70 protein-coding genes and 2 pseudogenes (2 of these 72 only partly in view) are annotated in these 115,343 nt (G+C 69.6%); 44 read left to right on the forward strand and 28 right to left on the reverse strand.

Features of this window, described 5'->3' with window-relative positions:
* Positions 1 to 1,332 carry the 5' portion of a GMC oxidoreductase gene (locus QE449_RS04175; protein WP_307109672.1) on the reverse strand. 252 nt of this gene lie to the left of the window's left edge, so the window shows 1,332 of its 1,584 coding nt (coding positions 1–1,332); the start codon lies at positions 1,330 to 1,332; its stop codon lies off the left edge, out of view.
* Positions 1,333 to 1,537: 205 nt separating this feature from the next.
* On the opposite strand from QE449_RS04175, the gene QE449_RS04180 reads away from it, so the two are divergent.
* On the forward strand, positions 1,538 to 2,500 hold the full coding sequence (locus QE449_RS04180; protein ID WP_307108262.1) for an MsnO8 family LLM class oxidoreductase: 963 nt from the start codon (positions 1,538 to 1,540) through the stop codon (positions 2,498 to 2,500).
* Between the two features lie 4 nt (positions 2,501 to 2,504).
* Here the strand turns inward: QE449_RS04180 and QE449_RS04185 are convergent, their stop codons facing one another.
* The 3 genes from QE449_RS04185 to QE449_RS04195 form a co-directional block, all read right to left on the reverse strand.
* Positions 2,505 to 3,596 (reverse strand): endonuclease/exonuclease/phosphatase family protein, encoded by a 1,092-nt coding sequence (locus tag QE449_RS04185; RefSeq protein ID WP_307108263.1) that lies wholly within the window; start codon positions 3,594 to 3,596, stop codon positions 2,505 to 2,507.
* 64 nt (positions 3,597 to 3,660) lie between these two features.
* Positions 3,661 to 5,010: an MFS transporter gene (locus tag QE449_RS04190; RefSeq protein WP_027504582.1), complete on the reverse strand. Its 1,350-nt coding sequence runs from the start codon at positions 5,008 to 5,010 to the stop codon at positions 3,661 to 3,663.
* Positions 5,011 to 5,192: 182 nt separating this feature from the next.
* Positions 5,193 to 5,576, reverse strand: coding sequence for a VOC family protein (locus QE449_RS04195; RefSeq protein ID WP_222639283.1), 384 nt, complete (start codon positions 5,574 to 5,576; stop codon positions 5,193 to 5,195).
* Between the two features lie 153 nt (positions 5,577 to 5,729).
* Here QE449_RS04195 and QE449_RS04200 point away from each other — a divergent pair, with 153 nt between their 5' ends.
* Positions 5,730 to 6,623 (forward strand): SDR family oxidoreductase, encoded by an 894-nt coding sequence (locus tag QE449_RS04200; protein ID WP_027504584.1) that lies wholly within the window; start codon positions 5,730 to 5,732, stop codon positions 6,621 to 6,623.
* Here QE449_RS04200 and QE449_RS04205 read toward each other — a convergent pair.
* From QE449_RS04205 to QE449_RS04225, 5 genes are read right to left on the reverse strand one after another with little or no spacing between them, the layout of a single operon-like run.
* Complete coding sequence (locus QE449_RS04205; RefSeq protein WP_307108264.1) at positions 6,602 to 7,099, reverse strand: histidine phosphatase family protein; 498 nt, start codon at positions 7,097 to 7,099, stop codon at positions 6,602 to 6,604. The two genes, QE449_RS04200 and QE449_RS04205, sit on opposite strands and share 22 nt — an antisense overlap.
* Before the next feature lie 9 nt (positions 7,100 to 7,108).
* Entirely contained in the window at positions 7,109 to 7,906 is a 798-nt protein-coding gene (locus QE449_RS04210; RefSeq protein WP_307108265.1) for a glycosyltransferase family 2 protein, read from the reverse strand.
* Positions 7,907 to 7,936: 30 nt separating this feature from the next.
* The gene (locus QE449_RS04215; protein ID WP_307108266.1) at positions 7,937 to 8,995 is read right to left on the reverse strand and encodes a hypothetical protein; all 1,059 of its coding nucleotides are present in this window, start codon (positions 8,993 to 8,995) and stop codon (positions 7,937 to 7,939) included.
* Positions 8,992 to 10,125 carry a glycosyltransferase gene (locus QE449_RS04220; protein WP_222631796.1) on the reverse strand — a complete coding sequence of 378 codons (1,134 nt, stop codon included), beginning with the start codon at positions 10,123 to 10,125 and terminating at the stop codon, positions 8,992 to 8,994. Before QE449_RS04220 ends, QE449_RS04215 begins: the two co-directional genes overlap by 4 nt.
* The gene (locus QE449_RS04225; RefSeq protein WP_307108267.1) at positions 10,122 to 11,207 is read right to left on the reverse strand and encodes a hypothetical protein; all 1,086 of its coding nucleotides are present in this window, start codon (positions 11,205 to 11,207) and stop codon (positions 10,122 to 10,124) included. Before QE449_RS04225 ends, QE449_RS04220 begins: the two co-directional genes overlap by 4 nt.
* A gap of 194 nt (positions 11,208 to 11,401) precedes the next feature.
* Here QE449_RS04225 and QE449_RS04230 point away from each other — a divergent pair, with 194 nt between their 5' ends.
* Genes QE449_RS04230 through QE449_RS04245 form a run of 4 tightly spaced genes read left to right on the forward strand, consistent with a single transcriptional unit; the run spans position 11,402 to position 15,909 of the window.
* Positions 11,402 to 12,355 (forward strand): WcbI family polysaccharide biosynthesis putative acetyltransferase, encoded by a 954-nt coding sequence (locus tag QE449_RS04230; protein ID WP_307108268.1) that lies wholly within the window; start codon positions 11,402 to 11,404, stop codon positions 12,353 to 12,355.
* Positions 12,352 to 13,350, forward strand: coding sequence for a glycosyltransferase (locus QE449_RS04235; protein ID WP_307108269.1), 999 nt, complete (start codon positions 12,352 to 12,354; stop codon positions 13,348 to 13,350). Before QE449_RS04230 ends, QE449_RS04235 begins: the two co-directional genes overlap by 4 nt.
* Positions 13,347 to 14,678 (forward strand): glycosyltransferase family 2 protein, encoded by a 1,332-nt coding sequence (locus QE449_RS04240; RefSeq protein ID WP_307108270.1) that lies wholly within the window; start codon positions 13,347 to 13,349, stop codon positions 14,676 to 14,678. The genes QE449_RS04235 and QE449_RS04240 overlap by 4 nt, the downstream gene beginning before the upstream one ends.
* Positions 14,679 to 14,718: 40 nt before the next feature.
* The gene (locus tag QE449_RS04245; protein ID WP_027504592.1) at positions 14,719 to 15,909 is read left to right on the forward strand and encodes an NAD(P)/FAD-dependent oxidoreductase; all 1,191 of its coding nucleotides are present in this window, start codon (positions 14,719 to 14,721) and stop codon (positions 15,907 to 15,909) included.
* A gap of 1 nt (position 15,910) precedes the next feature.
* Here QE449_RS04245 and QE449_RS04250 read toward each other — a convergent pair whose 3' ends face one another.
* Positions 15,911 to 16,540: a TetR/AcrR family transcriptional regulator gene (locus QE449_RS04250; protein WP_222631777.1), complete on the reverse strand. Its 630-nt coding sequence runs from the start codon at positions 16,538 to 16,540 to the stop codon at positions 15,911 to 15,913.
* A gap of 89 nt (positions 16,541 to 16,629) precedes the next feature.
* On the opposite strand from QE449_RS04250, the gene QE449_RS04255 reads away from it, so the two are divergent.
* Complete coding sequence (locus tag QE449_RS04255; protein ID WP_222649754.1) at positions 16,630 to 17,973, forward strand: cytochrome P450; 1,344 nt, start codon at positions 16,630 to 16,632, stop codon at positions 17,971 to 17,973.
* Here the strand turns inward: QE449_RS04255 and QE449_RS04260 are convergent.
* On the reverse strand, positions 17,915 to 18,343 hold the full coding sequence (locus tag QE449_RS04260; RefSeq protein WP_307091324.1) for a DUF1707 domain-containing protein: 429 nt from the start codon (positions 18,341 to 18,343) through the stop codon (positions 17,915 to 17,917). The genes QE449_RS04255 and QE449_RS04260 overlap by 59 nt on opposite strands.
* A 130-nt stretch (positions 18,344 to 18,473) precedes the next feature.
* Between QE449_RS04260 and QE449_RS04265 the strand changes: the two genes are divergently transcribed.
* The gene (locus QE449_RS04265; protein ID WP_027504595.1) at positions 18,474 to 18,992 is read left to right on the forward strand and encodes a PadR family transcriptional regulator; all 519 of its coding nucleotides are present in this window, start codon (positions 18,474 to 18,476) and stop codon (positions 18,990 to 18,992) included.
* 60 nt (positions 18,993 to 19,052) lie between these two features.
* On the opposite strand, the gene QE449_RS04270 is transcribed toward QE449_RS04265, so the two are convergent.
* Complete coding sequence (locus QE449_RS04270; protein ID WP_373428257.1) at positions 19,053 to 19,877, reverse strand: acyl-[acyl-carrier-protein] thioesterase; 825 nt, start codon at positions 19,875 to 19,877, stop codon at positions 19,053 to 19,055.
* Between the two features lie 14 nt (positions 19,878 to 19,891).
* Complete coding sequence (gene aroQ, locus QE449_RS04275) at positions 19,892 to 20,356, reverse strand: type II 3-dehydroquinate dehydratase (protein ID WP_307109674.1); 465 nt, start codon at positions 20,354 to 20,356, stop codon at positions 19,892 to 19,894.
* Between the two features lie 128 nt (positions 20,357 to 20,484).
* Between aroQ and QE449_RS04280 the strand changes: the two genes are divergently transcribed.
* Positions 20,485 to 21,777: a nitrate/nitrite transporter gene (locus tag QE449_RS04280; RefSeq protein WP_307108271.1), complete on the forward strand. Its 1,293-nt coding sequence runs from the start codon at positions 20,485 to 20,487 to the stop codon at positions 21,775 to 21,777.
* On the opposite strand, the gene QE449_RS04285 is transcribed toward QE449_RS04280, so the two are convergent.
* Entirely contained in the window at positions 21,725 to 22,942 is a 1,218-nt protein-coding gene (locus tag QE449_RS04285) for an MFS transporter (RefSeq protein WP_307108272.1), read from the reverse strand. The genes QE449_RS04280 and QE449_RS04285 overlap by 53 nt on opposite strands.
* A gap of 49 nt (positions 22,943 to 22,991) precedes the next feature.
* Here QE449_RS04285 and QE449_RS04290 point away from each other — a divergent pair, with 49 nt between their 5' ends.
* The 4 genes from QE449_RS04290 to QE449_RS04305 all read left to right on the forward strand — a co-directional run bounded on the left by QE449_RS04290 (position 22,992) and on the right by QE449_RS04305 (position 26,495).
* On the forward strand, positions 22,992 to 24,020 hold the full coding sequence (locus QE449_RS04290; RefSeq protein WP_307108273.1) for a LacI family DNA-binding transcriptional regulator: 1,029 nt from the start codon (positions 22,992 to 22,994) through the stop codon (positions 24,018 to 24,020).
* A 111-nt stretch (positions 24,021 to 24,131) separates the two neighbouring features.
* The gene (locus QE449_RS04295) at positions 24,132 to 25,091 is read left to right on the forward strand and encodes a lysophospholipid acyltransferase family protein (protein WP_307108274.1); all 960 of its coding nucleotides are present in this window, start codon (positions 24,132 to 24,134) and stop codon (positions 25,089 to 25,091) included.
* 16 nt (positions 25,092 to 25,107) lie between these two features.
* Positions 25,108 to 25,491, forward strand: coding sequence for a MerR family transcriptional regulator (locus tag QE449_RS04300; protein WP_056441761.1), 384 nt, complete (start codon positions 25,108 to 25,110; stop codon positions 25,489 to 25,491).
* A gap of 8 nt (positions 25,492 to 25,499) precedes the next feature.
* Positions 25,500 to 26,495 (forward strand): aldo/keto reductase, encoded by a 996-nt coding sequence (locus QE449_RS04305; protein ID WP_307108275.1) that lies wholly within the window; start codon positions 25,500 to 25,502, stop codon positions 26,493 to 26,495.
* Positions 26,496 to 26,588: 93 nt separating this feature from the next.
* Here the strand turns inward: QE449_RS04305 and QE449_RS04310 are convergent, their stop codons facing one another.
* Complete coding sequence (locus QE449_RS04310) at positions 26,589 to 27,332, reverse strand: giguanylate cyclase (protein ID WP_307108276.1); 744 nt, start codon at positions 27,330 to 27,332, stop codon at positions 26,589 to 26,591.
* A 245-nt stretch (positions 27,333 to 27,577) separates the two neighbouring features.
* On the opposite strand from QE449_RS04310, the gene QE449_RS04315 reads away from it, so the two are divergent.
* The 14 genes from QE449_RS04315 (at position 27,578) to tuf (ending at position 43,228) form a co-directional block, all read left to right on the forward strand.
* The gene (locus tag QE449_RS04315) at positions 27,578 to 28,390 is read left to right on the forward strand and encodes a TIGR03084 family metal-binding protein (RefSeq protein ID WP_222645501.1); all 813 of its coding nucleotides are present in this window, start codon (positions 27,578 to 27,580) and stop codon (positions 28,388 to 28,390) included.
* A gap of 5 nt (positions 28,391 to 28,395) precedes the next feature.
* Positions 28,396 to 30,099, forward strand: a complete 1,704-nt coding sequence (locus QE449_RS04320) for an acyclic terpene utilization AtuA family protein (protein WP_307109675.1) — start codon at positions 28,396 to 28,398, stop codon at positions 30,097 to 30,099.
* The gene (locus QE449_RS04325) at positions 30,096 to 31,244 is read left to right on the forward strand and encodes an acyl-CoA dehydrogenase family protein (protein WP_307108277.1); all 1,149 of its coding nucleotides are present in this window, start codon (positions 30,096 to 30,098) and stop codon (positions 31,242 to 31,244) included. Before QE449_RS04320 ends, QE449_RS04325 begins: the two co-directional genes overlap by 4 nt.
* Entirely contained in the window at positions 31,241 to 32,839 is a 1,599-nt protein-coding gene (locus QE449_RS04330) for an acyl-CoA carboxylase subunit beta (protein WP_307108278.1), read from the forward strand. Before QE449_RS04325 ends, QE449_RS04330 begins: the two co-directional genes overlap by 4 nt.
* A 5-nt stretch (positions 32,840 to 32,844) precedes the next feature.
* Positions 32,845 to 34,815 carry a biotin carboxylase N-terminal domain-containing protein gene (locus tag QE449_RS04335; protein ID WP_307108279.1) on the forward strand — a complete coding sequence of 657 codons (1,971 nt, stop codon included), beginning with the start codon at positions 32,845 to 32,847 and terminating at the stop codon, positions 34,813 to 34,815.
* A complete protein-coding gene (locus tag QE449_RS04340) occupies positions 34,812 to 35,972 on the forward strand; it encodes an acyl-CoA dehydrogenase family protein (protein WP_027504609.1) in 1,161 nt (386 codons plus the stop codon). Before QE449_RS04335 ends, QE449_RS04340 begins: the two co-directional genes overlap by 4 nt.
* The gene (locus QE449_RS04345) at positions 35,972 to 36,820 is read left to right on the forward strand and encodes an enoyl-CoA hydratase family protein (protein ID WP_222639324.1); all 849 of its coding nucleotides are present in this window, start codon (positions 35,972 to 35,974) and stop codon (positions 36,818 to 36,820) included. The genes QE449_RS04340 and QE449_RS04345 overlap by 1 nt, the downstream gene beginning before the upstream one ends.
* Before the next feature lie 5 nt (positions 36,821 to 36,825).
* Positions 36,826 to 37,494 (forward strand): TetR/AcrR family transcriptional regulator, encoded by a 669-nt coding sequence (locus QE449_RS04350; protein ID WP_307108280.1) that lies wholly within the window; start codon positions 36,826 to 36,828, stop codon positions 37,492 to 37,494.
* Positions 37,495 to 37,559: 65 nt separating this feature from the next.
* Positions 37,560 to 38,093 (forward strand): DUF3558 domain-containing protein, encoded by a 534-nt coding sequence (locus QE449_RS04355; RefSeq protein WP_307108281.1) that lies wholly within the window; start codon positions 37,560 to 37,562, stop codon positions 38,091 to 38,093.
* 14 nt (positions 38,094 to 38,107) lie between these two features.
* The gene (locus QE449_RS04360) at positions 38,108 to 38,608 is read left to right on the forward strand and encodes a DUF3558 domain-containing protein (protein WP_373428365.1); all 501 of its coding nucleotides are present in this window, start codon (positions 38,108 to 38,110) and stop codon (positions 38,606 to 38,608) included.
* Between the two features lie 291 nt (positions 38,609 to 38,899).
* Positions 38,900 to 39,274: a 30S ribosomal protein S12 gene (rpsL, locus tag QE449_RS04365; RefSeq protein WP_027504614.1), complete on the forward strand. Its 375-nt coding sequence runs from the start codon at positions 38,900 to 38,902 to the stop codon at positions 39,272 to 39,274.
* 1 nt (position 39,275) lies between these two features.
* Positions 39,276 to 39,746, forward strand: coding sequence for a 30S ribosomal protein S7 (rpsG, locus tag QE449_RS04370; protein ID WP_027504615.1), 471 nt, complete (start codon positions 39,276 to 39,278; stop codon positions 39,744 to 39,746).
* Positions 39,747 to 39,836: 90 nt separating this feature from the next.
* A complete protein-coding gene (gene fusA / locus QE449_RS04375) occupies positions 39,837 to 41,939 on the forward strand; it encodes an elongation factor G (RefSeq protein ID WP_027504616.1) in 2,103 nt (700 codons plus the stop codon).
* Positions 41,940 to 42,037: 98 nt separating this feature from the next.
* A complete protein-coding gene (tuf, locus tag QE449_RS04380) occupies positions 42,038 to 43,228 on the forward strand; it encodes an elongation factor Tu (protein ID WP_027504617.1) in 1,191 nt (396 codons plus the stop codon).
* A gap of 61 nt (positions 43,229 to 43,289) precedes the next feature.
* Here the strand turns inward: tuf and QE449_RS04385 are convergent, their stop codons facing one another.
* Together QE449_RS04385 and QE449_RS04390 are read right to left on the reverse strand one after the other, a co-directional pair.
* Entirely contained in the window at positions 43,290 to 43,955 is a 666-nt protein-coding gene (locus QE449_RS04385) for a hypothetical protein (protein ID WP_307108283.1), read from the reverse strand.
* 100 nt (positions 43,956 to 44,055) lie between these two features.
* A complete protein-coding gene (locus QE449_RS04390) occupies positions 44,056 to 44,340 on the reverse strand; it encodes a hypothetical protein (RefSeq protein ID WP_027504619.1) in 285 nt (94 codons plus the stop codon).
* Between the two features lie 113 nt (positions 44,341 to 44,453).
* On the opposite strand from QE449_RS04390, the gene QE449_RS04395 reads away from it, so the two are divergent.
* From QE449_RS04395 to QE449_RS04405, 3 genes are read left to right on the forward strand one after another with little or no spacing between them, the layout of a single operon-like run.
* Entirely contained in the window at positions 44,454 to 45,218 is a 765-nt protein-coding gene (locus tag QE449_RS04395) for a glutamate racemase (RefSeq protein ID WP_027504620.1), read from the forward strand.
* A gap of 50 nt (positions 45,219 to 45,268) precedes the next feature.
* Entirely contained in the window at positions 45,269 to 46,486 is a 1,218-nt protein-coding gene (locus tag QE449_RS04400; protein ID WP_027504621.1) for an MFS transporter, read from the forward strand.
* 44 nt (positions 46,487 to 46,530) lie between these two features.
* A complete protein-coding gene (locus tag QE449_RS04405; protein ID WP_056441783.1) occupies positions 46,531 to 47,631 on the forward strand; it encodes a HoxN/HupN/NixA family nickel/cobalt transporter in 1,101 nt (366 codons plus the stop codon).
* A gap of 10 nt (positions 47,632 to 47,641) precedes the next feature.
* On the opposite strand, the gene QE449_RS04410 is transcribed toward QE449_RS04405, so the two are convergent.
* Positions 47,642 to 49,144 carry a UDP-N-acetylmuramoyl-L-alanyl-D-glutamate--2,6-diaminopimelate ligase gene (locus tag QE449_RS04410; protein ID WP_307108284.1) on the reverse strand — a complete coding sequence of 501 codons (1,503 nt, stop codon included), beginning with the start codon at positions 49,142 to 49,144 and terminating at the stop codon, positions 47,642 to 47,644.
* 65 nt (positions 49,145 to 49,209) lie between these two features.
* On the opposite strand from QE449_RS04410, the gene QE449_RS04415 reads away from it, so the two are divergent.
* Both QE449_RS04415 and QE449_RS04420 read left to right on the forward strand, forming a co-directional pair.
* Positions 49,210 to 49,719 (forward strand): GNAT family N-acetyltransferase, encoded by a 510-nt coding sequence (locus tag QE449_RS04415; RefSeq protein WP_197027738.1) that lies wholly within the window; start codon positions 49,210 to 49,212, stop codon positions 49,717 to 49,719.
* A complete protein-coding gene (locus QE449_RS04420; RefSeq protein ID WP_081821128.1) occupies positions 49,716 to 50,462 on the forward strand; it encodes a GTP pyrophosphokinase family protein in 747 nt (248 codons plus the stop codon). The genes QE449_RS04415 and QE449_RS04420 overlap by 4 nt, the downstream gene beginning before the upstream one ends.
* Here QE449_RS04420 and QE449_RS04425 read toward each other — a convergent pair.
* Positions 50,436 to 52,022: an NCS1 family nucleobase:cation symporter-1 gene (locus tag QE449_RS04425; protein WP_307108285.1), complete on the reverse strand. Its 1,587-nt coding sequence runs from the start codon at positions 52,020 to 52,022 to the stop codon at positions 50,436 to 50,438. The genes QE449_RS04420 and QE449_RS04425 overlap by 27 nt on opposite strands.
* Before the next feature lie 133 nt (positions 52,023 to 52,155).
* On the reverse strand, positions 52,156 to 52,857 hold the full coding sequence (locus QE449_RS04430; RefSeq protein WP_056441789.1) for a GntR family transcriptional regulator: 702 nt from the start codon (positions 52,855 to 52,857) through the stop codon (positions 52,156 to 52,158).
* A 437-nt stretch (positions 52,858 to 53,294) separates the two neighbouring features.
* Here QE449_RS04430 and mftF point away from each other — a divergent pair, with 437 nt between their 5' ends.
* From mftF to QE449_RS04450, 4 genes are all read left to right on the forward strand, one after another.
* Positions 53,295 to 54,701, forward strand: coding sequence for a mycofactocin biosynthesis glycosyltransferase MftF (mftF, locus tag QE449_RS04435; RefSeq protein WP_307108286.1), 1,407 nt, complete (start codon positions 53,295 to 53,297; stop codon positions 54,699 to 54,701).
* A 117-nt stretch (positions 54,702 to 54,818) separates the two neighbouring features.
* The gene (locus QE449_RS04440; RefSeq protein WP_222639572.1) at positions 54,819 to 56,081 is read left to right on the forward strand and encodes a transcriptional regulator; all 1,263 of its coding nucleotides are present in this window, start codon (positions 54,819 to 54,821) and stop codon (positions 56,079 to 56,081) included.
* 104 nt (positions 56,082 to 56,185) lie between these two features.
* On the forward strand, positions 56,186 to 57,709 hold the full coding sequence (gene adh / locus QE449_RS04445; protein ID WP_027504630.1) for an aldehyde dehydrogenase: 1,524 nt from the start codon (positions 56,186 to 56,188) through the stop codon (positions 57,707 to 57,709).
* 56 nt (positions 57,710 to 57,765) lie between these two features.
* Positions 57,766 to 58,260, forward strand: coding sequence for a DUF779 domain-containing protein (locus QE449_RS04450; protein WP_307108287.1), 495 nt, complete (start codon positions 57,766 to 57,768; stop codon positions 58,258 to 58,260).
* Positions 58,261 to 58,380: 120 nt separating this feature from the next.
* Here QE449_RS04450 and QE449_RS04455 read toward each other — a convergent pair whose 3' ends face one another.
* Both QE449_RS04455 and QE449_RS04460 read right to left on the reverse strand, forming a co-directional pair.
* Complete coding sequence (locus QE449_RS04455; RefSeq protein WP_307109676.1) at positions 58,381 to 58,824, reverse strand: DUF559 domain-containing protein; 444 nt, start codon at positions 58,822 to 58,824, stop codon at positions 58,381 to 58,383.
* A 195-nt stretch (positions 58,825 to 59,019) separates the two neighbouring features.
* Positions 59,020 to 59,145, reverse strand: a pseudogene (locus QE449_RS04460) (type IV toxin-antitoxin system AbiEi family antitoxin domain-containing protein); the annotation flags it as partial.
* Positions 59,146 to 59,313: 168 nt separating this feature from the next.
* Here QE449_RS04460 and eat point away from each other — a divergent pair.
* The 7 genes and pseudogenes from eat (at position 59,314) to QE449_RS04495 (ending at position 100,429) form a co-directional block, all read left to right on the forward strand.
* Complete coding sequence (gene eat / locus QE449_RS04465; protein WP_307108288.1) at positions 59,314 to 60,744, forward strand: ethanolamine permease; 1,431 nt, start codon at positions 59,314 to 59,316, stop codon at positions 60,742 to 60,744.
* On the forward strand, positions 60,741 to 62,153 hold the full coding sequence (locus tag QE449_RS04470) for an ethanolamine ammonia-lyase subunit EutB (protein WP_307108289.1): 1,413 nt from the start codon (positions 60,741 to 60,743) through the stop codon (positions 62,151 to 62,153). Before eat ends, QE449_RS04470 begins: the two co-directional genes overlap by 4 nt.
* Positions 62,150 to 62,875 (forward strand): ethanolamine ammonia-lyase subunit EutC, encoded by a 726-nt coding sequence (gene eutC, locus QE449_RS04475; protein WP_307108290.1) that lies wholly within the window; start codon positions 62,150 to 62,152, stop codon positions 62,873 to 62,875. The genes QE449_RS04470 and eutC overlap by 4 nt, the downstream gene beginning before the upstream one ends.
* A gap of 26 nt (positions 62,876 to 62,901) precedes the next feature.
* Positions 62,902 to 64,407 (forward strand): amidohydrolase, encoded by a 1,506-nt coding sequence (locus QE449_RS04480; RefSeq protein ID WP_307108291.1) that lies wholly within the window; start codon positions 62,902 to 62,904, stop codon positions 64,405 to 64,407.
* Between the two features lie 455 nt (positions 64,408 to 64,862).
* A pseudogene (locus QE449_RS04485) lies at positions 64,863 to 68,669 on the forward strand (amino acid adenylation domain-containing protein); the annotation flags it as partial.
* A gap of 88 nt (positions 68,670 to 68,757) precedes the next feature.
* Positions 68,758 to 73,710, forward strand: coding sequence for an amino acid adenylation domain-containing protein (locus tag QE449_RS04490; RefSeq protein ID WP_373428366.1), 4,953 nt, complete (start codon positions 68,758 to 68,760; stop codon positions 73,708 to 73,710).
* Positions 73,711 to 73,921: 211 nt separating this feature from the next.
* The gene (locus tag QE449_RS04495; RefSeq protein WP_307108293.1) at positions 73,922 to 100,429 is read left to right on the forward strand and encodes a non-ribosomal peptide synthase/polyketide synthase; all 26,508 of its coding nucleotides are present in this window, start codon (positions 73,922 to 73,924) and stop codon (positions 100,427 to 100,429) included.
* A gap of 52 nt (positions 100,430 to 100,481) precedes the next feature.
* Here the strand turns inward: QE449_RS04495 and QE449_RS04500 are convergent, their stop codons facing one another.
* Entirely contained in the window at positions 100,482 to 101,861 is a 1,380-nt protein-coding gene (locus QE449_RS04500) for a wax ester/triacylglycerol synthase domain-containing protein (RefSeq protein WP_307108294.1), read from the reverse strand.
* 409 nt (positions 101,862 to 102,270) lie between these two features.
* Between QE449_RS04500 and QE449_RS04505 the strand changes: the two genes are divergently transcribed.
* Positions 102,271 to 110,769: a non-ribosomal peptide synthetase gene (locus tag QE449_RS04505; protein ID WP_307108295.1), complete on the forward strand. Its 8,499-nt coding sequence runs from the start codon at positions 102,271 to 102,273 to the stop codon at positions 110,767 to 110,769.
* Here QE449_RS04505 and QE449_RS04510 read toward each other — a convergent pair.
* The 5 genes from QE449_RS04510 to QE449_RS04530 form a co-directional block, all read right to left on the reverse strand.
* Positions 110,766 to 112,208, reverse strand: coding sequence for a wax ester/triacylglycerol synthase domain-containing protein (locus QE449_RS04510; RefSeq protein ID WP_307108296.1), 1,443 nt, complete (start codon positions 112,206 to 112,208; stop codon positions 110,766 to 110,768). The two genes, QE449_RS04505 and QE449_RS04510, sit on opposite strands and share 4 nt — an antisense overlap.
* Positions 112,209 to 112,352: 144 nt before the next feature.
* The gene (locus QE449_RS04515) at positions 112,353 to 113,198 is read right to left on the reverse strand and encodes an ABC transporter permease (RefSeq protein WP_222631717.1); all 846 of its coding nucleotides are present in this window, start codon (positions 113,196 to 113,198) and stop codon (positions 112,353 to 112,355) included.
* Complete coding sequence (locus QE449_RS04520) at positions 113,195 to 113,995, reverse strand: ABC transporter permease (RefSeq protein ID WP_307108297.1); 801 nt, start codon at positions 113,993 to 113,995, stop codon at positions 113,195 to 113,197. Before QE449_RS04520 ends, QE449_RS04515 begins: the two co-directional genes overlap by 4 nt.
* Positions 113,992 to 114,990, reverse strand: coding sequence for a daunorubicin resistance protein DrrA family ABC transporter ATP-binding protein (locus QE449_RS04525; protein ID WP_027504640.1), 999 nt, complete (start codon positions 114,988 to 114,990; stop codon positions 113,992 to 113,994). Before QE449_RS04525 ends, QE449_RS04520 begins: the two co-directional genes overlap by 4 nt.
* Before the next feature lie 230 nt (positions 114,991 to 115,220).
* Positions 115,221 to 115,343 carry the 3' portion of a hypothetical protein gene (locus QE449_RS04530; RefSeq protein ID WP_307108298.1) on the reverse strand. It continues 843 nt past the right edge of the window, so 123 of the gene's 966 nt are visible here — the last part of the coding sequence; the start codon falls outside the window, past its right edge — the gene reads right to left on this strand; the stop codon is at positions 115,221 to 115,223.

Here is a 115,343-nt window from a genome sequence, read left to right on the forward strand (position 1 = left end):
TGCCATCCGGTTCTGCACCGCGCGCAGTGCCTCGACGGTGTCGCGGCTGCCGCCCTTGGGCCAGGTCAAGCTCATCCCGTCGGTCGCACGGTCGTAGCGGAAATCGGCCCGCAGCGGGTCGATGGTCATACCGAGCGATCCGAGGAAACCCATCTCGGTGGGAACGCCCGGGACGTACCAGTTCTCGACGCTGAGAGGCATGCCCGTGTCGTCGACGATGCGCGAGGCGCACGGCGCTCCCTGCGGTCCACCGCCGATGGGGCCGAGCGAGCGCGTCATGAAGGCGTCGCCGTTGGTGCCCCATCCGCGTCCGACGAACTCGTTGAGCTCCGGAAGTGCGCCGGTGGCCTGTGCGCGGACCAGTAGTTCGGTGGTGCCGATGGAGCCGGCGCCGAGGATCAGCGAGTCGCAGGTCAGCGTGCGCGTCTCGAGTGCGTTGCCCTCGGGATCGAGGCGCCGCACCTCCACGCGGTAGCGGCCACCGCTCTCGGTACCGATGGCGACGACCTCGTGGCTGTGACACACCACGGCGTTGCCCGTGGCCTCGGCCTGCGGGATGTAGTTCTGCGTCAGGTCGTGCTTCGCGCCGTTGGAGTTGCCGAACGTGCTGCAGCCGACGGTGGCGGACGGCCGGGACCGACCCGACATCTCGTCACGCAGCACGTTCCAGTTCCAGCCTCCGTCGACGCGCTGCGGGTCGAAACCGGCGCGGCGGGCGTGGTCGTCCCACGTCCTCGAGTGGGCGAACCCGGGGGAGGCGTAGATGTCGTCGGGCATGGTCGACGGCCGGAGCACCGAGCGAGCCTTCGGGTACCACTGCGACGCCATCTCGTCGTAGTCCACGCGGCCACCGAACGAGAGATCGAAGAAGCGCTTGTCCGGGGCGATGCTGACGCCGGTGTAGACGACGGAACCGCCGCCCACCGCGGCTGCACGCCACACCGACAGGTTCTCGTACCGGGTGGTGTCGAGGACGCCGTTGAACCAGTCAACGGGCCCGACCGGCATGCCGGTGAGGTTGGTGAACGAGCGCTGATGCCACAGGCCGCGCCCGTCGGCCGTCATGTCGGCGGTGAAGATGTCGCGGAACGGATCGCGCGGCCAGCGGAGTCCTCGTTCGAGCACGGTGACCGACGTACCGGCCTGCGCGAGCCGCAACGCCGCGGCGCTGGCTCCGAAGCCCGATCCGATGACGAGGGCGAGTGAGTGGTCCGGTGGACGCGGAGGGTCGGCGAACAGTTCGGGCAGGAGGTTCCGGATCGAGGGGACGCCGAGCGGGAGTGCGGACGCCGTCGACCGGGTGATCGCGGGCGGGACCGCGAGGCCCACCATTCCTGCTGCGGCCAGTTGCAGCAGTTGCCTGCGCTTCACGTGCACACCCACCATCGATCGAGAACAGTCGAATGGTCAGTGTCCCGTGAATGGTGCAGGTGATGGAACCACTCGACCGGATTGTATGACTGTTACCAATCTCTGTGCCGGTTTCTCGGGCGGGTCGGGACGGAACAGGGCGACTCCCGCGAGGGTTGTGAAGAGCATGCGTCTGTCCCTTCTCGATCGCTCCCGTACTCGCACCGATCGGTCCGCCGCCGCCGCGGTGTCGGACACGATCGAGCGTGCGCGGTGGGCCGAGGCCGCGGGTTACGAGCGGTTCTGGGTGGCCGAGCATCACGCCGTACCCGGCATCGCGAGCGGCTCACCCGCGGTGCTGCTCGCGGCGATCGGCGCGGCGACGTCGCGGATTCGGCTCGGGTCGGGAGGCGTCATGCTGCCGAATCACTCGCCCATCGTCGTCGCGGAGCAGTTCGCGATGCTCGACGCGCTGTGTCCCGGCCGGATCGACCTCGGTGTCGGCCGGTCGCTGGGGTTCACGCCGCCGGTGCGCAAGGTGCTGCGGGCGGACACCGAGGACGCCGAGCGCTTCGCCGACGACCTCGCGGATCTGCAGGACTTCCTGCTCGGAATCGGTCCGGTGACCGTGCAGCCCGCGCCCGAGCGACTGATCCCGATCCACGTTCTCGCGACGGGTCACGGGCTCGCGATCGCCGCGCAGCGCGGGCTTCCCGTCGTGGTGGGCGGTCCGATGCTCACGGGTGACCTGGCTCCGCTGGCGGCATATCGACGCGAGTTCGTTCCCTCGGCCTTCGCGGCGCAGCCGTCCGTGACGGTGTCGCTCGACGTCCTGGTCGCCGACACCGACGCCGAGGCCCGCCGACTCGCCATGGCGGAGGCGGTGGCCATGGCGGACTCCCGCCGTACCGGGGAATTCCCACCGTTGCGCGCGGTCACCGAGATGCCCGACGGTCTCACTCCGCGAGCTCGGGAGTCGGCCCAGCGCTCCCTCGACGGCAGCGTGCACGGCAGTCCGGCGACGGTGCGCCGCCGGCTCGAGGACCTCGTCGACCGCACCGGTGCCGACGAGATCCTGTCCTCGGCATCGACGTTCGACCGTGACGCTCTGCGCGCGTCCGACGAGGCGTTGGCCGCACTGCTGCGCTGACGGGTCAGACCTGCAGGTCCACCCACACCAATCTGTGATCGCTCGCCGACAGCAACTCGGCGCCCGGCTCGCCCGGCGCGGGCCAGAAGACCCCCGATCCGGTGACCGTCAGATCGGTGCTCGGCAGGACGTAGTCCACCCGCAGATCACCCGGCACGGGATCGGCGAAGTCCGCCGTGTCGGTGCCGGCGGTCGGCGAGGTGGGCGCCGGGTCCTGCAGTGCCGGGCTGTCGAGCAGTTGCGCGATGGCCCCCGGGTAGGAGTCCCCGTCGACCGGATCGCTGTTCTGGTCCCCCAACACCACGAACGAGGAACCGTTCGGCAGGCCGCCGGCGAGTCCGGTGTCGTCGACGAGGTAGTCGGCGCCGGCGATGTAGTCCGCGGTGAGCCGGATCTCGTCGTGGTTGCGTCGGCCGTTGCGGTCCTCGGGCCCGTCGAAGGAGGGCGGCGTGGGATGCGAGACGAGCAGGTGGATCACTCGCCCGTCGATGTCCACGGGCACGTCCCAGTGCGATTTGCTCGACAGGCGCAGGGCGTCCGAGTTCGCGCCGTAGTACTCGCGCGGCAGCAGGTTGTCGGGCATGTCGGCCCAGCGGAAGGTCTGGAACGTGCGGACCGCGGCGGCGTCGAGTGGGAACTTCGAGAGGACGACCATGCCGTACTGGCCGGGGAACTGCCCGAAGCCCCAGGCGTCGTTCGGTCCGTCGGACCGCCCGTCCCCGTCGAGGTCGAGCCCGGACGGCTCGCCGGTGTTGACGGGCGCCGTGTACGCGAACGGGTAGTCGATCGGTGCGTCGCCGACGGCGAGGTAGTTGTCGCGGAAGAGGTCGACGGCGCCGTCAGAGTAGTCGAACTCGTTGAGCAGCAGCATGTCCGGGGCGTTGCGCTGGACCACGTCGGCCACCGACCGGATCTGCGGATCCGTTCCGGACCGCAGAGCGGCGACCAGATCGCCGGCGGCGGGGCGATTCATGCTGGCGTTGTACGTCGCGACGCGGACGGTGCGCGGGTCACCGGGCGGCTCGTCGGCGGCAGGCGCGCTGCAGGCGGTGATCGTCAGGACGGACGCGGCGAGAAGCACGCGGGTGAGTCGCATGGTGCGGGACGCTATCGCGCTGCCCTGACAGACGGGCGAACACGAGGGGGCGGGCAGGGGCGCGTCAGGCCACGCCGTCCAGCACCCGCTGCGCGTCCGGCGACACGTACGGGTAGGCGCAGAGGGCGAGCACGCCCCCGATCAGCAGCAGGGGCAGCAGCGGGACCATGCCGGTGGTGAGGGAGCCGTACGCGTCGGACACCGCGCCGACGAGGAGCGGTCCGACGGCGCCGCCCACGGTCGCGGCGATCTGCAGCAGTCCGTAACCCAGTCCGCGGTCGCGCGGGGCGAGCACGTCGGCGACGCACGAGGTGAGCGTGGGGATCGCCCAGGCGGTGAAGAAGCCGAACACGGTGAGCAGCACGGTGAAGGGCAGCCAGCTCTCGGAGGCCAACGCCCCGGCCATGGCCGCGGTGCCCAGCAGGATTCCGGTGCCGCCCACCAGGACGCGCCACTGCGACGGCGTCGAGAACAGGGTTCGCCGGGTGAGCAGGGATCCGACGAGCGTGCCGCCGACGATGCCGATCAGTGTCAGACCACCGCCCGCGGACGCGGCGGCCGCTTCGCCGAGGCCGAATCGGCGTTGCAACAGGCTGGGCACCCAGAACGTCAGGCCACCGACCGCGAGGCTCATGACGGTGAGAGCGCCGCCGGTGAACCACAGCGTCCGGATCGGTGCGACGCGGCGAAGTTGGACCGGCATCGGATCGGTGGTGGCCTCCGGCGCGGGCGTGTCCGCGCTGCCCGCGGCCAGTCTGTCGGCGTACCCCCGTTCGGGTTCCCGCACCCGCGACATCAGCACGGCGACCACCACACCGGGGATCGCCATGACGAGGAAGGCGCCGCGCCACCCGAGCCACTCGGCGAGCACTCCGCCCAACACGATGCCGGCGCCGCCGAGGTAGGCCGCGGTCCGCCACCACCCGAAGGCCGTCGGGCGGGTCGCGGGTGGGTGGAAGTCGGCGAGCATGCTGGCGCTGGCCGGGTTGTCGATGGCCTCGGCGGCGGCGAGGCCCATGCGCACCAGGTAGAAGACGGCGAAGGTGGGAGCGAGCGCGGAACCGACCGTCGCCAGGGCCCACAAGAACACGACGACGGTGATGATGCGGCCGCGGTCGTGGCGATCGGCGAGGTAGGCGGCGGGCATCGCGAGGAGGCCCGCGGCGACGGCGGCCGCAGTGGGAATGGAACCGGCCGCCGTGTCGCCGAACCCGAACTCCGCCTGCAGCTGCGGCAGCACGGCGGCGACCAGGCTGAACTCGATGCGGTCGACGAGGGAGACCAGCACCAGCACGATCGCGGGTCCCCACCCGTACGGGAGGGTGAGGGAGTCGCGCCGCGCCCCGATCGTGCGCCACCGCGGTGCCCGCGTCGCCGCCGCACCCCGCTCGGTCCGATTCTCGGTCTCCGTCACTGCCGCCCCCGTCCGACCGGCGCGCCTGCCGATTCGGGCGCAGCCTATTCCGGCGAAACGCCCGGGTGCCGTCGTCGGGAGAAGCTTGGGCGGACCCACCATCGGGCCCGCCCGGACCCTTGCTCCGTCACCCCCGTGCGCCTTTTGCGTATCCCTGGATGCGCGAAAGGCGCACGGGGGCGTCAGCCCACCGGCAGTTGCTGCACCGCCCACCGGTTGCCGTCCGGGTCGGCGAAGTACGTGAACAACCCCCAGCCCTCGTCCTTCACCGGGGTGGCCTCGACGCCGGCGGACAGCAGCATCTCGTACGCGGCCTGCGCGTCCTGCACGACGACGAGCATGCCCTCGACGGATCCGGGTGCGGCGGAGGTGATGTTCTTCCCGATCGCGATCGAGCACGCGGAACCGGGTGGGGTGAGCTGGACGTAGCGCACGTCCGGGAAGGGAGTGGCGTCGTGATCGGCGTGGAAGCCGATGCGCGTGTAGAACTCCTTCGCACGGTCGACGTCGGTGACGGGCAGCATGACGAGCTGGATCTCCATGGTGAGCGGGTGCGTGGCGGTCATGGTCGGCCTCTCCTCGTATCGGATGATGACCGAGATCCTGCTCGTGATCGAGGACAACCACTGTCCGCAGTGCGCCGCCGATTCCGAGGAACAGTAGGTGTCATCTCCGGTCACAGGTACTGTGACCGGACATTCGTCGTCAGGAGGACTCACATGGTCAGCGTGCGCAACAAGGTCGTGCTCATCACCGGCGCGGGCCGCGGTATCGGCGAGGCGACGGCGCGGGCTCTCGCGGCCAAGGGCGCGAAGCTGGTGCTGACCGACGTGGACGAGGCGCCGCTGACGGCACTCGTGGCCGATCTGGGCGACGTCGCCGTGGGGGTGCGCGCCGACGTACGGGATCTGGCGGACATGCAGGCCGCTGTGGACGCGGGAATCGCGCGATTCGGAGGCATCGACGTGGTCCTCGCGAACGCCGGCATCTCGAGCTACGGGTCGGTGCTCAACGTCGATCCGGAGACGTTCAAGCGCGTGATCGACATCAACACCACGGGCGTCTTCCACACCGTCCGCGCGGCGCTGCCCTCGCTCATCGAGCGCAAGGGCTACGTGCTCGTCGTCTCGTCGCTCGCGGCCTTCACCGCGTGCCCCGGCCTCGCGTCGTACAACGCGAGCAAGGCGGGAGCCGAACACTTCGCCAACGCCCTGCGCCTCGAGGTGAAGTACCAGGGTGTGGACGTCGGCTCCGCCCACATGGCGTGGATCGACACTCCACTGGTGCAGGACGCCAAGTCCGACCTCACCGCGTTCCAGGATCTGCTGTCCGTGCTGCCCTGGCCGCTCGGCCGCACCCTGCCTGTCGAGGCGTGTGTCGACGCCTTCGTCCGCGCGGTGGAGCGGCGGTCACGCCGGGTCTACGTTCCCGGCATCGTGGGCGGCATCGGCTGGGTGCGCTCCGTGCTCACCACTCGGCTCGGTGAGGCCACGACGTTGCGCCACGTGCCGCGCATCCTGCCGAAGATGGACGCCGAGGTGAAGGCGCTCGGTCGCTCGGAGAGCGCGCGCAATCGCGCTGTGGTGGAGGGTCAGTCGACGCGGAGCGCGTGAGTCAGGCGGGCGCACCCCGGCCCGAGATCCGACCAGTCGCCGGTGAACTCCAGCACCGCCAGCGCGGAGGTGGGGTAGCCCCGTCGGATCCACACCGCCGCGTCCGACTCCTGATCGTCGGCGAGTTCCAGTGCCGTGAAGGGGATTCCGGGTGCGTGCCCCACTACCAACACGGTCGCCGCCGAGTCGTCGGTCGCGATGATCTCGCGGACGATGTCGTCGGGGGAGCCCCCGTAGACGGTGCCCTCGAAGCGCACCGGCGCGTCGACGGCCGTGCGCTCGAGAGTCTGGCGAGTACGCGTCGCCGTCGAGCAGATCACCGCGTCCACGGCGCCGACGTTCGCCCGGATCCAGTCGCCGGCCGCGGCGGCCTGGCGACGGCCCCGCTCGTCGAGCGGCCGGTCGTGGTCGTCCACCCCGTCCGGGTACGAGGACTTGCCGTGGCGCATCAGGATCAGGGTGCGGGTGTCGGACATCGCTCGATGCTAGTGCCCGACCGGGCGGCGAGCGATGCTGCTGCCCTCGGGCGTCCAGTCGATGTCGCCGCGCTCGCGAAAAGCGTTCAGCCACCCGATCATCGGCCAGTGTCCCCATCGACCGTGGAAGATGGCGGCGTTGGTCACGATGTCGTCGAGATGCTCGATCGGCGGCGAGGACACGGGGTGCCACTGATGGTGCGCGTGCGCTCCGCCGACCCACAGCAGATCCAGACCCGATCGTTCCGCGACGCGGCCGACGTCGGTGTCCTCGCCGCCGTAGCCCGTGTAGTCCTCGCAGAACCCCCCGAGCGTGTGCCACGTCGCCGACGTGACCGCGAACGACAGCGACCAGAACAGATCCCAGTTCGTTCCGATCTCGACGTGCCCGGGCGCCGGATTCGGGCGCACCGCATGGGGATTCGTCCATCCGTCCAAGTCGTCCGGGTACCCACCGGAGACCTCGGGCAGGTAGGTGACCGGCCCGCACAGCACGGCTCCGTCGCGCGCACGACGGACGTACCGGTCGATCATCTCGCGGCTCGGGATGCAGTCGACGTCCAAGAAGATCAGCAGATCGGCACCGGCCTCGAGGGCGAGGCGGGCACCCTCGTTGCGCGCCCGAGCCAGGGGTAGCGCGTCGCCGACGCGGGGAACGACGGCGGTGGCGTCCACGACCGTCGGGTCACCCATCGACACCACGACGTGCAGATCGGCTCGCCGTGTCGAGCGAGCGAGACCGCGGCGTTGCGCAGCGAGGTGCCCCGCGCGACCCGACACGATCGTCACCACGGCCACCGACGTCATGTAAGCACCGACGTCATGTCCGCACCGACGTCACGCCCACACGTCCTCGATCGCCGCTGCCGCACGACGCGCTGCGCCGTCCACCTCGGTCCGTGCCCGGATGTCGCCGGTCAGCGCACCGGCACGGTTCAGGATCTCGGGCCACCGGTCCGGATCGGGCCACGACTCGAGCGAGATCGCCAGCCCCGCGGCCCCCAGCGCGCGAGTGGTCGCGAGTTGCTCACCGTGCGGGCGACTCTCGGCCACGATCACCGCGGGCGCACCCGATGCGGCCACGTCGGCCACCGCGTTCTGCCCGCCGTGCGTGACCACCACGCCGGCACCGGTCAGCAGCGGCCACACGTCGTCCACCCAGGGGGTGCCGGGCGCGCCGACACCGCGCCAGGTGCGGGTCGGCGTGGCAGCACCCGCTCGGGCGAGGTGGTCCGGGGTGAGAGCTGAGCCCCCTGCGCCCGCGAGCACGACGACGGACGTCGGGTCGCGGTCGGTTCCGGCGCGGGCACGATCGGCGTGGGCACTGATCGAGCCGGCGTACACGGTCCTGTCCTCGAACTCGCGCAACCACTCCGGCCGGTACACCGAGGCCGACCACGGAGCGACGATGCGGTCGGCGACGCGATAGGCCAGCTGATGGGGCGCATCGGTGCGCTCGCCCGGCATCGCGAACACGACCACCCGAACACCCATGAGTCGCACGAACATCGCAACCTCGACGGACACGTCCACGACGACGCATCGGGGGCGAAGCTCGTCCACGAACCGCGCGAGGGCGGTCATGCGGTCGGTCATCCCGGGGACCGAGATGGGCGCCCAGTGGACGACCCCGTGAGCGGTGGGGTCGTCCGGATCGTCACCGCCGGCGGGTGTGTCCGGAGCGGGATCGGCGGAGCCGTCGGGTGTGTCGAGAGCGGGATCGGCGGAGCCGTCGGGTGTGTCGAGAGGAAGTGTGATCCAGCCCGCGAACGGGTCGATGTCCGACGGCCGGGGCCGCGAGGACAGCACCGTCACCGGCTCGGCGAGCGCCCGTGCGACGGACCGGGCGCGGGTCAGATGCCCCACGCCGTGGTGGTGGACGTAGTACCCGATCATGCAGGGACGGCGGCGGTTCGGCCCGACGTCGTCAGCAACTCGCGGTAGAGGTCGAGATAGCTGTCCACCATCGTCGCGTCCGAACAGATGCGCTCCGCGCGAGCGCGGGCGTGCGCACGGGGGAGGCGCGCAGCATCTCCGATGGCCCCGGCGAGAGCGTCGATGTCGTCGGCGGGCACCATCCGGCCACACGTGTCGTCGAGGATCTCCGGGATGCCGCCGCGACGGAAGGCCGCGACCGGTGTGCCGCACGCGAGTGCTTCGGCGACCACGAGCCCGTACGGCTCGTCCCACTGCGGCGTCACCAGTGCGACGGCGGCTCCGCCGACCAGATCGGCGAGTTCCTTCTGCATCAGGTGGCCCTCGTAGGTGACGCCGTCGCCGAGGCGGGGCTCCACCGCCGTCCGGAAGTAGTCGTCGTCGGCTGCCGGTCCGGCGATGCGCAGGTGGTAACCGGCGCGCCGCGCGGCGTCGATGGCGAGATCGACCCCCTTCTCGGGAACCAACCGGCCCGTCCACACCGCGTACTCGCCCGCCCCGCCGCGATCGCCGGTGCCCTGGCCGAACGGCCACCGGTCGAGCGGGATCCCGTTGGGAACCACGGGGATCGGACCCGCGACGGGTAGCCACTGCTGCGCCGTGTACTCGCTCACCGCGGCGTACCCGGTGTTCGGATTGAGCGGCACCGCGGCCGCCGACTCCAGCCAGGCGAGCGGTGGCGTGTGCAGCGTCGTGAGCATGGGGACCGGCACCATCGAGGACATCGCGATGGGCAGGTAGTGGAGGCTGTGATTGTGGATCACGTCGAACGACTGTGCCAGGGGCCCGGCCAGTTCGAGCATGACCGACAGATAGGCGTGATGCTCGTGCACCACCCACGACGGTCCCATGTGTTCGGTCCGCGCGTGCGGACTCATCTGGAACGTGTGGACGTCGATGACGTCGTGCGCGACGTCGGTCGACGTGCCTTCGGCACCGAAGAGCGTGACGCGATGGCCGCGCTCGGTGAGGGCATGGGCGAGATGCCACACGTGTGCCTCGAGGCCACCCGCGAACGGTTGCGCGATGGGGAAGCGCGACGATCCGAGAAGGGCGATGCGCAGTGGACGTGCGGCGGCGGCGACCGTCATACGAGCACGGCTCCGTCCGCGCGGCCCGAGGCGACGGGAGCGGACAGGGCACGGTAGAGCGCGGCGTGCTCGGCGGCGATCGCGCTCTGCTGATGGCGTCGGTAGTCGGCGAAGTCCGGGCCGGTCGGCTCGGTGCGCAGCGCCTCGCCCACCGCGGCATCGAGCGACGCGGGATCGAAGAGGCCGGGTCCGAACACGAAGGTGGGGCACGGGAACTGATCGGCGAAGTGGCCGATGTCCGGGACGACGGGGACGACGCCGAGGTCGCGGCACGCCTCCATCCAGCCAGAGTGCGTACCGAAGCGGTACGGAAGCACGGACACGTCGATGTCGGACAGGTACTGCCACAGCTCCGCGTCGGTGAACCGACGATGCACCCGCACGTCGACGTCCGGGTGATCACGGAAGGCCAGCAATCGCTCGCCGCGCTCCGGTGCGTACCAGTGGCTCGTGTGGTCGAACACGTCGTCGTCGATGTCGAGACGCACCACGGCGTCGCGTGCCGACGCGGCCGCCACGACGGTCGCCATGACCGCCTCGGGATCGAGGTTCGCGCGCAACGACTTGGCGTGCACGGCGACGACTGCGCGCTCGTGCGCCGTGGTGTCGCGTGCGGTGATGACGTCGAGCGGTGCGACGTGCGGATGCGGGATCACCATTGCCGAGCGGCCCCACAGACGTTCGATCTCCCGAGCGGCGCGGTCGGTCAGCGTGATGACGGCGGCCGCGGCGGGGACGAGGACGTCGAGCTGGGACCGGTGCATGTCGAGCTCGGCGAAGTGTGGATTGTGCAGGTCGTGCACCGTGAGAACCAGGGGGGTCGACGACTCGCGCAGCACGGAGACGACGTCGGCGAGACGGTCCGGTGTGGCGGCGTCGAAGCCGAAGTGCAGGTGCACCACGTCGATGTCGTCGATGTGCGCGCGGAGATAGTCGGGCTCGAGCAGGCGCGGCGGCCACCACTGCCCGGGCGTGGTCGCCTCGAGGGGCCGGGGATCGTCGAGCAGAAGAATGTCGTCGCCCGTGGCGACGACAGCGGCGACGTACGGGTGCGCAGCAGGGATGGATGCGACGGCGATCACGGCTCGGGTCATCCTCTCGGGGGCAGACGCGCGCGCCCGAGGGGTGGGCAGGGCGGCACGGGTGTACGAACAGGGATCGGGCCGCCTTCTGGACCACGACAAAAGAGGAATGCCCCGGGGGGCTCGTCCACAAACGCGGTGTCGTGCAGGTCTCTCACCGCTTCGCCTGCGCGCTGTCCGGGTAACCCGACGTCATGCCTCACTCTGCGTCGACCGAGCCGGACGGCCGGACGCGTCACTACGGCGAGTTCTACGGTCTCGACCCGGTGCCCGACGATCCACCGCTGTGGATCGTGCTCGGGAACTGCCAGGCCGAGGCCGTGCGAGTGATGCTCGACGAGGTGCCGGACGCGCCGTTCCGGACCGTGCGCATGCCGCCGGTGCACGAACTCGACTCGGCCGACGTGCGGCACCTCGCCGAGCTGGCCGGCCGGGCCTCGGTGTTGCTGGCGCAGCCGGTTCGCGACGACTACCGCGACCTGCCGATCGGGACGAACCAGGTGGCGTCGATGCTGCCGGAGCACGCCCGGGTCGTGCGGTGGCCGGTCTTCCGGTACAGCGGGCTGTACCCGTTCCAGGTGATCGTGCGGCACCCGAGCGACCCGTCGGCGTCTCCCGCCGGCGCTCCGTACCACGATCTGCGCACGGTGCTCGTGGCCGCAGGCAGGGTGGCATCCGAGGAGTGGCGCGCCGCTCCCGTCGCCCCTGACGCGCTGCGCGCGAACGCCGAGGCGAGCATCGCCGAACTCGCACGACGCGAGCGCCGGGACTGCGACGTCGCGATCTCGGACGTCCTGACCGCCCTCGGAGCGGACGCCGCACACACGATCAACCACCCCGGCAATCCGGTGCTGCTCGAGCTGGCCACGCGCATCCTGTCGGCAGCCGGTGTCGACGCTGCGGCGGCGGATCCGGGCCGCGTACTGCTCGATTCGGTGCACACGCCGCTGGAGTCCGCTGTCGTCGACGCGCTCGACCTCGGCGCCGCGCCCCGGCCGGACTGGGTGATCGGCGGCTCCGTCGTCGATGCCGAGGACATTCACCGTCGCCAACTGCATTGGTACGCGGAGCATCCCGCGTTCGTGGACGCCGCGCTCACCCGACACGCGGACACACTCTCGCTGCTGCTGTCGGAGGTCGCCTCGTGACGTCGGTCGCGCATCTCGTCATCGGTCCCGAGCGACACGGGGTGGTGCAGTTCGCGCTGCGCATCCGCGACGGCATCATCGACGCCGGTCTCGAGTCGACGCTCCTGCGTCACGAGTCCGCGAGTGACGTCACGTCGATTCCGGACGTCGGCGTCGTGCACCTGCACGTGACGGACCGGTTGTTCGGGTCACCGGCGACGGCTGCGGCCGGGGTGGTCGAGGACCTGGCGCGGCGCATCCACGCATCGGGTTCCGCGTTCGTGGTGACGCTGCACGATCTGCCGCAGCCGTCCGACGGCCGATCCGCGTCCGCGCGCGTCGAGTGCTACCGACGGGTGGTCGCGTGCGCGGACACCGTGATCGTCAGCAGCGAGCACGAACGAGACCTGTCGCGCGAGGCCGGTATCGGTACCCCGTCCGTCGTGATCCCGCTTCCCGTGGCGACGGGGGCCGGCATCCGCACGGACAGCGGCGAGGTGACCGTCGGCGTCCTCGGGTTCCTGTACCCGGGCAAGGGACACGCCGAGGTGCTGGACGCGCTGCCCCCGGGCGCGCACCTGCTGGCACTGGGAACGCCGTCGCCGGGACACGATCATCTGGTCGACGAGCTGATCGAGTCCGCGGCGGCACACGGCACCACCGTGCGTGTCACCGGCTACATCGACGACGCCGACCTTCCGGTCGAACTCGGCCGCGTCACCGTTCCCGTGGCGCATCATCGGCACATGTCCGCGTCCGGGTCGATCAACACCTGGATCGAGCACGGCCGTCGACCGCTGGTGGTGGCCGGCGCGTACACGCGTGAGTTCGCCCGGCGCTCGCCCGGCACCGTGACCCTGTACGAGGAGGATCGACTCGCCGAGGCGCTCGCCGACGCGGCGGGTGACCCCGAGTCGACGTGGCTGGAGGACGGGGTCGTCGCGCACCCCACGCGCGCGGAGGTCGGCGCCGCGCACGTGCGGGTGTACGCGGAGTCGGTCGTGGTGCACGCGTGATCACCACCGCGGTCCCCACCCCGTTCGGCCACGCGGTGCCCGGAAACAGGTGGGACCTGCTGCGCGACATCGATGCTCCGCGCCCGTCGGTCAGCGTCGTCGTGCCCTATTTCGAACAGCAACGGTCGCTGGATCTGGTTCTCGCGGCGCTCGAGCAGCAGACGTACCGCGCGTTCGAGGTGATCGTCGCGGACGACGGCTCGGCCACGGCGCCGCTCGTCCGCAGTGCGCTCGACGTCACGGTGGTCTCGCAGGAGGACCGTGGCTTCCGTGCCGCCGCGGCGCGCAATCTCGGGGCCCGTGCCGCGTCCGGTGACGTGCTCTGTTTCCTCGACGCCGACACGGTTCCCGAGCCCGGGTACCTCCAGGCGCTCGTGCGTCTGCCGTCGCTGGTTCCCGATGCACTCACCGTCGGTCGACGGCGACACGCGGACCTGTCCGCGCTGGGCCGACTTCCGGGGCCGGACGACGAGATCCTCGACGAGCCGCGCTGGTTGATCGACGCGTACCGCGGTTCGCGAGATCTGCTCGATGCCGATCATCGCTCCTATCGCCACGTCATCAGCGCGGTGATGTGTTGCACCGCAGCATTCTTCGAGGAGATCGGCGGCTTCGACGAGTCGTTCGGCGGATACGGCGGAGAGGACTGGGAGCTGGCCAATCGCGCCTACCTCGCCGGCGCCCTGATCGCGCATGTGCCGGACGCCGTCGCCTGGCACGACGGTCCCGACTGGGCCGGCCGACCCGGTGAGCAACGCACCGAGCAGAAGAACACGGAGGCCCTGTCCCTGCTTCCACTCGTCAGCGACCCCGCTGCGCGCACCCACGGCGTCCGGTACGCCGTTCCCGACCTCACGGCCGTCGTGCACGCCGACGGACACAGTGCCGCATCGCTGTTGGTGACGGTGGGATCGGTGCTCGCGCAGGGGGACGTCACCGTGTGGGTGGACGGGACGGACGCCGCGGATCTCGTCGCGTCGTGGCGGACCGACGACCCGCGAATACGCCTCGGTGTCCCCGGCGGCGACGACGTACGGCGCAGCCGCTTCGGGCTCGACCTCGTCGGTCCGGTCGTCCTGGCCCCGGATGCAGCGCGGACGCTGGAGGCGTCGACGCCTCCGCAAGGCCCCGGGCTGGTGCGGTCGACCGTGCCGGGCGGCAATGTGGACTGGTGGTCGTGGCGCGCCGTGCGCCGGGCCCGCCGGTGGGCCGACGCACTGGATCGCACCCCGCAGCAGGCCCTCGCCGACCTGTTCGGCATCACGGACGTACCGGCCGACGAGGTCGGCATCGCCGCGGGTCCGCATCAGCCGGACCTGTCGTGGTGAGACCCCCGAACCATTCGAGTCACAGGACACCGGAGGCATCATGACCACCGAGCACGACATCGTCATCATCGGCGGGGGCAACGCGGGCATCAGCGCCGCCGCCCGTTTCCTGAACAAGGGCGTCTCCGACGTGGTGGTCATCGAACCGCAGGAGGTGCACACCTATCGGCCGCTGCTGTCCTACGTCGGCGGCGGGCAGGCGTCCCTCGCGTCCGCGCAGCGCTCCCAGCGCTCGGTGACACCGAAGGGCTGTACCTGGATCCAGGAGCGTGTCGTCTCGGTGGACACCGTGACGCGGACGGTGCGCACCGAGTCGGGCACGGAGGTGCGCTACCGCGACCTCGTCGTGGGATCCGGTCTCGTGCCCGATCACGACGCACTGCCCGGAATCGACGCGGCGCTGGCGTCGTCGTCGGTGGCGAGCAACTACCTCGACGAGGCGACGCGTACCTGGCACCTCGTGCAGACGATGCGTCCCGACGGGCACGCCGTCTTCACGGTTCCTCGTGCGCCGGTGAGCTGCACCGGCACCACCATCAAGCCGCTGTTCCTCGCCGCCGCGCACTGGCGGAAGGTGGGTGCCGCGCCGTCGATGACGCTGGTGGTCGACCGCCCGGATCTCGTGGGAGTGCCGGCGCTCGACGCCCGGCTGCGGAAGTACCTGCGGGAGCTGGATGTCCGAGTGCTTCACCGCACCGCCGTGACGGCGCTCGCGCCGGGCGAGCGATCGATCACGGTGACTGGCGCGGACGGTCGCACCGAGCGGATCGGCTACGACATGCTGCATCTGGTGCCGCCCTACCGCGGACCGCGGTGGGTCGAGGAGACCGGCCTGGCGAGCGCTGATCCCGGCACGCACGCAGTGGTGGACGTGGATCCGCGGACCTTCCGGCACCGCACACACGAGGGCGTGTGGGCCGTGGGCGACGGCGCGTCCATCGACACCGATCCCTCGGGCGGCGGACTACGGCGCCAGGTGTCGATCCTCGTCGACAACGTGCTGGCGCAACGATCGAACGAGGCGCTGGGGGAGTACGACGGCTACACCGTGGCGCCGATCCCGGTGGACGCGCGGCGTCTCATCGCGGCCGAGTTCGATCGCACCGGCGAGATCACGTCGTCGTTGCCGTCGTTCCTGGACCCGCTGAAGCCCCGTCGGCTCTCGTGGGCGGGCGACCGGTTCGGCCTGCCGTTCACGTACTGGCACCTGTTGCTGAAGGGCCATCTCTGAGTCAGCTCGTCGGGCGCAGCATTCCGGTGAGGAACAGTTGCGTAGCAGCATCGACGATCTCGTCGGGGGTCGCACCGATGTGGTCCTGCAACCGGGCGGAGACGAGTTCGGAGCAGGCGCCGATGAACATCAACGCCATGAGCCGGTCCTGCGGCGGCGGGAGTGCGCGGTCGGCCCAGAGTTCGTGCGACCGTTCGACGACCACGTCCGCGACGGCGTCGATGGTCGCCTGACGTCGAGCTCGCAGGGTCGGTGACGCCATCGACTCGACGAACGCGATCCGGCCCTTGCGGGGGTCGGACAGCATGATCGACACCACGGCGCTCAGAGCGGCCCGCACGCGGTCGGCGACGTCTCCGTCCGTGGACGAGACGGCATGGATCGCAGCGCTTCTCACCTCGTCGGCAACGCCGTCGAGCACGGCGAGCAGCAGGTCCGACTTGGTGCGGAAGCTCTCGTAGAAATACCGCTCGGTGAGCCCGGCGGCCGCGCAGACCGCGGTCATCGTCGTCTTGTCGGTGCCCACCGAGGACATGAGGTCCAGGCCCGCCTCGATCAGTGCGGCCCGGCGGCGGACGGCGCGGTCCGCCGCGTCCACTCCGCCGTAGGTCCTGCTCGCGGGTTCCGCCATACCGTCAGTCTCGCAGGTCTTGACGAATGCCTCTCCTGTGACGCACACTACATCTGACAGGGTGCCCTGTCAGATACTCAGGAGGCCCCATGGCTCACGCGCTCGCCGCCCCACCGCTCGGCTCCGATCTCCGTCCCGTCATGGGCAGCGCGGGCATCCCCTACGTCGGCCGTTCGATGCAGTACATCCGGGACCCCCTCGCCCTGTGGCGTCAGCAGGAGCGGCGCTACGGGCAGGTCTCGTGGCACACGATGGCGGGTCGGCGCGTGGTGCTGGTGCTCGGCGCCGACGGGTGCGAGGAGATCCTGACCAACCGGGACAAGGCGTTCAGCAACGCACTCGGCTGGCGGCCGCTCATCGGGCCGTTCTTCGACAACGGGCTCATGCTCATGGACCTCGGCGAGCACCGCCACCACCGGCGGCTGCTGCAGCAGGCGTTCACCAAGGACCGTCTCGCGTCCTACGCCGCGGCGATGGAACCGCTGATCGCCCGCACCGTACAGGAGTGGGACTCGTCGGAGCACTTCGAGATCTATCCCGCCGTGAAGTCGTTGACGCTCGGCCTCGCGACCGAGGTGTTCATGGGCGGGGTGCGCGACGGTGACACCCGGCTGGACGCCGTCAACAAGGCCTTCGTCGACTGTGTTCAGGCGGCGACGTCCATCGTCCGGCTCGACGTGCCCGGTGGTCGGTGGCGCCGGGGTCTGAAGGGTCGACGCTTCCTCGAAGACTTTCTGCGGGACTATCTTCCGGATCGGCGGCGCGGCGACGGCCGAGATCTGTTCTCGGTGCTCGCCCACCTCGAGGACGACGACGGCGAGCGCTTCTCCGACGACGCGATCATCGACCACATGATCTTCCTGCTGATGGCAGCGCACGACACGTCGACCATCACCATCTCCACGATGGTCGATCAGCTCGGCCGACACCCGCAGTGGCAGGAGGAATGTCGCCAGCAGTCGCTGGCTGCGGGCCCCGATGTCTCCGCACCCGAGGCGCGGGCGGGTCTGACGGCACTCGACGCGGTGATGAAGGAATCGCTGCGCATGCTCGCTCCGCTGCCCACCATGGCGCGATGGACGGTGCGGGACACGGTGATCCGCGGCCATCACGTGCCTGCCGACGTGATGGTGGTGGCCACGCCGCATTACACGCATCACGATCCCACCTACTGGTCAGATCCCGAGGTCTTCGACCCCACCCGCTTCGACGGTCGCGCGCTGCCGCACAAGTTCGCGTGGCAACCGTTCGGCGGCGGGGTCCACACGTGCCTGGGTCAGTTCTTCTCGGCCATCGAGATCACGATGGTGCTGCACCACCTCCTGCGCCACCACACGTGGTCGGTGCCGGCCGATCGTGCGACACCGATCGACTTCACCTCCTTGCCGTATCCCAAGGACGGGCAGCCCGTGCGGCTGCAGCGCCGCAGCTGACGGTGCCGAGGCCCTGTGTCGCCGCGGCGATGCTGTGTACGAGCAGCACCATGCCCCACGGCCCGGCCACCCAGACGGGCCAGGGGTACAGCATCGATCCCGAGGCGACGCAGGTGATCACGTAGATCACGCTGCACAGCGCGACCACCGACGCCCACCGCAGCCACGCGGCCGCGGGCACGGTCGTCGGATGTCGGGGTGTGGACGGCGCTGGATGCAGATCGGCGGTGACGGCGGCCAGGTCTGTATCGGAGCGGGCCGAGACCACGGCCGCGGAGCGGGTGTCGAACTCGTCCAGGGTCAGGCGCCCGTCTCCCACCGCGGCGGTGAGGAGTGCGAGTGCCTGCTCGTGTGTCTGCGGTGCGGTCATCGAACGCTCGATTCGTCGGGGTGGTCGAGATCAGGGTGGTCGAGATCGGGGGCCGACAGTCCACTGTGGAATGTCCGATCTCAGACTGCACCGTCCACTGTGGACTGTCAAGGTGTGGGACGATGACGCCATGGCCGACACTCGTGGCACCACCGTCAACGCGACGGCGGCCTCTCTGCTGGGATTCCTGCACAACGGGCCCATGTCCGGATGGGACCTCGTCGCCACGGCGCAGGTCTGCATCGGCGGCTTCTGGACGGTCACGCGCTCCCAGGTCTACCGCGAACTCTCCGGCCTCGCCCGCGCCGGACTGGTGGAGGAACTCGAGACGCAGGCGCGTGATCGCAAGCCGTACCGCATCACCGACGCGGGGCGAACCGAGTTCGCCGCCTGGATCTCGGTGCTCCCCGAGCCGGAGGTCATTCGTCATCCGCTGCTGCTGATGATCTCCTTCGGCGAGCACGTGCCGGCGTCCGTGCTGAGCGAGGCAGTGGCGGCGCACCGGAGCACGCACGAGGAGAACCTGCGCCGGTATCGCGAGCAGAAGGACGCCGCGCTCGACGATCCGTACGCCGCGGCCACCCTCGATTTCGGCATCGCCTACGAGACGATGGTGCTGAGCTGGCTCGACGGCCTGCCCTGGCAGTAGGCGACCGGCCTCCGGGGTTTCTGCTCTCCTCGCGCCGCCTGCGAACGGGATCCCGCCGATTCAGTCGGCGAGAGGAGCAGAAACGCCACTCGCGCCGGCACGCGCCACCACGCACGCGATCGTGCGCACCGTGTCGTCCACCATGAACCACACCGTCACCGCCGGTGCACCGTCCACGTCGTGCCGACGCCAGCGGAGCGTGACGTGGTCCGGCGCCATGATCGGCGAGAGGTACTCGATGACCGCGCGGTGCGGTCCGCCGGTGATCTCGCCGGACTCCGCGCGGGCGAGCACCTCCTCGACGGCCTGCCAGTAGGCGGCGTTGTTCACGTGGTTGAACGCGTCGACGTCGGTGATGCGCAGCGGGAACGCGAGATCTGTCAGTGAGGACTCCGGGGCCGGATCGCGGAGCCACTGCTTCCACCTGAGTCTGGTCTCGCCCGCTGTGCGGGTGAGCAGCGCGAGCCCCTCGTCGGAGATGCGCGTCGGCATGCCCGTCGTCGACGAGATGCTGATCCAGAATCCCTCGGTGCGGATGTGCGCGCCCTTGTCGCCGGTGATGTCGACGCGCATGTTCGACCATCGCGTCGACAGACCGGAACACCAGCGTCGCAACGTGATCCGCTCGGGCCAGACCGACGGTCGGTCGATGTCCATGATCGTGCGGCGCACGATCCAGAACGGATCCGTCTCCCCGAGTCCGGAGGCGTCGAGGTTGTCCGACCCGATGTCCTGCAGGTACCGGGCGACGGAGTCGTAGCGCAGCCGGTTCGCGGTGTCGACGTCGCCGGCGCGGATGGGCCACGCGGTCTCGAACCCCTCGCCCGTCGGCGGCTGTGGTGCGAGTTCGTGGCTGGTGACGGGGGAGAGGTCCATGGTGCTCATTTCCGACGTGATGGTCAGGACGTGCGGGCGCAGATCTCGTCGACGGCGTAGCGGTACCCGCGGACGCCGCACCCGGCGATCACCGACACGGCGATCCCCGAGACGAAGCTGTGGTGTCGGAACTCCTCGCGGGCGTGCACGTTCGAGATGTGGATCTCGACGACGGGGATCTCGGGCACGACCAGAGCATCGCGCAGAACGACCGACGTGTGGGTCAGACCGCCCGGGTTGATGACGATTCCCGACGCCGTCCCGCGCGCCTCGTGAATCCAGTCGATCAACGTGCCCTCGTGGTTGGACTGCTCGGCACGAATCGTGCGTCCGTGGCGTTCCGCGGTCTCGCGGCACAGAGCGACCACGTCGTCGAGCGTCTCGGTGCCGTAGACCTCGGGTTGGCGGGTTCCGAGCATGTTCAGGTTCGGACCGTTGAGCACCAGGATGGGCAGCGGGGAGGCCGGAGGCCGGCCGTCGTCAGGCAGCGGGGAGGCCGGAGGCCGGCCGTCGTCAGGCAGCGGGGAGGCCGGAGGCCGGCCGTCGTCAGGCAGCGTGTCGTGGTGGGCGTGACCGTGGGTCATGGGTGCGGACTCTACCCGGGAGACTGAGCAGCATGCGCGCGTGGATCGTCTGGGGAACAGGTGTCCTCGCCTACATCGTCGGCGTCCTGCATCGCACGTCGTTCGGTGTGTCGGGGCTCGACGCGGCGGATCGGTACGCCGCGAGTCCGTCGGTGCTGTCGTCGTTCGTCGTCCTGCAGGTCGTCGTCTACGCGGCCATGCAGATCCCCGCGGGAGTGCTGCTCGACAGGGTGGGTCCGCGCGTGATGATCGTCACGGGAGCGCTGGTCATGGCGTCGGGGCAGATGATCCTGGCGTTCACCGACTCGCTGCCGGTGGCGGTGGCGGCCCGTGCCGTCGTGGGTGTCGGTGATGCGCTGACGTTCATCTCGGTGCTGCGGCTGGTGCCGAAGTGGTTCGCGCCCCGCCGGGTTCCGCTGGTCTCGCAGCTGACGGGCATCTTCGGGCAGGTCGGGCAGGTGCTGTCCGCGGTGCCGTTCCTGACGCTGCTGCACGGCGGGGGGTGGTCCGTCGCCTACGGCGCGGCCGCGGGCAGCGGGGTGGTGGTCGCGCTGGCCGCGTTCCTCGCCGTCTCGAACTCGCCCGATCCCGGACCCGACAGCGCGCCGCAGGTGACGTTCCGCGAGACGGTGCGCAACATCTCCGTCGTCTGGTCGCGGCCCGGTACCCGGCTGGGCTTCTTCTCCCACATGGGGACGCAGTTCTCCATCACCGTGTTCGCGCTGATGTGGGGAGTGCCCTACCTGAGTTCGGCGCAGGGCGTGTCGTCCGCGGTGGTGGGTGCGCTGCTCACGACGTCGGTGGTGTCGGCCATCGTGTCGGGCATCGTCGTCGGCATCCTGACGGGGCGCTATCCCATGCGCCGGTCGTGGATGGTGCTGGCGATCATGGCCAGCAACGCTCTCATGTGGGCGGTGGTGCTCGCTCTTCCGGGACCCGCGCCGACGTGGTTGCTGTTCGTCCTGGTGGTCGTCATCTCGGTCGGCGGTCCGGGGTCGGCCATCGGCTTCGACTACGCACGCACGTTCAATCCGTCGGTCGCGCTCGGCACCGCCCAGGGCATGGTGAACATCGGCGGATTCCTCGCGTCGCTGCTGGTGATGCAGGCCATGGGCGCCATTCTGAACGCGATGGGCGGGTACACCTTCGAGGCGTTCCGCGTCGCGTGGCTCACGCAGTACGCGGTCTGGGCCGTGGCGGCGACGGGTGTGCTGGTGGCCCGCCGCAAGACCCGTCGCGACGCGGGGATCTCGCCCCGGACCTGGCGTGAGGTCAGGGAGCGGATGCGGTCGCAGCGACCGGCACGGGAGCCGTCGGAGCCGTGAAGGCCGACCGCCCGGCGATGACCCCGAGCAGTGCCAGCAGCATGGTGACGGCCGCGAAGACCAGCACCGCCGTCACCGACAGGGTGTCGACGATGCCGCCGCCCACCAGGGCACCCGTCGCGATGGCCACCTGGAAGGTCACGACGTAGATCGCCGACGCGCGGTCCGCTGCGGCCCCGGCCGGTGCCGAGTGCAGGACGGCGGACTGGATGCACACCGGGATGGTGGTGAAGGCCATGCCCCACAGAGCGATGGCGACGATCGCCAGCACGCCGGATCCGGTGGACAGCGCCAGGACCAGCGCCGCGAGCGCCGTGGTGATGGCGGTGAGGACGACGATCGTCGAGCGCCACGGACCGCGGTCGTACGTGCGACCGATGAGCCAGATGCCGGCGACGCCGGCGAGTCCGTAGACGAACAGCATGGTCGAGAGCACGCTCCCCGATGTGCCGATGCCCTCGCCGACCACGAGCGCGAAGTACGTGTAGCCGGCGAAGTGGCCCAGCGCGGCGAGGAACGTGATGCCGCACAGCAGGACGAGCACCCGGCTGATGCCGGGGCGCGACGTGGCCGTGGTGGCGACCGGAGTCGCGACCGGGAGAGCGGGCAGCAACCGGGTGAGGGCGACGGTGATGGCCAGCGCGACGACGCCGAGCGTCGCCGCGGCGACGCGCCAGTGCGTCCACTGTCCGAGGGCGGCGGTCAGCGGATTGCCCGCGACGAGTGCCAACGACGTCCCGGCGTAGACGAGCGCGATCGCCTTCGCGCGCTTGCCCGGTGCGGCGAGTGACGCCGCGACCGGAGCCACCACGGCCCAGAACACACCGTGGGTGGCCGCGCAGATCAGTCGTGCTCCGACCAGCATCGGATAGCCGACGGACACCGCCGACACGAGTTGCGACACCGCGAGTGCTCCGGCGGTGATGACGACGACCTTGCGACGGTCCCACGACTTCACCGCCGCCATCAGCGGCAACGTGATCACGGCGACCGCGTACGCGTAGAAGGTCAGCAGCAGCCCGATGGCCGATTCGCCGACACCGAGGTCGGCGGACATCTCGGGGAGCAGTCCCACCGGCAGCGTCTCCGCCGTGACGTAGATGAACGCGGTCGCGCCGAGGACGAGCAGAGCGGGCGTGTTCGCGCGCGGAGGTGCCGTGGACATGCTGTGTAACGATACACACGGACGGGGGTGGGCGATAGAGTGGCGATCGATGACCTCGCACACACGCGTCACCATGGCCGACGTCGCGGCGGCGGCCGGCGTCTCGGTCATGAGCGTGTCCTACGCGTACGGGCGGCCGGAGCGGGTCTCGGACGAGACGCGGGGGAAGGTGTTCGACGCCGCCGAGCGACTCGGCTACACCGGCCCGCACCGGGGCGCGCAGTCGCTGCGCAGCGGCCGCAGCAACAACCTCGCCGTGCTTCTGACGGAGAAGCTGACGTACGCGTTCGACGACCCGCAGGCCCGCCGGTTCCTGTCCGGAGTGGCCGACGCGTGCCTCGACACCGACACCGGCCTGGTGATCCTGCCGAACACGCGCGTCGCCCGCGACGTCGACCGGGTGCGCGACGCCGCCGTGGACGGGTACGTCTTCTGGACCACGGTCACCGGGGACCCACTGCTCGACGCGGCCGTCGCCACCGGGCGACCCGTGTGCGTGCAGGGCGGTCCGGAGCACGACGGCACGACGTTGGTCAGCATCGACGACGCCGCCGCGGCCGAGGCGGTCGCCCTGATCGCCCTCGCGGGTGCCGCGCGACCGCTGGTGCTCGCTTTTCCTGCCGACGAGCATCGGGAGCGGCGCCTCGTGCACGGACCGGATCCGGAGACGATCGACTTCCCGGTGACGAGGAACCGTCTGCGGGGCTACCGCGCGGCTGCCGAGGCGCTGGGGCTCGACTGGTCCGCGGTGCCCGTCGCGTTCGGCACCGGCAGCTTCCGCTCGGAGGGGACGCGCGCGATGCAGGATCACCTGGACGCGCTGCCGGACACGGTGCTGGCGATGAGTGACGAGATGGCGCTCGGGGCATTGTCGGTGGTGCGGGACCGCGGCCTGCAGGTGCCGGGCGACCTGGCGATGGTCGGGTGGGACGACACCGAGGAAGCGGCGGGCGCAGGGCTGACGACGGTGGCCCAGTCGCTGTACGAGCAGGGGCGCAGCGCTGCGCGGGCCGTGCTCGCGGGTGAGCCCGTCGCGACACCGGAGTGGCACGTCGTGCGGCGGACCTCGACGAGGTGAGGCGAGCGAGGCTGCACACGAACCACCGCCCCGGGGGTGGATGTGCTGATTCGTCACGGCCTGTGTGCAACCGGGGTACGGCGCATCTGACCGTGCAGTAGGTTCGGCCTCATGAGTGGCGCCGATCACACAGACGTTTCCCCTACCGACCATCGCGATCCCGAGCTGCAGGACCAGGCCGAGCGGGTCGCCGCCGCGGCCCGGCTGACGATGAAGGACAAGCGCGAGAACGCGTCCGGTGGACTCAGTGGCCTGGTCGCCTCGCGCGCCGGCGACTGGGACCTCACGGACCAGGACGTCGACAGCATGCGGCGCCAGGAGAAGTTCTGGAACCCGCTCGTCGACAAGTACTTCCGGATGGAGATCGACGGGTGGGAGACCATCCCGCCGCCACCGGTGCTGCTGGTCGGCGTGCATTCGGGTGCACCGTTCGTGTGGGACGCCTGGACGGTGGGGGCGCAGTGGTGGCGACGGTTCGGCCCGTCACGCACGTTGCACGGCACCGCGCACGATGCGCTGATGGCCTTCCCTCTCATCGGCACGGTGTTCCGGTCGATGGGTGTCCTGCCCGCTGCTCCCGACTCGATGTCCACGGCACTGGCCGAGGGGCGCGACGTCATCGTGTGGCCCGGAGGTGAGGTCGACTCGCTGCGACCGTGGAGCGAACGTGACGTCGCCACCCTCGGCGGGCGCACCGGCTTCATCAAGCTCGCCATCCGCTGCGGGGTGCCGATCGTGCCGATCGCCACCGTCGGCGGCGCCGACGCCATGCCCGTGCTGGTCCGCGGTGACAAGCTCTCGAAGATGCTGGGGCTGGACAAGATCGCGCGACTCAAGGTGTTCCCCATTGCCGTGTCGCTGCCGTGGATCATCGCGCCGGCCGCACTTCCGCAGATCCCGCTGCCCGCCAAGATCCGGACCCGCTTCATGCCGCCCGTCGAGGTGGATCACGATCTCGCCCGCGTGGACGACGAGGAGTACGTGGAGGCCAAGTACGAGGAGGTGCGGCGCTCCATCCAGTCCGGCATGGACGCGCTCGCCACCAAGAGGAAGTTCCCGCTCTTCCGCTGATGCCTAAGCTGACGGGGTGAGTCACAGCATCGCGGAGGCGTCCGAGCAGACCGGGCTGACCATCGACACGCTGCGGTACTACGAGCGCGACGGGTTGCTCCTGCGCGCGGTGCCGCGGTCGTCCACCGGACAGCGCCGCTACAGCGACGACGACATCACGTGGATCGTCCTCATCACCCGACTGCGTGCGACCGGGATGTCGATCGCGGAGGTGCGGCACTACGCCGACCTGGTGCGTCAGGGCGAGGGGACGGAGCAGCAGCGGCTCGACGCCCTCCGCGCGCATCGGGAACGGGTGCTGGCGCAGCTCGCCGAGGTGACCGGTCATCTGCGCGCGATCGACCACAAGATCGAGCTCTACGTCGGCAGGCTTGACCTGGAGCGCACTCCAGCACGTTGAGTGGGGGCATGACGCTCACCTCACGCACCCTCGGTACGCAGTCCCCTCTCACCGTCTCCGCCCTCGGCCTCGGCTGCATGGGCATGTCCGAGTTCTACGGCGACACCGACCGCGCCTCCGGCATCGCCACCATCCACCGCGCTCTCGAACTCGGTGTGACCTTCCTCGACACGGCCGACATGTACGGCCCGTTCGTCAACGAGGAGCTGGTCGGCGAGGCTATCGCCGGCCGTCGGGACCAGGTGGTGCTCGCCACCAAGTTCGGCAACGAGCGACTCGCCGACGGCACCCGTCTCGGCATCAACGGCACCCCCGAGTACGTCCGCGCGGCCTGCGACGCGTCGTTGTCGCGGCTCGGTGTCGACCACATCGACCTGTACTACCAGCACCGCGTCGACAAGTCGGTCCCCATCGAGGACACGGTCGGCGCGATGGCGGAGCTGGTGCAGGCGGGCAAGGTGCGCCATCTCGGGATGTCCGAGGCGTCGGCCGCGACCATCCGCCGGGCGCACGCAGTGCACCCGATCACGGCCGTGCAGACCGAGTACTCCCTGTTCACGCGGGATCTCGAGGAGACTGTGCTCCCGACGCTCCGTGAGCTCGGCATCGGGTTGGTCCCGTATTCGCCGCTCGGTCGCGGGCTGTTGACCGGCGCCATCGCACACGAGTCGGAGTTGGCGGAGAAGGACTCGCGCCGCACCGCGTACTTCCCGCGGTTCCAGGGCGAGGCGCTCGAGGCGAACCTGACGCTCGTGGCGCGCATCCGTGAGATCGCGGACCGGCTGGGATGCACGCCCGGTCAGCTGGCTCTGGCGTGGGTGCTGGCACAGGGCGAGGACGTCGCGCCGATCCCCGGAACCAAGCGCGTGCGCTACCTCGAGGAGAACGTGGCAGCGGCGGACGTCGCGGTGACGCAGGAGATCCTCGACGAACTCGAGGCAGCGGTGCCCGCATCGGCCGTGGCCGGAGCACGCTACGGAGACATGTCCAGCATCGACGAGTGAGCCCCGAGGACACCCCCCCCACCGCGAGTACGTCGACAGTGTCGTGATTCCACTCGCGATCACGACACCACGGACGTACTCGCGGAGAGTGGCTCAGGACTGGTCGAGCCGCACTGCTCGCACGAACGTGTAGAGCAGTGCGGGAACGGCGATGACCAGTGACATGACCGGTGCCCACACGACCAGCGCGCCCAGTGGGGGAACGTCCTCGAACAGCATGTTGTAGCCGATGATGGACGTGACGGCGACACCGGCGATCGCGATGTGAGTGGCCAGCATCCAGCGGTCGAGGAAGACACCGGCGAACAGGCCGAGCACCACGAAGAAGGTGGTCTTCCCGACGGCGTAGGCGGGCGGCATGTCGGCGCTGAGGTTCGCGGCGAGGATGCCCAGGTTGGACAGGACGACGAAGGCGAAGGCGGTGTGCAGCCGCGGCCAGGAGGTCACCGTCCACCAGAGAGCGGCGGCGAATGCGAAGACCGCGCAGCCGATCTGCACGCCCACCGTGAACGTGGTGGTGCCGCCGAAGCCGTACAGGATCTCGAGGGTGGCGCACACGCCCATCGACGCGGTGAAGAAGGCGATGATCCACCGCACGACGCGCTGATCGGTGAACGACGACATGAGGCCGACGATCCACTCGTAGCGAGCCTCGAGTTCGCCGATCGGCTCGTCGTCGTCGTCGTACCGGGGTTCGTCGTACCCGGTCTCGTCGTGCCGCACCGGTTCCGGCACCGGGTACTCGGCTCGGGGTCCGACGCCCGGACTGAAGGCCGTGGTGAAGGCGCCCGGCGCGCTGTAGGCCTGCCCCGGTCGTCCGTCTCGTGCACTGACCATGTCGGGTCCCGTTCCCTTCGGTGCCCGCATTCGCGGGCGGCCTCGTCCCGCCCGGCGTGTCGCGAGCGTCGTGATGGGTGTCGTGCGGTAAAGCGTCCAACCGCCTGTGGGATTCACCGTAAACCAGGCTTTCGGACCTGCGCTGCGGATGGATGGTGCCACGGATTGTTTTGGAGTTCGTCACAACGTCCAAGAACAAGCAAGCATGCTTGCTTTTTTGGCCCGTGGGTGCGACCGTTCCAGGCATGGCTGCTCTCGAGGTGTTGCTGCAGGACCTGCGTGCGGAGGGCGACGCGCTGGACGCGCTGGTCGCCGATGCCGACGACGCCGCGTGGCGCACGGACACCCCGGCGGCCGGTTGGACGGTGGCGCATCAGATCGCTCACCTGCACTGGACCGACCACGTCGCCGCGCTGACGACGGCCGGCGCCTCCGGTGACGAGGACGCCGAAGCGGCATTCGACGCGGTGATCGCCGACGCGATGGGCAGTCCGGACTCGTTCGTGGACTCCGCTGCCGACGCACTCGCCGGAGAGCAGGTCAGCACCCTGTTGTCGCGATGGCGGCTCGGCCGAGTTCAACTGCTCGACGTCCTGACACACGTGCCCGACGGCGTGAAGATCCGCTGGTTCGGCCCGCCGATGAGCGCGATGTCGATGGCCACCGCGCGCATCATGGAGACCTGGGCACACGGTCAGGACGTCGCGGACGCCCTCGGCGTGGTCCGGGAACCCACCGCGCGGCTGCGTCACGTCGCGCACATCGGCGTACGCACCCGCGACTTCGCCTACGCGATCCGCGGCCTGACGCCGCCGTCGGCACCGTTCCGCGTCGTGCTCACCGCTCCCGACGGGAGTGAGTGGTCGTGGGGGCCGGAGGACGCGGAGCAGAGTGTCACGGGTTCCGCTCCGGACTTCTGCCTGCTCGTCACGCAGCGCGTGCACCGTGACGACACCGACCTCGTGGCCGTCGGCGACGACGCGGCGACGTGGCTGGGTCTCGCGCAGGCGTTCGCGGGGGCTCCCGGCGGTGGCCGGGACGTGCGGGTGGCGTCGTGACGGAGATGATCAGGGTCGGAAACTGCTCCGGCTTCTACGGCGACCGCGCGTCGGCCATGCGCGAGATGCTCGACGGCGGTGATCTCGACGTCCTCACGGGCGACTACCTGGCCGAGCTGACGATGCTCATTCTCGGACGCGACCGGATGAAGGATCCGACGCGCGGCTACGCCAAGACGTATCTGCGGCAGCTCGAGGAGTGCCTGGGCACTGCGCTCGACAAAGGCGTCACCCTGGTCAGCAATGCCGGTGGGTTGGCGCCCGCACGACTGGCGGACGAGATCCGGTCCCTCGCCGACCGTCTCGGTCTGACCGTCTCGGTAGCCCACGTCGAGGGGGACGATCTGCACGACCGCGCCGACGAACTGGGCCTCGGCTCCCCGCTGACCGCCAATGCCTACCTCGGCGCATTCGGTATCGCGGCGTGCCTGGACGCCGGGGCGCAGGTCGTGGTCACCGGACGCGTCACGGATGCATCTGTGGTCGTGGCCCCGGCGATCTCCCGGTTCGGGTGGACCCGCGATCACCTCGACGAACTCGCGGGTGCCGTCGTCGCCGGCCACATCATCGAATGCGGAACCCAGGCGACCGGCGGGAACTACTCCTTCTTCGGTGAGATCGAGGATCTGCGTCGACCGGGGTTCCCCCTCGCGGAGATCCGGTCGGACGGGTCGTCGGTGATCACCAAGCACGAGAACACCGGCGGCGCTGTGACTGTCGGAACGGTGACGGCGCAGTTGATGTACGAGATCACCGGCCCGCGCTACCTCGGCCCGGACGTGACCGCGCGGCTCGACACGGTGCGGGTCTCGCAGGACGGACCCGACCGCGTGCTGGTCACGGGGGCTCGCGGCGAGGCGCCGCCGCCCACCCTCAAGGTCTCCCGGAACACGCTCGGCGGGTTCCGCAACGAGATGACCTTCGTGCTCACCGGGCTCGACATCGAGGCCAAGGCCGACCTGGTGCGCACCCAGATGACCGAGGCGCTGACGCCGCCGCCGCGCGACGTCGACTGGACTCTGGCGCGCACCGACCACCCTGACGCCGACACCGAGGAGGCCGCCAGTGCGGTGCTCCGTGTCGTCGTCCGCGACGCTGATCCGCAGCGTGTGGGTCGCGTGTTCAGCGCTGCCGCAGTGGAACTCGCGCTGGCGAGCTACCCCGGTTTCTGTGTGACGACGCCTCCGGGTCAGGGGTCGCCCTACGGCGTCTTCGAGGCCGGGTTCGTCGATCAGGCGGTGCCGCGGCACGTGGCGGTTCTCACGGACGGCACGCGCGTCGACGTCGCACCGCCCACCGTCACCACGGCTGTCGAGGCGGACCCGTCCGACGCGCCCGCAGGCCGCCCGCCGGCCGAACCCACACGCACGCTGCCGTTCGGCACGGTGGCGGCGGCGCGCAGCGGTGACAAGGGCGGCAGCGCCAACGTCGGGGTCTGGGTGCGCGGCGACGCCGCGTGGGCCTGGCTCCGGTCGATTCTCACCACCGAGATGGTGACGACGCTGCTCCCGGAGACGGCGGGCCTGCGCGTGCACCGGTACGAGTTCCCGCACCTGCGGGCCGTGAACATCGTCGTCGACGGGATTCTCGGAGAGGGCGTCGCATCCGGCGCCCGCTTCGATCCCCAGGCCAAGGGCCTGGGGGAGTGGCTGCGATCGCGGCACGTCCCGATACCCGAATCAGTACTCGCAGAAAGTGGACTCGCATGAGCACCTGGGGTGGCCCCGACCGAGCGCAACTCCGTAAGACGGTCCGGGGGTTCGTGGACCGGGAGGTGCTGCCGCACCTCACCGAGTGGGAGCGTGACGGCGAGATCCCCCGCAGCCTGCACCGCTCGGCAGCCGAGATCGGTCTGCTCGGGGCGCCGTTCCCGGAGGCGGTCGGCGGGGGCGGCGGCTCGCTGGTCGACGCCACGGTCATCTGCGAGGAGATGCACGAGGCGGGTGCGTCCGGCGGCCTGTTCGCGTCCTTGTTCACCTGTGGGATCGCGTTGCCGCACATGGTCGCTGCGGGCAACCCCGACCACCTCGAGAAGTGGGTCCGGCCCACGCTCGACGGCGAGCTGATCGGGTCGCTGGCCATCACCGAGCCCGGCGGCGGATCCGACGTGGGGCACCTGCGCACCCGAGCGGTGCGCGACGGGGACCACTTCGTCGTCAACGGCGCGAAGACCTACATCACCTCGGGGTGCCGGGCCGACTTCGTGGTCACCGCCGTCCGCACCGGGGGAGACGGCGCGGCCGGCGTCTCGCTGCTCGTCGTCGAGCGCGGCACACCGGGATTCGAGGTGTCCCGCAAGCTCGACAAGATGGGATGGCGGGCCTCCGACACCGCCGAACTGTCGTACACCGACGTGCGCGTGCCCGCGGAGAACCTGGTGGGCCCGGAGAACTCCGGGTTCGCCCAGATCGCGCAGGCCTTCGTCTCCGAACGCGCTGCGCTGGCCGCGCAGGCCTACTCCTCGGCGCAGCGGTGCCTCGATCTGACGGTGGCGTGGACGCGGGACCGCTCGACGTTCGGCAAGCCGCTCATCGCCCGTCAGGCGGTGCAGAACACGCTCAGCGAGATGCACCGCAAGATCGACGTGGCCCGCACGTACACGCACGCACTGATCGATCGCCACGTCGAGGACGGCGACGACTGCATCGCCGAGGTGTGCTTCGCGAAGAACACCGCGGTCGAGGCCGGCGAATGGGTCGCCTCCCAGGCGGTACAGCTGTTCGGTGGACTCGGCTACATGGCCGAGTGCGAGGTCGAGCGTCAGTACCGCGACATGCGCATCATCGGCATCGGCGGCGGCACCACCGAGATCCTCACCTCGCTGGCCGCGAAGCGACTGGGGTACACCGCATGACGACTCTGACCTCCCGACTCGACAGCTCCGGTGACGCGTACGTCTCGGCCGCCGACACCATGATCGCGAAGCTCTCCGAGGTGGAGACCGAACACGCCAAGGCACTGGGCGGCGGGGGCGAGAAGTACGTCGCACGGCACCGCGGCCGCGGCAAGATGACCCCGCGCGAGCGCATCGAGATGCTCGTCGACCCGGATTCGCCGTTCCTCGAGCTGTGCCCGCTCGCGGCCTGGGGCACGGACTTCCCGGTCGGCGCCAGCGTGGTCGTCGGCATCGGTGTCGTCAGCGGCGTCGAGTGCCTGATCGTCGCCAACGACCCCACCGTGCGGGGCGGCACGAGCAATCCGTGGACCCTGCGGAAGACGCTGCGAGCGAACGACATCGCAATGCAGAACCGGCTGCCGGTCATCTCACTGGTCGAGTCCGGCGGTGCCGACCTCCCCACGCAGAAGGAGGTGTTCGTCCCGGGTGGCCGCATCTTCCGTGACCTGACGCGCCTCTCCGCGGCCGGCATCCCCACCATCGCCCTCGTGTTCGGCAACTCCACCGCCGGCGGCGCCTACATCCCCGGCATGTCCGATCACGTCGTCATGATCGAGGAGCGGTCCAAGGTGTTCCTCGCCGGACCGCCGCTGGTGAAGATGGCCACCGGCGAGGAGACCGACGACGAATCGCTCGGCGGCGCCCGCATGCACGCCCGGACCTCCGGTCTCGCAGACCATCTCGCCGCGGACGAGAAGGACGCCATCCGCATCGGCCGCGGCATCGTGAAGCGGCTCAACTGGCACAAGAAGGGTCCGGCGCCGCGCACCGAGGTGCTCCCGCCCCGGTACGACGAGGAGGAACTGCTCGGTATCGTGCCGGCCGACCTCAAGATCCCGTTCGACCCCCGCGACGTCATCGCGCGCATCGTCGACGACAGCGACTTCGACGAGTTCAAGCCGCTCTACGGCTCGTCTCTGGTCACCGGATGGGCGGAACTGCACGGGTATCCGGTCGGCATCCTCGCCAACGCCCGCGGCGTCCTCTTCAGCGAGGAGTCGCAGAAGGCGACGCAGTTCATCCAACTGGCGAACCGTTCGAACACGCCACTGCTGTTCCTGCACAACACCACCGGCTACATGGTGGGCAAGGAGTACGAGGAGGGCGGGATGATCAAGCACGGGTCGATGATGATCAACGCCGTCTCGAACTCCACCGTCCCGCACATCTCGGTGCTGCTCGGTGCGTCGTACGGCGCCGGGCACTACGGCATGTGCGGTCGCGCCTTCGACCCGCGCTTCCTCTTCGCCTGGCCCAGCGCCAAGTCCGCGGTCATGGGCGGTGCCCAACTCGCGGGCGTCATCTCGATCGTCTCCCGCGCCTCCGCCGAGGCCCGCGGACAGGCGTTCGACGAGGAGGCCGACGCGGGTCTGCGCGCGATGATCGAGCAGCAGATCGAGGCCGAGTCGGTTCCCATGTTCCTGTCCGGACGCCTGTACGACGACGGCGTGATCGACCCCCGAGACACCCGCACGGTGGTGGGGATGTGCCTGTCGGCCATCGCCTCCGCCCCGATCGAGGGCACCGCCAACTTCGGTGTCTTCCGGATGTGACCGTCATGACCATTTCGTCAGTACTCGTTGCCAACCGCGGCGAGATCGCCCGCCGCGTGTTCACGACCTGCCGCGCCGAGGGCATCGACACGGTTGCCGTGTTCTCCGATCCGGACTCCGCGTCACCGCACGTCGCCGACGCCGACGTCGCCGTCCGGTTGCCCGGTTCCGCGTCGTCGGAGACGTACCTCCGCGGAGACCTGATCATCGAGGCGGCGCAGCGCGCGGGCGCCGACGCGATCCACCCCGGTTACGGGTTCCTGTCCGAGAACGCGGAGTTCGCGCGCGCCGTGCAGGATGCGGGCCTCACCTGGATCGGTCCGCCGGTGAAGGCGATCGAGTCGATGGGGTCGAAGGTCGAGTCCAAGGCCATGATGCAGAGCGCCGGTGTGCCGGTGCTCGATCGGCTCGACCCCGCGTCCGTCACGCAGGACGATCTGCCGGTGCTCGTGAAGGCGTCCGCCGGTGGTGGTGGTCGCGGTATGCGCGTGGTGCGTGAACTCGACGCACTGCAGGACGAGATCGACGCGGCGTCGCGGGAGGCGCTGTCCGCCTTCGGTGACGCGACGGTCTTCTGCGAGCGCTATCTCGAGACGGGCCGCCACATCGAGGTCCAGGTCATGGCGGACCGCCACGGCACGGTGTGGGCGGTGGGCGAGCGAGAGTGCTCCATCCAACGACGCCACCAGAAGGTGGTCGAGGAGGCGCCGTCTCCGCTCGTCGAGCGCGTTCCGGGTATGCGGGAGAAGCTCTTCGAGGCGGCACGCATCGCCACCGAGGCGCTCGACTACGAGGGGGCCGGCACCGTCGAATTCCTCAGCGACGAGCGCGGCAACTTCTACTTCCTCGAGATGAACACGCGCCTGCAGGTCGAGCACCCGGTGACCGAGTGCACCACCGGTCTCGATCTGGTGGCACTGCAGATCCACGTCGCCGCGGGCGGAGCGCTCCCGGCCGAGCAGCCCACCACGCGCGGACACTCGATCGAAGTGCGTCTGTACGCGGAGGATCCGGCGCGCGACTGGCAGCCGCAGAGCGGCGTCGTGCACCACGTCGAGTTCGACGGAGCGCGAGAGTTCGAGGTGCTCACGCGGACAGGCCTGCGAGTCGACTCGGGCATCGTCGACGGCAGCGTGGTGGGGACCCACTACGACCCGATGCTCGCCAAGGTGATCTCGTACGCGCCCACCCGGGAGCAGGCGGCCGGAATCCTGGCGAAAGCGCTGCTGCGCTCGCGCATTCACGGGGTGCGCACCAACCGCGACCTGCTCGTCACGGTGCTGAGACACCCCGCGTTCCTCGCGGGCGACACCGACACCGGGTTCTTCGCGACGCACGATCTGGCGGTCCTCGCTCGGCCGCTCGTCGACGACCGGGGTGTGCGGCTGTCCGCACTCGCCGCAGCGCTCGCGGACGCCACCCGATCGAGAGAATCGGCGACGGTGGGCCGATCCCTCCCCAGCGGCTGGCGCAACCTCGCCTCCGTGCCGCAACGCAAGACGTACGCGGTGAACGGCACCGAGATCGTCGCCGAGTACCGGCTGTCGCGCGGAACGCTCGTCACCGACGTCGACGACTGCGCGCTGGTCCGGGCCGAGTCCGACCGGGTGGTGCTGCTGGCCGACGGTGTGCGACGCGAGTTCCACGTCGCGGTCCACGGCGACGCCGTGTTCGTCGACTCGTCGCTCGGACCGGTACGGCTCGAACGGGTTCCGGTGTTCGTCGATCCGAGCGAGATCGTCGCCGCCGGATCGCTGCTGGCACCGATGCCCGGCAGCGTCGTGCGGATCGGTGCTGCCGTCGGCGACACCGTCACCGCCGGCCAACCGATCCTGTGGCTCGAGGCCATGAAGATGGAACACACGATCACCGCACCCGCGGCGGGCGTGCTGACCGAGCTCACGGTCACCGTGGGACACCAGGTGGACGTCGACGCCGTACTGGCGGTCGTCGCAGCAGAAGGAGATCAGGCATGAGCTTCATCGAGACGGACGAGCAGAAGAGCCTCCGCGCCGCGGTGGCCGGACTGGGCAAGCGCCACAACTACATCGACTACGTGCTGCCCAAGGCACGCAAGGGTGAGGCACTCACCGAACTGTGGCACGAGGCCGGGCAATTGGGCTTCCTCGGGGTGAACCTCCCCGAGGAGTACGGCGGCGGCGGTGCCGGCATCTACGAGCTCGCACTGGTCCAGGAGGAGATGTCCTCGTTCGGTGCGGGCCTGCTGCTCGTGGTCGTCAGCCCGGCGATCTGCGGCACCATCATCGCGAAGTACGGCACCCCCGAGCAGAAGCAGTCCTGGCTGCCCCGCCTCTCGGACGGCTCCGCGATCATGGCGTTCGGCATCACCGAGCCCGACGCCGGCTCCAACTCCCACCAGATCACCACCACCGCGCGACGCGACGGTGACGAGTGGGTGCTGCGCGGCAGCAAGATCTACATCTCCGGCGTCGACCAGGCCGACGCGGTGCTCATCGTCTCCCGTACGGAGGACGCGAAGACCGGGAAGCTGAAGCCGGCGCTGTTCATCGTGCCGACCGATGCACCGGGCCTGAACAAGACGCAGATGCGCATGGACATCATCGAGCCCGATCATCAGTTCACGCTGTTCCTCGACGACGTCCGGCTGCCGGCCGAGGCGCTGGTCGGTGAGCCCGACGCGGCGCTGATGCAGTTGTTCGCGGGTCTCAACCCCGAGCGCATCCTCGGTGCGGCGATGGCCGTCGGCATGGGCCGCTACGCCCTCGACGCCGCGGTGAAGTACGCGAACGAGCGCACCGTGTGGAAGAGCCCCATCGGGGCGCACCAGGGAATCGCCCATCCGTTGGCGCAGTGCAAGATCGAGCTCGAACTGGCGAAGCTGATGATGCAGAAGGCCGCGGTGCTCTACGACAGCGGTGACGATTTCGGTGCGGCGGAAGCGGCCAACATGGCGAAGTACGCGGCCGCCGAGGCCAGCATCAAGGCCATCGACCAGGCCATCCAGACGCACGGCGGCGCAGGCCTGACCGAGGAGTACGGCCTCGCGTCCATGCTCGGTGCGGCGCGCATCGCCCGCGTGGCTCCCGTCAGTCGGGAGATGATCCTGAACTTCGTGTCCCAGCACTCGCTGGGCCTGCCGAAGAGCTACTGATGGCGGGCAGGCCGGAGGCCGGTCGGGGCCCGGGCAGGCCGGAGGCCGGTCGGGGCGACGGACCACCTGTGCGGGTCGATCGGTCGGAGGGCGTGGTGACTCTGACCCTCGATACCCCGCACAATCGCAACGCCCTCTCCACCGCCCTGGTCGACGACCTGACGGCGGGGCTCCGCGACGCGGGCGCGGATCGGGACGTCCGCGCCGTGGTCCTCACCCACACCGGCGGAACGTTCTGTGCAGGTGCCGATCTCACGGAGGCGGGCAGTTCGGTCTCCTCGCGCACCGAGCAGATGCTGACGCTGCTGCGGGCGATCCTCGAGACGCCGAAGCCGGTGATCGGCAGGATCGACGGGCATGTGCGTGCCGGCGGTATGGGCCTCGTGGGCGCGTGCGATCTGGTGGTGGCCGGGCCGAAGAGTTCGTTCGCGCTGACGGAGGCGCGGCTGGGGTTGGCCGCGTCCATCGTCTCCTTGACGGTGGTGCCGAGGATGACCTCGCGTGCGGCGAGCCGGTACTTCCTGACGACGGAGACGTTCGGCGCGCACGAGGCGGAGGCCATCGGGCTCGTCACCGAGGCTGCGGCCGACACCGGGGCCACGGTGGCCGAACTCGTCGCGGCGATCCGTCCGTCGTCACCGCAGGGTCTCGCGGCGTCGAAACGCCTCACCACCGCCGCGATGCTCGAGGAGTTCGACCGCCGGGGCGCGGACCTGGCGGAGGAGTCCGCGAGGCTGTTCGCATCGGACGAGGCGCGGGAGGGGATGATGGCCTTTCTGCAGAAGCGCAGCCCGTCGTGGGCCGCACCGGCGGAGTCGTCCGGCGCCGCTGTGGGGAAGGAGACGTGACGGCCATGACCGTGCCCACTCGTCACCGAGTCGGTGACACCCGCAGCCCGAAGCAGGATCGCAGCCGCGCCACGCGACTGCGTCTGCTCGAGTCCACGATCGACGCGCTCGCCACCGAGGGATGGGCGGCGACGACGGTCGCCGTCGTGGCCGAGCGGGCCGGCGTCTCTCGCGGTGCCACCCAGCACCACTTCCCGACGCGGGAGGACCTCATCACCGCGGCGCTCGAGTACATGTTCGACACGCGCATGGGGGAGGCGCGAGCCGAGAGCAGTGCGCTCCCGCAGGGCGCCGGGCGGACCGAGGCCGTGGTCACCCGGCTGGTCGACTACTACACGAGCCCCATCTTCCGTGCCGCGCTGCAGGTCTGGACCGCCGCGGCCGCGGATCCCGAGATGCGTGCCCGGGTCCTGCCTCTCGAGGAGAAGTTCGGTCGCGTGGCGCACCGCACGGCGGTCGATCACCTCGGCGCCGACGACAGTGATCCGCGCACCCACCGACTCGTGCAGGCCACCCTCGACCTGGCCCGCGGGCTCGGTCTCGCCGACGTGCTCAGCGACGACTCGCGCCGCCGCGCCGAGATCGTGAAGGTGTGGGCCTCGGTGCTCGACGCGTCCCTGGCCCTCGATACCCCCACCACCAGCACCCCCGCGAGTACGTCCGAACTGTCGTGATCGGCGCTCGCATCACGGCACTTTCGGCGTACTCGCGACAGTCCGCACTCCGATAGGCTGCCGCCATGAACTCCGTGCGGTGGGCCGGCGTGGCAGCAGTGGTGCTGCTCGGGCTCACCGGTTGCGGATCCGACTCCGACGCCGCCACCGACGACGCGCCGTCCACGTCCGCGTCGCAGGGACCCGGCCCGTTCTTCGGCGTCTGCGGCGGTCTGTCCGACGAGGAGGTCCGCACTGCGTTCGCCGTGCCGTCGTTCGCGATCGTGACCCGCAACTCGGTGGGCTGCGAGTGGGAGGTGTCGGGTCCGACCGGCCCGTCTGTCAGCTTCTCCTGGTACCGCGGGAGCCCGATCGGGCGTGAACGCATGGGGTCGGAACTGATCGGCCGACCGGCAGCGGACATCGAGATCGAGGGCAAGCCCGGGTTCGAGGCCAGGTCGGAGAACGCGACGGGCGAGACCTATCTCTGCGAGAACGGATTGCAGTACGGAGACGACTTCGTGCACTTCTCGGTGATGTACGCGGACAGTGTTCCGACGGCCGATCCGTGCGCTGTCGCACGGGGCCTGCTCGAGACGGTTGCGGAGCGTGCGCAGTGAGGAAAGTCGTTCCGATGCTGGCCGGCGCCGCGCTGGTGCTGAGTGCGTGCGGCACCACCATCGAGGGTCGTGCGGTGGCCGAGGGAATCGATACTGACGGCGGCGAGTTCCGCTCGCTCCTCGAGGAGTGCGACACGGTGACTCCGGAGCAGATCGCCGACGTCGTGGGCGGCGACGCCATCGACCAGGGCTTCATCGGGGCCATCTGCCGGTGGGACCTGACCGGCCCGGGCGGCGCGGTCAAGGTGACGTTCGACTGGTTCGAGACGGGGTCGCTCGCGGCCGAGCGCGAGGTGAACGAACGTTTGGGGTGGACGGTGAGCGACGTCGAGGTGTCCTCGCGGAAGGCCCTCGAGATCCGTCAACCGGACGATCCGGCATCGTGCGGCGTGGCGGCGCAGTCGCCCGATTCCGGGGTCATCGGCTGGTGGGTGCAGTATCGGCCGGGGAACCCGACCGACCCCTGTGAGTCGGCCACGCGGTTGATGCAGCTGTCGCTCAATCTGTCGGCGTGACGACGGAAGGGTGAACTCCTGTACCCGATGCAGGGGCGTTTTGACCATCAGGCGCGCCGCCGGGTACCGTTACAGGTCGTGCCCGGCCCAGCCGGTACGTCTGTGTGCCTATGCGAGGTACAGCCGTGTTCGAGTTCACCATCGAGCAAGAACCGCGGCTGCCGTGTGGGGGTATGCGACACACCCGACCGCGGGGTGCACGAAGCCCGCGGAAGCACTACTGGGTGAGGGGCAGCGTTCTCTTGCCCCAACTGCTAGATCCCTGTTTCTCGACACGAAGAAAGCCGGTTCATGCCAACAATCAACCAGCTGGTCCGCAAGGGTCGCACCGACAAGGTCGCGAAGCTGAAGACCGCTGCCCTGAAGGGCAGCCCGCAGCGCCGTGGTGTGTGCACTCGCGTGTACACCACCACCCCGAAGAAGCCGAACTCCGCGCTTCGTAAGGTCGCTCGCGTCCGCCTGACCACGTCCGTCGAGGTCACCGCCTACATCCCCGGTGAGGGCCACAACCTGCAGGAGCACTCCATGGTGCTCGTGCGCGGTGGTCGCGTGAAGGACCTCCCGGGTGTCCGTTACAAGATCATCCGTGGCTCGCTCGACACGCAGGGCGTGAAGAACCGCAAGCAGGCTCGCAGCAAGTACGGCGCCAAGAAGGAGAAGAGCTGACATGCCACGTAAAGGCCCAGCACCCAAGCGCCCGCTGATCAACGATCCCGTCTACGGTTCGCCGCTGGTCACCCAGCTGGTCAACAAGATCCTGCTGGACGGCAAGAAGTCGACCGCGGAGCGCATCGTGTACCAGGCTCTCGAGCAGGCACGCGAGAAGACGGGCACCGATCCCGTCGTGACGCTCAAGCGCGCACTGGACAACGTCAAGCCGGCCCTCGAGGTCCGCAGCCGTCGTGTCGGTGGCGCCACCTACCAGGTTCCGGTCGAGGTTCGTCCGGGCCGCTCCACCACGCTGGCTCTGCGCTGGCTCGTCTCGTTCTCCCGCGCTCGTCGCGAGAAGACGATGGTCGAGCGTCTGGCCAACGAACTCCTCGATGCCAGCAACGGTCTCGGCGCAGCAGTCAAGCGTCGCGAGGACACGCACAAGATGGCGGAAGCCAACAAGGCATTCGCGCACTACCGCTGGTGATCGCGTCTCGGGGGCGCCGGGAAACATCCGGCGCCACCCGAGCGTTGAACCTTCGACTCACTTCTTCCAACACCAAGGCGGGATGAATTCGTGGCACAGGACGTGCTGACCGACCTGAACAAGGTCCGCAACATCGGCATCATGGCCCACATCGATGCCGGTAAGACCACCACTACCGAGCGCATCCTCTTCTACACCGGTATCTCGTACAAGATCGGTGAGGTCCATGACGGCGCAGCCACCATGGACTGGATGGAGCAGGAGCAGGAGCGTGGCATCACCATCACGTCTGCTGCCACGACGTGCTTCTGGAACGACAACCAGATCAACATCATCGACACCCCCGGGCACGTCGACTTCACGGTCGAGGTGGAGCGTTCGCTCCGCGTCCTCGACGGTGCCGTCGCCGTGTTCGACGGCAAGGAGGGCGTCGAGCCCCAGTCCGAGCAGGTGTGGCGTCAGGCCGACAAGTACGACGTGCCGCGCATCTGTTTCGTCAACAAGATGGACAAGCTCGGTGCGGACTTCTACTTCACCGTGCAGACCATCAAGGATCGCCTCGGCGCCAAGCCGTTGGTCATCCAGTTGCCGATCGGCGCCGAGGACAGCTTCGAGGGCATCGTCGACCTGATCGAGATGAACGCGAAGGTCTGGCGCGGAGAGACGAAGCTCGGCGAGACCTACGAGACCGTCGAGATCCCCGAGGAGCTGAAGGAGCGGGCCGAGCAGTACCGCACCGAGCTGCTCGAGACCGTCGCCGAGTCCGACGAGGCACTGCTGGAGAAGCACTTCAGCGGTGACGAGCTGACCATCGACGAGGTCAAGACCGCGATTCGCAAGATGACGGTCAACTCCGAGCTGTACCCGATCCTGTGCGGTTCCGCGTTCAAGAACAAGGGCGTCCAGCCCATGCTCGACGCGGTCATCGACTACCTCCCGTCCCCGCTCGACGTCGCCGAGACCATCGGTCACGCCGTGGGCGACGAGGAGAAGGAACTCACCCGCAAGCCGTCCGCCGACGAGCCGTTCGCGGCGCTCGCGTTCAAGATCGCGACGCACCCGTTCTTCGGCAAGCTGACGTACGTGCGCGTGTACTCGGGCAAGGTCGACTCCGGCTCGCAGGTCATCAACTCGACCAAGGGCAAGAAGGAGCGTCTGGGCAAGCTCTTCCAGATGCACTCCAACAAGGAGAACCCGGTCGCGACCGCCAGCGCCGGCCACATCTACGCCGTGATCGGTCTGAAGGACACGACGACGGGTGACACGCTCTGCGATCCGCAGAACCAGATCATCCTCGAGTCGATGACGTTCCCGGACCCGGTCATCCAGGTGTCGATCGAGCCGAAGACGAAGTCCGACCAGGAGAAGCTCGGCACGGCCATCCAGAAGCTGGCCGAAGAGGACCCGACCTTCTCGGTCAAGCTCGACGAGGAGACCGGCCAGACCGTCATCGGCGGCATGGGCGAGCTCCACCTCGACATCCTCGTCGACCGCATGCGTCGCGAGTTCAAGGTCGAGGCCAACGTCGGCAAGCCGCAGGTGGCCTACCGCGAGACGATCACCAAGATCGTCGAGAAGCAGGAGTTCACCCACAAGAAGCAGACGGGTGGCTCCGGCCAGTTCGCGAAGGTCATCATCGGCCTCGAGCCCTTCATCGGCGAGGACGGCGCGACCTACGAGTTCGAGAACAAGGTTTCCGGCGGTCGTATCCCGCGCGAGTACATCCCGTCCGTGGATGCCGGCGCGCAGGACGCGATGCAGTACGGCGTTCTCGCCGGCTACCCGCTGGTGAACGTCAAGCTGATCCTGCTCGACGGCGCGTACCACGACGTCGACTCGTCCGAGATGGCGTTCAAGATCGCGGGTTCGCAGGCCTTCAAGGAAGCTGCCCGCAAGGCCGGTCCGGTCATCCTCGAACCGCTCATGGCGGTCGAGGTGATCACGCCCGAGGAGTACATGGGCGACGTGATCGGCGATGTGAACTCCCGCCGTGGCCAGATCCAGGCCATGGAGGAACGCAGTGGTGCCCGTGTCGTCAAGGCGCTGGTTCCGCTGTCGGAGATGTTCGGTTACATCGGTGACCTGCGGTCTCGCACCCAGGGCCGAGCGAACTACTCCATGGTCTTCGACTCCTACGCAGAGGTTCCCTCGAACGTCTCGAAGGAGATCATCGCGAAGGCCACCGGAGAATAGTCTCCGAAGCGGGACCCGGTACCACCGTCACACCGCACCACCCGTAAGTACATCCGTAATGCTGCATAACGCAGGCAATAACAGTCCAGGAGGACACAGTGGCCAAGGCGAAGTTCGATCGGACCAAGCCGCACGTCAACATCGGCACCATCGGTCACGTTGACCACGGTAAGACGACGCTGACGGCTGCAATCACCAAGGTTCTGCACGACAAGTTCCCGGACCTGAACGAGGCGTCGGCCTTCGACCAGATCGACAAGGCTCCGGAGGAGAAGGCTCGTGGTATCACGATCAACATCTCCCACGTCGAGTACCAGACCGAGAAGCGTCACTACGCACACGTCGACGCTCCCGGCCACGCCGACTACATCAAGAACATGATCACCGGCGCGGCACAGATGGACGGCGCGATCCTCGTCGTCGCAGCGACCGACGGCCCCATGCCCCAGACGCGCGAGCATGTCCTGCTCGCTCGCCAGGTCGGCGTGCCGTACATCCTCGTCGCGCTGAACAAGGCCGACATGGTGGACGACGACGAGATCATCGAGCTCGTCGAGATGGAGGTGCGCGAGCTCCTCGCCGCACAGGAGTTCGACGAGGACGCTCCCGTCGTCAAGGTCTCCGCTCTCAAGGCCCTCGAGGGCGACGAGAAGTGGGCCGAGTCGGTTCTCGAGCTCATGCAGGCAGTGGACGACTCGGTTCCGGACCCCGTCCGTGAGACCGAGAAGCCCTTCCTCATGCCCGTCGAGGACGTCTTCACCATCACCGGTCGCGGCACCGTCGTCACCGGCCGTATCGAGCGTGGCTCGGTCAACGTCAACGAGGATGTCGAGATCGTCGGCATCAAGGAGAAGTCGACCAAGACCACGGTCACCGGCATCGAGATGTTCCGCAAGCTGCTCGACTCGGGCCAGGCGGGCGACAACGTCGGCCTCCTCGTCCGCGGCATCAAGCGCGAAGATGTCGAGCGTGGACAGGTCGTCGTCAAGCCCGGCACCACCACTCCCCACACGGAGTTCGAGGGCCAGGCATACATCCTGTCGAAGGACGAGGGCGGTCGCCACACCCCGTTCTTCAACAACTACCGCCCGCAGTTCTACTTCCGTACCACGGACGTGACGGGCGTCGTGACCCTCCCCGAGGGCACCGAGATGGTCATGCCCGGTGACAACACCGAGATGTCCGTCGTGCTGATCCAGCCGGTCGCCATGGACGAGGGCCTGCGCTTCGCGATCCGCGAGGGTGGCCGCACCGTCGGCGCCGGTCGCGTCACGAAGATCAACAAGTAAGACCGCCTCACACCGAACGGCGCTCACCCTGCGGGGTGGGCGCCGTTCGGCGTGTGTGGGGTCAGGGCAGCACGACGACGTCCGCGGGAGAGCGCGGATCGATCTCGTAGTGGTCCTCGTACTGGCTGCTCATGCCGGTGACGCGCAGTGTCTGCCCCGCGCGGATCGCGCTCACGTCGATGCCCGTCTGCGTGTTGACGAAGACGGTGGTCTCCCCGGTCCGGTCCGCGATCGTGAACTTGTATCCGTACGGCAGATCGTCCACCACGGCGCTCGTGACGCGTCCGACGACCGTCACCAGCGACGCCTCGGTGGACTCGCCGACCACGCGGACCACCACCGGTCTGGGTGCCACCGCATCGACCGGTCCCAGCGACACGATGCTCGTCGGTCGCACCACCAGAAGTCCGGACTGGTCCGCGAGCGACCCCGTGACACGCACCGATGTACCCGGCACGACGTCGGTGGGAGCCGAGGCGCTGATGTAGATGCCGGCGGTGCGGTCCTGGATCCCGAATCCGACGTCGAGGAAGCTCGATGCGAAGGCGCCGGGCGGTGTGGTGACCGTGCCGACCACGGTGACCGTGGCGCCGGCGGAGAGAGTGCGCACCTGCGCGATGGGCGGAGCACCGCCCGGAGCGGCCGATGCAGGGGACGCTCCGAGCGTGAGTGCCACGAGGGCGGTGAGGGTCGTGCCGACAGTGCGGCGAAGGATCGTGCGTATCATGTGAGTTCCGTTTCCGCGCCGATCCCGCGTCGGCGCGCGCGCAACCCTCGTCCTCTCGGGTCGCGACGGCAACCGTGCCGAAAAGCGTTGTGACGCCGACTCACTCGACGGCGAAATCCTCCACCGTGACCACAACGGGAATCCGGACGACACGCGCGAGCGTCTCCTGGACGGCGTGGACGACGGAGTCGGGATCTCCCGGACAGCGGACCGTGATGTGCACGGCGCAGGACTCGTGCCCCACCACCACGCCCTCGATGCGTCGACCCGGCAGCAGCGTCACGGCCTCACCGAAGAGGCCGGAGTGCAGGCCGGCCACACCGGGGACCGCGAGCACCGCCGCGGCGATGAGGTCGGCCTCATCGGGCTCGAGCGGAGCGGTCATCCGCTCAGTCTGCGCTCTGTCACATTCCGACCGGCCTCCGGCCTTCCCGCATCCATCGTGGCCGCGCGCCGACGTCCGGAGGTCGGCCGGCACCGGGGCGGTAGATTGTCACCGTGAACGTCGCGCTGATCGACTCGGGCCTGGGGTCGTTGCCCACGGCAGCCCGCCTGCGTCGACTGCGCCCGTCGCTCGACCTTCATCTGTACCTCGACCCGGACAACGCGCCGTGGGGACCCAAGCCCACCGCGTGGACGGAGGCGCACGTCGTGGAGACGGCGCGGCGCGCCGTCGACGGTGGAGCCGAGGTGGTGGTGCTGCCGTGCAACACCGCCAGCGTCATCGCGCTCGACGCGACCCGCGCGGCCCTGGGGTCAACCCCCGTGGTCGGGACGGTTCCGGCCATCAAACCCGCTGCACTGCAGTGTGACTCGATCACGGTGTGGGCGACGGCGGCGACCACCGCGTCGTCGTATCAGGCGCGCTTGATCGCGGAGTTCGCGTCGGGTCGCACGGTGTCGGCCGTCGCGTGCCACGGGCTCGCCGATGCCATCGACCGTGGTGATCTCGCGGCCGTCAGCGCGGCCATCGCGTCGGCAGCGGCGCGGACGCCGGACGACGTGCAGGGCATCGTCCTGGGGTGCACCCATTATCCGCTGGTGGCGGACGAGATCATGGCAGCGCTGCCGCCGGGTGTGCGGATGTTCGACAGCGCCGAGGCCGTCGCGGCCCAGACTCTGCGCCGCCTCGACGAGGTGTCGTCGCCGCGTGAGGGACACGGGAGCGTGTCGGTGACCCTGTCGGGGCGCGACGGTTCCCTCCCCGACAGTGCGTTGCGCTTCGCGGCCGGTCGGTCGCTCGCGGTGCCCGCGACGCTCTGACGCCGTCACCGTGCGGGAATGAGGAGTCGGCGGGGGGAGTTGGACCCACGGTGACGACGACCGAGGTGCGACCCCAGTCCTGGATGACCCCCGTTCGCTCGTTCTGGGTGGTGGCCCTCGTGTTCTTCACCGTCATGGGATCGTCGGCGGCGCCGTCCCCGCTGTACCCCGTGTACCAGTCCCGATGGGGATTCGGCGCGTCGACGCTGACCATCGTCTTCGCCGTGTACGTCTTCGCACTACTCGCCGCCCTGTTGACCGTCGGGTCGCTGTCCGACCACCTCGGCCGTAAGCCCGTGATCGTGACGTCGCTGCTCGTGCTGATCGCCAGCCAGGTCGTCTTCGTGTTCGCCGACGGGGTCGGCTGGCTCATCGCCGCGCGCGTCGTGCAGGGTCTGGCGGCCGGCGCGGCCATGGGTGCCCTGACCGCCGCGATCATCGATCTGCAGCCGACCGACCGTCTCGGCCCCCTGGTGAGCTCGGTCGCACCGGCCTTCGGGCTGGGAGCAGGCGGTATCGCGGCCGGACTGCTGGTGCAGTTCGCGCCGTTCCCCACCACGCTCGTGTACGTCGTGATGATCGTCGCGCTGGTCGTCCTCACGGCGCTCGTCGTGGCAGTGCCGGAATCCGCGGTCCGGGCAGGCTTCGACGACCGTCGACACGTCGTGCGGGTGCTGACGCCGACCCTCGGGCTGCCCGTGTCGATCCGTGCCCACTTCTGGCCGGTCGTCCCCGCGCTCGTCGCGACGTGGTCGCTGGGCGGGTTCCACCTGTCGCTGGGGCCGTCCATCATGGGCACGGTCTTCGATCTCCGCGGCGCCGTCGTGGGCGGGCTGGACATCTTCACGATGTTCACGGCCGGAGCGATCGGTGCCGCGTCCGCTCGTACTCTTCTCCCGCGCACGGCCATGACCGCCGGTGCACTCACTCTCGCTGCGGGCATCGTGGTGAATCTCGTCGGGCTGCACATCGCGTCGGCGCCGCTGTACTTCGTCGGGACCGCGGTGTCCGGGTTCGGCTGGGGCGCGACGTTCCTCGGCGCGATGAGCATCATCGGCGCTCTCGCACCGCCGGAGCATCGCGGCAGTGTCTTCGCCACGACGCTCGTGCTGAGTTACCTCGCCTTCAGCGTGCCGGCCATCGTCGCGGGTGTGGCGATCCACTCGGCCGGTCTCCTCGTCACCGCGACGGTCTACGGAGCGGTCGTCGTGGCGCTGGCGTCGGGTGCCGTCACGACGACGGTGCTCCGCTCACCCGCGCGCGTCTGACCCAGCACTGCGCGGACGGGTTCCATGAGGAATATTGGTGTCCCATGACGTCTGCCGACACCGTGACCGGACGTGCGCGTTTCACGCGCGACGAGATCCCCCGGCTCCTGGGCCTGGCAGCAGTGCTCGTGGCGCTGCACGTCGTCGGGTGGGGCCTGTTCCTGCACTACGACTCGATCCCGGCGATCCACGGCCTCACCGGCGCGGACGGCACTCTCGTCTACGCGGGCGCCGGGGTGTTGGCCTACACGTTGGGCATGCGGCACGCCTTCGACGCCGACCACATCGCGGCCATCGACGACACCACCCGACTGCTGCTGCAGAAGGGCAGGCGGCCCCTGGCGGTCGGACTGTTCTTCTCGCTCGGGCACTCGACGGTCGTGTTCGCGTTCGTCGCCGCGATCGCGTTCGCCGCATCGCGCGCGACGGACTTCCGGGACGCCTTCGCGGACACCGGCGGCATCATCGGCACCCTCGTCTCCGGCACGTTCCTCTACCTCATCGCGGCTCTGAACCTGGTCGTCCTCGTCGGCATCGTGCGCATGTGGCGTGCCGCGCGGCGCGGACAGTTCTCCGACGAGACGCTCGACGATCTCCTCGCACGCAGAGGACTGCTCAATCGGATCTTCCGCGGCCGCTACGACCGGATGATCAGCCACTCGTGGCAGATGTATCCGCTGGGGCTGCTCTTCGGCCTGGGGTTCGACACCGCCACGCAGGTCGGTCTGCTCGCCGTGGCGGGCACCAGCGCCATCGCCGGTGGCCTGCCGCCGATGGCCATCATCGCGCTGCCGGTGCTGTTCGCGGCCGGCATGTCGACGATGGACACGCTCGACGGCGTCTTCATGTCCAAGGCGTACGGCTGGGCCTTCGTCACGCCGGTCCGGAAGATCTACTACAACATCACGATGACGGGCCTGTCGATCTTCCTCGCCCTCGTGGTGGGCACCGTGCAGATCCTGTCGTTGCTCGGTGAGGAACTCGGACTGTCCGGCGGCATCTGGGACGCGGTGGCCGCAGTGGATCTCACCCTGGCGGGCCAGATCGTGGTGGTCGTGTTCGTGGTGGTCTGGATCGGCTCGATCGTCTACTACAAGGCGGCGCGCATCGACGACCGGTTCGAGCGGGAGACGCCGGCGAGCTGATCCGCGGGAGTCATCGGGCGACGATCGCGTCGTGCAGTTCGGCATGATCGTCGAAGTACACGGTTTGGCTGCCGAAGTGCTGCCAGGTGTCGCTGCCTCGCCCCGCCACGACGACGGTGTCCCCGGCCGCCGCGTCCGCCACGGCGTGGTGGAATGCTGCGCGCCGGTCCGCGATCTCCACCACGCGGACGCCCCGATCACCGGACCGGGCGCCGCGGACGACGTCGGCGCGAATCGAGTGCGGATCCTCGCCGTTGGCACTCTCGTCCGTGACGACGATGTCGTCCGCGTAGGCCGCGGCGACCGCGCCCAGCTCGACGCGCTTGCCCACGTCACGGTCACCGGTCGCCCCGATGACCAGGATCAGGCGCCCCGGGGTGATGCGCCGCAGGTACGGCAGGATCGCGCGCTGGCCGGACACGTTGTGCATGTAGTCGACGAGGGCGGTGAAGTCCTGGCCGGCCGACACGGTCTCGCACCGGCCCGGAATGCTGTGCAGCGCCGAGATGCCGGCGGCCGCACGCTCCGCGTCCACCCCACCGGAGACGAGGGAGGCGAGTGCGACCAGAGCGTTCGCCACCTGGTGGGGGCCGAGAACCTGCAGTGAGAGCGGGATGTCGCCCACCGGGGTCCGGGCGAGGAATCGGGTGCGATGCGTCGTGCAGTCGATGCGATCGGCGCGGAAGTCCGCCGAAGGATCGGACACCGAGCACGTCACCGTCGGCACCGCGCACTCCGACACGAGCCGCCGCCCGTACTCGTCGTCGATCATGACGACGGCCCGTCCGGTGCGGTCAGGGGTGAACAGTGAGGCCTTGGTCCGGTAGTACTCCTCCATCGAGCCGTGGAAGTCGAGGTGGTCCCGGCCGAGATTGGTGAAGGCGGTGACGGCGAACTCCACCCCGTCGACGCGGTGCTGGGCGATGGCGTGCGAGGACACCTCGAGGGCGGCGGCCGTGCATCCGTTGTGGACGAACGTCGACAGCGTGCGTTGGAGCACCGTCGCCTCGGGAGTGGTGCGCACCGGGGCCTCGTCGCTGCCGGCGCCGCTGACCGCGACCCCGGAGATCATCCCCGCACGATGACCCGCGGCGCGCAGGCCGGCGTGGTGGAAGTGCGTCGTGCTGGTCTTGCCGTTGGTGCCCGTCGCTCCGAACACGGCCATCGACGAGGACGGGCTCCTGTGGAACCATGCGGCCAGCGGACCGACGACGACCCGCGGATCCGCGACCACGATGCTCGGCAACCGGGTGCCGGGCCGATCGCTGAGCACGGCCACCGCGCCGGCGCGCTGGGCGTCCTCCTCGAAATCGAGACCGTGCCAGCGTGTTCCGGGGAGCGCGACATACAGATCGCCGGGCCGCACCGCACGCGAATCGTCACAGAGATCGTCCACCGTGACCGGCTCGGCGGGACCTGTGACCGATCCGCCCGCGCGGTCGGCGACGTCGACGAGGGACCTCGCCCCCTGGCCACCGGCATGCCGGATCGGACGGCGGGACACGACACTCACCAGGATGCGGTACCCGAAAGTAGAACGCTCAACCACCTCTGTGCGGCACCCGGGACACTGGAGGGGTGAGCGCAGCCGACGGAGACTCCACGCAGGCCCGAGTGGTGCTGAGGACCATGCCCGACGATCGACTTCCCGAATGGGTCGAGCGCAGCCGCGGTGACTACCGCGCGGATCGCGTCCGGGCGGGTGACACCCTCGAACAGGCGACCGACAACGCCGAGCAGAGTTTCTCCGCTTACTTCCCCGACGGTCGTCCGGCTCCGCATCATCAGGTGTACGACGTGCTGGACGGCGAGACCGTGGTGGGCTCACTGTGGATCGGGCCCCAGTCGATCGCGACCACGACCGACTGGTGGGTCTGGGACGTCGCCATCGACGAGCGGTACCGGGGTCGCGGTCTCGGCCGGGCGGCGATGCTCCTGGCGGAGGACGCGGTACGGGAGAACGGCGGAACGGTGCTCGGGCTCAACGTCTTCGGCTTCAACACGGCGGCGCGTCGGCTGTACGAGTCGCTGGGGTACGACACCGCGTCCCTCCGGATGCAGAAGGTTCTCCGGAAGGACGCGCGATGAGCGTGGACGAGCCGGTGGTGTTCGACCTCACCGCGGCGCGCGACGAGTTCACCCGCTTCATGATGTCCTACCGCTTCGGCATGCAGGAGCTCACCACCAAGATCGACATCCTGAAGGACGAGTTCACGCACCTGCATTCCTACAGCCCCATCGAGCACGTGGTGTCGCGGCTGAAGACGCCGCGCAGCATCGCCGAGAAGGCCGTGCGCAAGGGGATTCCGTTGACGTTCCAGGCGATCCGCGCCGGTCTGTTCGACATCGCCGGCGTCCGGATCACCTGTAGTTTCATCGCCGACACCTATGCGGTGAAGGAGATGCTGGCGTCGCAGAGCGACATCCGAGTGCTCGAGTTCGAGGACTACATCGCGAATCCGAAGCCCAACGGGTACCGCAGTCTCCACCTCACCATCGAGATTCCGGTGTTCCTGTCCGATCGCACGGAGCACGTCTTCGTGGAGCTGCAGATCCGGACCATCGCGATGGACTTCTGGGCGAGTCTCGAACACAAGATCTTCTACAAGTACGACGGTGAGGTGCCGCAGCGCCTGCGGGACGAGTTGCGCGAGGCGGCGATGGCCGCGGGCACGCTCGACATCACGATGGAGCGACTGCACGCCGAGGTGGTCCGTCTCGGCGACGCCCGCACCGACGCCGGCCCCGACTACGAGGAGCTGTTCCTGCGCTCGCTCATGCCGGGACTGGCGCCGGATCCGCGGTCAGGCGGGGACGTTCCGCACCCGTAGCGAGGTCTTCGTCGCCAGCACCCAGTAGAGGGCGAAGCCGATGCCGCAGCCGATGAACCAGCTGTACTGCGCCGCGGTGTGCATTCCGGTGAGGGTGCCGCCCGTGAGCACGGGGAACATCGCGAAGACGGCACCGACGGCGGTGGCGATCAGCGCGGCCGGGTTGTAGCCCTTGGCGTAGTGGTACGTGCCGCTCTCGTCCATGGTGAACAGGTCGTCGACGATGACCTTCTGCTTGCGGATGAGGTAGTAGTCCGCGATGAGGATGCCGAACAGCGGTCCGATGAACGCTCCCAGGGTCTCGAGCGTGTAGTGGATGACGTCGGGATTGTTGTAGAGGTTCCACGGCGTGATGAGCACGGAGCCGACGGCGGCGATCATGCCGCCGGCGCGCCAGCTGATCTTCTGCGGGCTGACGTTGGAGAAGTCGAAGGCCGGCGAGATGAAGTTCGCGACGATGTTGATACCGATCGTGGCGATCGTGAAGGTCAACGCGCCCAACACGATCGCGAAGGTGCTGTCGATGCGCGCCACCGTCGTGACGGGGTCGGTGATGAGCTCGCCGAAGACGGGGACGGTGAGGGACGCGGTGACGACGACGAGGATCGAGAAGAGCAGGAAGTTGACGGGCAGGCCCAGGAAGTTGCCGCGCTTCACGGCGGCGTAGCTCTTTCCGTAGCGCGAGAAGTCGCCGAAGTTGAGCATCGGACCCGAGAAGTAGGAGACGACGAGCGCGATCGCGCCGAGCATGACGGGCACCGCGGCGAACCCCGTGTAGGTGACGTCGCCGAGGTTCAGGTCGATGGCGCTCCAGCCGGCTTCGTGAATCAGGTAGCCGCACAACAGGAACATGACGACGTAGACGGCCGGGCCGCAGAAGTCGATGAACTTGCGGATGGACTCCATGCCGCGCCAGAAGACCGCCGCCTGCAGGACCCACAGGAGCATGAAGCTGCCCCACCCCAGAGTGGACAGTCCCGCGAAGCCGTGGAGGTCTCGGTCCGCCCACGGACCGAGCGCCGGGAACAGCTTGATCAACACGATGTCGAGCGCGGCGGAGGCCAGGAAGGTCTGGATCCCGTACCACGCCACCGCGATCAGTCCTCGGATGATGGCGGGAACGTTGGCCCCGAGGACGCCGAAGACAGATCGACAGATCACCGGGTACGGGACCCCTGCGACCTGACTGGGCTTGGCCACCAGGTTGCAGAAGACGTAGACGATCGAGATGCCGACGAGGAGACAGACGAGCACCTGCCAACTGGCCAGTCCCAGCGCGAAAAGGCTGCCCGCGGTGACGTATCCGCCCACGGAGTGCACGTCGGACATCCAGAACGCGAAGATGTTGTACGACGACCAGGTCTGCTTCCGCAGCGGTGCGAGGTCCTCGTTGGTGAGCCGGGGGTCGTACCCCTCCTTGATCACTCCACCCCCCACCGGATGTCCCTCTGCTGTCGACCTGCCTCCGGCGCACCCGTGTGCCTCGATCAGATCGTTCACACCGGAGCGGGACCCGGGAGGCGGGTCGAACGGGCCGGTGTGCGGAATGGTGTCGGTCATCGTGTCTCCGTCGCTGGTGCGGACCGTGGTCGGTGCTGCGGAGAAGTCTGAGCCCGTTGTATTTCCGTGTCGTGACGAAACCGATATATCTCTTTACCGGCAGGTTTCCGGGTCCGGTCTGTCCGGTTCCGGCTCAGGAGAGCAGGCCGGAACCCGCCGGAAGCGTCGCGATGACGTCGTTCAGCCGCTCGTTGTGGTGCCCTGCCGCCGCCAGGAGTGCCGCCGAGTCGCGGTCGACGAACGCGCGGACCATGACGCTGTGATCGTCGTTCAACGCCGCGCGGTCCGCACCCTTCACGTGCACCATCGGTTGGACCGGCTCCGTGACGTTCCACGCGACGTCGAGCATGTGGAGCAGGCGGTACATCCGGGACGGCGCGGTGAGGGCGACGTGGAACTCGCGGCTCAACCGGTGGTAGCGCTGGGGATCGTCGTCCGCGATCGAGGATCGGAGGTCTCGCTCGATCTGTTCGGCACGGCGCCGTTCCCCGTCGGTGGCGGCCTCGGCCGCCACCGCGAGGGCGGCGTTCTCGAGCACCTCCCGAACGATGTACATCTCGCGCAGTTCCTGAGACGTCAACTGCGCGACCGTGTATCCGAGGTTGGGTCGATGCGACACCAGATTCTCGCCGATGAGGGTCTTCAGCGATTCGCGCACCGGGATGCGGCTGACTCCGAACACGTCGGCGACGTCGCCCAGGGGAATGGGCGTTCCCGGCGGGGCGTCACCCGACAGGATGACCCGGCGGAGTTCGGTGAGGATCTCCTCCTGTGAACCACCCGCGACGTCGCGGGACAGTTTCGCGAGCAGGGCCGAGCGGCGACGCGGCGGCATCGTGACCCCTTCTGCGAACCGGGACGGGACATGGCGACTCTAACCGGGGGAGTCGTCGGACGCTCGCGTGTCGCCGCATCGGTGCGACGAGAGTTGGTGAACGTTCACGTCGGCGGACGCCGGTCGATCGATGCGCTGCCGGGCAGTCGGCTCGCCTGCTCGAACTCGCGGCGCGGGCTCCCCGGTGCACGTCGATCTGCCGTGGACGATTCGGTCGGCGGCTGCTCGATCCGAGCGAACCTCAAGTCTCGCTTGACAGTCGAGACCGGGCGCGCCGACCGGTCGGGGTCACGGCGCGCCGAGCAGCGCCGATGCACGGTGCGCGCGGGGCGGGTGTCCCTCGAACGGACCACAGCGCGATTCCCGCGTCGGCGGGTGTTCGGGCCGATCCTGCCCGACTTATGACAAATACCGAGAAAGGCCCTTACGATGACCCGATGCGCGACGGTCGTCTTCCCGATGGATTCGGAGTGCGTATCGATCCTCGAGTGCGGACTCTCTCGAACGGTCGAGTTCTCCTCGGCGGATCGCCCACCAGGATGGTGATGCTGGCACCCGCCGCGGCCGCGATGATCGGCGACGGATTCCTGCGGGTGTCCGATCCCGACTCCGCCACGGTGGCGCGTCGACTGCTCGACTCCGGTGTCGCGAACCCCCGGCCGATGAGCACTCCGTCCGCCGCGGACGTGACGGTCGTGATCCCGGTCCGCGACAACCACGAGGGACTGCTGCGGCTGATGCGCGCGCTGCGTGGACTCCGCGTGATCGTCGTGGACGACGGGTCCCGCGTTCCCGTCCGGCACGCCGAGATCGCCGTGGACGAACTGTGTGCCTCGGTCGCGGTGGTGCGGCACGACGCCCCGCGGGGACCGTCCGCGGCGCGCAACGCCGGCCTCGCCGCGGCCACGACCGACTTCGTCGCGTTCCTCGACTCCGACGTGGTGCCGCGCAAGGGCTGGCTCGAAGTCGTCCTCAGTCATTTCTCCGACCCCTCCGTCGGGCTGGTCGCTCCGCGCATCGTGGCGCTCGAGCCGGAGGGCAGTGCGCTCGCCCGCTACGAGCGCGCACGGTCCTCCCTCGATCTCGGTCGCCGGGAGGCCCCGGTGTTCGCGGGTGGCCCGGTGTCGTACGTCCCCAGTGCGGCGGTCGTCGCCCGGCGACGGGCCGTGCTCGACTGCGGAGGCTTCGACGAGGCGATGCACGTGGCCGAGGACGTCGATCTGTGCTGGCGACTGCAGGACGCGGGATGGCGCCTGCGGTACGAGCCGGTGGCCCGCGTCGCCCACGATCACCGCGTCACTCTGCGAAAGTGGTTCGGCCGCAAGCTGTTCTACGGTACCGGTGCCACCGAGCTGGCCTCCCGCCACCACGGGAAGGTGCCGCCCGTGGCCATGGCGCGGTCGACCCTGCTCGCACTGCTGCTGGCCGCCTCGGGGACGCGTGCGGGCATGGTCGGTGCGCTGGTCACGCTGATCACCACGGTGGTCCGCCTACGGCGCCTGTTCGTCGATCTGGATCACCCCACTCGCCTCGCCGCGGTGTTCGCGGCACGCGGAACCGTCGGGGGCGCTCGGCAGTTGGCCTCCGCGGCGGTGCGGCACTACTGGCCGGTCACGCTGGTGGCCGTGCTGTTCTCCCGGCGCATCCGACGTCTGGCGCTGGCCATCGCGGTGGCGGAGGGTGTGCGGGACTGGGTCGAGCACCGGGAGCCGGGCGGCCTCGGTCCGGTGCGCTACGCGGCGTACAAGCGCATCGACGACGTCGCCTACGGCACCGGGCTCTGGGTGGGCGCCGTGTCGCACCGCGACCCCCGTGCTCTGGTGCCGCGTCTCGGCAACCAGTAGTCCGCGCCACCCGCTCTGTGAGCTGGGTTACAGTGGAGGCCGGTCGAGTGTGCCGATCTGCCGGGCGAGCTGTTGACGGAAGCGGGGTCTGTGGTGACGGTCAATCCGTGGGTCGCGATGAGGCCCGGGGACGACGCCGCCACGCTCGCGCGCTCCGTCTCCCGCGCTCACGAGACTTTCGTCGGGCCGGGCCTGTCGACCGTGGGACTCGCCCGTCCCGTCGATCCCCAGTCGCCCGTGCGGTCCGTCGTTCTCGACTCCTGGCTGCGTAGCCGCGACATGGGCGTCGACCCCGATCGTGGTGCGGACGATCTCCTCGACGACGTCACGCTCGCGCAGTACCGCGCCGATCACCCGATGTCCGTCATCCGACCCGTGGTGCGCAAACTCCTCGTCGAGGACGCCGCCGACACCGGTCTTCTCGTGGCCATCACCGACGCGTCGGGCCGGCTGCTGTGGGTCGAGGGCGACACCGCGGCGAAGGATCGCGCGAACGCCATGAACTTCACCGAGGGCGCTGACTGGAGCGAGGGGCGGATGGGCACCAACGCCCCCGGCACCGCGTTGGCCATCGATCACTGCGTGCAGATCTTCGCGGCCGAGCACTTCTCGCGGCCCGTGCACGAGTGGAGTTGCAGTGCAGCCCCCGTCCACCACCCCGTCACCGGCCGCATCCTGGGGGCCATCGACATCACGGGCGGTCCGCGCGTCGCGGTTCCCGAGGTGCTCTCGTTGGTCCGCGCGACGGTGGCGGCGGCCGAGTCCGAACTGCGATTGCATCTGCTCGAGTCCCCGCGTCCCGATCTCGACACCGGAGTCCGGCTGGAGGTACTCGGAGCCGGGCGCCCGTCGTTGGTCCGCGGCGGTGAACGCGTCGCCCTGTCCGGACGGCACGCCGAGATGCTGCTGCTGTTGCGGGCGCATCCCGAGGGGCTGAGCTCCGACCATCTCGCCGTGCTGCTCGACGAGAACGAGCTGGACTCGGTCACTGTTCGAGCCGAGATGTCGCGCCTGCGCAAGGTTTTCGGGGCCGACGGTGTGGCCTCGCGGCCCTATCGACTGGTGGCGGAACTGTCGTCGGACGTCGAGGACGTGCGGGCGGCTCTCGACCGCGGGGACATCGACGCGGCGCTGCGGCTCTACTCCGGCGTGGTGCTCCCGTCGTCGTACGCCCCGGGTATCGCGGAGATCCGCGAGGAGTTGCGAGTGCGCGTCCAGGCGGCGCTGCTGCGGTCCGGTGACCCGGTGCTGCTGGCGCGGTGGACGGCGTCGGTGCACGGCCGCGAGGACGCCGCCGCGTGGTCGGCCTACCTCGCCACGCTCAGCCCGTCCTCGGCGCTGTACGGGCAGGTCCAGGCTCGCCTCGCCCTGCTGGGCTGACCGAGTCGGCTCTGCAACGGTCATGCAACCGTCGTCGTTCTAGTGTCCTGCATCACAGCCCCCGATGACCGTGGGGGTGGATCACCGATGAAGGAGCATGTTCGATGACTGTCTTCGCTCGCCCGGGTACGCCCGACGCCGCCATGTCTTTCGAGGCCCGCTACGACAACTGGATCGGCAACGAGTGGGTCGCTCCGGTCAAGGGTCAGTACTTCGAGAACCCGACGCCCGTCACGGGACAGAACTTCTGCGAGATCGCGCGTTCCACCGCCGAGGACATCGACCTCGCCCTGGACGCCGCACACAAGGCCGCGCCGGCGTGGGGCAAGACCTCGCCCGCCGAGCGCGCCGTCATCCTGAACAAGATCGCCGACCGCATCGCCGAAAACCTCGACTCCATCGCGCTCGCCGAGTCGTGGGACAACGGCAAGCCGATCCGCGAGACGCTGAACGCCGACATCCCGCTCGCGATCGATCACTTCCGCTACTTCGCCGGATGCATTCGTGCGCAGGAGGGTTCGCTGTCCGAGATCGACAGTGACACCGTCGCGTACCACTTCCACGAGCCGCTCGGCGTCGTCGGCCAGATCATCCCGTGGAACTTCCCGATCCTGATGGCCGTGTGGAAGCTCGCCCCCGCGCTCGCCGCCGGCAACGCCGTCGTCCTCAAGCCGGCCGAGCAGACTCCCGCGTCGATCATGTACCTGATCAGCGTCATCGGTGACCTGCTGCCCCCGGGCGTGCTCAACATCGTCAACGGCTTCGGCACCGAGGCCGGCAAGCCGCTCGCGTCGAGCCCCCGCATCAAGAAGATCGCGTTCACCGGTGAGACCACGACCGGGCGCCTGATCATGCAGTACGCCTCGCAGAACCTCATCCCGGTGACGCTCGAGCTCGGCGGCAAGAGCCCCAACATCTTCTTCTCCGACGTGCTGTCGCAGAACGACGACTACCAGGACAAGGCCCTCGAGGGCTTCACGATGTTCGCCCTCAACCAGGGCGAGGTCTGCACCTGCCCGTCGCGTTCGCTGATCCAGCAGGACATCTACGACGACTTCCTCGCACTCGCCGCGATCCGCACCAAGGCCGTCCGCCAGGGTGATCCGCTGGACACCGAGACGATGATCGGCGCCCAGGCCTCGAACGACCAGCTCGAGAAGATCCTGTCGTACATCGAGATCGGCAAGGGCGAGGGCGCCAAGATCGTCACCGGCGGCGAGCGCGCGCAGCTCGGCGGCGACCTCAACGGCGGCTACTACGTGCAGCCCACCATCTTCACCGGCAAGAACAACATGCGCATCTTCCAGGAGGAGATCTTCGGACCCGTGGTCTCGGTCACCTCCTTCACCGACTACGCCAACGCCATCGAGATCGCCAACGACACGCTCTACGGCCTCGGCGCCGGTGTCTGGTCGCGTGACGGCGGCGTCGCCTACCGCGCCGGCCGCGACATCCAGGCCGGGCGCGTGTGGACCAACACGTACCACCAGTACCCGGCCCACGCGGCCTTCGGTGGCTACAAGCAGTCGGGCATCGGCCGCGAGAACCACAAGATGATGCTCGACCACTACCAGCAGACCAAGAACCTGCTGGTGAGCTACGCCCCGAAGGCTCAGGGCTTCTTCTGATGCAGCCGAACCACGGGTCGGCACCGCCTCCGAGGCTCAAAGCAACCGCCGGGGCGATGGAGCTTCTCCGTCGCCTCGGCGGGCTCCACGGCGCGCTGATGATGCATCAGAGCGGCGGATGCTGCGACGGGTCGTCGCCGATGTGTTACCCCGCAGGCGAATTCATCGTCGGGGACCGCGACGTCCTGCTCGGGCTCCTCGACCTGCGCGCGGAGGTGGGCACCGTCGCGGACGACCTGCCGAGCGACGGCGACGCCGTTCCGGTGTGGATCTCGGGGTCGCAGTTCCAGGCGTGGAAGCACACCCAGATGGTGCTCGACGTGGTGCCGGGTCGGGGCAGCGGCTTCTCCCTCGAGACGCCGGAGGGGTTGCGGTTCCTCAGTCGTGGGCGGGCCTACACCCCCGAGGAGAACGCGGAACTCGAGTCGCAGGACCCCATCACCGGCGCGCAGTGGGAGGAGGGCGCTCGCCCGACCGTCCCCACCGAGTCGATCGTGGTCGCCGAGGCCGTCGACGCCTGCCCGGTGCCGGGGATGGCGATTCAGGGTTGAGTCGGGTGCGCTGAGCCGCGGTTACCGCGGCTCAGCGCACCGTCGGAGGGTCGCTCGGACCTCGGCGATCACCTCGTCGGGTCTCTGTGTGAGGTCGCGCCAGGTGTACCGCAGCACCGTTCACTCCTGAACGACGACGTTCTGCCGAGTTCGGTCTCGGTGAAAGGCGGTGGGGTCCGAATGGAAGGCCCAGCCGTCGATCTCGATGCAGACGCGTTCGTCGAGGAACACGAAGTCCAGCACGTACCCGCGCCACGGAAAGTTGACCAGGAACCCGGTGATGCGTCCATTGCGCATCACGGCGAGGAAGAGTCGCTCGGCCTCCGACCGAGCTCCTCCCTCCGCTGCCACGAGAAGCTTCTCGGCGGCGGGCGCGCCACGTCGCCGGGGGTTCCGATCGTGTGCGCGCTGGAGCACGGACGGCGACATCCGCCCGCGAAGGGCCACGTCGACGATGCCCATGCCCATCTCCTCGGACGCTTCGAGAACCGTGAGACCCGACGCCGTGACGCGGATTCCGCGCATCGCCACCACGTCGGCGGGGTCGAGGTTCCGTCGTCGCACCCGAACACCCGACGGCGCCCTGCTCCGTCCTCCGCGCGGGACCGTGACATCGACGATGCGTGGTGCAACCGAAACGAGTCCGTGCCAGTACGCGGCACTCGCCGACGTCACAACCGCCCCGTCGCCGGCCCAGTATGCGGCGCACCGCACCCTCGCGGCGTCCGTCCACGGTCTGTCGCAGGCGACGTAGACGCCTCGTGTGACGCGACGCCATCGGCCGGCTCGCACGCGCCGATCGATCGCGTCCTGGCTCACCCCGGCGTCGTGAGCCTGCGTCGCGGTGATGACACCGTCGTGCAGAGCGAGAAGTCGATCGATCACAGGCGTTGGACGGCCGCGTCGGCCCTCCTGGTTCCCGCCGGGTGCGCGCGGCCGCGGTTACCGCGGGTCAGCGCACCGTCCAGTGGAAAAACAACCGCAACGTCCCCGCAACAGAGAAGTCCTAGCCTCACCCTCACCACCCGCTCACACTCCGAAAGAGGCTCACCCATGGCCGTGAAGGAACCGCGCCCCGTGGCGTCCGATTCTCAGGCAGAATCGTCCGACTACCTGGCCAAGCGCACGCTCAAGACCGGCAGCGCGGGGTGGGTGCTGCTGGCCGGGCTGGGCGTCAGCTACGTCATCTCGGGTGACTACTCGGGGTGGAACTTCGGACTCGAGCAGGGCGGGTTCGGTGGTCTGCTGATCGCCGGCATCCTCATCGCGGGCATGTACCTGGCGATGGTGCTGGGCATGGCGGAGATGTCGTCTGCGCTCCCGGCCGCGGGCGGCGGATACACGTTCGCCCGGCGCGCGCTCGGACCGTGGGGCGGATTCGCCACCGGCACAGCCATTCTCATCGAGTACGCCATCGCCCCCGCGGCCATCGCGACGTTCATCGGCGCGTACGTCGAGTCGCTCGGCCTGTTCGGGATCACCGACGGGTGGTGGGTGTACCTCGCCGTCTATGCCATCTTCATCGGCGTTCACCTCGCCGGCGTGGGTGAAGCGCTGAAGGTCATGTTCGTCATCACCGGCATCGCCCTCGTGGGCCTCGTCATCTTCGCGGTCGCTGCGGTCTTCCAGTTCGACGCGTCCAACCTCACCGATATCGCCCCGACGGACGCCGCGGGCGCGTCGAGCTTCCTGCCGATGGGGTACCTGGGGATCTGGGCCGCGGTGCCGTTCGCGATCTGGTTCTTCCTCGCGATCGAGGGCGTGCCGCTCGCGGCCGAGGAAGCGAAGGATCCGGCGCGCAACGTGCCACGCGGCATCATCGCCGCCATGGCGGTGCTGCTGGTGACCGCCACCGCCATGCTGATCCTCGTGACGGGCGCCGGCGGAGCCGACGCGATGCAGGCGTCGGGCAACCCGTTGGTGGAGGCGCTGGGAGACAGCGGCGCCGCGACGGTGGTCAACTACATCGGCCTCGCCGGTCTGATCGCCAGCTTCTTCTCCATCATGTACGCCTACTCCCGGCAGCTGTTCGCGCTGAGCCGCGCCGGCTACTTGCCGAAGTCGATGTCGGTGGTCAACAGCCGAAAGGCGCCGACGCTGGCACTGATCGTGCCCGGCGTCATCGGCTTCGCCCTGACGTTCACCGGCAAGGGCTCGATGTTGTTGAACATGGCCGTCTTCGGGGCGGCGCTGAGCTACGTTCTGATGATGGTGAGCCACATCGTGCTGCGTCGCCGCGAGCCCGACATGCCGCGTCCGTACCGCACCCCTGGCGGCACGGTCACGACCGGATTCGCGCTCGTCATCGCCGCCTTCGCCGTGATCGCGACGTTCCTCGTGGACAGTCAGGCGGCGCTGTGGTGCCTGGTCGTGTTCGCGCTCTTCATGGTCTACTTCGGCGTCTACAGCCGCCATCACCTGGTGGCCAATTCCCCGGACGAGGAGTTCGCGGCGCTCGCCGCTGCCGAGGACGAACTCGGGTGAGCACCTACCACCAGCAGATCTCGGGAACCACGTACACCTTCGACGGTCTCGTCGAGGTCATGGCGAAGGCCACCCCGGCGCGATCGGGCGATCAACTCGCAGGCTGCGCGGCGGAGTCGGACGCCGAACGTGCCGCCGCCGCCTGGGTTCTGGCGGATCTCCCGTTGCAGACTTTCCTCGACGAGCAGGTGGTGCCGTACGAGAGCGACGAGGTCACCCGCCTCATCATCGACAGCCACGACGCGCAGGCATTCGACGCGGTCTCGCATCTGACGGTGGGCGGTCTGCGGGACTGGTTGCTCACGGTCGCAGCGGAACCCGACAGCGCCCGGACACTGCGGGACGTCGCGCCCGGCCTCACCCCGGAGATGGTGGCCGCGACGAGCAAGATCATGCGTAACCAGGATCTGATCGCGGTGGCGCGGGCGGCGACGGTGATCTCGGCGTTCCGCACCACCATCGGTCTGCCCGGCACGATGGCCACCCGCCTGCAGCCCAATCATCCGACGGACGACCCGCACGGTATCGCCGCGGCAACGCTCGACGGTCTGCTGATGGGATCGGGCGACGCCGTCATCGGCATCAACCCGGCGACCGACTCACCCGCTGCGACAGCCGATCTGCTGTACCTGCTCGACGAGATCCGCCAGCGTTTCGAGATTCCGGTGCAGTCGTGTGTGCTCTCCCACGTCACCACCACCGTGGACCTGATCGGCAAGGGTGTCCCGGTGGATCTCGTGTTCCAGTCCATAGCGGGAACCGAGGGTGCCAACTCCAGTTTCGGGGTGACGGTGCCGATGCTTCTGGAGGCGAACGAGGCAGGAAAGTCGTTGCACCGCGGCACCGTCGGGAACAACGTCATGTACCTGGAGACGGGCCAGGGTTCGGCGCTGTCCGCGAACTCGCACGTCGGTACCGGGGGCAAGCCCGTCGATCAGCAGACGCTCGAGACCCGCGCGTACGGGTTGGCGCGGGCGCTCGATCCGCTGTTGGTCAACACCGTCGTGGGCTTCATCGGACCCGAGTACCTCTACGACGGCAAGCAGATCATCCGCGCCGGCCTCGAGGACCACTTCTGCGGCAAGATCCTGGGTCTGCCCATGGGTGTCGACGTCTGCTACACCAACCATGCCGAAGCGGACCAGGACGACATGGACACGTTGTTGACGCTGCTCGGTGCCGCGGGCGCCGCCTTCGTCATCGCCGTGCCGGGTGCCGACGACATCATGCTCGGCTACCAGAGCCTGTCCTTCCACGATGCCCTCTACGTCCGGCAGGTGTTGGGCCTTAAGCCCGCTCCCGAGTTCGAGGCGTGGATGCACCGGCTGGGGATGACCGACGACGCGGGGCGGGTCCTGCCCGTCGACGCTGCATCGTCGCCGCTGCGAGCACTGACGACGCCGGCATGAGCACCCCGGACTTCTGGACCGACCTCCGCGTGACGACGCAGGCACGCATCGGACTCGGCCGGGCGGGCGATGCGTTGCCGACGACGCGGGTGCTCGAGTTCCGTGCCGCCCACGCCGCGGCGCGGGACGCGGTCCACATGCCGCTCGACACCGACAGCTTCGCTCGGGAGATCGCCGCCGTCGGACTCGGTGATCCGGTGGTCGTGTCCAGCAAGGCGTCCACCCGCAGCGAGTATCTGCGTCGTCCCGATCTGGGACGGCAGCCCGAGGACCTGTCCGGCGTCGACACGGTCGACGCGGACATCGGAATCGTGTTGTGCGACGGTCTGTCCCCGCGGGCACTGATGGATCACGGTGCGGGTCTGCTCGCTGCGCTGAAGGAGTCGCTGGGTACGTTCACGATCGCGTCCCCGGTGATCGCGACCCAGGCCAGGGTGGCGCTGGGTGACCACGTGGGCGCTGCGCTCGGGGTGTCCACGCTGATCGTCGTCATCGGCGAGCGTCCCGGTCTCTCGGTGGCGGACAGCCTCGGCATCTATCTGACGCACGGTCCGAAGCCGGGCCGCAACGATTCCGAGCGCAACTGCATCTCGAACATCCACCCGCCCGGCGGCATGCACTACGACCACGCGGCGCGGGTGACGGCATCGTTGGTCGCGGGTGCGCGCACGCTCGGGCGGTCCGGCGTCGATCTCAAGGACTCCTCTCGCGAACTGACCTGACCCGCGCACCGTTAGGGTCTGACATCGTGCTGCTGCAACGTGTGCGCGTCGATCCCGCGCGGGACGACCTCTCGGACGTCCGCATCGTCGACGACCTGGTGCGCGAGATCTCGGCACCCGGGGAGCGCCTGAGTCCCGCCTCCGCCGAGACCGTCGTCGACGGGCGCGGGGGAGTGGTGCTGCCCGGGTTCGTCGACGGGCACCTGCACATGGCGCAGTGGGCACTCGCGCGCCGCCGACTGGACGTCGGCGCGGCCACCAGTGCACGGCACCTCGTCGACCTGCTGGTGGCGTCGGGCCTCACCGGCGACCTTCGTGCACAGGGCTTCCGGGGTGCCCTCTGGCCGGACGCACCGCACAAGGACATGCTCGAGGCCGCGCTGCCGGGTGTGTCCGTCGCGGTGACGAGCATGGATCTGCACACCGTCTGGCTCTCCCCGGCGTTGCTGCGCGAGCTCGCGGTCGATCACCCCACCGGTGTCTTCCGTGATCACGACGCCATCGCGATCGCGAGTGCCGTCGACGCGCGTGTCGGTACGGGCGTGCTCGACGAGTACGTGTGCGAGGCCACCGAGGATCTCGCCGCGCGGGGCGTGACCGAGGTCCTCGACTTCGAGTTCGACGACAACCTCACCGCGTGGACGCGGCGCTTCGCCTCCGGTCGTCCGGCGGTGCGGGTGAGCGCGTCGACGTGGCCGACGTGGCTCGACGAGACTCTGGCGGCCGGACACCGGACCGGCGACGTCGCCGCGGACACGGGCCGCATGCTCCGCATGGGGCCGCTGAAGATCATGGCCGACGGGTCGCTCAACACGCGGACGGCCTGCTGCCACGACCCCTATCCCGACGCGGGGCACGCGGCGCCGGCGACGCACGACGCCGAGGCACACGGGCTGCTGCTCGTCGACCATCCGGAGCTGGTGCGATTGATCTCGCGCGCGGCGGGCGGTGGGATCGCCGCCGCGGTGCACGCCATCGGTGACCGCGCCAACACCGTCGTGCTCGACGCCTTCGAGACCGTGCGCGCGCTCATGGACTCGGGTGCTCTCCCCGTCGTCGGTGGACGCGTCGAGCACGCGCAGCAGGTCCGCCCGGAAGACCTGGACCGGTTCGCGGCGCTGGGCGTCGTCGCCTCTGTCCAGCCTCAGCACGCGGTGACCGACCGCGACGTCGCCGACGTGCTGTGGTCCGGCCGACGATCGATCGCGTACGGCTACCACTCGCTGCACCGCCACGGCGCGCTGCTGCAGTTCGGGTCCGACGCTCCCGTCTCCCCGCCCGATCCGCGGTCGGCCGTCGCCGACGCCGTGTTCCGCACCGACGACGAGCGACCGTCCTGGCATCCGGGCGAGGCGGTGCCGATGGACGTCGCACTGCGGGCGGCATCGGGTGGGCGCGCAGGTGTCGACGTCGGATCCGCCGCCGATCTCGTCGTGCTCGCCGAGTCCCCGTACGTCCTGTCGAACGCCGACCTGCGGTCCGTTCCGGTGATCGCCACGATCAGCGGTGGGCGCGCGACCCACGTGTCCTGAGCCTTCGCCACCGTGTCGGAGACACACGCGGTGGCCGAGCAACCCGACCAGTGTCGCTACCCGGCGGTAGTGTCGATGTGTGACAACAGTCTCGCGGTGTGGGTGCATGTTCCACGCCCGGTCGACGCCGCCGGGAGCGTCGCGGGCCGCATTCGGCGCGTCGGTGGGCCACGGGCGGCGCCTGTTCGGTGGAAAGTCCGACAATCCCTCCGGAAACGGGATCGTCGACCGTTTTCGTGCCATTCCTCGTGACGGGGGGTGGGGACCGTGTTCCGAGGGCGTCGTCCCTGCTCACACACCCTTTTCTCGCGTTGCGCGGCGAGCGCGTTGGGTCGTACCCGACGTGGTCGACTAGCATGGAGGGCTGCTTGCCAACGAAAGGACTGTCATCGACCACGTCGATTCATCGTCACTGATCAGCGACGTAACGAGTGGCGCCCGCATTCCGGTAAGGAATGAGGTGGAAGTGGAGCACGACGCCCACGGGCGAATCGACGGGCACAGCGCCGGGTACGGATCGCGAATCGGGGGAATCGCTGTCCTGCCACCGTTCACGACGGTGGGCTCGGTCGGCCGGGGCGCGGTGCGCGAGCACGGTGTCGCGAGAGATCACGGGGAGTAGACGAGTGGATGACGGTGCACGGTTCGACGGCGGACCGGCTGACGACGACCGCTCCGACGAGACGGTGACGAGCGAGACGCAGGTGAGCTCGGCGGGAGTGCTGCCCGAGGGCGCGTTCCCGCTGTCGGGAGCACAGCGCGGCATCTGGTTCGCGCAGCAGTTGGCCGGGGACGTGCCGATCGCGATCGCGCACTACGTCGAGCTGAACGGAAGCCTCGACCTCGACCGTCTCGAGTACGCGCTGGACCGGGCGGGCCGCGAGTTCGGATCGGGCTATCTGCGTCTGGCCGAGGTGGACGGCGAGCCGTTCCAGTACGTGGACCTCAGCATGCGTGATCACATCTCCTACTTCGACCTGCGCTCCGAGTCCGACCCGGAAGCCGCGGCGATGGACTGGATGACGCGCGAGTACAGCACGCCGGTGGACATGCTCGTCGACCGTCTCGTGGTGTCCCACGTGCTGCAGTTGAGCGACGAGCGGTGGTTCTGGTACTCCCGCATCCATCACGTCGCGCTCGACGGTTTCGGCGCGATGACGATGATCCAGCGCACCGCTGCGCTGTACACGGCAGCGGTGGAGGGCAGGGAGCCCGAACCCTCCAAGGCCGTCGATCTGAACGATCTCTATGTCGACGACGCCAAGTACCGGTCGTCGGACCGCTTCGAGAAGGACGCCGCGTACTGGGCGGAGAGAGTGCGCAGCCTCCCGGATCCGCCGTCCCTCTCGGCCGTCACCGCTCCGCCGACGTCGCCCGCGCTCATCGCCGGTGGCTTCGTCTCCACCGACCTCGCCGAGCGCCTCGACCGGCGGGTCACCGATCTCGGCACCGCGTCGGCACCGTTCGTGGTCGCCGCCTTCGCCGCGTTCGTCTCCCGCATGACGGGGGCCGAGGACACGGTCCTGAGCCTGCCGGTCTCGGCGCGCACGACGGCGGCCATGCGTCGCTCGGGCGGCATGGTCTCCAACGTGGTCCCGCTGCGTCTCGCACTCCCGCCGAGCTGCACGGTCGCCGAGTCCGCGTCCCGCGCCCAGCTCGAACTCACCGGCGCCCTGCGCCGGCAGCGCTACCGCCACGAGGACATTCGTCGCGACAGCGGCGAGTCGGCGACCCAACGCGGACTGTTCGGCCCGTCGATCAACATCATGCTGTTCCACGACGAGCTGCGGCTCGGCGACCTCAACGGCTCGTACAACGTCCTGACCACGGGTCCGGTCGAGGACCTGGCGCTGAACATCTATCCCGGTGCGGACAGCCGCGAACTGCGGATCGACTTCGAGGCGAACCCGCTGCGGTACACGCAGGACCAGCTGAACGCGCATCGTGCCCGCTTCGTGCGCTTCCTCGATGCGCTGATCGATGCCGAGCCCGACGCACCGCTCGGATCGCTCGAGGTGCTGACCGACGACGAGCGGCGGCGTTTCGTCCCCGCACTGGGCGGCGAGAGCTTCCCGCAGGTCACTTTCGGCGACATCATCGCCCGCGCCGTCGACGCCGCTCCGGACACGGTGGCCGTCACGTGCGGGTCGGAATCGGTCACGTACGAAGAGCTCGACGCGCGCTCCAACCGTCTGGCCCGGCTGCTGATCTCGCGGGGCGTCGGACCGGAGAGCGTCGTCGCGGTCGCACTCGGTCGATCGGTCGAGATGATCCACGCGACGTGGTCGATCGTGGCGTCGGGCGGCGCCTTCCTGCCCATCGACCCGGCGTATCCGCTCGAGCGCATCGTGCACATGCTCGGGGACTCGGGCGCCCGGATCGGCGTGACCACCCGACGACACGTCGCGGACCTGCCGGACACGATCGACTGGCTCGTCGTCGACGACGACGAGCTGTGCGGCGACCTCGAGGTCTGCTCGCCCGCCCGCATCACCGACGCCGAGCGATCGGCTCCGGTCCGACCGTTCACCGCTGCGTGGATGATCTACACCTCGGGATCCACCGGCTTGCCGAAGGGCGTCACCGTCGGCCACGACGGACTGTCGAACATCATCGGCGAGATGACCGTCTCGTACGGGGTGTCGACGAAGTCGGTCGTCCTCGGTGTCGCGTCGCCGAGTTTCGACGCGTCCATCTTCGAGCAGCTGATGGCGCTCTCGTCGGCGACGACTCTGGCTCTCGCTCCGTCGGGGGTGTTCGGCGGAGAGGAACTCGCGGACTACATCCGCGAGAAGAACGTCACGCACGTCGTCATCACGCCGGCCGCGTTGGGATCGTTGGACCCGGACGGTCTCGAGCAGATCGAGTCGATCATCAGCGCCGGTGAGGCACTGCCGTCCGAGGTGGCGGCACGCTGGGCTCCGCGCACCGCGCTGCGGAACGCCTACGGCCCCACCGAGACCACGATGATCGGATCGATCTCCGATCCACTGGTGCCCGGTGCTCCCGTGACCATCGGGTCGCCCATCCGAGGAACGCGACAGGTGGTGTTGGACAACAGGCTCCGGCCCGTTCCCGTGGGTGTCGTGGGTGAGCTGTATCTCGCCGGTGTGGACCTCGCCCGCGGGTACGCCAATCGCTTCGCGCTCACCGCCACGCGCTTCGTGGCCGGACCGTGGGCCGAGCCGGGCGGGCGCATGTACCGCACCGGTGACCTGGTCCGGTGGACCGAGGACGGCGACATCGTCTACGTCGGTCGCGCCGACTCGCAGGTGAAGATCCGCGGCTTCCGCATCGAACTGGGCGAGATCGACGCGGTGCTCGCCGAGCATCCCAGCGTCCGTACCGCCGTCACCGTGGCGCACCGGCAGTCGTCCGGGGCCACGGTGCTCGCGGCGTACGTCGTGCTGCGTCCGGACACGACGCTCGAGCACACCGAACTGCTACGCCATGCCGCGCAACATCTTCCGTCGCACATGATCCCTGCCGCCGTCGTGGTCCTGGACCGCCTGCCCGTCACCGTCAACGGCAAGATCGACCACCGGCGGCTGCCCGAGCCGGTGCTCGCGACGCGCGAGTTCCGCGCCCCGACCACCGTGGTCGAGGAGATCGTGGCATCCGTCTTCACGCAACTGATGGGTGTCGACCGGGTCGGACTCGACGACGACTTCTTCGCTCTCGGCGGCAACTCGCTCATCGCGACGCGCGCCGTCTCCCGTCTGGGTGCCGCACTGGGGACACAGGTCTCGGTGCGCACGTTGTTCGAGGCACCCACCGTCGAGTCGCTCGCGTCCCGACTGCAGCAGGGTGGCCGCGGCGAGACCCGCACGCCGCTGGTGCCCCGCGAGCGGACCGGGCCGGTGCCGCTGTCGCTCGCGCAGCGCCGCATGTGGTTCCTCAATCAGTTCGACCCGTCGTCGGTCGCCTACAACATCCCGTTGGCCCTGCGCCTCGAGGGTGATCTGGACATCGCCGCGCTGCAGGTCGCGATCATGGACGTCGTCGACCGCCACGAGGCGCTGCGGACGTCCTACCCGGACACCGAGAACGGACCGGTCCAGGTCGTCCACGATCCCGAGGCCGTGGTGCCGGACCTGACACCCGTGCCGGTCGACGCGGGGGATCTGCACGGCGTGCTGATCTCCTTCGCGATGACCACCTTCCAGGTCACGGAGCACGTCCCGCTGGTCGGTCGCCTGTTCCAGATCAGCGAGACCGACCACGTGCTGGCCATCGTGGTGCATCACATCTCCGCCGACGGTGCATCCCTGACAACCCCTCGCGCGCGACCTGATGGCGGCCTACAGCGCCCGCATCGCGTTCTACGCGCCCACGTGGACCCCACTGCCCGTGCAGTACGTCGACTACACGTTGTGGCAGCGGGAGGTGCTGGGGTCCGAGGACGATCCCACGTCGCTCATCGCGCAGCAGGAGCGCTACTGGGTCGAGACCCTGCGCGACGCACCGGATCTGCTGCCGCTCCCGATCGACCGGGCCCGTCCGTCCCGGTCGTCGCTCAGCGGCGGAGCGCACGCGTTCGAGATCGATGCCGAGCTCCACGCGAAGATGATCGACCTGGCCGGGCGCCACCGCACCACGCTCTTCATGGTGGTGCACGCGGCGCTGGCCGTGACGCTCGCCAAGATCAGTTCTACCGACGACATCGTCATCGGCACCCCGGTCGCGGGACGCGGCGACGCGGCGATCGACGACCTCGTCGGCATGTTCGTGAACACCTTGGCGCTGCGCACCACCGTGGGCAGTCGCCAGCCGTTCGACGCGCTGCTGGACCACGTCCGCGAACGCGACCTGCAGGCGTTCGCCAACAGCGACGTTCCGTTCGAGCGTCTCGTGGAGGTGCTGTCCCCGGCGCGGTCGGAGTCGCGTCACCCGATCTTCCAGGTGATGCTGGCGTTCGAGAACATGGGTCACTCGACGGTGGAACTCACCGGACTGCGCCTGTCCACGGTCGATCTCGACCTGCAGGTGGTCAAGTTCGATCTGCAGCTGACCATGACCGATCGCACCGACGACGCGGGCCGTCCCGCCGGTATGCCGGCCACCTTCTCGTACGCGTCGACACTGTTCGACGCCTCGACCATCGAGGCGATCACGCGCCGGTTCGTGCAGGTGCTGACCACGATCGTCGACGATCCCACCGTGTCGGTCGCCGACATCGACGTGCTCGACGCCAGTGACCGCGTGGTCGCCGAGAGGTCGATCCAGCGCGTGTCCGAGGGCCGTCCCGTGGGTGACGACACCATCGTCTCGCGGGTGCTCGATCACGCGGCGAGCCACCCCGAGGCGAGTGCGGTGCGGTTCGGCGAGGTCTCGATCACGTACGGGGAGTTGGACTCTCGTTCGCGCGCTGCTGCAGCGAGGCTGTACGCGATGGGGGTGCGGTCCGGCGATCGGGTCGCGGTGGTGTGCGACCGATCGGTGGATCTGGTCGCCGTGCTGTTCTCCGTCATGCGGGCCGGCGCGACCTACGTGCCGATCGACCCGGAGTATCCCGGTGACCGTGTCGACTACGTCGTCGCCGACTCCGGTGCGCGCTTCGCCGTGGTCTCCGCTCGGCTCGAGGACCAGGTGCGCCGCGACGGCCTGACCGTCGTCGTGGACACCGATGTCGTGGCGCCGGAATCGGATTCGGAGGCGGGGTCCACCGCGCTGCTTCCCATGGCACGGCCGGACGACGTCGCGTACATCATCTACACCTCCGGATCCACCGGGAACCCGAAGGGTGTCGCGATCCCGCACACCAACGTGGTGACATTGCTGACGAACACCGAGCAGTACTTCGGCTTCGGACCCGACGACGTCTGGACGATGTTCCACTCCTACGCGTTCGACTTCTCGGTGTGGGAGTTGTGGGGCGCGCTCACCACGGGCGGCAGCGTCGTCGTGGTGGACCACTGGACCGCGCGCTCGCCGGGCGACTTCCTGGACATGCTCGCCGACCGGGGCGTGACGGTGCTCAACCAGACACCGTCGGCGTTCTACCAACTCGCCGAGGCCGAGCGCGATCGGGCGGGCACCGAGCTGTCCCTGCGCCACGTCGTCTTCGGCGGTGAGGCGCTGGATCTGTCGCAGCTGCAGCGCTGGTACGCGCGGCACGCGGACGACAGTCCCCGCCTCGTGAACATGTACGGCATCACCGAGACGACGGTGCACGTCACCTACCAGGAGCTGACGGCGGCATTCGCGGCCGCGGCCCAGGGCAGTGTGATCGGCGTTCCCGTCCCGGGGCTCGGCGGCATCGTGCTCGACGACGCCCTGCGGCCCGTGCCCGTCGGCGTTCCCGGTGAGCTCTACGTCCTGGGTGATCAGTTGGCACAGGGCTACGTCGGTCGCCCCGACCTGAACGCCACCCGGTTCGTGGCCAACCCGTACCTGGCCGGTCAGCGGATGTACCGATCCGGTGACGTCGTGCGGTGGAACCGCGACGGTGCACTGGAGTACCTCGCACGTGCGGACGCCCAGGTCCAGATTCGCGGGTTCCGCGTGGAACTGGGCGAGATCGAGACCGTGGTGGCGTCCACGCCCGGCGTCGCGGGGGCCGCGGCGTCGGTGGTGCGGCGTCCGGCCGGCGACGTCCTGGTCGCGTTCGTGGTGCCCGAATCGGGCTCCACGGTCGACGCGGCGGCAGTCACCGAACACGTCGCCTCGCTGTTGCCGGCGTACATGGTTCCCGCGCGCATCGTCGAGCTGGACCGTCTGCCGCTGACCGTGAACGGCAAGCTCGACCGCAAGGCGCTGCCCGAGGTCACCGAGGACTCCGATCGCACGTACCGCGCACCCGAGACGCGGGTGGAGAAGGCGATCGCGGGGGTCTTCGAGGACATCCTCGACGTCACGCCCGTCGGCCTGGACGACGACTTCTTCGGGCTCGGCGGCAACTCGCTCGTCGCGACGCAGGTCGCGTCCCGCATCGGTACCGAACTGGGCGTGCACGTTCCGGTCCGCGCGGTGTTCGACGCGACCACCGTCGCCCGACTCGCGGCGGTCGTCGCCGAGCTCGGCGCGTCCGATCGACCCGCGCTCGTCGCCGGTCCCCGTCCCGACGTGATCCCGCTGGCACTCGCGCAGCAGCGCATGTGGCTGAGCAACCGGCTCGACCCGTCGTCGCCGATGTACAACCTGCCGTTGGGCATCCGACTCGAGGGCCGTCTCGATCTCGACGCCCTGCGCCGGGCCGTGCACGACCTCGTGACGCGGCACGAGATCCTCCGCACCGTCTATCCCCACACGGACGGCGTACCGCGGCAGGAGATCCTCACGGTCGACGAGGCGGGCGTCGAGCTCGCGGTCCAGGACGTTCCGTCCGCGCGCTGGATCGACGAGTTCGTCGCTCTCGCGACGAGCGGCTTCGACGTCACCACGGCGGTCCCGCTGCGGCTCGCGGTCTTCCGTGACCCTGAGGTCTCCACCGAGGCCGTGCTCGCGATCGTCGTGCACCACATCGCCGCGGACGGCGTGAGCCGCGTGGCGCTGACCCGCGACCTCGTCACCGCCTACCTCGCACGCACCGAGGGCGTCGACCCCGCGTGGGCTCCGCTCCCCGTCCAGTACGCGGACTACGCGGTGTGGCAGCGCGACGTCATCGGCTCGCCCCGCGACGCCGAGTCGGTCGCGTCCGCCCAGATCGCCTACTGGAAGCAGGCTCTCGACGGCCTGCCCCCGGAGCTGGACCTGCCGCGTGACCGGGAGCGGCCGGCGTCGCCCACCCGCGAGGGTGCGTCCGTCCACTTCGCCGTGGACGGGTTCGCGGCGGACCGGGTGGAGGCACTGGCGCGCGACCACAACGCGACGCGATTCATGGTGGTGCACGCGGCACTCGCCGTCGTCCTCTCCCGCCTGTCCGGATCGACGGACATCGCGATCGGCACCGCTCTCGCGGGCCGCGGAGATCCGGCGCTCGACAACCTGGTCGGCATGCTCGTCAACACGGTGGCCCTGCGTCTGCGGGTCGACGAGGATCTGAGCTTCGCCGAACTGGTGGCCGCAGCCCGTCGCGTGGACGTCGACGCGTTCGCGCACTCGGAGGTGCCGTTCGAGACCGTCGTCGACGCCGTCGCGCCGCAGCGCACGGGATCGGTGCCGCCGCTCTTCCAGACCGCACTGGCGTTCCGCAACATCACGCCGGCGCGGGTGGAGCTGCCCGAGATCACCGTGTCCGAACTGGAGAATCCGTTCGAGCCCGCCAACTTCGATCTGTTGCTCACGGTCGACGACGACGGCTCGCGGAAGCCGGGCGGCGACATGACGATGATGTTCACGTACTCGACCGAGCTGTTCGACGAGGAGACGGTGGAGACCTTCGGCCGGCATCTGGCGTCGGTGCTGCGGGCCGGGGTCACCGAACCCACGCGCGTCGTCGCCGATCTGCCGCTCGCCGAGGTGGTCACCGCGGCGCCCGTGGTGGAGCCCACGACCCCCGCGGCGTACTCGGGACCGTCGGTGGTCACGTCGTTCGCGTCGGCCGTGGAATCCGATCCGGACGCCCCCGCCGTCGTGATCGGCGAGAACGAGGTCAGCTACGCCGACCTCGACGCTCGTTCCAACCGCCTGGCGCGCTGGCTCGCGGGGGCAGGAGTCGGTGCCGGGTCGACGGTCGCGGTCCGGTCCGGCGACCCCGGCCTCGACACGGACACCCTGGCCCTGTGGTGGGGGATCCTCAAGGCAGGCGCGGCGTTGGACATCGGCCGAGTCGCACCCGACGTGATCGTGCTGTCCGGCGCATCCCGCAACGGGAGTCGGGCGCCGCTGATCCTGTCGGTGGACGACGCCGCCGACGACGTGGCGCAGTTCTCCGCGCGCCCCGTCACGTACGCGGATCGGGCACGCCCGCAGAACGGAGCCGATCCGGCGCTGGTCCTGCCGACCGGGACGGGCTCGGTCGGCGTGCTCACGTTCGACGAGCTCTCCGGCATCGTGTCCGCCGAACTCGATCGACTCGCCGTGGACTACGAGTCCCGGTTGTTCGCGACGGCGGCGGTCTCGACCGTGTCGCAGGCGCTGCGGGCGCTGGTCGCCGGTGTCGCGGGCGCCGCTGTGCTGGTGCAGGACGGTGCGGCGGAGTCGCTGACGGACGTGCTGCTCGATCAGTGGGTGACGCACCTGTTCGCCACCCCGTCGGACCTGTCGGCGGTGGACGCCGGGGAGTTCGAGGATCTCGCCGTGGTGGTCACCGACGCGGGCCGGGGCGACAACGAGTCGTGCGACGGCTTCGCCGACGGCACCGAGATCGACGTCGTGCCGTTGACCTCGACGGGTATCGGACTCGCCATGCGGAGCTCATGACGGGATCCGTCCACACCACGGAGACAGGCGCCGTTCACACCACCCGGGTGAGCGGCGTGCGCGCCGCCCTGCTCGATAGGGTGGATCAGATGGGGCGACGCCCCATGAAGCACGCGTGCGCGCATCCGCGGGGAGTGTCGCGAGTACGCAGCGGGATCGTCGGTGGGCAACCACGGGCGAGGCTCGGTATCGATTCACGAGGAGCACGACGATGACGGATGGCACTCCCGACGAGACCTCGAACGAGGACCGGTCGCGGGCGGAACGTCCGGGACGCGCGGGGGCACCCCGCCGCGAGCGTCCGACCAGGGAACGCCCGCGTCGCCGGCAGCGTCCTCGCGCGGCCACCCTGCCGCAGATCCTCGCGGCCGCCGTGGAGGCGAACGCCGACGGTGTGGCTCTCGTGTTCCGCGACGAGTCCGGCGCGACCACCGAGTGGACCTACCGCGAGCTCGACGCGGCGTCGTCGAAGCTGGCGCGCGAGCTGATCGCGCGCGGCATCGGCGCCGAGGACGTGGTGGCGCTGGCCGTCACGCGGTCCGCCGAGTCGATCCTGTCGATCTGGGCGGTCGCCAAGACCGGTGCGGCATACGTGCCGGTCGATCCGAAGTACCCCGCGGACCGCATCGAGTACATGCTCACCGATTCGGGGGCCACCCTCGGGATCACCACCACGGAGCACCGCGAGACCCTGCCGGAGGGAGTAGGCCCCAGCTGGCTCGTCCTGGGCGACGCCGACCTGGACGCCGCCGTCGACGCACGGTCCGCCGAGCCGGTCACCTACGCCGATCGCGTGCGGGTGCTCGGCCCCGCGAACACGGCCTACATGATCTACACGTCCGGATCGACGGGTCGACCCAAGGGCGTCGAGGTGACGCACGCCGGCCTCTCGAGCCTGGTCGCCGAGCAGCGTGAGCGCTTCGGTATCGACGCGTCCGCCCGCACCCTCGCCGTCGCGTCCCCGAGCTTCGACGCCTCGGTCTTCGAACTGCTCATGGCCGTGGGGTCCGGAGCGACGATGGTCGTCTCGCCGCCCGACGTCTTCGGTGGCGACGATCTGACGGCTCTGCTGCGCGAGCAGCGGGTGACCCATGCCGTCATCACCCCGTCCGTGCTGGCCTCGGTCACGCCGTCGGAGTTGCCCGACCTGCGGGTCGTGGTCACCGCCGGTGAGGCGTGCCCGCCGGAACTGGTGTCCCGCTTCGTGACCGACACCCGCCGCATGTTCAACGGCTTCGGTCCGACCGAGGCCACCATCATGACCAACTGCGCGGAGCTGTTCCCGGACGCGCCCGTCTCCATCGGCGGCGCGATCCGCGACTTCCGCACGCCCGTGCTCGACGGCCGCCTGCGCGACGTCCCGGCCGGTGTCGCCGGTGAGCTGTACGCGGCCGGCCCCGGTCTGGCCCGCGGGTATCACGGTCGGCCGTCGCTCACCGCGGAGCGTTTCGTCGCGGACCCCTTCGGTGAACCCGGCTCGCGCGTGTACCGCACCGGTGACCTCGCCCGCGTGCGCAGCGGCGGCGCGGTCGACTACCTGGGCCGCTCCGACTTCCAGGTGAAGGTCCGCGGGTTCCGCATCGAACTCGGCGAGATCGACGCCGCCCTGACGGCGCACCCGGACGTCCGCTTCGCCGCGGCGGCCGGTCATCAGCTGCCCGACGGCTCGACGGTGCTCGTGGCCTACGTGCAGCCCGAGCCGGGCCACGAGATCGACGTCGACGACGTCACGGCCTTCGTCGGCCGGAGCCTCACCGCGTACATGGTGCCGTCCGAGATCATCGTCATCGACGCCGTGCCCCTCACACCCGTCGGCAAGCTCGATCGCGCGGCGCTGCCGCAGCCGACCATCGGCACGTCGACGAAGGAGTACCGGGCTCCCGAGACCCGGACCGAGATCACGGTGTCCGAGGTGCTGGCGGACCTGTTGTCGGCCGAGCGCGTGGGTCTGGACGACACCTTCTTCGAACTCGGTGGCAACTCGCTGCTCGCGACGCAGGTGGTCGCCCGGATCAATCAGGCGGCGCAGTCCCGCATCGCGGTGCGGGACGTGTTCGAGGCGACCTCCGTCGCGGATCTCGCTGCGCGGGTGGATCTCTCGCTCGGTGCCCCGGAGCGGCCGCCGCTCGTGCGTCGTGATCGCTCGGGTGACCTGCCGCTGTCCTACGCCCAGCAGCGGATGTGGCTCACCAACCAGTACGACGTGACGTCGCCCGCGTACAACCAGCCTGTCGTGCTGCGGATGACGGGTGCGCTGGATCTCGAGGCGCTCGGCCACGCGTTCGAGGATCTCATCACGCGGCACGAGACGCTGCGCACCGTCTACCCGCAGACCGACAGCGGTCCGGTGCAGCGCATCGAGCCCGCGTCGTCGGTGTCGGTGGTGCTCGATCCGGAGCGGATCGACGAGAGCTCGGTGTACGAGCGACTGACCCCGGTGGTGCTCGACGGCTTCGACGTGTCGTCCTCGGTGCCCTTCCGTGCCAAGCTGTTCCAGATCGCGGACCAGGACTACGTCCTCGCCGTGGTCATGCACCACATCGCCAGTGACGGTGGATCGCTCGCCCCGCTGGTGCGCGACCTCACCACGGCCTACGTGGCGCGCAGCGCCGGTGCGGCTCCCGAGCTGCCCGAGCTCGAGGTGCAGTACGCGGACTACGCGATGTGGCACCGTGAGCTCCTCGGCGACGAGAGCGACCCGGAGTCGTTGAGCGCCAAGCAGATCGACTTCTGGACGCGCGCCCTCGCCGGCACTCCCGAGGTCATCGAACTCCCCACCGACCGGCCGCGACCGGCGCAGCCGTCGTCCCGCGGTGCGACGGTGCCGTTCCGACTCGAGTCGGACGTCGTCGAGGGTCTGAACGACCTCGCGCGACGCACCAACTCGACGCTGTTCATGGTGGTGCACGCCGCCCTGGCCGTGCTGCTCTCGCGCATGGCCGCGACCGACGACGTGTCCGTCGGCACGCAGATCGCGGGCCGCGGCGAGCAGGCGCTCGATCCGCTCGTCGGCATGTTCGGCAACACGCTGGTCCTGCGATCGCATCTGGAGCCGGGGGAGTCGTTCGAGGACTTCCTGCTCCGCACCCGCACCGCGGACCTCGATGCACTGGGCAACTCGGACCTGCCGCTGGACCGGCTGGTCGAGATCCTGCGACCCCAGCGCTCGCTCGCCTACGCGCCGCTGTTCCAGGTACTGCTCATGCTGCAGAACTTCGAACGCACCGAGATCGAGCTGCCCGACGTCACCATCGGTCTCCTCGACTCGGACGTGCCGGTCGCGAAGCTCGACCTGACGCTGACGCTCATGGAGCAGGTGAACCCCGACGGGTCGCCCGGTCCCATCGACGGATCGCTGCTGTACGCCACGGATCTGTTCGACGAACCCACCGCACGCACCATCGCGGAACGCTACGTCGGCATCCTCGCCGCCGTCGTGGCCGATTCCTCCACCGCCGTCGGCGATCTCCCGCTGACCACCTCCGGTGAGCAGACGCAGCTCGCCGCGCTGCGCGGCATCGACGCTCCGCTGCCCGCCGAGACCCTCGTCGACGCGTTCCGCCGCGGCGCCGCACAGGATCCGAGTCGGACCGCGCTCGTGTACGAGGGGACCTCTCTCACGTATGCCGAGTTCTCCACGCGGGTGAACCTGTTGGCACGGCACCTCGTCGCACTGGGGGTCGGTCCCGACGCCCGCGTGGCCGTCGGCATGCGCCGCTCGCTCGAGATGATGATCGGGATCTACGCGGTGCTCGAGGCCGGTGGCGCCTACGTGCCGGTGGATCCGGACCACCCGCACGAGCGCACCGAGTACGTCCTGTCCAGCGCCGCACCCGTCGTCGTGCTGACCACCACGCGCGATCACCGGGACCTGCCCGCGCACCACAACGTGATCGACGTCGACACGGTCGATCTCGCCGACGTGTCCGCGGAGCCGCTGACGGACGCGGAGCGGACGGGCACGCTCGTGCCGTCCAACATCGCCTACATCATCTACACATCGGGCTCGACCGGCCGCCCCAAGGGCGTGGCGGTCTCGCACCGCTCCGTCCTGAACCAGATGCTCTGGATGCACGAGACGTACGACCTCACGGTCGGCGACACGATGCTGCAGAAGACGCCGGTGACGTTCGACGCGTCGGTGTGGGAACTCTTCCTGCCCTTGCAGCTCGGAGCCACCCTCGTCGTCGCGCGTCCGGACGGCCACCTCGACGTGCAGTACCTGCTCGACCAGGCGCGCTCGCACGGCATCGCGATCCTCGAGTTCGTGCCGTCCATGCTCGAGCTCTTCATGTCCGATGCCGGTCTGGCCCTGCCGGGATCGCTGCGCTACCTGTCGGTGGGCGGCGAGGCGTTGTCCGCCGATCTGGTGCGTCGGTTCGCGGCCTCGTCGGCCGCCGAGCTCGACAACACGTACGGCCCCACCGAGGCGACGGTCACGTCCACGCTGCACCGGACCACCGACGCCGACGTCCGTACCGTGCCCATCGGTCGCCCGATCCGCAACACCGGTGCGCGCGTGCTGGACTCGCGTCTGCACGACGTTCCGGTCGGTGTCCCGGGAGAGCTCTATCTCACGGGCGCGCAGCTGGCTCGTGGGTACTTCGGTCGGCCCGACCTCACCGCCGATCGCTTCGTCGCCGATCCCCGCACGACCGGTGAGCGGATGTACCGGACCGGCGACCTCGTCTCGGTCACCGCGTCCGGTGAGCTGGAGTTCCTCGGCCGCACCGACTTCCAGGTCAAGCTCCGTGGTCTGCGCATCGAGCTCGGCGAGATCGAGTCCGCTCTCACCGCGCACCCGGACGTGGCCCGCGCCGTGGCCATCGTGCACTCCGACGAGCGCACCGGCGAAGCTCTGGTGGCGTACATCGTGCCGGAGGCCGGGCGCGCACCGGAACTGGCGAGTGTCCTCGACCTGGTCGCCGAGCGCGTCCCCGCGTACATGGTGCCGTCACACCTGACGGTGCTCGACGAGATCCCGCTCAGCCCCAGCGGCAAGCTCGACCGCCGCGCTCTGCCCGAGCCCGTGGACGTGTCCGGACCGCGGGAGTACCGGGCTCCGGAGACGGTGTCCGAGAAGGTCGTCGCGGACGTCTTCTCCGCACTGCTCGATGCCCCGCGCGTCGGCATCGACGACTCGTTCTTCGAGCTCGGCGGCAACTCGCTGGTCGGCATGCGCGCCGTCGCGCGGGTCAACGAGGCGCTGTCCAGCTCCATCGGCGTCCGCGATCTGTTCGAGAAGCCCACGGTGGCCGCGCTCGCCGCCCGGATCGACGCCGCGGCACACACCGGCCGTACCCGGCCCGTCCTGGCGCCGAGGGAGCGCCCGGAGCGAATTCCGCTGTCGCTCGCGCAGTCCCGCATGTGGTTCGTCAACCAGTTCGACACCGAGTCGGCGGCCTACAACATCCCGCTCGTCATCACGCTGCGCGGTGCGCTCGACGTGGGCGTGCTGCGCGCGGCCGTCGGCGACGTGCTCGAGCGCCACGAGTCTCTGCGTACTCTCTACCCGCAGGTGGACGGCACGCCGTACCAGGTGATCCTGCCCGCCGACCGGGTCGCCGGACAATTCGCCGTGACCGAGGTCGCCGCGGACGACGTGCAGGCGCGCGTCCTCGACATGGTGACCTCCGGTTTCGACGTCACCGCGGAGGTGCCGCTGCGCGGCGCACTGCTGCGGACGTCGGACACCGAGGCCGTGCTGGCGTTCGTCGTGCACCACGTCAGTGCCGACGGATTCTCGATGGGCCCGCTCGCCCGCGACGTCATGACCGCCTACGCGGCACGTCAGGCCGGCACGCCGGCGTGGTCCGAGAACGGCCCGCTGCGTCCGCTGACCGTGCAGTACGCCGACTTCTCCCTGTGGCAGCGCGAGATGCTGGGCTCCGAGTCCGACCCGGAATCGCTGGCGTCGCAGCAGGAGTCGTACTGGGTGACGCAGCTCGACGACCTGCCGGAGGTGCTCACGCTCCCGTCGGACCGCCCGCGTCCCGCGGTGTCCACCGGGGCCGGGTCCGCGGTCCACCACACGATCGATGCCGAGATCCACACTCGCGCGGCAGACTTCGCACGCGCCCACGACGCGAGCCTCTTCATGGTCGTGCACAGTGCGCTCGCCGTCGTACTGGCCCGACTGTCGAACACCACCGACATCGCCGTCGGTGCCCCCATCGCCGGTCGCGGCGAGGAAGCGCTCGACGACCTCGTCGGCATGTTCGTCAACACCCTCGTGCTGCGCACGCAGGTCTCCCCGCACGCCACGTTCACCGAGCTGCTCGCCGAGACGAAGACCGTGGACCTCGGCGCCTTCGGCAACGCGGACATCCCCTTCGAGCGGCTCGTCGAGGTCCTCGCTCCGGAGCGCTCGACATCGCACAACCCGCTCTTCCAGGTGGCGTTGGCGTTCCAGAACCTCGAGCGCACGACGTTCGAGCTCGGTGGCCTCGAGGTCGCCCGGTACGACGCCGGCATTCACTCCGCGAAGTTCGACCTGTCCATCGAGATCACCGAGACGGTGGAGGACGGCGGGCAGGCCGGAGGCCGGTCGGGCGACGTACAGGCCGCGGGCATGACGATGGAGGTGACGTTCTCGACCGACCTGTTCGATGCGGAGACCGTCACGCTGTTCTGCGAGCGCTTCGAGCGCGTGCTGGCCGCGGCGATCGAGACGCCCGACCGCGCCGTCGGCGACATCCCACTGCTCGACTCCGAGGAGGCGGCGTCGTTGGCACCCGTCACCGGGGACGACGCTGTGGCGGAGCGGACGCTCGGCGACCTCCTCGTCGATGCCGTCGAGAGCAACCCCGACGGCCCGGCACTGGTCTTCGACTCCGCGGTCCTGTTCGACGGGACGTCGGCGTCCTACCGCGAACTCGGCGAGTTCTCGGCTCGACTCGCCCGCGTGCTCATCGACCGGGGCATCGGAGCCGGATCCGCCGTGGCGCTGTCCGTCCCGCGCTCCGCGGAGTCGGTCGCGTTGATGTGGGCGGTGACCCGTACGGGTGCGGCCTTCGTCCCGATCGACCCCAACTACCCGGCCGATCGCATCGAGCACATGGTGATCGACTCGGGCGTCCGTGTCGGCCTGACGCTCGGCGTGCACCGGGCGTCCCTGCCCGACGAGATCGACTGGCTCGTCGTCGATTCCGACGAGATCCGGGCACAGGTCTCGGCCGCGTCGGCGGATCCGATCACCGACGCCGACCGCCGGTCGGCCGTCACGCCGGCCGACCGCGCGTACATCATCTACACCTCCGGTTCCACCGGTCTGCCCAAGGGCGTCTCGGTGTCCCATCGTGGTCTCAACCAGCTCGGGGTCTCCCAGCGCGAGCAGTACCGCGTCGAGAGCGACTCGCGGGTCATGCACTTCGCGTCGCCGAGCTTCGATGCATCACTGCTGGAGCTGCTGCTCGCGGTTCCCGCTGCCGCCGCGCTGGTCATCGTTCCCACCACCGTGTACGGCGGTGAGGAGCTGGCGCAGTTCCTGCGCCGTCACGCGGTGACGCACGCGTTCATCACCCCGGCCGCGCTGGCCTCGGTGGACCACTCGGGTCTCGAAGCGTTGCAGACCATCTCGGTCGGCGGCGAGGCGTACTCGCAGGACCTGGTCACCAGGTTCGCGCCGGGTCGCCGCATGCTCAACGTGTACGGACCGACCGAGACCACGATCGTCTCGCACATCGGCAAGCCGATGGTGCCGGGTGGCCCGATGCCGTTCGGTGGCCCGATCCGCGGCGGTCGCGCCATGGTCCTCGACGCTCGGCTCAACCCCGTCCCCGTCGGTGTTCCCGGCGACCTCTACACCGCGGGCCCCGGTGTGGCGCAGCACTATCACGAGCGTCGCGCACTGTCCTCCGAGCGGTTCATCGCCGATCCGTACGGCGAGCCCGGTGCTCGCATGTACCGCACGGGCGACGTCGTGCGCTGGTGGCGCCGCCCCGAGACGGGTGACCTCGAACTCGAGTACGTGGGTCGTGGCGACTCGCAGATCAAGATCCGCGGGTTCCGCATCGAGCCCGGCGAGATCGACGCCGTCGTGTCCTCGCACCCCGAGGTGCAGTTCGCGCTGACCACGCCGTTCACCACGGCAGCGGGGTCCAAGGTGCTGGTCACCTACGTCACGCTGACCGCGGGATCGTTGCTGCGTGAGTCGGACGTCACCGAGTGGGCAGCGGAATCACTTCCCGCGCACATGGTCCCGTCCGCCGTGGTCGTCATGGACAAGGTGCCGCTGGGTGCCACGGGCAAGGTCGACCGACGGGCTCTGCCGATGCCCGAGTTCGGTACCGACACAGACACGTACCGCGAACCCGCCACCGAGACCGAACGCGCGCTGGCAGCGGTCTTCGCCGACGTGCTCGGCGTCGATCGGGTCGGCGCGGACGACGACTTCTTCGCACTCGGCGGAGACAGCATCGTCTCCATTCAGCTTGTCTCCCGCGCCCGCGCCGCCGGACTCTCCCTCAGCCCGCGTGACGTCTTCGAGCGCCGCACGGTGGCTGCCCTGGCGGCCGTCGTGTCGTCGGGGGAGAACGCCGTCCGCATGCTGCCCGAGCTCGAGGGTGGCGGCGTCGGATCGCGTCCGCTGACCCCGGTGGAGCACTTCATGACCCGCCGCGGCGGTGCCTACGAGCGCTTCTCGCAGAGCGTCGTACTGGACCTGCCGACAGGTATCGACGAGGCCGGTATCACCGCGACACTGCAGGCCGTGCTGGACCGTCACGACATGTTCCGCGCGCGCCTCACCGGGTCGCTCGACGACGGCTTCGAGATCGTCACCGCGGCACCGGGTTCGGTGGACGCCGCGTCGCTTCTCACCCGAGTCGACGTCGATGCCGACGTCACGGGCGACGACCTCGAGAAGGTGGCTCGCACGGCACTCGACTCGGCGCTGGATCGCCTGTCGACGGCCGAGGGTCGTCTCGTGCAGTTCGTCTGGCTGGACCGGGGGCCGTCGACCGGCGGCCACCTCGTCGTCGCCGGCCATCACCTCGCCGTCGACGGTGTCTCGTGGCGCATCATCGTGCCGGACCTGGTCACCGCGTGGTTCGGCGTGTCCTCCGGGACCGAGCCGACTCTGCAACCGGTGGGCACGTCGATGCGTACCTGGGCGCACGCGCTCGTGGACCAGGCGCCGTCCCGTCGCTCGGAACTGCCGTTCTGGAGTTCCGTCGTGCGGTCCGAGGACGTGCTGCTCGGCGACCGCGATCTCGACCCCGCCGTCGACGTGCAGGCCACGCTCGACAAGGTGCGCGTCACCGTCCCGGCGGACGTCACGACCGCCGTCGTCACCGCTCTGCCGCAGGTGTTCCGGGGCGGCGTGAACGACGGACTGTTGTCCGCACTGGCTCTGGCCGTGGCGAAGTGGCGCCGTGAGCGCGGCACCGAGACGTCGTCGTTGCTGCTGCGCCTCGAGGGCCACGGCCGCGAGGAGGACGTGCTCGGCGACGCCGGACTCGCGGATCTGTCGCGGACCGTCGGCTGGTTCACGTCGATCTTCCCCGTGCTGCTCGACCTCACCGACGTCGACCTCGACGACGCGTTCGCCGGTGGCGCCGCGGCCGGCCGAGCTGTCAAGGCCGTCAAGGAACAGCTGCTCGCGGTGCCCGATCGCGGTATGGGCTACGGCATGCTGCGCTACCTCGACGAGACGGGACGCTCGGTTCTCGCGCGATCCGTCGGCCAGATCAGCTTCAACTACCTGGGCCGCCTGTCCGCGGGCGAGCTGCCCGAGGGTGCGGAGGGTCTGGGCTTCCTCCCGTCGTCCGACATCACCACCCTCGCGGACGTGCCTCTCGATGCCGACATGCCGGCGATCGCCGTGCTCGACATCAACGCAGTCCTCGCGGACGAGCAGCTCGGTGCCACGTTCGCCTTCCCCCGCGGCATCCTGTCGTCGGAGGACGTGTCCGCGCTCGGCACCTACTGGGTCGAGGCACTCACGGCGCTCGCTCAGCACGTCGGGAGCGGCGATGCCGGCGGCCTCACGCCGTCGGACGTACCGCTGGTGCCGTTGTCGCAGAAGGACATCGAGGTCTTCGAGAACGAGATGTCCGATGCCGGGTCCCATCTCGAGGACGTCTGGTCCCTTGCTCCGCTGCAGGCGGGTCTGCTGTTCCACTCGTCGATGCAGCCGGCCGGCGCTCCCGACGTCTACGTCATGCAGGTCGTGATGGACCTGACCGGCGACGTCGACCGGGACCGGTTCGTCGCCGCGGCCGGTGCGCTGCTCGCGCGCTACGACGGGCTGCGGACCTCGTTCCGCACCACCGCGGACGGTCGTGCGGTGCAACTGGTTCCGAGTTCCGCCGAGGTCCCGTGGGTCGACGTCGACCTGCGCGGCCACGACGACATCGAGGGCGACCTGCGCGTCGAGCTCGAGACCGAGCGGGACCGCCGGTTCGCGATGGACAGCGCGCCGCTGGTGCGCTTCCGGATGATCCGCACCGCCGACGACGCGGTCACGCTGTCGTTCATGGCGCACCACATCGTCATCGACGGATGGTCGATGCCGCTGGTGCTCAAGGATCTCCTCACGCTGTACGCGCTGCGCGGAGATGCGTCGCTGCTTCCCGAGGTCCGGTCCTACCGTTCCTTCCTGGAGTGGCTGTCGGTCCGCGACCGCGCCGTCTCGGTCAAGGCGTGGACCACGGCTTTCGCCGGGGCGGAAGAGCCGACACTGTTGTCGGGCATCACCGACACGTCCGGGGTCTCGACCGACACGGGTCGGGTCGAGGTCGTCATGGACGAGAAGGTCACGTCCGAGCTGACCGATCTGGGGTCGCGTCTCGGTGTCACGCTCAGCACGATCGTGCAGGCGGCGTGGGGCCTCGTGCTCGCGCGCCAGCTGGGCCGCGACGACGTCGCGTTCGGTGGGACGGTCTCCGGTCGCCCCGCCGACCTCGAGGGCGTCGAGACCATGGTCGGCCTGTTCATCAACACGCTGCCCGTCCGCGTGCGCATCGACGAGTCCGACAGCATCGAGTCCTTCCTGCTCCGGTTGCAGGAGGAGCAGACGGCGTTGCTCGACCACCACTACCTGGGGCTGGCGGACATCACCACCGCTGTCGGCCCGGGCGCGGTGTTCGACTCGATCACCGTTCTCGAGTCCTACCCGGTGGACGAGGAGGGCCTGAAGGCCGCCGCGTCCATCGACGGCATGGCCGTCACCGGCGCTCAGGTGCTCGACGCGACGCACTACCCGATCAACGTGGTCACGTTCGCGGACACGCAGATCCGCATGACGCTGCGCTACCTGCGCGACCTGTTCTCCGACGAGTACGTGTCCGCACTGGGCAGTCGCCTGCAGGCCGTGTTCGCGGCGTTCGCCACGTCACCGGGTGCACCCGTCGGCCGCATCGAGACGCTGCTCGCCGACGAGCGCACCGACCTGCTGTCGCGCCGCGGATCCGCCGACGTCGACGAGCGCACGCTCGTCCGGATCCTCGAGGACGCCGCGGATCACGCTCCCAGCAGACTCGCCGTCCGCCAGGGATCGGTGCAGTGGACGTACGAGGAGCTCGACGCTCGTGCCACGCGCCTCGCGCGCGTCCTCGTCGACGCGGGTGTCGGACCGGACGTCGTGGTGGCCGTGGCGGTTCCGCGGTCGCCCGAGTTCGTGCTCTGCGTCTGGGCGGTCGCCAAGGCGGGCGGTTACGTGGTGCCCGTCGACCCGGCACACCCTGCCGAGCGCATCGACTACATGGTGCACGACTCGACGGCGGCGCTCGGCATCACGACGGTCGCCGACCGCCCCGCCGACGTCGACGGGCTGCGGTGGCTCGTCCTCGACGACGAGCAGTTCGCGGCCGACGTCGACTCCCGCTCGCCCGAGCGCCTCACCGACGGTGAGCGTCTCGGCACAGTACGCATGAGCAACGCGGCGTACATGATCTACACGTCCGGATCGACCGGTCGCCCCAAGGGTGTCGTCGTCCCGCACACCGGTCTCGCCAATCTGGTGGCCGCACAGACGGACTCGCTGGGTATCGACCACGCGTCGATCGTCCTGGCCGTGGCGTCGACGAGCTTCGACGCGTCGATCTTCGAGATCCTGCTGGCCGCCGGCAATGCCGTGCCGCTGGCACCGGCGCCCGCCGGGTTCTACGGCGGACCCGATCTGGCGCGCTTCGTCACCGACGAGGGTGTCACCCACATGGTGATCACGCCGTCCGCGCTGGCGACCGTCGAACCGGACGCGGTGCCGTCCGTGCGCGCCGTCATGCCCGTCGGCGAAGCTCTTCCGCCGGATCTGATGGCGGCGTGGGCGACGTCCGGCCGCACCGTCGTCAACGGGTACGGACCCGCCGAGACGACGATCATGATCAACGCGTCGGTGCCCCTCTCCGCAGGCGATCCGATCACGGTGGGCGGTCCCAGCAAGGGCACTCGCGAGTACGTGCTGGACGGCCGACTGCGGCCCGTGCCCGTCGGCGTTCCCGGTGAGCTCTACGCCGGAGGACCGGGTGTCGCGCGCGGCTACTTCGGCCGCCCGACGCTCACCTCCGAGCGCTTCGTCGCCGATCCGTACGGTCCCGCGGGGAGCCGTCTTTACCGCACCGGCGACGTGGTCCGCTGGACCGAGGCCGGCACCGTCGAGTACATCGGCCGCAGCGACTTCCAGGTCAAGATCCGGGGCCAGCGCATCGAGCTCGGCGAGATCGACGCCGCTCTCGCGGCGCACCCGGACGTGGACTTCGCCGTGACGGTCGGCCACCGATCCGTCGGTGGCGTCACCGACCTCGTGTCCTACGTCCTGCCGGTGGCGTCCCTGCTCGAGGCGGGCGCGACCCTGGACGTCGCGGCCGTGCACGCCTCCGTCAAGGAGAGCCTGCCCGCGCACATGGTGCCCGCGGTGATCATGCCGCTCACCTCCGTGCCGCTGAACCCGGTCGGCAAGCTCGACCGTGCCGCGCTGCCGGAGCCCACCCTGGTGCGGCAGCAGGCCGAGTACCGCGCCCCCGAGACGCCCGAGGATCAGGCCGTCGCCGAGGTGTTCGCCGATCTTCTCGGCGTGGAGCGGGTCGGTGTCGACGACAGCTTCTTCGATCTCGGCGGCAACTCGCTCGTGGCCACCCAGGCCGTCGCGCGCATCAACGCGGCACTGGACACCCACATCGGCGTGCGCGACATCTTCGACGCGTCGACCGTGGGCGAACTCGCGGCGCGCGCACTCTCGGGTGGAGTCGGTCGTCGCCCCGCGCTCGTCGCGGGGGAGCGGCCCGATCCGGTGCCGCTGTCGCTCGCACAGCGCCGCATGTGGTTCCTCAACCAGTTCGACACCAGCTCGCCCGCGTACAACATCCCGCTGGCGGTGCGCCTCACCGGCACGCTCGACGTCGCCGCGCTGGAGGAGGCCGTCCGCGACGTCCTCGCCCGGCACGAGACGCTGCGCACGGTGTACCCCGGGTCGGAAGAGGGTCCCTACCAGGTCATCCTGGGTGTGGACGACGTTCCCCTCGACCTGGCGCCACGACCGGTCGAGACCGCCGGTGTGCCCGGCGCGTTGTTCGAGTTCATCGCGTCCGGGTTCGACGTCACGGCCGCCGTGCCCGTGCGCGGTCTGCTGCTCGAGGTCGTCGACCCGGCCGGCGACGCGGCGGAGTACGTGCTGTCCATCGTCGTGCACCACATCTCCGCTGACGGATTCTCGCTCGGCCCGCTGGCACGCGACGTCATGGTCGCCTACTCGGCGCGCGTCGCCGGAGCGATCCCGGAGTGGGCACCCCTGCCCGTGCAGTACGCCGACTACGCGCTGTGGCAGCGCGAGGTGCTGGGATCGGAGAGCGACCCGGAGTCGTTGACCGCCCAGCAGATCGCGTACTGGAAGCAGCAGCTCGCCGGTCTGGACGATCCGATCGAGCTGCCCACCGACAGGCCGCGCCCGGCGGTTCAGTCCATGCTCGGCCACTCGGTGCAGTTCGCGCTGACCCCCGAGCAGACGGCCGGACTGCGCGCCGTCGCCGCGTCGCGTCAGGGCACGCTGTTCATGGCCGTGCACGCGGCGTGGTCCGTGCTGCTCGGTGCCCTGTCGGGCTCGCGCGACATCGCCGTCGGAACCCCGATCGCCGGACGTGGCGAGCGCGAACTCGACGACATGGTCGGCATGTTCGTCAACACGCTGGCACTGCGTCTCGACGTCGATCCGGATGCGTCGTTCGCCGATCTGGTCGCGGCCGCCCGCGCGGCCGACCTGGCCGCGTTCGGTCACGCCGATGTGCCGTTCGAGCAGCTCGTCGAGGCCGTCGACCCGCGTCGGTCGACCGCGTACCACCCGATCTTCCAGGTGGGCTTCTCGTTCCAGAACCTCGCGCCGGTGACGTTCGAGCTCCCCGACCTCACCGTCGGGGACGTCGGGCTCGAGGCCGCGGTCTCGCAGTTCGATCTGCACCTCATCGTCAGTGAGGGAGCCGAGGACGGCTCGCTGCAGTCGGTGCTCACCTTCGCCGAGGCGCTGTTCGACCGTGCCACGGCCGAGTCGTTCACCGAACGCTTCTCCCGCGTGGTCGACGCGCTGATCGCCCGTCCGGACGCGCCGGTGCACACCGCGGACGTCCTGAGCGCGGACGAGCGTCGGTCGATCCTGGTGGACACCAACGACACTCGTGTCGCGGGTGCGCCCACCTCCGTCGCGCGAATGTTCGCCGATCGGGTCACCGAGCGTCCCGACGTCGCGGCCCTGACCGAGGGTGACGTCTCACTCACGTACGGCGAGTTCGGCTCTCGCGTCGCACGGCTGGCGCGCAGGTTGCTCGCCGACGGCGTGCGGACCGGTGATCTCGTCGCCGTGGCGATGCCGCGGTCGACCGAGTCGATGGTCGCGATGTACGCGGTGGTCCAGGCCGGTGCGGCCTACCTGCCGATCGACCTCGACCACCCGGCCGAGCGCACGGAGTACGTGCTGGGTGATGCCCGGCCGTCGCTGATCCTGCTGGGCGGTCGAGCTCTGTCGGCGCCCTCGGACGTCCCGACGATCGACGTGCTCACGGCGGAGCTCTCGGACTTCTCCGACGCTCCCGTCACCGACGACGAGCGCAGCCGCCCGCTGTCGGCCGAGGACCCCGTGTACGTCATCTACACCTCGGGGTCGACCGGACGTCCCAAGGGCGTCGCGCTGCCGCATCGCGCTGTGGCGAACCAGCTCTGGTGGATCCAGAACGAGTTCGAACTCACGGCAGACGACGCGATGGTGCAGAAGACACCGTCCACGTTCGACCTGTCGGTGTGGGAGCTGTGGTGGCCGCTGACCGCGGGCGCCCGGTTGGTGATCGGTTCGCCCGAGGCGAACCGGGACCCCGCCGAACTCGCGCGACTGATGCGCGAGCAGAACGTCACCGTCGCCGACTTCGTGCCGTCGCTCCTCGGTGCGTTCGCCTCGGTGGCGACGGCCGAGGACGTCGCGTCACTGCGAGCGGTCCTGTGCATCGGCGAGGCGCTGCCGCGCGATGTGGTCACCGCGTTCGGTCGACTGTCCGACGCTCCGGTGGTGAACCTCTACGGACCGACGGAGGCTGCGGTCTCGGTCACCGTGCACCACATCGCGTCCGACGAGACGGGTCCGGTGTCCATCGGTGGACCCGAGGCGAACGTGCAGGTCTACGTTCTCGATTCGCGACTGCGGCCGGTACCCGTCGGTGTCGCGGGTGAGCTCTACCTCGCGGGCGATCAGCTGGCGCTCGGCTACTTCGGCAACACCACCCTGACGGCGGAGCGCTTCGTCGCCGATCCGTTCGGGTCCGGCAGGCTCTACCGCACGGGTGACGCGGTCCGCTGGGTCACCCGCGGTGACGCACGGGTTCTCGAGTTCGTCGCCCGCACCGACGACCAGGTCAAGGTGCGCGGTTTCCGTATCGAACTCGGCGAGGTCGAGGCCGCGCTGACCACCGCCGACGGTGTCGCCGCATCGGCCGCCACCGTCGCCCGTACCGCCGGCGGCGAGCTGCTGGTGGGCTACGTGGTGCCCGAGAAGGACGTCACCCTCGACGTCGACGCGGTGCGATCCGCTGCGGCCGAAGCGGTTCCGGGCTACATGGTTCCCGCGCGCATCGTGGTGATCGAGGAGTTGCCGCTGAGCGTCAACGGCAAGCTCGACCGTCGCCGATTGCCCTCGATCGATCTGGACGTGGCGCGGGAGTACCGCGCGCCGTCCACCCCGGTCGAGGAGATCGTCGCCGCCGCGTACGCCGCGGTGCTCGGTGTCGAGCGAGTCGGCATGGACGACAACTTCTTCGAGCTCGGTGGCAACTCGCTGTCGGCGACGCAGGTGGTGGCGCGGGTCAACGCCCGGCTGAACACCCGCATCGGCATCCGTGAGATGTTCGAGTCGGCCGACGTCGCGACGTTCGCGGCGCGCGCCGAGTCGGCGTCGACGTCGGACACCCGTGCACCGCTGGTGCCCGTCGAACGTCCTGCTCACGTGCCACTCTCGCTCGCGCAGTCGCGCATGTGGTTCCTCAACCAGTTCGACACGTCGTCGCCCGCCTACAACGTGCCGCTGGCCATCCGCCTCGAGGGTCGCCTCGATCTCGACGCACTGACGCTCGCCGTCCGGGACGTCCTCGACCGCCACGAGTCGCTGCGCACGGTCTACCCGCAGACTCCGGACGGCCCGACCCAGGTGGTTCTCCCCACTCGCGACGTGCCGCTCGACCTCGCGGTCGAGGACGTCACCGAGGAGAACATCGCCGCACGGCTGTTCACCTTCGTCTCCGGCGGCTTCGACGTCACCGCGGAGGTGCCCGTCCGCGGACTCCTGCTGCAGGTGACGGACGCGGCGGGAGACGCCCCCGCGCACGTGCTCGGCATCGTGATCCACCACGTGTCGTCCGACGGCTTCTCGCAGGGCCCGTTGGCCCGTGACGTCATGGTGGCCTACACCGCCCGCGTCCGCGGCGAGGCTCCCGGCTGGACGCCGCTCCCGGTGCAGTACGCCGACTTCGCGCTGTGGCAGCGGACCGTCCTGGGATCGCTGGACGACGACACCTCCGTCGTCTCGCGGCAGGTCGCGTACTGGCGGACCCGTCTCGCCGGCCTCGGCGACGCGCTGCCGCTGCCCACCGACCGCCCCCGCCCCGCGGTGCAGTCGTTGCAGGGCAAGTCGATCCGCTTCGAGATCTCCGCGGACATCACCGCCGCGCTCACCCGCATCGCGCAGGAGCGCCGCGCGACGCTGTTCATGGCGATGCACGCCGCCTGGTCCGTCACCCTGTCCGCACTCAGCGGGAGTCGCGACATCGCCGTCGGCACCCCGATCGCCGGTCGCGGCGAGCCGGAGCTCGACGACATGGTCGGCATGTTCGTGAACACGCTGGCACTCCGCGTCGACGTGGACCCGGACCTCACGTTCGGCGCCCTCGTGGACGCGGTTCGCGAGTCCGATCTCGCGGCCTTCGGCAACGCCGACGTGCCCTTCGAGCAGCTGGTCGAGGCACTGAACCCCGTGCGCTCCACGGCGTACCACCCGTTGTTCCAGGTGGGCTTCTCGTTCCAGAACCTCTCGCCCGTCCGGTTCGAACTCCCCGACCTCACGGTCTCCGACGCGGGCTTCGACTTCGACGTGTCGCAGTTCGACCTGCACCTCATCGTCAGCGAGGACGCCGCCGCAGGACAGATCGCGATGCTCACCTTCGCCACGTCGCTCTTCGACGAGTCCACGGCACAGGTCTTCGTCGACCGCTTCCTGCGCGTGCTCGACGCCGTCACCGCGCGGCCCGAGGACCGCATCGCCGCCGTGGACGTCCTGTCGCCCGAGGAGCGCCGCGACATCCTTCTCACGCGCAACGACACCGCGGTGGCCGGCGTGCCCGAGCTCCTCACGGACATGTTCGCCGCGCGCGTCGCGGCGGCGCCCGACACCACGGCACTGACATATCTCGACGACTCGATCACCTACGGTGAGTTCTCCGAGAGGGTGTCCCGTCTCGCCCGGTTCCTCATCGGTGAGGGCGTGCGGACCGGTGACCTCGTCGCCGTGGCCATCCCGCGCTCGATCGACGCGATGGTCGCGATGTACGGCGTCGTCGCGGCGGGTGCCGGCTATCTGCCGATCGACCTCGACCACCCTGCCGAACGCACCGAATACGTCCTCGACAGCGCGTCCCCGTCGGTCGTCGTCATCGCCGGCACCCCGCTGTCCGTCGAGACCACGATCCCGACGGTGGATCTGGCGACCGTCGACGTGTCGCTCTTCGACGGCTCGCCCATCACCGACATCGATCGCAGTCGGCCCCTGCTGCCGCAGGACCGCGCCTACGTCATCTACACGTCGGGATCGACAGGTCGTCCCAAGGGCGTGGCCCTTCCGCATCGCGCCGTCGCCAATCAGATGACGTGGATCCAGAACGAGTACCGGCTCACGGCGACCGACGCGATGGTGCAGAAGACGCCCGCGACGTTCGACCTGTCCGTGTGGGAACTGTGGTGGCCGCTGACCGCCGGCGCGCGTCTCGTGCTGGCGTCGCCCGAGGGCAACCGCGACCCGTCGTACCTCGCTCGTCTGATGCGCGAGGAACACGTCACCGTCGCCGACTTCGTGCCGTCGTTGCTCGGTGCGTTCTGCGCCGTCGCGTCGCGGGAGGACCTCGTGTCCCTGCGCGCCGTCCTGTGCATCGGCGAGGCGCTCCCGCGTGACGTCGTCCGGGCGTTCGAGGCACTGTCCGACGCGCCGCTCGACAACCTCTACGGACCGACCGAGGCCGCCGTCTCCGTGACCGCCCACCGCACGGTGCGCGGCGCGACCGGAGCCGTGCCCATCGGTACCCCCGAGGCGAACGTGCGCGTCTACGTTCTCGACGACCGGCTGCGTCCGGTCCCGGCCGGCGTCGGGGGAGAGCTCTATCTCGGCGGCGTCCAGCTCGCACTCGGCTACGTCGGTCGCCCGGATCTGACGAGCGACCGCTTCGTGGCGGATCCGTTCGGCGAGAACGGGTCTCGGCTCTACCGCACCGGTGACGCCGTGCGATGGAACGCCGACGGCGCACTGGTGTTCCTCGATCGCACGGACACCCAGGTCAAGATCCGCGGGTTCCGCATCGAGCTCGGCGAGATCGAGAGCGTGCTCGTGTCCCACGAGTCGGTGGCCGCGGCCGCCGCCGCCGTGTCCTCGGGACGCGGTGGAGACACCCTCGTCGGCTACGTCGTCGCCCGTCCGGACACGACCGTGGACGTCGACGCCGTACGGGCCGCGGCGGCGGAACAGCTGCCGTCCTACATGGTTCCGCAGCGCGTCGTCGTGATCGACGAACTGCCGTTGAGCGTCAACGGCAAGCTCGACCGACGTCGTCTGCCGCAGGTCGGCGTGGACACCGCCTCGACCTACCGCGCGCCGTCGACGCCGGTGGAGGAAGTGGTGGCGGGAGCCATCGCCTCGGTGCTCGGCGTGCCGCGCGTCGGCGTGGACGACAACTTCTTCGAGCTCGGCGGCAACTCGCTGTCGGCGACGCAGGTGATCGCCCGCGTCAACGCCGCACTGAACGCCCGCGTCGGGATCCGGGAGATCTTCGAGGCGCCCACCGCGGCCGGTCTCGCCCTGCGCGCCGAGCGTGCGGTGGAGTACGGCACCCGCGTACCGCTCGCTCCCCGCGAGCGCCCGGACGAGATCCCGCTGTCGCTCGCTCAGCAGCGCATGTGGTTCCTCAACCGGTTCGACGCGTCGTCTGCGGCCTACAACATCCCGCTCGCCATCAAGCTCACCGGCGATCTCGACGTCGCGGCACTCGAGCAGGCGGTCGTGGACGTCGTCGGGCGGCACGAGGTGTTGCGCACGGTCTACCCCGAGGGCGAGAACGGCCCGCACCAGGTGGTGCTGCCGATCGACCGCACGGGGCTGTCGCTCACGGTCGACGACGTCGACGAGGCGGACGTCCGCGCACGCCTCTACGGCTTCGTGACTCGCGGGTTCGACGTCACGACCGAGGTGCCCGTGCGAGCGGCGATCTACCGGACCGGACCGTCGGAGCAGATCCTGGCGTTCGTCATCCACCACGTGTCGTCGGACGGGTTCTCGCTCGGGCCCCTCGCCCGCGACGTCATGGTGGCGTACTCGTCCCGCATCGCCGGCAACGCTCCGGTGTGGGCGCCGCTGCCGGTGCAGTACGCGGACTACACCCTGTGGCAGCTCGAGGTGCTGGGAGACGAGTCGGACCCCGAGTCCGTGCTCGCCCGGCAGGTCGAGTTCTGGCGTACCGCACTGGCGGGCATCGAGGGACCGATCGAGCTGCCGTTCGATCGCCCGCGCCCGGAGATCCAGGCCATGGAGGGCGAGTCGGTGCGCTTCACCATCTCCGCCGACAGTGCGTCCGCTCTGAACCGTGTCGCCGCGGCGTCGCGTTCGACGCTGTTCATGGCGATGCACGCCGCGTTCGCGGTGACCTTGTCGAAGCTGTCGGGATCGCGCGACATCGTGGTCGGCACCCCCATCGCCGGCCGCGGCGAGCAGGAGCTCGACCAGATGATCGGCCAGTTCGCGAACACGCTGGGCCTGCGGCTCGACGTCGACCCCGACAGCACGTTCGCCGATCTCGTCGAGCAGGCGCGCGGCCGCGATCTCGCGGCATTCGGCAACGCCGACGTCCCGTTCGAGCGTCTCGTCGAGGCGATCAACCCCGAGCGGTCGACGGCGTACCACCCGCTGTTCCAGGTCGGCTTCTCGTTCCAGAATCTCGAGCAGATCTCGCTGACCCTGCCCGGTCTCGAGATCTCCGACCTCGGCGTCGAGACCGGCGCGGCGCAGTTCGATCTGCAGTTGCTCGTGGGTGCGGAGGAAGGTGGCGACGGTGTCACCAGTGCGCTCGACTGCGCGTTGACGTTCTCGACGGCGCTGTTCGATCGCAGTACCGCAGACCAGCTCGTGGAGCGGCTGCTGCGCGTTCTCGACACGGTGACGGACGATCCGACGGTGCCGGTGCGCGCCGTCGACGTCCTGTCCGACGCCGAACAGCGCACGCTGATCGACTCGGTCAACGCCACCGACCGCGACGGTGCGCCGACGCTGCTCTCCGCGATGTTCACGTCGCAGGTCGCGGCCACCCCGGACGCGGTCGCCGTCACGTTTGAGGGCGAGTCCCTGACGTACGCCGAACTCGGCGCCCGTGTCGCTCGCTCCGCTCGCCACCTGATGGCGTCGGGAGTGGGCACCGGCGATCTCGTCGCCGTCGCGGTTCCGCGGTCGCTCGACTCGATCGTCGCGCTGTACGCCGTCGTGCAGACCGGCGCCGCGTACCTGCCGATCGATCCGGATCACCCGGCGGACCGCACCGAGTACGTGCTCGCGGACGCCGGGCCGTCACTCGTGATCACCGGACCCGACGGGCTCGCCGTGTCGAGCGACCTCGTGCAGATCGATCTGTCCTCGGTCGACCTCTCGACGTACCCGTCCGATCCGGTCACCGATGCCGAACGCAGCCGCACACTCCTCCCAGGTGACATCGCGTACGTCATCTACACCTCCGGGTCGACCGGCAGGCCGAAGGGCGTGGCCCTGCCGCACCGTGCCGTCGCGAACCAGATCTGGTGGATGCAGTCGGAGTTCGCCCTCACGGTCGACGACGCGATGGTGCAGAAGACGCCCTCGACCTTCGATCTCTCGGTCTGGGAACTCTGGTGGCCCCTCACCACGGGCGCCCGGCTCGTCGTGGCGAACGCCGAGGGCAACCGCGATCCGGTGTATCTCGCGCGCCTCATGCGCGACGAGCGCGTCACGGTGGCCGACTTCGTGCCGTCACTGCTCGGTGCGTTCACGGCCGTCGCGACCCGCGACGACGTCGCCGCGCTGCGTGCCGTCGTCTGCATCGGCGAGGCGCTGCCGCGCGACGTGGTCACCGCGTTCGCACGCCTGTCCGACGCGCCCGTGATCAACCTGTACGGGCCGACCGAGGCCGCGGTCTCGGCGACCGCCCACCGCATCACGGCGGCCGAGTCGGGTGTCGTGCCCATCGGCGCACCCGAGGCGAACGTGCGTGTGTACGTGCTCGACGACCGGTTGCGACCGGTGCCGCAGGGCGTCATGGGAGAGCTCTACCTGTCCGGCGTGCAGCTCGCCCGCGGCTACCACCGTCGGCCGGGTCTGACGTCGGAGCGCTTCGTCGCCCACCCGTTCGGCGAGGGCCGCCTGTACCGGACCGGCGACGCCGTGCGCTGGAGCGCCGGCGCCGACGGACCCGAACTGGAGTTCGTGGCGCGGACCGACGACCAGGTGAAGGTGCGTGGTTTCCGCATCGAGCTCGGCGAGGTCGAGTCCGCCCTCACGTCGGCCGACGGTGTGTCCGCAGCCGCGGCCGCGGTCAAGCGCATCGCCGGCGGCGACGTCCTCATCGGCTACGCCGTGCCCGAGGCCGGCAGCACGGTCGACGTCGACGCCGTCCGGGAGACCATGCGAGGACTGGTCCCCGCGTACATGGTTCCGGCGCGGATCGTCGTCATCGACGAGCTGCCGCTCAGCGTCAACGGCAAGCTCGATCGCCGACTGCTCCCCGCGGTCGACGCGTCGGTCACCCGTGAGTACCGCGCACCCTCCACTCCCGTCGAGGAAGCGGTCGCGGACGCGTTCGCCTCCGTCCTCGGGGTTCAGCGTGTCGGCGTCGACGACAACTTCTTCGAACTCGGCGGCAACTCGCTGTCGGCCACGCGGGTCATCGCGCGGATCAACGCGCGCCTCGGAACCTCCGTCGGCATTCGCGAGATGTTCGAGACCGCGGATGTCGCCGGGTTCGCCGCGAGGGTGGAATCGGCGACGTCCGACACCCGCGCGCCGCTGGTCGCCAGGGAACGGCCGGACCGCATCCCGCTGTCGCTCGCGCAGCAGCGCATGTGGTTCCTGAACCAGTTCGACACCGTCTCGCCGGCCTACAACGTGCCGCTGGCCGTGCGACTCACCGGGCCGCTCGACGTCGACGCGCTCGTGCGTGCGGTGCAGGACGTCGTCGCCCGGCACGAGAGCCTGCGCACGTACTACCCGCAGGACGAACTCGGACCGTTCCAGAAGATCGTTCCGGCGGCCGAGCTCACCCTCGACTTCGAACGGGACTCCGTGGCCGAGGACCGCGTGCGCGGGCGACTGGTGTCGTTCGTCGCCCGCGGGTTCGACGTCACCGCGGGTGTGCCGGTGCGCGGTCTCCTGCTCGAGACCGGCGCGGACAGCCACGTGCTGATGATCGTCATGCACCACATCTCGGCGGACGGTTTCTCCGTCGCTCCGCTCGCACGTGACGTGATGATCGCGTACGGATCCCGGTCCGAGGGCAACGCACCCGTGTGGAGTCCGCTCGAGGTGCAGTACGCGGACTACACGTTGTGGCAGCGCGACGTTCTCGGGGCCGTGGACAATCCGGATTCCGTTCTCGCCGAACAGCTCTCGTACTGGAAGGAGTCGATGGCCGGGCTGGACGGGCCCATCGAACTGCCCTTCGACCGACCTCGTCCCGAGGTCCAGTCCATGAGCGGACACGAGATCGGGTTCTTCGTCCCGGCGCGCGTCATGGACGCGTTGCAGGAGGTGTGCCGAGGATCGCGGGCGACGCTGTTCATGGGTGTGCACGCGGCCTTCTCGGTGTTGCTCTCCAAGCTCGGCAACACCCGCGACGTCGTCGTCGGCACCCCGATCGCCGGTCGCGGCGACGAGGCGCTCGATCACCTCGTCGGCATGTTCGTGAACACGCTCGCGCTGCGACTGGACGTCGATCCCGACCTGTCGTTCGTCGATCTGGTGCGCAGTGCGTCGGCGGTCGATCTCGGCGCCTTCGCCAACGCGGACGTGCCGTTCGAGAACGTGGTCGAGACGGTGGACCCGGAACGGTCGACCGCCTTCAACCCGCTCTTCCAGGTGGGCTTCTCGTTCCAGAACCTCGCACCGGTACAGGCCACGCTCTCCGGCCTGGAGGTCGCGGCGCTCGAACCGGGCTCCGAGATCTCGCAGTACGACCTGCATCTGGTCGTCGCCGAGGGACACGAGAACTCCGAGTACGGACGCGGTCTGGAGATGGCGTTCACCTACGCGACGTCGCTCTTCGACGAGGCGACCGTGCAGAGCTTCGCCGATCGTCTGCTGCGCGTGCTCGAGTCGGTCGCCTTCGCGCCCGACACTCGGGTCCGCGACATCGAGATCATGAGCGACGACGAGCGGTCCGTCGTGGTGGTCGAGCGCAACCGCACCGAGATGGCGGGAGTGCCGCCGACGGTCACCGAGATGCTCGACCGTCAGTTCTCGGCGTCACCGGACGACACCGCGATCGTGGCGGGCGACGTCTCGCTCACGTACCGCGAGTTCGACGAGCGGGTACAGGCGCTCGCCCGCTATCTGATCGCCCACTCCGTCGGACCGGGAGACCTCGTGGCGGTCGCGATTCCGCGATCGTTCGACATGATGATCGCCCTGCACGCGATCGTGCGGTCCGGGGCGGCGTACCTGCCGATCGACCTCGAGCATCCGCCGGAGCGCACCAGGTACGTGTTGGCGAACGCGCGTCCGCGCGGCGTCCTGACGGTCTCCCCGGTGGTCCTGGATCTGGACGAGACGGGATGCTCACGCGTCGACGTGGACACGTTGGATCTGGACGAGTTCGCCCTCGGACCGATCCGCGAGGAGGAGCGCACCAGGCCCATCACGGGCGACGACCTGATGTACGTCATCTACACGTCGGGATCGACGGGCAAGCCGAAGGGCGTCGCGGTGGGTCATTCCGCCGTCGCGAACCAGCTGGCCTGGATGACGCGGGAGTACTCGCTGTCCACGGCGGACGCGGTGATCCAGAAGACGCCGGTCACGTTCGACGTGTCCGTGTGGGAGCTGTGGTGGCCGCTGACCGCGGGCGCCACGGTGGTGCTGGCCAAGCCGGGCGGGCAGAGCGATTCGCTCTACATCGCGGATCTGATCCGCACGCGGAACGTCACCGTCGCGGTGTTCGTGCCGTCCCCGTTCGTCGCCTTCCTCACGGTGGCCGAGGCCGCCGACGTGGCGTCGGTGCGTGCCGTGCTCTGCGCCGGCGAGGCGCTGCCGAGAGACAGTGTCGACGCGTTCGGCCGGATCAGCGACGCGCAGGTGGACAACCTCTACGGCCCGACCGAGGCCGCCGTCACCGTCACCCGTTTCTCGGGCGCGTACACCGGTACCTCGTCGTCGATCCCCATCGGGCGTCCGGCCGCGAACACCAGCGTCTACGTGCTCGACGGTGCCCTGCGTCCGGTCCCGGACGGTGTCGTGGGCGAGCTGTACCTGGCCGGCGACCAGCTGGCATGGGGATACTTCGGCCGGACCGAACTCACCGCGGACCGATTCGTTGCCAACCCCTTCGAGCCCGGCCGGATGTACCGCACGGGTGACGCCGTCCGGTGGACCACAGCCGGCGACATCGAGTACATCGGCCGTACCGACGATCAGGTGAAGGTCCGCGGCTTCCGCATCGAGCTCGGCGAGGTCGAGAAGGTTCTCGCCTCGTTCGACGGCGTGACCGTGGCCGCGGCCGCGGTCAAGCGCTTCGGCGGCAGCCCCGCCCTGATCGGCTACGTCGTCCCACAGGAGGGCTCGACGGTCGATCTCGCCGCGCTCGAGGAGTTCGCGGGAACCAGACTGCCGTCGTACATGGTGCCGAGCCGGATCGTCGTCATCGACGCCATCCCACTCGGAGCCAGCGGCAAGATGGATCGCAAGTCGCTGCCCAGCCCCGAGATGGCGGCCCAGCGGGAGTACCGGGCGCCCTCCACCCCGATCGAGGCCGCGTTCGCCGAGGCCTTCGCGTCGGTACTGGGCGTCGATCGGGTCGGCGTGGACGACAACTTCTTCGAGCTCGGCGGCAACTCGCTGAGTGCGACCAAGTTGCTGAGTACTGCCAGGGCGTCCGAGGCCATCGAACGCGACGTTCCGTTGCAGTGGATCTTCACCTCGCCCACGCCGGCGACGCTCGCGGCGAAGGTCGAGGCGGGATCGGTCGGGGACGACAAGGACGCGCTCGGCGTGCTCCTGCCCATCCGCACCACGGGCAGCCAGGCGCCGCTGTTCTGCTTCCATCCGATCGTCGGGTTGGCGTGGAGCTTCACCGGTCTGGCGTCGCGATTGAGCCCGGAGATCCCGATCTACGGCATCCAGACGCCGGCCCTGTCCGGGGACGACACCCTGGAGGAGTCGATCACGGCGGTCGCCGAGCGCTACCTGGCGGAGATCCGCACCGTGCAGTCGGAGGGCCCGTACCGGTTACTCGGGTGGTCGTTCGGTGGCACCGTCGCCCAGACGGTGGCGAGCATGCTGCGCGAGGCAGGGGAGACCGTCGAGCTGGTGGCGATCCTCGATTCCCGTGGCGGTCCTGCACCGACCGAGGCGAGCGGCGAGGAGAACTCACTGTCTCTGGCCGAGCTCCTCGGCGCTCTGGGCGTGAGCACCGAGGGCGTCCCGGACGTGCCCCTCGGCAGCTTCGAGGAGGCCGCTCGCATGATCGCGTCCGCACCGGCTGTCGCGGATGTCCTCGACGAACGCACGGTCGAGCTGATGCTGCGGGGTGCTGCGCACAACGGTGTGCTCATGGAACAGCACGAGTCGCCCTACTTCGACGGGACGCTGCTGTTCTTCGCGGCTGCGGCGGACGATCCGACCGGCCGCGTGTTCGCCGACAGCTGGATCCCCTACGCCGATGTCGTCGACGCGTACTCGGTGCCCGTGACGCACTGGTCGATGACCACCGACGCCGCGTGGGACGTCATCGTCCCGGTGATCCGCCGGGCCATCGGGGGCTGACGACGCCGGACCGGCGGGCGGGACGACGCGACCAGCGCCGTCCCGCCCGCGGTCAGGCCCGAGTCGTGTCGACGTCCGGGTCCAGCAGATCGAGTGCGTGTCGGACGACGTCCATGTAGTGCTCGATGTCCGGCAGGGACTGTGCGTTCGCTGCGACGGACAGGGAGATCGACGTGCCGACCGACCGCGCCGAGTGCGTGAGATGCACCCCGCGCACGGCAGGAAGAACTCCGTAGCAGCCGACCACCGGCGCGCCGAGCAGCGCGAGTGGCCCGCGTCCGTAGCTCACGTTGCTGAGCATCGTGGTCACCGGCGCGGTCGCGGGATCGGTCGACGGCGCCCGCGTGAGGGCACCGATCACGGGAACCACGACGGAGGGCAACGCACCGAGAGGGTGTGGTGGGCCCGTGCGCTCGGTGGAGCGAGCCACCGATTCCTTCGCCGCCACCAGCGACTCGTGGATTCTGCGGAGGCGTTCCGCCGGATCCGGCACGTCGGTGTGCAGGTCGACCATCATCGGCGTGAGCTGATTCGCGGTGGTCGCGTCGGTGAGCGAGCGTGTGCTCATCGGCATCGAGATCGAGAGGCTGCCCGCGGGCAACTCGCCTCGTTCCTCGAGATAGGTCGAGAGGGCGAGCGAGATGATCGCGGTCAGCATGTCGTTGACCGTCATGCCCGGGTACGCGGACTTGACGCGCCGGATGCGGTCGAGGTCGAGCCAGGCCAGGTCCCACGACATGTCCGGTTCCTTGTCACCGTTGAACCGTGTCGCGGGCACTGCGGTCGGCGCGGTCGATGACGCCGGTGGGGTCCCGGCACGAGACCGCGTCGACCAGCGGACCGCCACCGCGGCGAGGCGCACCAGGTCGGCCGGAACGCGAGAGAGTGCCCGCACTCGACCGGGAACCGGAACCTCGGCGGTCTCCGGTCGCGGCTCTGCCGGGGTGGGGGACAACATGCGGGAGATGAGGTCGGAGGCACTCACACCGTCGATCGCGCTGTGGTGGAACTTGGCGATCATCACCGTGCCGCCATCGGGGACCCCGTCGACGCCGTGCAGGTCCACCAGGAAGTGCAGTTGCCACGCCGGCCCGGTGGTGAAGTCGAAGAACTCACGGGAGAGTTCGACCGTCCGGCGGCGCACGATCTCGACGTCGCCGTCCTGCTGGTGCGTCACGGTGACGTGCGAGTCGACGTCCGCGTCCGGGTCGTCCACCCAGAAGGGGTAGTGGATGTCGCCGGGGTAACGGTGGAGCCGCTGCCGGAAGATCGGGTCGAGGTGCACGATCGAGCGGGCGTAGGCCACCGCATCGGCGTGCGTGCGTAGTCCGGTACCGGGGCCCGCGGCGACGTCGACCACGAAGGCGTGGATGAGGATCGCCGACGTGTGCGGCGACTCGAGATAGAGGTTGAGGGCGTCACGGGACGTCATCGGTCGCCCTCGGGTGGGGGTGGAGCGTCGTGTGGTTCGCCGGAATCGGCTCACGGGATCTCCTGTGCATGTCACGTCGGGTGGTGCCGCTTCCACGGTAGACAGCGGTGTCTCCGTCCAGGTGGTTCGTGCCTGATCCCGACAAGGTTCGGTCTGCTTTGTGTACTCTCCCGAATCGTGACGAATCAGTGATCGCGTCTCGCTTTCGCCGACCGACTCGGGTCGTACGTCGTCGGCGGACCGTGCAGCGAACTTGATGGTCGGACCCGGTTGCCTTGTCGGGGTTTTGGGACTGTGAAACACTGAATAACCGGATCGAGGACCAGCAGTCGAGGGTGGCGCGGACCGGGTTGCGATCCTCATCGACGACGCAGAGTGCGGTCGTCCCCGGATTCGGAGGTCCAGATCGGTGCAGTCGTTCGACACCGCGCGCGTAGCGAACCGAAGCGTCGGTATCGCCGAGGCGACGGACGCGGAGGACGACGGCGCCCGTGAGGACGGCCCAGCGCCCGTGCTCGACGCGGTTCCCCTGACCGCGGCTCAGCGCGGGATCTGGTTCGCTCAGCAGCTCGCCGGCTCCGTGCCGGTGTCGATAGCCCACTACGTCGACCTGCGTGGACCGGTCGACGCGGCGGCTCTCGAGGCGGCGATGATCTCGGTCGGCCGGCAGTTCGGGTCCGGTTTCGTGCGCATCGTCGAAGAGGACGGAGTGCCGGCCCAGGTGGTCGACCTGTCCATCACCGACACGGTGCGTTTCCTCGATCTGCGCGAGGATGCGACTCCCGTCGAGACGGCGATCGAGTGGATGCGCGCCGAGTGCGCCGCGCCTCTCGACATGACCTCCGACCGGCTGGTCGTCACCTACCTGATCAGGGTCGAGGACGAGCGCTACTTCTGGTACTGCCGGATCCACCACATCGTGTTGGACGGCTTCGGTGCGATGACCATGATCCGCCAGGTCGCGGCGCACTACACCGCGCTCGTCGAGGGCCGCGAGCCGACGCCGACGCGGGCGGGCGACCTCCGCACGGTCTACGACGACGACGTCGCCTACCGCGAGTCGACGCGATTCGAGAACGATCGCCGCCACTGGGCCGAGAAGTTCGAGACGCTCCCCACCGGAGTCTCGTTCGTCGACAGCACCGCACCGGTCTCGGTGCCGTGCCGGGCGGCGTCGGGACGCACTCCCGTCGAGGTCGCGGAATCTCTCGCGAAGGGTGTCGACTCGCTCGGCACCACCACGGTCACGCTGGCCATCGCCGCGTTCTCGGCGTTCGTCTCCCGCACCACCGGAACCACCGACGTCGTGCTGTCCCTCCCCGTGTCGGGCCGCGCGAGCGCGGTCCTGCGGCGCTCGGGCGGCATGGTCTCCAACGTCGTTCCCCTCGTCGTCCGCGTCGACGCCGCCGCCACCGTGTCCGACGTCATCGACCGCGTGCAGCGCGAACTCACCGGTGCGCTGCGCCGACAGCGGTACCGGCACGAGGACATCCGGCGCGACGCGGGTGAGATGACGAACACGCGCGGCCTCTTCGGTCCCACCGTGAACCTGATGATGTTCGACAACGAGATCGTGCTCGGCGACGTTCGTGGGTCGTACCACGTGCTCACCACCGGCCCGGTCGAGGATCTCTCGATCAACCTGTACCCGGCTCCCGGCGACGGCGACGAGCTGCAGATCGACTTCGAGTCCAACCCGAACCTCTACACCCAGCAGCGCGTCGAGGACCTGCGGTCGCGGTTCCTCGACTACCTCCGGCGCTTCTCGCACAGCGCCGCGGACGGCCGGGTCCTCGACATCGAGGTCCTCTCCCCGCACGAGCGCGCCACCCTGGTGCCCGCGCGGGGAGCATCGAGCGTTCGACCTCGGCGGTTCGTCGACGTCATCGACGACGCCGTCGCAGGGTCGCCCGACGCCATCGCGGTCGAGACGGCGCACGGCGCCCTCACCTACGCGCAGATGGACGCCTCGGCGAACCGCATCGCTCGACTGCTCGTCTCCCGCGGCGCGGGGCCGGAGACCACCGTGGCGATCGCCCTCCCACGGTCGCTGCACTCGATTCTCAGCACGTGGGCCGTGGCGCGAACGGGCGCGGCGTTCCTGCCGATCGACCCGGCGCTGCCCACCGCGCGCATCCTGCACCTCGTCTCCGACTCCGGGGCCGTCCTCGGGATCACCGACACCACCCGCGCGGGCAGCCTCCCCGATGCGCTCGACTGGCTCGCGATCGACGCCGTCGAGACCGACCGCCTGGTGTCGCAGTACTCGCCGGCGCGCGTCACCGACGCGCATCGGCTCTCGCCGATCCACCTCGAGACTCCGGCCTGGATGATCTACACCTCCGGATCGACCGGTCTCCCGAAGGGCGTCGTCGTCGGCAACGGCGGTGTCGCGAACCTGACGCGAGACATCGCTCTGCGTCTGGACGTCGAGTCGTCCTCCCGTGTCCTGGCCCTGGCCTCGCCCAGCTTCGACTCGTCGTTGTTCGAGATGCTCTCCGCCCTGAGCCGGTCGGCGACGCTGGTGGTGTCGCCGGCGGACGTCTTCGGCGGCGAGGAACTCGCGCGCTACCTGTCGGAGAAGGCGGTCACCCACGTGACCATCACCCCCGCAGCGCTGGCCTCCGTCGATCCGGACGGGCTCGATCACGTGCAGCACGTCGTCACCGCAGGCGAGGCCTGCCCACCCGATCTCGTGGCGCGGTGGGGTACCGGCCGACGCATGTACAACGCGTACGGACCCACCGAGATCACCATGATCAGCCACATGTCGCGGCCGCTGGATCCGGCCGCGCCGATCACCGTCGGCCGCCTGGTGCGCGGAGCATCGTGCCTCGTTCTCGATCCGTGGCTCCGGCCCGTGCCCGAGGGCGTCGTCGGCGAGTTGTATCTGTCGGGACCGTCCGTCGCGCGGGGCTACGTCCACGCACCCGGCGTCACGTCGGGGCGCTTCGTCGCGTCGCCGTACGAGCCGGGCGCACGGATGTACCGCACGGGCGATCTGGTGCGCTGGTCGGCCGACACCGAGATCGCGTACGTCGGCCGAGCCGACTTCCAGATCAAGATCCGCGGGATGCGCGTCGAACTCGGCGAGGTCGACGCGGTGCTGTCGATGCACGAGAGCGTCCGCGCGTCCGTGACCATCGCGCACCGACCGTCGTCCGGCTCCCTCGCGCTCGCGTCCTACGTCGTCCTGCAGGACGGCCGCACCGTCGACAGCGACGAGATCCACCGCTTCGCCGTGCAGAGTCTGCCGTCGCACATGGTGCCGTCGTCGGTGATGGTGCTCGACGCGCTCCCCATCACCGTCCAGGGCAAGATCGACCGGCGGAGTCTGCCCGAACCGGTCGTCGAAGTGCACGAGTTCCGGGCGCCGTCCATGCCGGTCGAGGAGATCGTCGCGTCGGTGTTCGGCGAGCTGCTCGGCGTCGACCGGGTCGGTCGCGACGACGACTTCTTCGCCCTCGGCGGGAACTCGTTGATCGCTACTCGCGCGGTCGCGCGACTCGGCAAGGCTCTGGACACCACGGTGACCGTGCGGACGCTGTTCGAGGCGCCGTCGGTGGCGGCCCTGGCGGCACGGGTGCAGTTCGAGTCCGGAGTCCCGCCGCGGCCACCCCTGGTCCGCCGCACGGCCGCCGACTCGGACGCTCGCGAGGACGCGCCGCCGTTGTCGTACGCGCAGCGCCGCATGTGGTTCCTCAACCGATTCGATCCGACGTCGGCCGCCTACAACATCCCGTTCGCCGTCCGGTTGGTCGGCGATCTCGACGTGCCGGCGCTGCAGGTGGCGATGCTCGACGTCATCGATCGGCACGAGTCGCTCCGCACGATGTATCCGGACACCCCGAACGGTCCCGTGCAGCTCGCACTGACGGCGGAGTCGATCGTTCCCGACCTCACCCCGGTAGACGTCCACGAGAACGCGCTGCCGTCCGCGGTGGCCGCGCTCGCCGGTCGTGCGTTCGACGTGACGGAGGAGGTCCCCGTCGCGGCGACCCTGTTCCGGACCGCGTACGACACGCACGTGCTCGCTGTCGTCGTCCACCACATCTCCGCGGACGGCGCGTCGATGGCTCCGCTCGCCCGCGATCTCATGGCGGCCTACAGCGCCCGGGTGTCGTGGTTCGCACCGACCTGGGCGCCGCTTCCCGTCCAGTACGCCGACTTCTCGGTGTGGCAGCGCGACGCCCTGGGCGACGAGAACGATCCCGAGTCGGTCATCGCGCAGCAGGAGCGGTACTGGCTCACCGCGCTCGCCGACCTGCCGGACGAGCTGCCCTTCCCGGTCGACCGGTCGCGGCCCACCGAGCCGACGTATGCCGGTGCGTCACACACCTTCTCGATCGAACCGGAGCTTCACGCGGCGCTCGTCGACGTGGCGCGCGCCCACAGCTCCACGCTGTTCATGGTCGTGCACTCGATCCTCGCGATCGTGCTCGCACGCCACTCGGGCACGGACGACGTGACGGTGGGGACACCGGTCGCCGGTCGCGGCGACGCCGCCGTCGACGACATGATCGGCATGTTCGTCAACACCCTCGCGCTGCGTACCCGCGTCGACGTCGGCGCCGGATACCGCGACCTGCTGGCCCACATCCGCGAGCAGGACCTCGGTGCCTTCGCCCACGCCGACGTCCCGTTCGAGCGGCTCGTGGAGGTCATCGATCCGCCGCGCTCACGTGCGCGGCACCCCATCTTCCAGGTGCTCCTGTCGTTCCAGAATCTCGGCCAGGCGCACTTCGAGCTGACCGACCTGCGCCTCGAGACCGTCGAGTTCGATCTGGGTGTGGCCAAGTTCGACCTGCAGTTCACCCTCGTGGACTCCCTGACACCGCTCGGAGCTCCGGACGGTCTCGCCGCGACCATCGCGTACGCGACGGACCTGTTCGACCGGGAGACCATCGGGTCCCTCGCGGAACGTTTCGTGGCCGTCGCCCGCGCGGTGGCCGCGGATCCCGATGTCGTCCTCGACGAGATCGACCTGCTCGGCGGAGTGGAACGCGAGCGCATCACGGCGCCCGTGTTGCCGGAGGGGACCACGGAGGCGGTCTCGCTGACCTCGCGATTCCGTGGGCGCGCAGCCGAGAACCCCGATGCGACGGCACTCGTCGACGCCGCGGGTTCGCACACGTACGGAGACTTCGCGGCGCGCGTGAATCGCGTCGCCCGATCCCTGGTCGAGCGTGGCGTCGGCCCGGAGGTCGCCGTCGTCGTCGCTCTCCCTCGCTCGGTCGACGCACTCGTCGCGGTGTACGCCGTGCTCGAGGCCGGTGGCGCGTACGTCCCCGTGGATCCGGAGCAGCCTGCGGCCCGCATCGATCAGATCGTCGCCGCCACCGCGGCGCGCTGCGTTGTTGTGGCCGAGCCCGACGCACTCCCGGTGGCGGGCGAGAGAGCCGTGTCGTTGGCGACACTCGACGATCCGTCCGTCTCGTCCGCTCCGCTGACCGACGCCGACCGGACGGGCGCCGTGCGCGCCGGCACCACCGCCTACGTCATCTTCACGTCCGGCTCGACGGGTGTGCCGAAGGGTGTGTCCGTCCCGCACGGTGCCGTCACGCACCAGGTGGACTGGTTCGCGCGCACCTATGCGCTGACCGAGAACGACGTGGTGCTCGCCAAGACCCCGATGACCTTCGACGTCTCGGTGTGGGAGATGTTCGCGACACTGGCGGTCGGGGGCACCCTCGCCGTCGCCGATGCCGACGGTCACCGTGATCCCGAGTACCTGATGCGGGCAATCTCGCGGTACGGCGTGACGGCCGTGTCGTTCGTCCCGTCGATGTTCGCCGTCTTCACCGAGGCCGCTGACGACTACGCCTGCCGCTCACTGCGTCTGGTGTTCCTGGCAGGCGAGGCCCTCGGTCGCGCCGCGGTGGACACGTTCCGCGAGAAGTGCGACATCGACGTGCACAACCTGTACGGCCCCACCGAGTTCGCGGTCCACGCGACGGCACATCCGGTCGGGCGGGGCGAACCGCCGTCCGTGCCGATCGGGATCCCGGTCGACGGCACCGCCGCGCTCGTGCTCGACGGTCGCTTCCGGCCCGTGCCGGACGGTGTCGTGGGCGAGCTGTATCTGTGCGGCGTCCAGGCGGCGCGGGGGTATCACGGGCGTCCGGACCTGACGGCGGACCGGTTCGTCGCACTGCCCGGCCACGACGGTGCGCGCATGTACCGCACCGGTGACCTTGCCCGGTGGAATCACCACGGCCATCTCGAGTTCGCGGGGCGCGTCGACCACCAGGTCAAGCTGCGTGGACTGCGCATCGAACTCGGCGAGGTGGAGGCGGCGGTCTCCGCGTCGTCGCGCGTCGCCCGTTCGGTCGCCATCGTCCGCGACGACACGCTCGTCGCCTACGTCGTGCCCGCGCCGGGAGCGACGGTCGACACCGACCTGCTCCGAGCGGACGCGGCGCGCATCCTGCCGGCGTACATGGTGCCGGTCGTGGTCGTCCTGGACGCGCTGCCCGTCAGCGCGAGCGGCAAGCTCGATCGCTCGGCGCTGCCCGACCCGGTGGTGGACGTGCAGCGATACCGCGCACCGCGTACGCAGGAGCAACGCGTCGTGGCCGAGGTCCTCGCGGAACTCCTGGGCGTGGAGCGCGTCGGGCTCAATGACAACTTCTTCGCTCTCGGCGGGAACTCGCTGGTGGCGACCCGCGTCGCGGCCCGCATCGGAGACGAGCTGGGTGTGCGGGTGCCGTTGCGCGCCGTCTTCGACGCGGCCACGGTGGCAGACCTCGCGGACAGCCTCGACACAGTCGTCACCACCAGCCGACACCTGACGTCGACTCCCCGCCCCGAGGTCGTTCCTCTCGCTCCGGCACAGCAACGGCTCTGGCTCGCCAACCGTGTCGATCCGACGGCGGCGACCTACAACCTGCCGATGGGCCTGCGGCTCACGGGACCACTCGATGTGGATGCCCTGCGCGTCGCGGTCGACGACGTCGTCGCCCGACACGAGACGCTGCGCACCGTCTACCCCGACGTCGACGGTCACGGGCGTCAGTCCGTGCTCGCACCGGTGGGCCGGCCGCTGACCCCGATCCCGGTGACGGAGGCCGAGCTCGCGGCGCGTGTGGTGGCGGTGGCGACCACGCCGTTCGACGTGACGACGCAGGTGCCGCTGCGCGTCGAGTTGTTCCGCCTCGGCGACGAGGAGCACGTGCTCGTCGTGGTCGTGCACCACATCGCGGCCGACGGCTTCTCGATCGCGCCCCTCACCGTCGACGTCGTGACGGCATTCGCGTCGCGCACGGCGGGCGTGCTGCCGGCGTGGACGCCGCTCGATGTCCAGTACGCGGACTACGCCCTGTGGCACCGCACGCTGCTGGGCGACCCGGCCGATCCCGAGTCGGTCTCGGCACGTCAGCTCGCCTACTGGCGCGAGACCTTGGCAGGGCTCCCTGGTGAGCTGTCCTTGCCGCAGGACCGTCCGCGTCCTCCGGCACCGTCCGGTGTGGGTGCCTCCGTGCGCTTCGAGATCCCGGCGCAGACGTACGAGCTGGTCCGCGATCTGGCACGGGAGCGGCGCGCGACTCCGTTCATGGTGGTGCACGCGGCGCTGTCCGTCGCCCTGTCGCGCATCAGCGGGTCGACCGACATCTGCGTCGGCACCGCGGTGGCGGGTCGAGGCAGCGCCGAACTCGATCCTCTGGTCGGCATGCTCGTGAACACCCTGGTGCTGCGCCTGGCGGTCGACGAGGACGCGTCCGTCGTCGATCTCGTCGACGATGCGCGGGGTGTCGCCCTCTCGGCGTTCGCCCACGCGGACGTGCCGTTCGACACCGTGGTCGACACGGTGGCGCCTGCGCGGTCGTCGTCGCTGTTCCGCGTGGCTCTGGCGTACCAGAACACCGAGCGTTCGGAGATCGATCTCTCGGGTCTGCACGTCGAGCAGTTGCAGAACCCGTTCGATCCCGCCCAGTTCGATCTCACGCTGACCATCGAGGACTCTCCTCACCGCGAGCACTCGGACCCGGTGACCGGCATCGTCACCTATGCCACCGATCTGTTCGACGAGGCCACGGCGGCCACCTTCGCCACCGTCTTCTCGTCCGCGCTCGACGCGGTGGTGGCGGATCCGGGCGGTGCCGTCTCCTCGATCGCCCTGGCCTCGGGCCCGTCGACCGACGCCGACGAGCCGGTGGCCGCGGCCGTGCAGACGAGTCGGCCGCAGCCCGTCGACCTGCCCTCGATGATCACCGCGTCCGTCGAGGCGGATCCGGGAGCTCCCGCGTACGCACGGGGCGAGTTCGAGATCAGCTGGGCCGAGATGGACGCCCGGTCCAATCGCATCGCCCGGGTCCTGCTGGCCGAGGGGGGTGGGCCCGGCCGACCGGTCACCCCGCTGGTCGAGGCACCCGAGGACAGGATCGCGGCGACCTGGGCCGCGGCGAAGATCGGCGCGACGCTGACGGACGCGGACACCGCGATCCGGGTGACGTCCGACGACCGTTTCACGCAGGGCCCGGTCGGACCGCTGTCCGCCGCGGACGGCATCGTGTCCGCCGGTCCCGGCGATCCACTCGTCGCCCTGGGCGATGCCACGCTGACGCACGCAGCGCTCGCCTCGTGCATCACCGCGGACAGTCTTCAGGTGACGTACGAATCGCGGGTGGCGGTGGCCGCCGGGGCGCCGCTGGACCTCGAGGTGCTCGCCGTGGTGGTCGCTGCCGCGGCCGGAGCGACGACCGTGAGTCTCGACGCCTCCGACGATCTCGCCGACGCGCTCGCCGACGAGTGGGTCACCCATGTCGTGCTGTCCGAGTCCCAACTCGCGTCGCTCGACACGCAGGGACTGGACGACCTCGAGGTCATCGTCGTGAGCGATGCCGATCAGGCACCCGCGGCGGCGCCGCTGGACGTCACGGTGCTCACCGGGACGGCGCTGCGAGGCTAGTCGGTGTCGACGCTCGCGGAGGCCGCTGCGCGCGGCGCGGCGACGTCGTCGAGCGTGGCCGCCGCGAGCGCGTCCACGGCGTCCCGGATCATCGCGCAGTAGCGGTCCGGCTCCGCCATCATGGTCGACTCGACCGTCACGGTGAGTGCCAGACGGTCGCCGAGCGAGGTGATGTGGTGGATGAGTCCCATGCCGTCGACCGTGGGCATCGGCATGAACGCGGCCACCGCGCGGGCGCCCAGGAACCACAGGTCGTCGCTTCCGTGCGGCATGTTCGACACCACGGTGGTGGACGGCACTGTCGGACGGTCGTGAGGAGCCAGGGTGGACAGGGCGCCGATCGCCCGCAGGAGGAGGGGCGGGGCGACGTCGAAAGGGCTGACCTCGTGCCGAGACGTCAGATCCTGCACCCGCCTCTTGGCGTCGGCAGCCGAAGCGTGCACAGCGCGGAGGCGCAGGAGCGGGTCGACGACCGTGGTGTGCAGGTCGACGTCCGCGAACGTGGTCTGATTCGCCGCTGCGGTGTCGTGGGTCGCGTGGATGTCGAGCGGCATGGTCGTGCTCAAGGTGGCCGCAGGGTGTTCCCCTGCCTCGTCGAGGAACCGGGTGAGTGCCAGGGAGACCGCCGTGAGCAGCACGTCGTTCACGGTGATTCCGGGAACGGCTCGCGAGATCGTCCGGACGTGTGCGAGGTCCAGCCAGACGATCCGGACGCGGTGGTCGAGTGCGATCCGGGCGTTGAAGCGGGTCGCGGGCCGCGGTGGCCGCGGTGTCTCGGGGGCAGCCCGGCGCACGGCCGCCATCGTCCGGACGAACATCGCCGTCCGGCGGGGCATCGTGGCGGCGTCCTTCCACAGCGGCGGAATCGGGCCCGGAACCGCGGTTCCGCGGCGCTCCGCGACGCGTCCGTCGTGCGGGAGGTCGGGAGACGCGAACAGGGCTCGGACCACGGCCACCAGCCCCAACCCGTCCATCGACGCGTGATGGACCTTGATCACCACCGCGGTCGCGCCCTCCGGAAGGTGCGGCACGCCGTGGATGCCCGTCAGGACGTGCACTTCCCACCCCGACGACGCCAGCGTCATCGGAGTGGCCATGACCCGAGCGATGTGGCGCTCGACGAGGTCCCATCCCGGTCGATCGATCGGAGTGACGACGACGTGGTCGTCGAGGTCCACGTCGCCGGTCACCCAGAACGGGTCACCGAGATCTCCGGCGCGCCGTCGGAGCCGCCGGCGGAACACGGGGGAGACGTCGAGACGTCCACGCATCCACGCGCACACCGTGGCGTGGGTCGGGGATGCTCCCATCGTGCCGGCGGCGTCGAACACCATCACGTCGACGAGGTTGGCGATCACCCGCTCGCTCTCCGCGAGGACGTTGATCGCGTCCCGGGGTGATACTCGAACGCCGATGAAGGGCTGTCGGAATCGTGTCACGGCGTCGGTCCTCGCGTTCGGCCACTGCGCCGACCAGCATCCGCGGGCCGCGCCTACAGCGACTACATTGCCGGAACCGAGCGTTCTGTTACGCCCTTTTCGGGCCGATCGGGCGGCCATTGTGACCGGCCGGTCGCGGCAGCGTCAGAACGTCTCGGCGGCGCGACGGTACCCACGCACCGCAGGCCCCACGAACACCAGGAACAACCCGAACGACCAGGCCAGCGACTGCAACAGCGGGGAGGTGACCGGGCCACCGAGTGTGAGGCCCTTCATCGAATCGACCGCACAGGAGATGGGGTTGTGCTCGACGAACGGTTGCAACCACGTCGGATAGGCCCGCGTCGGGACGAAACCGGAATTGAAGAACATGAGAATGGTGAACACCATTCCGACGGCCTCGACCAGAGGGAAGGTGGTGGTCACGATCGCGGCCGAGGTGACGAACACCGCGAACCCGAGGCCGAACGCCAGCGGCACGAGCATCGCCAGCACGCCCGGAACGGGCCCCTGCTCGAACCGGAAGCCGAGCGTGAACCCGACGACGACGATGAGCAACGTCGTGGTGACGATGCGGGCGGTCTCGGCCAGGAGTCGACCCACCAGACCCGCGGCGCGGTGCACCGGCAGGGTCTGGAAGCGGGACACCAGACCGGCCGCACGCTCTCGGCGCAGACCCACCGCGCTCGCGAGCGATCCGGACATGGCGGCGACCATGGCGATCAGCGGGACGGTGCCGAAGATGCTGTTCTCCCCGGTGGCCGCCGACACGGAGTTGCCGAGCACCGTGCGGAGCATGAGAAGGAAGACCACCGGGTACACGACGGCCTGGATGATGGTCAGCGGATCGCGAGCCCAGCGACGGAGCAGGCGGCCGCAGTGCAGCACGCTCTGCGACGCCAGCCCGGCGAGGCTGCGTTCGCCCACGAGGCGTTCCGGTTCGGGGAGCGCGCGCAGATCGAAGCGGGGTTCGGACGTGGTGTCGGTCATGATCGCCTCGTGCTGGCCCAGACCGCGAGCGGTACGAGGACCACGATGAGGCCCACCGCCCAGGCGATCGCCGGCCACAGTGTCGCGGAGTTGACGCCCCCTTCGGCCATGTCACGCATGGCCTTCGAGAAGAGGGAGATGGGCTGGTTGCGGACGAACGCACGGATCCATTCGGGGAAGCCTGTCTCGGGAACGAAGCCCGACGACAACATGCCGAGGATCAGCTGGGGCAGGGTCAGTGCCTGGCTGGTGGCCTCGGGGGAGCGCGACAACGATCCGATCGCGTCGCCGCCCGTGGTCAGCGCCGCGCCGACGAGGAGTGCGAACAGCATGAAGATGACGGCGTCGTCGAGTCCTGCCTGGAATCGGAACCCGATGAGGGAGCCGTAGACCAGCGCGGCTATCAGGGAGAGACTCGCGTGCACCAGGTTGGCCGTCGCTCTCGACAGCAGCGGGACCCACGGGGTGACCGGCATCGTCTGCAGTCGGGTGGTCATACCCGACTGACCCTCGATGGCAGCACGCTGCGCCGCGGAGATGGCGGTGAACGCCATGGCCTGCAGGCAGATGATCGGCATGAGGAACTGGGCGTAGTCCAGGCCCTGGAACTGCATGACGAGCCGGAGCGGCAGGTAGAAGCCGACCGTGTAGACGGCCGGGGCCACCACGGCGACGACGAGGCTGCCGGACCTGGCCATCGATCCCAGGGACCGTCCGGACAGGCTCGCCCACTGCTTGAACGCCGTGGGTTCCGGCGCTCGGTGCGAGGCGCGTCCCGCGTCTCGGGTGGCCGTCACGAGGGTGCGCCCGAGCCGATGGCGGGTTCGGCCGGAGCCGCATCACCCTGCGACTGACCGGTGAGGCTCAGGAACACGTCGTCGAGGGACGGCCGGCGCAGACCGATGTCGGACAGTTCGATGCCCGCGGCGTCGAGCCTCTTCAGCGCCTCGGCCAGCGTGCCGGGGCCGTCCGGTGCGGGAATGATGATGCTGTCGCCCTGCAGGTCGGCGGCGCTGAAGGTGGGCGGAAGCAGACCGGCGAGAGCATCTGCGGCGCGGCGCAGTTCGGTCGGATCCAGCGGGCTGATGTGGCAGTAGTTGCCGCCCGTCATCGACTTCAACTCGTCGGCCGTGCCCTGCGCGATGACCCGACCGCGATCGATGACGATGATGCTGTCGCTGAGAACGTCGGCTTCCTCGAGGTACTGCGTGGTCAGCAGCGTCGTGATGCCCTGGTCTCGCAGCGACGACACGAGTGACCACACCGCCTTGCGGCTGCGCGGGTCGAGTCCGGTGGTCGGCTCGTCGAGGAACACGACCTTCGGACGCACCACGAGACCGCACGCGATGTCGATGCGTCGACGCATACCGCCGGAGTAGCCGCGGACCTGTCGATCCCCGGCCTCGATCAGGTCGAAGTCGTTGAGAAGGTTCTCGGCGCGCACACGGGCCGACTTCTTCGTCAGTCCCATGAGACGACCGAAGAGGACGAGGTTCTCCCGCCCGGTCAGGGCGTCGTCGAGAGCGGCGTACTGACCCGTCATGAGGATGGAACGCCGGACGGCCGCAGGATCCTGCGCCACGTCGTGGCCGGACACCACCGCACGTCCGCGATCCGGTCGGACCAGCGTCGCGAGCACCTTCACGGTGGTGGTCTTCCCGGCGCCGTTGGGCCCGAGAACTCCGAGGATGGAGCCGGTGGGGACGCTGAAATCGATGCCGCGCAGTGCGTCAACCGTTCCGAAGGACTTGTGAACGTCCTCTACGAGTACGGCTGTGTCGTCTGATGGCATTGGTCTCCACTGTCGTCGGGTGCGGTGTCGTCAGTGCTCGTCGCTCGAGAGCGATCATGCCCGACCGAGTCGGTCGCGGAGCGACGTGTCGAGCGTGCGGCACTGTCGAAGTCATCCCGCGAACCCCGACCGATGTTACTTCTTCCACGTGGGAGCCGTGGTGGTGGACCGAGTCCGACCACGTCCGAGGACGCGGCCGAACCCGTTTCGACTGTGTGGTGGCAGGTGAGTCAGGAGGCGACGTTCGCGCGCTCCCGTGCGTGGCGAGGGAGTGATCCCAGGCGAGAGAACTGGGCGGCGGCGGAGTGCTCCAGTCCTCGCAGCCCGTCCTCCACGTGGTGCAGAACGGTGGC

Source organism: Rhodococcus sp. SORGH_AS_0303 (assembly GCF_030819335.1).
Classification (GTDB): domain Bacteria; phylum Actinomycetota; class Actinomycetes; order Mycobacteriales; family Mycobacteriaceae; genus Rhodococcoides.

Bases quoted from the DNA above. Each gene is read 5' to 3' on its own strand.
- QE449_RS04180 (WP_307108262.1), top strand. From the start codon at position 1,538: ATGCGTCTGTCCCTTCTCGATCGCTCCCGTACTCGCACCGATCGGTCC.
- QE449_RS04280 (WP_307108271.1), top strand. From the start codon at position 20,485: ATGCGCGCGTGGATCGTCTGGGGAACAGGTGTCCTCGCCTACATCGTC.
- QE449_RS04195 (WP_222639283.1), bottom strand. From the start codon at position 5,576: ATGACCGCCACGCACCCGCTCACCATGGAGATCCAGCTCGTCATGCTG.
- QE449_RS04320 (WP_307109675.1), top strand. From the start codon at position 28,396: ATGATCAGGGTCGGAAACTGCTCCGGCTTCTACGGCGACCGCGCGTCG.
- QE449_RS04285 (WP_307108272.1), bottom strand. From the start codon at position 22,942: ATGTCCACGGCACCTCCGCGCGCGAACACGCCCGCTCTGCTCGTCCTC.
- rpsG (WP_027504615.1), top strand. From the start codon at position 39,276: ATGCCACGTAAAGGCCCAGCACCCAAGCGCCCGCTGATCAACGATCCC.
- QE449_RS04420 (WP_081821128.1), top strand. From the start codon at position 49,716: ATGAGCGTGGACGAGCCGGTGGTGTTCGACCTCACCGCGGCGCGCGAC.
- QE449_RS04335 (WP_307108279.1), top strand. From the start codon at position 32,845: ATGACCATTTCGTCAGTACTCGTTGCCAACCGCGGCGAGATCGCCCGC.
- QE449_RS04450 (WP_307108287.1), top strand. From the start codon at position 57,766: ATGGAGCTTCTCCGTCGCCTCGGCGGGCTCCACGGCGCGCTGATGATG.
- QE449_RS04310 (WP_307108276.1), bottom strand. From the start codon at position 27,332: ATGGTCAGTGCACGAGACGGACGACCGGGGCAGGCCTACAGCGCGCCG.
- QE449_RS04385 (WP_307108283.1), bottom strand. From the start codon at position 43,955: ATGATACGCACGATCCTTCGCCGCACTGTCGGCACGACCCTCACCGCC.
- QE449_RS04295 (WP_307108274.1), top strand. From the start codon at position 24,132: ATGAGTGGCGCCGATCACACAGACGTTTCCCCTACCGACCATCGCGAT.
- QE449_RS04290 (WP_307108273.1), top strand. From the start codon at position 22,992: ATGACCTCGCACACACGCGTCACCATGGCCGACGTCGCGGCGGCGGCC.
- eutC (WP_307108290.1), top strand. From the start codon at position 62,150: ATGAGCACCCCGGACTTCTGGACCGACCTCCGCGTGACGACGCAGGCA.
- QE449_RS04500 (WP_307108294.1), bottom strand. From the start codon at position 101,861: ATGACGTCCCGTGACGCCCTCAACCTCTATCTCGAGTCGCCGCACACG.
- QE449_RS04230 (WP_307108268.1), top strand. From the start codon at position 11,402: ATGCCTCACTCTGCGTCGACCGAGCCGGACGGCCGGACGCGTCACTAC.
- QE449_RS04515 (WP_222631717.1), bottom strand. From the start codon at position 113,198: ATGACCGACACCACGTCCGAACCCCGCTTCGATCTGCGCGCGCTCCCC.
- QE449_RS04390 (WP_027504619.1), bottom strand. From the start codon at position 44,340: ATGACCGCTCCGCTCGAGCCCGATGAGGCCGACCTCATCGCCGCGGCG.
- QE449_RS04405 (WP_056441783.1), top strand. From the start codon at position 46,531: ATGACGTCTGCCGACACCGTGACCGGACGTGCGCGTTTCACGCGCGAC.
- QE449_RS04345 (WP_222639324.1), top strand. From the start codon at position 35,972: ATGGCGGGCAGGCCGGAGGCCGGTCGGGGCCCGGGCAGGCCGGAGGCC.
- QE449_RS04185 (WP_307108263.1), bottom strand. From the start codon at position 3,596: ATGCGACTCACCCGCGTGCTTCTCGCCGCGTCCGTCCTGACGATCACC.
- QE449_RS04330 (WP_307108278.1), top strand. From the start codon at position 31,241: ATGACGACTCTGACCTCCCGACTCGACAGCTCCGGTGACGCGTACGTC.
- QE449_RS04200 (WP_027504584.1), top strand. From the start codon at position 5,730: ATGGTCAGCGTGCGCAACAAGGTCGTGCTCATCACCGGCGCGGGCCGC.
- QE449_RS04270 (WP_373428257.1), bottom strand. From the start codon at position 19,877: ATGAGCACCATGGACCTCTCCCCCGTCACCAGCCACGAACTCGCACCA.
- QE449_RS04205 (WP_307108264.1), bottom strand. From the start codon at position 7,099: ATGTCCGACACCCGCACCCTGATCCTGATGCGCCACGGCAAGTCCTCG.
- QE449_RS04495 (WP_307108293.1), top strand. From the start codon at position 73,922: ATGACGGATGGCACTCCCGACGAGACCTCGAACGAGGACCGGTCGCGG.
- eat (WP_307108288.1), top strand. From the start codon at position 59,314: ATGGCCGTGAAGGAACCGCGCCCCGTGGCGTCCGATTCTCAGGCAGAA.
- QE449_RS04525 (WP_027504640.1), bottom strand. From the start codon at position 114,990: ATGCCATCAGACGACACAGCCGTACTCGTAGAGGACGTTCACAAGTCC.
- QE449_RS04325 (WP_307108277.1), top strand. From the start codon at position 30,096: ATGAGCACCTGGGGTGGCCCCGACCGAGCGCAACTCCGTAAGACGGTC.
- QE449_RS04305 (WP_307108275.1), top strand. From the start codon at position 25,500: ATGACGCTCACCTCACGCACCCTCGGTACGCAGTCCCCTCTCACCGTC.
- QE449_RS04245 (WP_027504592.1), top strand. From the start codon at position 14,719: ATGACCACCGAGCACGACATCGTCATCATCGGCGGGGGCAACGCGGGC.
- QE449_RS04250 (WP_222631777.1), bottom strand. From the start codon at position 16,540: ATGGCGGAACCCGCGAGCAGGACCTACGGCGGAGTGGACGCGGCGGAC.
- QE449_RS04360 (WP_373428365.1), top strand. From the start codon at position 38,108: ATGCTGGCCGGCGCCGCGCTGGTGCTGAGTGCGTGCGGCACCACCATC.
- QE449_RS04265 (WP_027504595.1), top strand. From the start codon at position 18,474: ATGGCCGACACTCGTGGCACCACCGTCAACGCGACGGCGGCCTCTCTG.
- QE449_RS04425 (WP_307108285.1), bottom strand. From the start codon at position 52,022: ATGACCGACACCATTCCGCACACCGGCCCGTTCGACCCGCCTCCCGGG.
- mftF (WP_307108286.1), top strand. From the start codon at position 53,295: ATGCGCGACGGTCGTCTTCCCGATGGATTCGGAGTGCGTATCGATCCT.
- QE449_RS04315 (WP_222645501.1), top strand. From the start codon at position 27,578: ATGGCTGCTCTCGAGGTGTTGCTGCAGGACCTGCGTGCGGAGGGCGAC.
- QE449_RS04210 (WP_307108265.1), bottom strand. From the start codon at position 7,906: ATGACGTCGGTGGCCGTGGTGACGATCGTGTCGGGTCGCGCGGGGCAC.
- rpsL (WP_027504614.1), top strand. From the start codon at position 38,900: ATGCCAACAATCAACCAGCTGGTCCGCAAGGGTCGCACCGACAAGGTC.
- QE449_RS04440 (WP_222639572.1), top strand. From the start codon at position 54,819: ATGAGGCCCGGGGACGACGCCGCCACGCTCGCGCGCTCCGTCTCCCGC.
- QE449_RS04355 (WP_307108281.1), top strand. From the start codon at position 37,560: ATGAACTCCGTGCGGTGGGCCGGCGTGGCAGCAGTGGTGCTGCTCGGG.
- QE449_RS04430 (WP_056441789.1), bottom strand. From the start codon at position 52,857: ATGCCGCCGCGTCGCCGCTCGGCCCTGCTCGCGAAACTGTCCCGCGAC.
- QE449_RS04220 (WP_222631796.1), bottom strand. From the start codon at position 10,125: ATGACGGTCGCCGCCGCCGCACGTCCACTGCGCATCGCCCTTCTCGGA.
- QE449_RS04350 (WP_307108280.1), top strand. From the start codon at position 36,826: ATGACCGTGCCCACTCGTCACCGAGTCGGTGACACCCGCAGCCCGAAG.
- QE449_RS04340 (WP_027504609.1), top strand. From the start codon at position 34,812: ATGAGCTTCATCGAGACGGACGAGCAGAAGAGCCTCCGCGCCGCGGTG.
- QE449_RS04260 (WP_307091324.1), bottom strand. From the start codon at position 18,343: ATGACCGCACCGCAGACACACGAGCAGGCACTCGCACTCCTCACCGCC.
- adh (WP_027504630.1), top strand. From the start codon at position 56,186: ATGACTGTCTTCGCTCGCCCGGGTACGCCCGACGCCGCCATGTCTTTC.
- QE449_RS04255 (WP_222649754.1), top strand. From the start codon at position 16,630: ATGGCTCACGCGCTCGCCGCCCCACCGCTCGGCTCCGATCTCCGTCCC.
- QE449_RS04215 (WP_307108266.1), bottom strand. From the start codon at position 8,995: ATGATCGGGTACTACGTCCACCACCACGGCGTGGGGCATCTGACCCGC.